Annotated in this window: 97 protein-coding genes, 1 tRNA gene, 1 other RNA gene and 3 pseudogenes (1 of these 102 only partly in view); 56 read left to right on the top strand and 46 right to left on the bottom strand. The window is 43.5% G+C overall.

Going from position 1 to position 115,343, the window contains the following annotated elements; genetic code table 11:
• From HMPREF9447_RS06410 to HMPREF9447_RS06365, 10 genes are all read left to right on the top strand, one after another.
• Nucleotides 1-152, top strand: the end of a protein-coding gene (locus HMPREF9447_RS06410) for a SurA N-terminal domain-containing protein (protein ID WP_009128886.1). Its footprint begins 1,987 nt before the window's first position; the window shows 152 of its 2,139 coding nt (coding positions 1,988-2,139); the start codon falls outside the window, past its left edge; the stop codon is at nt 150-152.
• Nucleotides 153-308: 156 nt separating this feature from the next.
• Nucleotides 309-1,349 (top strand): 23S rRNA (adenine(2503)-C(2))-methyltransferase RlmN, encoded by a 1,041-nt coding sequence (rlmN, locus tag HMPREF9447_RS06405; RefSeq protein ID WP_009128885.1) that lies wholly within the window; start codon nt 309-311, stop codon nt 1,347-1,349.
• A 69-nt stretch (nt 1,350-1,418) separates the two neighbouring features.
• On the top strand, nt 1,419-2,474 hold the full coding sequence (locus HMPREF9447_RS06400; protein ID WP_009128884.1) for a DUF4837 family protein: 1,056 nt from the start codon (nt 1,419-1,421) through the stop codon (nt 2,472-2,474).
• Nucleotides 2,475-2,572: 98 nt separating this feature from the next.
• Nucleotides 2,573-3,670, top strand: coding sequence for a 4-hydroxythreonine-4-phosphate dehydrogenase PdxA (gene pdxA, locus HMPREF9447_RS06395; protein WP_009128883.1), 1,098 nt, complete (start codon nt 2,573-2,575; stop codon nt 3,668-3,670).
• 1 nt (nt 3,671) lies between these two features.
• A complete protein-coding gene (locus HMPREF9447_RS06390) occupies nt 3,672-4,916 on the top strand; it encodes a sigma-54 interaction domain-containing protein (protein ID WP_009128882.1) in 1,245 nt (414 codons plus the stop codon).
• Nucleotides 4,903-5,430: an LptE family protein gene (locus tag HMPREF9447_RS06385; RefSeq protein ID WP_009128881.1), complete on the top strand. Its 528-nt coding sequence runs from the start codon at nt 4,903-4,905 to the stop codon at nt 5,428-5,430. The genes HMPREF9447_RS06390 and HMPREF9447_RS06385 overlap by 14 nt, the downstream gene beginning before the upstream one ends.
• Nucleotides 5,431-5,438: 8 nt before the next feature.
• Nucleotides 5,439-6,332 carry a hypothetical protein gene (locus tag HMPREF9447_RS06380; RefSeq protein ID WP_009128880.1) on the top strand — a complete coding sequence of 298 codons (894 nt, stop codon included), beginning with the start codon at nt 5,439-5,441 and terminating at the stop codon, nt 6,330-6,332.
• Between the two features lie 4 nt (nt 6,333-6,336).
• Nucleotides 6,337-6,714 (top strand): preprotein translocase subunit SecG, encoded by a 378-nt coding sequence (gene secG / locus HMPREF9447_RS06375; protein ID WP_009128879.1) that lies wholly within the window; start codon nt 6,337-6,339, stop codon nt 6,712-6,714.
• Nucleotides 6,715-6,864: 150 nt separating this feature from the next.
• Complete coding sequence (locus HMPREF9447_RS06370; protein WP_009128878.1) at nt 6,865-8,256, top strand: MFS transporter; 1,392 nt, start codon at nt 6,865-6,867, stop codon at nt 8,254-8,256.
• Nucleotides 8,257-8,270: 14 nt separating this feature from the next.
• Nucleotides 8,271-8,621, top strand: coding sequence for a PqqD family protein (locus HMPREF9447_RS06365; protein ID WP_009128877.1), 351 nt, complete (start codon nt 8,271-8,273; stop codon nt 8,619-8,621).
• Between the two features lie 8 nt (nt 8,622-8,629).
• On the opposite strand, the gene HMPREF9447_RS06360 is transcribed toward HMPREF9447_RS06365, so the two are convergent.
• The 6 genes from HMPREF9447_RS06360 to HMPREF9447_RS06335 all read right to left on the bottom strand — a co-directional run bounded on the left by HMPREF9447_RS06360 (nt 8,630) and on the right by HMPREF9447_RS06335 (nt 17,338).
• Nucleotides 8,630-9,688, bottom strand: coding sequence for a DUF4831 family protein (locus HMPREF9447_RS06360; RefSeq protein WP_009128876.1), 1,059 nt, complete (start codon nt 9,686-9,688; stop codon nt 8,630-8,632).
• A gap of 390 nt (nt 9,689-10,078) precedes the next feature.
• The gene (locus tag HMPREF9447_RS06355; protein ID WP_009128875.1) at nt 10,079-11,194 is read right to left on the bottom strand and encodes a lactonase family protein; all 1,116 of its coding nucleotides are present in this window, start codon (nt 11,192-11,194) and stop codon (nt 10,079-10,081) included.
• 55 nt (nt 11,195-11,249) lie between these two features.
• Nucleotides 11,250-14,069, bottom strand: a complete 2,820-nt coding sequence (locus HMPREF9447_RS06350; protein WP_009128874.1) for a beta-glucosidase — start codon at nt 14,067-14,069, stop codon at nt 11,250-11,252.
• A 217-nt stretch (nt 14,070-14,286) separates the two neighbouring features.
• Complete coding sequence (locus HMPREF9447_RS06345) at nt 14,287-15,672, bottom strand: cytochrome c peroxidase (RefSeq protein ID WP_009128873.1); 1,386 nt, start codon at nt 15,670-15,672, stop codon at nt 14,287-14,289.
• Nucleotides 15,673-15,689: 17 nt separating this feature from the next.
• The gene (locus HMPREF9447_RS06340) at nt 15,690-16,475 is read right to left on the bottom strand and encodes a cytochrome c biogenesis protein (RefSeq protein WP_009128872.1); all 786 of its coding nucleotides are present in this window, start codon (nt 16,473-16,475) and stop codon (nt 15,690-15,692) included.
• The gene (locus HMPREF9447_RS06335; protein WP_009128871.1) at nt 16,472-17,338 is read right to left on the bottom strand and encodes a cytochrome c biogenesis protein ResB; all 867 of its coding nucleotides are present in this window, start codon (nt 17,336-17,338) and stop codon (nt 16,472-16,474) included. Before HMPREF9447_RS06335 ends, HMPREF9447_RS06340 begins: the two co-directional genes overlap by 4 nt.
• A gap of 176 nt (nt 17,339-17,514) precedes the next feature.
• Between HMPREF9447_RS06335 and ssrA the strand changes: the two genes are divergently transcribed.
• Nucleotides 17,515-17,911, top strand: a transfer-messenger RNA (tmRNA) gene (gene ssrA, locus HMPREF9447_RS27700).
• 79 nt (nt 17,912-17,990) lie between these two features.
• Here ssrA and HMPREF9447_RS06330 read toward each other — a convergent pair.
• The 4 genes from HMPREF9447_RS06330 to HMPREF9447_RS06315 all read right to left on the bottom strand — a co-directional run bounded on the left by HMPREF9447_RS06330 (nt 17,991) and on the right by HMPREF9447_RS06315 (nt 25,259).
• Entirely contained in the window at nt 17,991-18,170 is a 180-nt protein-coding gene (locus tag HMPREF9447_RS06330; protein ID WP_044137495.1) for a hypothetical protein, read from the bottom strand.
• A gap of 90 nt (nt 18,171-18,260) precedes the next feature.
• Nucleotides 18,261-18,662, bottom strand: coding sequence for a hypothetical protein (locus HMPREF9447_RS06325; RefSeq protein ID WP_009128870.1), 402 nt, complete (start codon nt 18,660-18,662; stop codon nt 18,261-18,263).
• A gap of 1 nt (nt 18,663) precedes the next feature.
• Nucleotides 18,664-21,102, bottom strand: a complete 2,439-nt coding sequence (gene galA, locus HMPREF9447_RS06320; protein ID WP_244267581.1) for a beta-galactosidase GalA — start codon at nt 21,100-21,102, stop codon at nt 18,664-18,666.
• A 101-nt stretch (nt 21,103-21,203) separates the two neighbouring features.
• The gene (locus HMPREF9447_RS06315; protein WP_044137493.1) at nt 21,204-25,259 is read right to left on the bottom strand and encodes a hybrid sensor histidine kinase/response regulator transcription factor; all 4,056 of its coding nucleotides are present in this window, start codon (nt 25,257-25,259) and stop codon (nt 21,204-21,206) included.
• A gap of 227 nt (nt 25,260-25,486) precedes the next feature.
• On the opposite strand from HMPREF9447_RS06315, the gene HMPREF9447_RS06310 reads away from it, so the two are divergent.
• The 8 genes from HMPREF9447_RS06310 (at nt 25,487) to HMPREF9447_RS06270 (ending at nt 44,695) form a co-directional block, all read left to right on the top strand.
• Nucleotides 25,487-26,689, top strand: a complete 1,203-nt coding sequence (locus tag HMPREF9447_RS06310) for a glycoside hydrolase family 88 protein (RefSeq protein WP_009128867.1) — start codon at nt 25,487-25,489, stop codon at nt 26,687-26,689.
• 64 nt (nt 26,690-26,753) lie between these two features.
• Complete coding sequence (locus tag HMPREF9447_RS06305) at nt 26,754-29,915, top strand: SusC/RagA family TonB-linked outer membrane protein (protein ID WP_009128866.1); 3,162 nt, start codon at nt 26,754-26,756, stop codon at nt 29,913-29,915.
• A gap of 13 nt (nt 29,916-29,928) precedes the next feature.
• Nucleotides 29,929-31,734, top strand: a complete 1,806-nt coding sequence (locus HMPREF9447_RS06300) for a RagB/SusD family nutrient uptake outer membrane protein (RefSeq protein ID WP_009128865.1) — start codon at nt 29,929-29,931, stop codon at nt 31,732-31,734.
• A 31-nt stretch (nt 31,735-31,765) separates the two neighbouring features.
• Nucleotides 31,766-34,525: a SusC/RagA family TonB-linked outer membrane protein gene (locus HMPREF9447_RS06295; RefSeq protein WP_009128864.1), complete on the top strand. Its 2,760-nt coding sequence runs from the start codon at nt 31,766-31,768 to the stop codon at nt 34,523-34,525.
• A 7-nt stretch (nt 34,526-34,532) separates the two neighbouring features.
• Nucleotides 34,533-36,251 carry a RagB/SusD family nutrient uptake outer membrane protein gene (locus tag HMPREF9447_RS06290; protein ID WP_044137491.1) on the top strand — a complete coding sequence of 573 codons (1,719 nt, stop codon included), beginning with the start codon at nt 34,533-34,535 and terminating at the stop codon, nt 36,249-36,251.
• 283 nt (nt 36,252-36,534) lie between these two features.
• On the top strand, nt 36,535-39,531 hold the full coding sequence (locus tag HMPREF9447_RS06285; protein ID WP_148374781.1) for a glycoside hydrolase family 2 protein: 2,997 nt from the start codon (nt 36,535-36,537) through the stop codon (nt 39,529-39,531).
• Between the two features lie 12 nt (nt 39,532-39,543).
• Complete coding sequence (locus HMPREF9447_RS29025) at nt 39,544-43,671, top strand: alpha-L-fucosidase (protein WP_009128861.1); 4,128 nt, start codon at nt 39,544-39,546, stop codon at nt 43,669-43,671.
• 43 nt (nt 43,672-43,714) lie between these two features.
• Entirely contained in the window at nt 43,715-44,695 is a 981-nt protein-coding gene (locus HMPREF9447_RS06270; protein ID WP_009128860.1) for a metallophosphoesterase family protein, read from the top strand.
• A gap of 34 nt (nt 44,696-44,729) precedes the next feature.
• On the opposite strand, the gene HMPREF9447_RS06265 is transcribed toward HMPREF9447_RS06270, so the two are convergent.
• Nucleotides 44,730-45,515, bottom strand: a complete 786-nt coding sequence (locus tag HMPREF9447_RS06265; RefSeq protein ID WP_009128859.1) for a sialate O-acetylesterase — start codon at nt 45,513-45,515, stop codon at nt 44,730-44,732.
• A gap of 373 nt (nt 45,516-45,888) precedes the next feature.
• Here HMPREF9447_RS06265 and HMPREF9447_RS06260 point away from each other — a divergent pair, with 373 nt between their 5' ends.
• The 6 genes from HMPREF9447_RS06260 to HMPREF9447_RS06235 all read left to right on the top strand — a co-directional run bounded on the left by HMPREF9447_RS06260 (nt 45,889) and on the right by HMPREF9447_RS06235 (nt 52,759).
• Nucleotides 45,889-46,920, top strand: a complete 1,032-nt coding sequence (locus tag HMPREF9447_RS06260) for a L,D-transpeptidase (protein WP_009128858.1) — start codon at nt 45,889-45,891, stop codon at nt 46,918-46,920.
• A gap of 86 nt (nt 46,921-47,006) precedes the next feature.
• Entirely contained in the window at nt 47,007-47,699 is a 693-nt protein-coding gene (locus tag HMPREF9447_RS06255; RefSeq protein WP_009128857.1) for a murein L,D-transpeptidase catalytic domain family protein, read from the top strand.
• Nucleotides 47,700-47,744: 45 nt separating this feature from the next.
• On the top strand, nt 47,745-49,094 hold the full coding sequence (locus HMPREF9447_RS06250; protein WP_044137488.1) for an MATE family efflux transporter: 1,350 nt from the start codon (nt 47,745-47,747) through the stop codon (nt 49,092-49,094).
• A gap of 90 nt (nt 49,095-49,184) precedes the next feature.
• On the top strand, nt 49,185-50,273 hold the full coding sequence (dinB, locus tag HMPREF9447_RS06245; protein ID WP_044137788.1) for a DNA polymerase IV: 1,089 nt from the start codon (nt 49,185-49,187) through the stop codon (nt 50,271-50,273).
• A 141-nt stretch (nt 50,274-50,414) separates the two neighbouring features.
• Nucleotides 50,415-52,343 carry a heparinase II/III family protein gene (locus HMPREF9447_RS06240; protein WP_009128854.1) on the top strand — a complete coding sequence of 643 codons (1,929 nt, stop codon included), beginning with the start codon at nt 50,415-50,417 and terminating at the stop codon, nt 52,341-52,343.
• Between the two features lie 41 nt (nt 52,344-52,384).
• Nucleotides 52,385-52,759, top strand: a complete 375-nt coding sequence (locus HMPREF9447_RS06235) for a YccF domain-containing protein (protein WP_009128853.1) — start codon at nt 52,385-52,387, stop codon at nt 52,757-52,759.
• Between the two features lie 67 nt (nt 52,760-52,826).
• Here the strand turns inward: HMPREF9447_RS06235 and HMPREF9447_RS28770 are convergent, their stop codons facing one another.
• A complete protein-coding gene (locus HMPREF9447_RS28770) occupies nt 52,827-52,967 on the bottom strand; it encodes a hypothetical protein (RefSeq protein WP_167549111.1) in 141 nt (46 codons plus the stop codon).
• 239 nt (nt 52,968-53,206) lie between these two features.
• Here HMPREF9447_RS28770 and HMPREF9447_RS06230 point away from each other — a divergent pair, with 239 nt between their 5' ends.
• The 4 genes from HMPREF9447_RS06230 (at nt 53,207) to HMPREF9447_RS06215 (ending at nt 59,404) form a co-directional block, all read left to right on the top strand.
• Nucleotides 53,207-54,136: a LytTR family DNA-binding domain-containing protein gene (locus HMPREF9447_RS06230; protein ID WP_009128852.1), complete on the top strand. Its 930-nt coding sequence runs from the start codon at nt 53,207-53,209 to the stop codon at nt 54,134-54,136.
• Between the two features lie 148 nt (nt 54,137-54,284).
• On the top strand, nt 54,285-56,225 hold the full coding sequence (locus tag HMPREF9447_RS06225) for a TonB-dependent receptor plug domain-containing protein (RefSeq protein ID WP_009128851.1): 1,941 nt from the start codon (nt 54,285-54,287) through the stop codon (nt 56,223-56,225).
• 34 nt (nt 56,226-56,259) lie between these two features.
• On the top strand, nt 56,260-56,673 hold the full coding sequence (locus tag HMPREF9447_RS06220) for a DUF2141 domain-containing protein (protein ID WP_009128850.1): 414 nt from the start codon (nt 56,260-56,262) through the stop codon (nt 56,671-56,673).
• A 52-nt stretch (nt 56,674-56,725) separates the two neighbouring features.
• Nucleotides 56,726-59,404 (top strand): transglutaminase domain-containing protein, encoded by a 2,679-nt coding sequence (locus HMPREF9447_RS06215; RefSeq protein WP_009128849.1) that lies wholly within the window; start codon nt 56,726-56,728, stop codon nt 59,402-59,404.
• 401 nt (nt 59,405-59,805) lie between these two features.
• Here HMPREF9447_RS06215 and HMPREF9447_RS06210 read toward each other — a convergent pair whose 3' ends face one another.
• The 4 genes from HMPREF9447_RS06210 to HMPREF9447_RS06195 form a co-directional block, all read right to left on the bottom strand.
• On the bottom strand, nt 59,806-60,564 hold the full coding sequence (locus HMPREF9447_RS06210; protein ID WP_009128848.1) for a copper homeostasis protein CutC: 759 nt from the start codon (nt 60,562-60,564) through the stop codon (nt 59,806-59,808).
• 174 nt (nt 60,565-60,738) lie between these two features.
• A complete protein-coding gene (gene rny, locus HMPREF9447_RS06205) occupies nt 60,739-62,274 on the bottom strand; it encodes a ribonuclease Y (protein WP_009128847.1) in 1,536 nt (511 codons plus the stop codon).
• A gap of 140 nt (nt 62,275-62,414) precedes the next feature.
• A complete protein-coding gene (locus tag HMPREF9447_RS06200) occupies nt 62,415-62,705 on the bottom strand; it encodes a cell division protein ZapA (RefSeq protein ID WP_007213043.1) in 291 nt (96 codons plus the stop codon).
• 8 nt (nt 62,706-62,713) lie between these two features.
• A complete protein-coding gene (locus HMPREF9447_RS06195) occupies nt 62,714-63,007 on the bottom strand; it encodes a hypothetical protein (RefSeq protein WP_009128846.1) in 294 nt (97 codons plus the stop codon).
• 868 nt (nt 63,008-63,875) lie between these two features.
• On the opposite strand from HMPREF9447_RS06195, the gene HMPREF9447_RS06190 reads away from it, so the two are divergent.
• The 6 genes from HMPREF9447_RS06190 to HMPREF9447_RS06165 are packed head-to-tail and all read left to right on the top strand — an operon-like array spanning nt 63,876 to nt 67,169.
• Entirely contained in the window at nt 63,876-64,259 is a 384-nt protein-coding gene (locus HMPREF9447_RS06190) for a DUF2141 domain-containing protein (RefSeq protein WP_009128845.1), read from the top strand.
• A 23-nt stretch (nt 64,260-64,282) separates the two neighbouring features.
• Nucleotides 64,283-64,885: a UbiA prenyltransferase family protein gene (locus tag HMPREF9447_RS06185; RefSeq protein WP_009128844.1), complete on the top strand. Its 603-nt coding sequence runs from the start codon at nt 64,283-64,285 to the stop codon at nt 64,883-64,885.
• 20 nt (nt 64,886-64,905) lie between these two features.
• On the top strand, nt 64,906-65,514 hold the full coding sequence (locus tag HMPREF9447_RS06180) for a hypothetical protein (RefSeq protein ID WP_009128843.1): 609 nt from the start codon (nt 64,906-64,908) through the stop codon (nt 65,512-65,514).
• Nucleotides 65,511-66,284 carry a hypothetical protein gene (locus HMPREF9447_RS06175; protein ID WP_009128842.1) on the top strand — a complete coding sequence of 258 codons (774 nt, stop codon included), beginning with the start codon at nt 65,511-65,513 and terminating at the stop codon, nt 66,282-66,284. Before HMPREF9447_RS06180 ends, HMPREF9447_RS06175 begins: the two co-directional genes overlap by 4 nt.
• 1 nt (nt 66,285) lies before the next feature.
• Nucleotides 66,286-66,573: a winged helix-turn-helix domain-containing protein gene (locus HMPREF9447_RS06170; RefSeq protein WP_009128841.1), complete on the top strand. Its 288-nt coding sequence runs from the start codon at nt 66,286-66,288 to the stop codon at nt 66,571-66,573.
• Nucleotides 66,574-66,584: 11 nt separating this feature from the next.
• Entirely contained in the window at nt 66,585-67,169 is a 585-nt protein-coding gene (locus HMPREF9447_RS06165; RefSeq protein WP_009128840.1) for a 5'-methylthioadenosine/S-adenosylhomocysteine nucleosidase family protein, read from the top strand.
• A gap of 11 nt (nt 67,170-67,180) precedes the next feature.
• Here the strand turns inward: HMPREF9447_RS06165 and HMPREF9447_RS06160 are convergent, their stop codons facing one another.
• Nucleotides 67,181-67,540, bottom strand: coding sequence for a YbaN family protein (locus HMPREF9447_RS06160; protein WP_009128839.1), 360 nt, complete (start codon nt 67,538-67,540; stop codon nt 67,181-67,183).
• A gap of 169 nt (nt 67,541-67,709) precedes the next feature.
• Between HMPREF9447_RS06160 and HMPREF9447_RS06155 the strand changes: the two genes are divergently transcribed.
• The 4 genes from HMPREF9447_RS06155 (at nt 67,710) to HMPREF9447_RS06140 (ending at nt 71,090) form a co-directional block, all read left to right on the top strand.
• On the top strand, nt 67,710-68,567 hold the full coding sequence (locus HMPREF9447_RS06155; protein WP_009128838.1) for a phosphodiester glycosidase family protein: 858 nt from the start codon (nt 67,710-67,712) through the stop codon (nt 68,565-68,567).
• A gap of 115 nt (nt 68,568-68,682) precedes the next feature.
• Nucleotides 68,683-69,015 (top strand): 6-pyruvoyl trahydropterin synthase family protein, encoded by a 333-nt coding sequence (locus HMPREF9447_RS06150; protein WP_009128837.1) that lies wholly within the window; start codon nt 68,683-68,685, stop codon nt 69,013-69,015.
• On the top strand, nt 69,002-69,547 hold the full coding sequence (locus HMPREF9447_RS06145) for a 7-carboxy-7-deazaguanine synthase QueE (protein ID WP_009128836.1): 546 nt from the start codon (nt 69,002-69,004) through the stop codon (nt 69,545-69,547). Before HMPREF9447_RS06150 ends, HMPREF9447_RS06145 begins: the two co-directional genes overlap by 14 nt.
• 94 nt (nt 69,548-69,641) lie before the next feature.
• The gene (locus HMPREF9447_RS06140) at nt 69,642-71,090 is read left to right on the top strand and encodes a calcineurin-like phosphoesterase C-terminal domain-containing protein (RefSeq protein ID WP_009128835.1); all 1,449 of its coding nucleotides are present in this window, start codon (nt 69,642-69,644) and stop codon (nt 71,088-71,090) included.
• Between the two features lie 73 nt (nt 71,091-71,163).
• On the opposite strand, the gene HMPREF9447_RS06135 is transcribed toward HMPREF9447_RS06140, so the two are convergent.
• From HMPREF9447_RS06135 to HMPREF9447_RS06115, 5 genes are all read right to left on the bottom strand, one after another.
• Nucleotides 71,164-71,236: transfer RNA gene (locus HMPREF9447_RS06135), tRNA-Trp, on the bottom strand.
• A 75-nt stretch (nt 71,237-71,311) separates the two neighbouring features.
• Nucleotides 71,312-71,887, bottom strand: coding sequence for a uracil-DNA glycosylase family protein (locus HMPREF9447_RS06130; protein ID WP_044137483.1), 576 nt, complete (start codon nt 71,885-71,887; stop codon nt 71,312-71,314).
• 116 nt (nt 71,888-72,003) lie between these two features.
• Entirely contained in the window at nt 72,004-74,100 is a 2,097-nt protein-coding gene (locus HMPREF9447_RS06125; RefSeq protein ID WP_009128832.1) for a KamA family radical SAM protein, read from the bottom strand.
• Between the two features lie 300 nt (nt 74,101-74,400).
• The gene (locus tag HMPREF9447_RS06120) at nt 74,401-75,027 is read right to left on the bottom strand and encodes a hypothetical protein (protein WP_009128831.1); all 627 of its coding nucleotides are present in this window, start codon (nt 75,025-75,027) and stop codon (nt 74,401-74,403) included.
• A gap of 121 nt (nt 75,028-75,148) precedes the next feature.
• A complete protein-coding gene (locus tag HMPREF9447_RS06115) occupies nt 75,149-76,540 on the bottom strand; it encodes an alanine/glycine:cation symporter family protein (RefSeq protein ID WP_009128830.1) in 1,392 nt (463 codons plus the stop codon).
• A 121-nt stretch (nt 76,541-76,661) separates the two neighbouring features.
• Here HMPREF9447_RS06115 and HMPREF9447_RS06110 point away from each other — a divergent pair, with 121 nt between their 5' ends.
• Nucleotides 76,662-77,642, top strand: coding sequence for an IS30 family transposase (locus HMPREF9447_RS06110; RefSeq protein ID WP_009128829.1), 981 nt, complete (start codon nt 76,662-76,664; stop codon nt 77,640-77,642).
• Between the two features lie 59 nt (nt 77,643-77,701).
• On the opposite strand, the gene HMPREF9447_RS06105 is transcribed toward HMPREF9447_RS06110, so the two are convergent.
• Complete coding sequence (locus HMPREF9447_RS06105; protein WP_009128828.1) at nt 77,702-78,343, bottom strand: AlbA family DNA-binding domain-containing protein; 642 nt, start codon at nt 78,341-78,343, stop codon at nt 77,702-77,704.
• 155 nt (nt 78,344-78,498) lie between these two features.
• Here HMPREF9447_RS06105 and HMPREF9447_RS06100 point away from each other — a divergent pair, with 155 nt between their 5' ends.
• The 3 genes from HMPREF9447_RS06100 to HMPREF9447_RS06090 all read left to right on the top strand — a co-directional run bounded on the left by HMPREF9447_RS06100 (nt 78,499) and on the right by HMPREF9447_RS06090 (nt 80,908).
• A complete protein-coding gene (locus tag HMPREF9447_RS06100; protein ID WP_009128827.1) occupies nt 78,499-78,672 on the top strand; it encodes a hypothetical protein in 174 nt (57 codons plus the stop codon).
• 172 nt (nt 78,673-78,844) lie between these two features.
• Nucleotides 78,845-80,110 (top strand): putative DNA modification/repair radical SAM protein, encoded by a 1,266-nt coding sequence (locus tag HMPREF9447_RS06095; protein ID WP_009128826.1) that lies wholly within the window; start codon nt 78,845-78,847, stop codon nt 80,108-80,110.
• A gap of 27 nt (nt 80,111-80,137) precedes the next feature.
• Entirely contained in the window at nt 80,138-80,908 is a 771-nt protein-coding gene (locus HMPREF9447_RS06090; RefSeq protein WP_009128825.1) for a TIGR03915 family putative DNA repair protein, read from the top strand.
• A gap of 6 nt (nt 80,909-80,914) precedes the next feature.
• Here the strand turns inward: HMPREF9447_RS06090 and HMPREF9447_RS06085 are convergent, their stop codons facing one another.
• The 5 genes from HMPREF9447_RS06085 to HMPREF9447_RS06065 all read right to left on the bottom strand — a co-directional run bounded on the left by HMPREF9447_RS06085 (nt 80,915) and on the right by HMPREF9447_RS06065 (nt 84,959).
• Entirely contained in the window at nt 80,915-81,583 is a 669-nt protein-coding gene (locus HMPREF9447_RS06085) for an MgtC/SapB family protein (protein WP_009128824.1), read from the bottom strand.
• Between the two features lie 268 nt (nt 81,584-81,851).
• Nucleotides 81,852-82,832, bottom strand: coding sequence for a lytic transglycosylase domain-containing protein (locus HMPREF9447_RS06080; protein WP_009128823.1), 981 nt, complete (start codon nt 82,830-82,832; stop codon nt 81,852-81,854).
• Nucleotides 82,833-82,896: 64 nt separating this feature from the next.
• Nucleotides 82,897-83,622 carry an SDR family NAD(P)-dependent oxidoreductase gene (locus tag HMPREF9447_RS06075; RefSeq protein WP_009128822.1) on the bottom strand — a complete coding sequence of 242 codons (726 nt, stop codon included), beginning with the start codon at nt 83,620-83,622 and terminating at the stop codon, nt 82,897-82,899.
• 16 nt (nt 83,623-83,638) lie between these two features.
• Nucleotides 83,639-84,064, bottom strand: coding sequence for a secondary thiamine-phosphate synthase enzyme YjbQ (locus HMPREF9447_RS06070; RefSeq protein WP_009128821.1), 426 nt, complete (start codon nt 84,062-84,064; stop codon nt 83,639-83,641).
• A 25-nt stretch (nt 84,065-84,089) separates the two neighbouring features.
• Entirely contained in the window at nt 84,090-84,959 is an 870-nt protein-coding gene (locus HMPREF9447_RS06065; RefSeq protein ID WP_044137481.1) for an ion transporter, read from the bottom strand.
• Between the two features lie 215 nt (nt 84,960-85,174).
• On the opposite strand from HMPREF9447_RS06065, the gene HMPREF9447_RS06060 reads away from it, so the two are divergent.
• Entirely contained in the window at nt 85,175-85,945 is a 771-nt protein-coding gene (locus HMPREF9447_RS06060; protein WP_009128819.1) for an SDR family oxidoreductase, read from the top strand.
• Nucleotides 85,946-85,966: 21 nt separating this feature from the next.
• A complete protein-coding gene (locus HMPREF9447_RS06055; RefSeq protein ID WP_009128818.1) occupies nt 85,967-86,431 on the top strand; it encodes a MaoC family dehydratase in 465 nt (154 codons plus the stop codon).
• A gap of 109 nt (nt 86,432-86,540) precedes the next feature.
• On the opposite strand, the gene HMPREF9447_RS28765 is transcribed toward HMPREF9447_RS06055, so the two are convergent.
• The 6 genes and pseudogenes from HMPREF9447_RS28765 to HMPREF9447_RS06025 form a co-directional block, all read right to left on the bottom strand.
• Entirely contained in the window at nt 86,541-86,864 is a 324-nt protein-coding gene (locus tag HMPREF9447_RS28765) for a nitrous oxide-stimulated promoter family protein (protein ID WP_044137786.1), read from the bottom strand.
• 24 nt (nt 86,865-86,888) lie between these two features.
• Nucleotides 86,889-87,392: pseudogene (locus HMPREF9447_RS28175) on the bottom strand (GrpB family protein); the annotation flags it as partial.
• 173 nt (nt 87,393-87,565) lie between these two features.
• Nucleotides 87,566-87,838, bottom strand: a complete 273-nt coding sequence (locus HMPREF9447_RS06040) for a zinc ribbon domain-containing protein (protein WP_009128816.1) — start codon at nt 87,836-87,838, stop codon at nt 87,566-87,568.
• A gap of 36 nt (nt 87,839-87,874) precedes the next feature.
• Nucleotides 87,875-88,621 carry a GNAT family N-acetyltransferase gene (locus tag HMPREF9447_RS06035; protein ID WP_009128815.1) on the bottom strand — a complete coding sequence of 249 codons (747 nt, stop codon included), beginning with the start codon at nt 88,619-88,621 and terminating at the stop codon, nt 87,875-87,877.
• 1 nt (nt 88,622) lies between these two features.
• Nucleotides 88,623-89,474: an AraC family transcriptional regulator gene (locus HMPREF9447_RS06030; protein ID WP_009128814.1), complete on the bottom strand. Its 852-nt coding sequence runs from the start codon at nt 89,472-89,474 to the stop codon at nt 88,623-88,625.
• 46 nt (nt 89,475-89,520) lie between these two features.
• Nucleotides 89,521-89,973, bottom strand: coding sequence for a GNAT family N-acetyltransferase (locus tag HMPREF9447_RS06025; RefSeq protein WP_044137479.1), 453 nt, complete (start codon nt 89,971-89,973; stop codon nt 89,521-89,523).
• 666 nt (nt 89,974-90,639) lie between these two features.
• On the opposite strand from HMPREF9447_RS06025, the pseudogene HMPREF9447_RS06020 reads away from it, so the two are divergent.
• Nucleotides 90,640-90,891, top strand: a pseudogene (locus HMPREF9447_RS06020) (DUF3874 domain-containing protein); the annotation flags it as partial.
• Between the two features lie 468 nt (nt 90,892-91,359).
• Nucleotides 91,360-91,479 (top strand): annotated as a pseudogene (locus HMPREF9447_RS28760) (HU family DNA-binding protein); the annotation flags it as partial.
• Nucleotides 91,480-91,527: 48 nt separating this feature from the next.
• Here the strand turns inward: HMPREF9447_RS28760 and HMPREF9447_RS06015 are convergent.
• Nucleotides 91,528-92,220 carry a hypothetical protein gene (locus HMPREF9447_RS06015; protein ID WP_244267579.1) on the bottom strand — a complete coding sequence of 231 codons (693 nt, stop codon included), beginning with the start codon at nt 92,218-92,220 and terminating at the stop codon, nt 91,528-91,530.
• 203 nt (nt 92,221-92,423) lie between these two features.
• Here HMPREF9447_RS06015 and HMPREF9447_RS06010 point away from each other — a divergent pair, with 203 nt between their 5' ends.
• On the top strand, nt 92,424-94,184 hold the full coding sequence (locus tag HMPREF9447_RS06010) for an AAA family ATPase (protein WP_044137477.1): 1,761 nt from the start codon (nt 92,424-92,426) through the stop codon (nt 94,182-94,184).
• Between the two features lie 9 nt (nt 94,185-94,193).
• Nucleotides 94,194-94,511 (top strand): MGMT family protein, encoded by a 318-nt coding sequence (locus HMPREF9447_RS06005; protein ID WP_009128808.1) that lies wholly within the window; start codon nt 94,194-94,196, stop codon nt 94,509-94,511.
• Here the strand turns inward: HMPREF9447_RS06005 and HMPREF9447_RS06000 are convergent.
• Both HMPREF9447_RS06000 and HMPREF9447_RS05995 read right to left on the bottom strand, forming a co-directional pair.
• Nucleotides 94,501-95,676 carry an MFS transporter gene (locus tag HMPREF9447_RS06000; protein WP_009128807.1) on the bottom strand — a complete coding sequence of 392 codons (1,176 nt, stop codon included), beginning with the start codon at nt 95,674-95,676 and terminating at the stop codon, nt 94,501-94,503. The two genes, HMPREF9447_RS06005 and HMPREF9447_RS06000, sit on opposite strands and share 11 nt — an antisense overlap.
• Before the next feature lie 43 nt (nt 95,677-95,719).
• Nucleotides 95,720-96,163: an HD domain-containing protein gene (locus HMPREF9447_RS05995; protein ID WP_009128806.1), complete on the bottom strand. Its 444-nt coding sequence runs from the start codon at nt 96,161-96,163 to the stop codon at nt 95,720-95,722.
• A gap of 100 nt (nt 96,164-96,263) precedes the next feature.
• Here HMPREF9447_RS05995 and HMPREF9447_RS05990 point away from each other — a divergent pair, with 100 nt between their 5' ends.
• Together HMPREF9447_RS05990 and nfo are read left to right on the top strand one after the other, a co-directional pair.
• Complete coding sequence (locus HMPREF9447_RS05990; RefSeq protein WP_009128805.1) at nt 96,264-96,566, top strand: GNAT family N-acetyltransferase; 303 nt, start codon at nt 96,264-96,266, stop codon at nt 96,564-96,566.
• A 69-nt stretch (nt 96,567-96,635) separates the two neighbouring features.
• On the top strand, nt 96,636-97,472 hold the full coding sequence (nfo, locus tag HMPREF9447_RS05985) for a deoxyribonuclease IV (protein WP_009128804.1): 837 nt from the start codon (nt 96,636-96,638) through the stop codon (nt 97,470-97,472).
• A 93-nt stretch (nt 97,473-97,565) separates the two neighbouring features.
• On the opposite strand, the gene HMPREF9447_RS05980 is transcribed toward nfo, so the two are convergent.
• The 5 genes from HMPREF9447_RS05980 to HMPREF9447_RS05960 all read right to left on the bottom strand — a co-directional run bounded on the left by HMPREF9447_RS05980 (nt 97,566) and on the right by HMPREF9447_RS05960 (nt 103,759).
• Nucleotides 97,566-98,864 carry a rhamnogalacturonidase gene (locus HMPREF9447_RS05980; protein WP_009128803.1) on the bottom strand — a complete coding sequence of 433 codons (1,299 nt, stop codon included), beginning with the start codon at nt 98,862-98,864 and terminating at the stop codon, nt 97,566-97,568.
• A gap of 180 nt (nt 98,865-99,044) precedes the next feature.
• On the bottom strand, nt 99,045-100,670 hold the full coding sequence (locus HMPREF9447_RS05975; RefSeq protein ID WP_081589752.1) for an RluA family pseudouridine synthase: 1,626 nt from the start codon (nt 100,668-100,670) through the stop codon (nt 99,045-99,047).
• A 62-nt stretch (nt 100,671-100,732) separates the two neighbouring features.
• The gene (locus HMPREF9447_RS05970) at nt 100,733-101,149 is read right to left on the bottom strand and encodes a DUF3788 family protein (protein WP_009128801.1); all 417 of its coding nucleotides are present in this window, start codon (nt 101,147-101,149) and stop codon (nt 100,733-100,735) included.
• A 29-nt stretch (nt 101,150-101,178) separates the two neighbouring features.
• Nucleotides 101,179-102,588 carry a sensor histidine kinase gene (locus HMPREF9447_RS05965; protein WP_009128800.1) on the bottom strand — a complete coding sequence of 470 codons (1,410 nt, stop codon included), beginning with the start codon at nt 102,586-102,588 and terminating at the stop codon, nt 101,179-101,181.
• A 229-nt stretch (nt 102,589-102,817) separates the two neighbouring features.
• Entirely contained in the window at nt 102,818-103,759 is a 942-nt protein-coding gene (locus tag HMPREF9447_RS05960; protein ID WP_009128799.1) for a GNAT family N-acetyltransferase, read from the bottom strand.
• A gap of 73 nt (nt 103,760-103,832) precedes the next feature.
• Between HMPREF9447_RS05960 and HMPREF9447_RS05955 the strand changes: the two genes are divergently transcribed.
• The 3 genes from HMPREF9447_RS05955 (at nt 103,833) to HMPREF9447_RS05945 (ending at nt 107,993) form a co-directional block, all read left to right on the top strand.
• Nucleotides 103,833-105,287, top strand: coding sequence for a DEAD/DEAH box helicase (locus HMPREF9447_RS05955; RefSeq protein ID WP_009128798.1), 1,455 nt, complete (start codon nt 103,833-103,835; stop codon nt 105,285-105,287).
• Nucleotides 105,288-105,492: 205 nt separating this feature from the next.
• Nucleotides 105,493-107,097 (top strand): sensor histidine kinase, encoded by a 1,605-nt coding sequence (locus tag HMPREF9447_RS05950; protein WP_009128797.1) that lies wholly within the window; start codon nt 105,493-105,495, stop codon nt 107,095-107,097.
• 38 nt (nt 107,098-107,135) lie between these two features.
• On the top strand, nt 107,136-107,993 hold the full coding sequence (locus HMPREF9447_RS05945) for an MBL fold metallo-hydrolase (protein WP_009128796.1): 858 nt from the start codon (nt 107,136-107,138) through the stop codon (nt 107,991-107,993).
• On the opposite strand, the gene HMPREF9447_RS05940 is transcribed toward HMPREF9447_RS05945, so the two are convergent.
• The 4 genes from HMPREF9447_RS05940 to HMPREF9447_RS05925 form a co-directional block, all read right to left on the bottom strand.
• Complete coding sequence (locus HMPREF9447_RS05940; protein WP_009128795.1) at nt 107,986-108,165, bottom strand: hypothetical protein; 180 nt, start codon at nt 108,163-108,165, stop codon at nt 107,986-107,988. The two genes, HMPREF9447_RS05945 and HMPREF9447_RS05940, sit on opposite strands and share 8 nt — an antisense overlap.
• A 27-nt stretch (nt 108,166-108,192) precedes the next feature.
• Nucleotides 108,193-108,885, bottom strand: coding sequence for a COG1361 family protein (locus HMPREF9447_RS05935; RefSeq protein WP_009128794.1), 693 nt, complete (start codon nt 108,883-108,885; stop codon nt 108,193-108,195).
• Between the two features lie 127 nt (nt 108,886-109,012).
• Nucleotides 109,013-111,373, bottom strand: a complete 2,361-nt coding sequence (locus tag HMPREF9447_RS05930) for a DNA/RNA helicase domain-containing protein (RefSeq protein ID WP_009128793.1) — start codon at nt 111,371-111,373, stop codon at nt 109,013-109,015.
• Nucleotides 111,370-111,711 carry a nucleotide pyrophosphohydrolase gene (locus tag HMPREF9447_RS05925; protein ID WP_009128792.1) on the bottom strand — a complete coding sequence of 114 codons (342 nt, stop codon included), beginning with the start codon at nt 111,709-111,711 and terminating at the stop codon, nt 111,370-111,372. Before HMPREF9447_RS05925 ends, HMPREF9447_RS05930 begins: the two co-directional genes overlap by 4 nt.
• Nucleotides 111,712-111,862: 151 nt before the next feature.
• Between HMPREF9447_RS05925 and HMPREF9447_RS05920 the strand changes: the two genes are divergently transcribed.
• Both HMPREF9447_RS05920 and HMPREF9447_RS05915 read left to right on the top strand, forming a co-directional pair.
• A complete protein-coding gene (locus tag HMPREF9447_RS05920; protein ID WP_009128791.1) occupies nt 111,863-113,095 on the top strand; it encodes a Cof-type HAD-IIB family hydrolase in 1,233 nt (410 codons plus the stop codon).
• Nucleotides 113,096-113,097: 2 nt separating this feature from the next.
• Nucleotides 113,098-115,128, top strand: coding sequence for a toxin-antitoxin system YwqK family antitoxin (locus HMPREF9447_RS05915; protein ID WP_009128790.1), 2,031 nt, complete (start codon nt 113,098-113,100; stop codon nt 115,126-115,128).
• Nucleotides 115,129-115,343 lie beyond the last annotated feature (215 nt).

Here is a 115,343-nt window from a genome sequence, read left to right as displayed (position 1 = left end):
AGCCGTATGCAAAAGAGAAGATGAATGAGACCTTCAATCAGGAAACTGAAGAAACGACGTTGCAGAATATGCATGCCCGTATGGCAAGCCAGTTCCTTAACGATTTGTATCTGAAAGCTGATGTGAAAGATTCACGTTATCTGTTCTTCTAAGGAATTATAGAATAATTCGAGATATGAAAGCCGCTTGATGTTATGTCAGGCGGCTTTTTCTTTCTGCCTTTCTGTCATTTTCTGTGCCTGCCATTGCCTTTGTGCAACTTTATTCCTACCTTTGCAAAGATAAACTGGAAAGATTGATAGATAATTATGCCGAAACAAACTCTTTTAGGATTAACACTCGCTGAATTGCAGGAGGTGGTGAAGAGACTGGGAATGCCCGGGTTTGCCGCCAAGCAGATTGCTTCATGGCTGTATGACAAGAAAGTGAACTCTATAGACGACATGACGAACTTGTCGTTAAAACACCGGGATCTCTTGAAAGATGTCTGTGAAGTAGGAGCGGATGCGCCTGTGGATGCGATGCGTTCGGTGGACGGTACAGTGAAATACCTGTATCGGGCAGGTGAGAAGCATTTTGTAGAGGCGGTTTATATTCCTGATGAAGAACGTGCCACACTTTGTGTATCTTCGCAGGTGGGCTGCAAGATGAATTGTAAGTTCTGTATGACCGGTAAGCAGGGCTTTATTGCTAACCTGACTGCCAACCAGATTATCAATCAGATTAATTCCTTTCCGGAACGTGACAAGCTGACTAACATTGTGATGATGGGTATGGGAGAGCCTTTGGACAATTTGGACGAGGTGCTGAAAGCTCTGGAGATAATGACATCCTCTTATGGCTATGGGTGGAGCCCCAAGCGAATCACTCTTTCTACTGTTGGTTTACGTAAAGGTTTCCAGCGCTTTATAGAGGAGTCTGAATGCCATCTGGCGGTCAGTCTGCATTCTCCTGTCGCTATGCAACGCCGCGAACTGATGCCGGCAGAGAAAGCTTTCTCTATCACAGAAATGGTAGACTTGTTAAAAAACTATGATTTTAGTAAACAGCGCAGACTATCTTTTGAATATATTGTTTTCAAAGGTGTGAATGATTCGTTGCTCTATGCTAAAGAATTGTTGAAACTCTTGCGCGGACTGGATTGTCGTGTCAACCTCATCCGGTTTCATGCCATACCAGGCGTAGATTTGGAAGGTGCGGATATGGAAACAATGAATAAACTCCGTGATTATCTGACTTCTCACGGTTTGTTTACCACAATACGTGCTTCCCGGGGGGAAGATATATTTGCCGCTTGCGGCATGCTTTCCACTGCCAAACAGGAAGAGAATAAACAAGAATTAATATAAATTATTAACTTTGGCTCGGATGATATACGTATTCTTCGTAGTTTTGTAAAAACATTAACTAGTAAGTATATGAGAAAGCACCTGTTTTTTTTGAGTTTAGCTCTTGTAGCGATTGCTTTTTCCGCTTGTAGTGGCGGTAAGAAAGGCGTATTTGGTGCGACCTCCAGCGGTCGTGCATATGAGATTTTGGTAGTGGTTGACCCCGCTATGTGGGAGCGTCCTGCCGGCAGGGCCCTTTTTGACGTACTTGATACGGATGTACCGGGGCTTCCCCAATCCGAACGTTCTTTCCGTATGATGTACACTTCTCCGTCAAATTATGATGCTACGTTAAAGCTGATTCGTAACATTATCATTGCTGATGTACAGGACATTTATACCCAGCCTAAATTTAAGTATGCAAGGGATGTATATGCAGCCCCGCAGACCATTCTGACTATTCAGGCTCCCGATGAAGCTTCTTTCGAGAAATTTGTGTCGGAAAACAAGCAGACTATTATCGACTTCTTCACCCGTGCGGAAATGAATCGCCAGATTTCGCAGTTGGAAAAGAAGCATAATGACTATGTGTCTACGAAAGTGAAGAGTATGTTTGATTGTGATGTATGGGTACCTGCAGAGCTTGCTTCTACCAAACAAGGTGAAAATTTCTTCTGGGCAGGTACGAATGCAGCTACCGGCGATCAGAACTTTGTTATTTACTCTTTCCCTTATACGGATAAGAATACGTTTACCAAAGAATATTTTGTGCAAATGCGCGACTCTGTCATGAAAGCTAATATTCCGGGATCTAAGGAAGGCGTGTATATGATGACCGACTCATTGATGACTGATGTGCGTCCTCTCACTGTACAAGGCGAATATGCTTTGGAGGCACGTGGGTTGTGGCGTATGAAGGGTGACTTCATGGGTGGCCCGTATGTTTCGCATATGCGCCTGGATCCGGTAAACCAACGCATTATCGTTGTAGAAGCGTTTATCTATTCACCCGATAAGCTGAAACGTAATCTAATGCGCCAGATGGAAGCTTCTCTTTATACATTGAGAGTTCCGGGTGATAAACAGACGGGAGCAGAAATACCGTTGGGGGTTACAAAAGAGCAGGCTGCTGATCAGGAAAAATAATACTGCTTTGAATACGGAATCACGGCTTTCTATGTCTTTGATATTGAAACTCCGTGATTCTGTGTTCAAAGAATCTAATGTGATATATATATTAAAAAATGGAAGATAATAAAATAAAAGTCGGCATTACCCAGGGAGATATAAACGGCGTGGGTTACGAGGTTATTCTGAAAACATTTTCAGACCCCGTTATGCTGGAACTGTGTACGCCTATTATTTATGGCTCACCCAAGGTAGCAGCTTATCATCGTAAGTCACTTGATTTGCCGACAAACTTCAGTATCGTGAACTCTGCTGCGGAAGCAGCTCACAATCGTCTGAGTGTAGTGAACTGCACGGATGATGAAGTGAAAGTGGAATTCTCGAAAGCTGACCCGGAAGCCGGAAAGGCTGCACTTGGTGCATTGGAAAGGGCAATTGAGGAGTACAGGGAAGGGCTGATTGATGTGATTGTGACAGCGCCTATCAATAAGCATACTATTCAGTCGGAGACTTTTTCTTTCCCCGGTCATACGGAATATATAGAAGAAAGATTGGGAAATGGTGCCAAGTCGTTGATGATATTAATGAAAGATGATTTCCGGGTGGCACTGGTGACGGGACATATTCCTGTCAGCCAGATTGCATCCACTATAACGAAGGAACTGATACAGGAAAAATTGGCTATCTTCAATCAGTCATTGAAGCAGGACTTTGCTATTGGTGCACCGCGTATTGCCGTACTCTCTCTGAATCCACATGCAGGAGATGAAGGGTTGCTGGGCAAAGAAGAGGAAGAAATCATCATTCCGGCATTGAAAGAAATGGCTGCAAGAGGAATTTTGTGCTATGGTCCATATCCGGCTGATGGCTTCATGGGTTCAGGCAATTTCACTCATTTCGATGGTGTACTTGCCATGTATCATGATCAGGGACTGGCCCCGTTCAAGGCGCTGGCAATGGATGAAGGTGTGAACTATACGGCCGGATTGCCTGTGATACGCACCTCACCGGCTCATGGTACTGCCTATGACATAGCAGGAAAAGGATTGGCGAGCGAAGACTCGTTCCGCCAGGCTATCTATGTGTCTATTGACGTATTCCGTAATCGCCTGCGTGATAAAGAAGCACATGCCAACCCTTTGCGAAAACAATATTACGAAAAGCGTGATGACAGCGACAAGTTGAAACTCGATAGTGTGGAAGAAGATTTGTAGTATGACGAAAACGGAAATACAACAGGTAAAATTACGTTTTGGCATCATTGGTAACAATGAAGCATTGATGCGTGCGATAGACGTTGCCATTCAGGTGGCGCCTACCGATTTGTCGGTACTGATTACCGGAGAGAGTGGTGTGGGTAAGGAGAGCTTCCCCCAGATCATCCACCAGTACAGTAGGCGGAAACACGGTCAGTACATCGCAGTGAATTGTGGTGCCATTCCTGAAGGAACCATTGATTCGGAGTTGTTCGGTCATGAGAAAGGAGCGTTCACTGGTGCCATTGGCGAACGGAAAGGATATTTTGGTGAAGCGGATGGAGGAACTATTTTCCTGGATGAAGTGGGAGAGTTGCCTTTGCCTACGCAAGCACGTCTGCTTCGTGTGCTCGAAAGTGGAGAGTTCATTAAAGTCGGTTCGTCTAAGGTGCAGAAGACTAATGTACGCATTGTAGCTGCTACCAATGTGAACCTGACGCAGGCTATTTCCGAAGGACGTTTCCGTGAAGACTTGTATTACCGTCTCAATACTGTACCTATTCAGGTGCCCCCTCTGCGTGAGCGCGGAGAGGACGCATTTTTATTATTCCGTAAGTTTGCTTCAGACTTTGCTGAGAAATATCGTATGCCTGCCATCCAATTGACAGATGATGCCCGGCAGTTGCTGCTTTCTTATTCATGGCCCGGCAATGTGCGGCAATTGAAGAACATTACAGAGCAGATTTCTATCATTGAAACAAATCGTGAAATCAATGGCACTATTCTGAAAGGTTATTTGCCGGATCAGAATAATATGCAACGGCTTCCGGCTTTGTTCGGTGTCAAAGAGTCCAAGAGTTTCGGGAGTGAAAGGGAAATTCTGTATCAGGTTCTCTTCGATATGCGTCAGGATGTGACGGAATTGAAGAAACTGGTGCATGAGATTATGACCGAGCGTGGAAAGACTGCTGCTCCGGCTGTATCGGCCACCTATTATGCCCAGCCACCTGCTGTGGTAACTCCTGTTTCTCCGAGTGTGCCTACTATTATTCATCCTTCCATAAAGCCATCTCATGAAATGGATGAAGATATACAGGATACGGAAGAATATGTAGAAGAATCTCTCTCGCTGGATGAGGTGGAGAAAGAAATGATACGGAAGGCTTTGGAAAAACATCATGGTAAACGCAAGAGTGCGGCAAAGGATTTGAATATTTCCGAGCGTACCTTATACAGAAAGATTAAAGAATATGGATTGGATTAAAAAGATTGCCTCGACAGCTATGCTGCTGGGCATATTACTGATAGTAAATTCGTGTAGTATTAAAGTAGGACTTGCCCCGATTAGTTCGATTGACTATGCTAAGGTGAAGACTATTTCGATAGCTGATTTCCAAAATCGTGCGGAGTATGTCTATGCCCCGTTGGCTACACAGTTTAATCAGGACTTGAAAGATTTGTTTATGCGCCAGACGCGCTTGTCGCTGGTCAATGGGAATGCCGACCTTGAAATTGATGGTGAGATTACCGGTTATAATCAATATAACGAGGCGGTAGATGCGAGTGGATTTTCTTCAAAGGTGAAGGTGACTTTGACGGTAAAGGTTACTTTTGTGAACAATACCGATCATAAAGATGATTTCACCGATCAACAGTTCACAGCTTTCCAGACCTATGACTCTTCCTTGCTGCTGACTGATGTGCAGGATGACTTGATAACCAAGATGGTGAAAGACATTACAGAACAAATATTTAACGCAACTGTAGCTAACTGGTAATATAAGGAATGACGCCTGTACATTTGCAACAATGGATACAGCATCCCGAGGCGTTGAACCGGGATACCTTGTATGAACTTCGTACGCTGGTAGCCCGTTATCCTTATTTTCAGTCCCTGCGCTTGCTCTATCTCAAGAATCTCTATGTGCTGCACGATATTAATTTCGGTGCAGAACTACGTAAAGCGGTATTGTATGTATCAGACCGCCGTGTACTGTTTTACCTGATTGAAGGTGATCGATACGCTCTCCATCCCCGTACTTCGGTGCATGTTGCCGAAAAGGATTTGGAAAAAGAGCCGAGCATTGACCGTACCCTCTCACTGATAGATGCTTTCCTTGCCACTGTTCCCGAAGAACATTCCCAAATGACGGAACTGGACTATGCCATGGATTATACCTCTTATCTGGTGCGGGATGATGAAGAGACAGGCGAGGCGGATACATCATCATCTGTTCCGGCAGAAGTACCAAAGTTGCGCGGACAGGATTTGATTGATGGTTTTATCCGCCAGAGTGAGACAGAAGAAGGAATCAGCCTGAAGTTACCTAAAGAAGAAAAAGTACTTCTGCTGCCTTTGATTGAAGACGATGCGGAAGAAGAGGAAACGATGGTTGCTCCCGAAGAAATCATTCAGCCGGCAGATATAAAAGCAGAACGAGAGGATGAAACGGAGGATGAAGAAACCGATGAGGAAACAATTCCGAAATCAGTTTCCGATGACTTGGATGATAGCTGTTTTACCGAAACTTTAGCTAAAATTTATATCAAACAGCGCCGTTATGACAAGGCACTTGAAATTATTAAAAAATTAAGTTTGAATTATCCAAAAAAAAATGCTTACTTTGCAGACCAAATCAGATTTTTGGAGAAATTGATTATTAACGCTAAATCAAAATAACAAAATGTACTTATTATTAGTTATCTTAATGGTGATTGCATCCTTGCTGATGTGCTTCATTGTATTGATTCAAAATTCCAAAGGAGGCGGTCTGGCATCCGGCTTTTCTTCTTCTAATCAGATTATGGGTGTGCGTAAGACTACTGACTTCTTGGAAAAAGCGACATGGGGTTTGGCTGCATTCATGGTTGTAATGAGTATTGCTACAGCTTATGTTGTTCCTACTGCTTCTGGTAGAAGTGGCGATGTAATTATGGAACAGGCTCAGCAAGAAGAGAAAACCAATCCGTATAATATGCCGTCTGGTACAGCTGCTCCGCAGACAGAAGCTCCCGCAGCTCCTGAAACTACTGCTCCGGCTACTGAAGAACCAGCTAACTAAAGCTATGCGCGGATGAACCGCAAACAGAAATAAGAGAGAGGTTGACACTGAAAAGGTGTCAACCTCTTTTCTTTTTATGCCAGATTTAATTACCTTTGTCGGGATTATGCAATCTAAAGCAATAATTTGAAATCTTATATAAATAGTACAATGACAGAACAATTGAAACTTAAATTGAATGACTCCAAAGCTACCCGATGGGGCGCGTTGGTGATTGTTGCCTTCACGATGATGGCAGCTTATTATGTAAACGACGTGGTAGCACCGTTGAAAACGATGTTGGAGACAGACTTGGCGTGGTCGAGTACCGACTTTGGATTCTTTACCGGCGGTTACAGTTTCCTGAATGTATTCTTCCTGATGCTGATTTGGGGAGGACTGATTCTTGACCGTTTTGGTATTCGCTTCACAGGAAAACTGGCAACCATCCTGATGGTAGGAGGTACGGCGCTCGAATATTATGCAATGACAGGACTTGCAGGTGCGGATGCGACACTTTTTGGAGTTAATGAAATATTCGGTTATAAAACAGGTGTGTTTGTAGCTTTTGCCGGTTACTCCATCTTTGGTGTAGGTGCGGAAGTTGCTGGTATCACAGTTTCTAAGATTATCGCTAAGTGGTTTAGAGGAAAAGAACTGGCGACAGCTATGGGAGTACAGGTAGCACTGGCACGTATCGGTTCGCAAGCCGGTTATGCAGTAGCTATTCCTATGGCACGTGCTTTAGGACTTCCTTCTCCGGTATTATTAGGACTGATATTGCTGGTGGGTGGTTTGATAGCTTTCTTTATCTTCTCCGTGATGGATAAGAAGCTGGATAAGCAGATGGAAGAAGCTGCCATAGCAGCCGGTACGGAAGGAGAGGAAGAGAAGTTCTCTTTCAAAGATGTGAAGAATATCTTGGTTAATCCGGGATTCTGGCTGATAGCTTTGCTCTGTGTGTTATTCTATTCATGTGTGTTCCCTTTCCAGAAGTTTGCTTCCGAATTGATGATCATCAAATATGGCATTAATGAAAATGTGGCAGGAACTTTTGCCGGACTGCCAGCATTGGGTGCATTGATTCTTACTCCGGTGTTTGGAGGGTTTATTGATAAGCGCGGTAAATCGGCTTCCATTATGATATTAGGTGCTGCCATGCTGATAGGTGTACACTTCATATATGCCATCCCTGCCATTGACTACTGGCTGGTAGCTATTGCATTGATGATTATTCTGGGTATTGCTTTCTCTCTGGTACCGTCTGCCATGTGGCCCGCTGTAGCCAAGATATTCCCAGTGAGCCAGTTAGGTACAGCCTATGCATTGATATTCTTTATCCAGAATATTGGTCTGTGGGGTATTCCTACTCTGATAGGTAAAGTACTTGATGTTTATTGTATAGTCGGGCAAAAAGCTGATGGTACAAATATGTATGACTATACGATACCGATGTGTATCTTTACCGGTATTGCTTGCTTATCTCTTGTGGTAGCCTTTTTATTGAAGAGGGCAGATAAAAAGTATGGTTATCAATTGGAAGAACCTAATATTCAAGAATAGGTAAAAAACGGATTATGGGAACACTTGAAGGGAAAGTCAGTCTACTGGATGCTATTCCGGTGCGTTGTGACCATATCATGACCGAATGGGAAGGAGATTGTGCTGTAATCTCCTATCCCCGGTTTAAGTATGAATGGATGCGCCGTCTTTTGTTACCCAAGAGTATGTCTCCTGACATTCATATCCGTCTTGAAGAGCATGGCAGTGCTGTCTGGAATCTGATAGATGGGCAGCGTACCGTGCAAGAGATACTTTCCCTGCTTGCCGAACATTTCCATCCTGACGAAAATTATGCTTCGCGAGTTACGACCTATGTGATGCAACTACAGAAGGATGAACTTATTAAATTGAAAATTGAGAATTAAAAATTTCCTCACTCTTTGTCTACTTTCACCAAAGCTCCTGTATCAGGGTTGAATAATACTTTTATTGTAGAGTTTTTATTGAACAGCACGGGAGCAAGATATTCGACTACACCAAATTGTGTGATAGGGATTTCTGCATTATACAACTCCTCGTTGTGATAGCTCAATGTAACTTTTGCTCTGCCGGGTGCGTTGTAGGCAATGCCATCCACTTGTTTCTTGGGTAGCTCAGCAGGAATAGTAATGGTTTTGAGGTCGGTCACTGTGATGTAAATAGGTTCGCCTGCCAAGTCATTATTGGCTACAACTCCCAGTTTCTTTGAGAAACGAAAAGCAACTTCATTTTGCATCTCTTTAGGGACAATGCGGAAATTATATGTCTTTTCTTCGACTTCTACCTTACCGGCAAACATCTCTGTCAAGGCACGTTCCTGCAGAGTCAGGTTGTCCAGCATGAGTTTCAGTTGTGCACCGTCTTTGGGCATGTTGTCTGTTTCGCCACGCAACAGGGCATTTTTGCTTTCGCGGATGCTGTAAATTTCCTTAGCTACCAGTTCTGCCATCTTTGCCGTTGAGTTTGCCATCAGAATTTCTTCTGTCAGGAAATTGCGGGGATTGAGGTTAGAGGCGTTATTCGCAGTTTTGGGCTGTATCGGGGTTACCTTCTTTTGTCCACTGCCCAGTGGCATGTTGATAGAGTAGACGATGCCGTCCTTGCTCAACTCAATAAGAGGGGCTACGGTTTTGTCCTTCATCTTCACAAAATATACGTTTTCTTTATCGGGTACACCGATAACTTCCGTTTGTATCTTGTCCAGTGTCCAGTAGGTTTCCGGTTCGGGAGAGACGTTGTTCAATCGTAGATAGCGGTCGGCATACTTCGAGAATTCTCCGGGAGTATAGGTGTTTTTGGTAACTTGCACGGTGAGTTCAATTTCCGTTTTAGGCAATACATAAGTCACCCCATAGTCCTTGCCACGGGTGACACCGGCTGTCACTTCCGTTTGGGCTACAGCGGTCACGGAGAATAACAGGGCTGAAAGCAATACTATATTCTTTTTCTTCATAAGTCGCGTTGTTAAAACAATTTCGGTTAAGGGACAAAGTTAATGAAGTTATTTTTGTCAAGAGTAGAATTACAGAATATTAACAGAATAGGCTGTTGTTAAGGATTGCCGTCTCTTTTAGTCCCGATAGATGGTGTGTGTCGTCTCGATAGATGGTGTGTTTTATCCCAATAGATGGTCTGTTTCGCCCCATGAGACGATGTGTTTCTCTTTTTGAAACGATTCGTTTCATGCTTTGAAAGCGTTTTTCCGGTCAAGAAGTCCGGTGAATATAAAAAAACAGGGAGAAGCGAAAGTTTCTCCCTGTTACTATCTATGAATCCGAATCTAAATCAGGATTATGATGACAAATATACGATATTAAACACCGGAAGTCAAGCTTTTGCCCGGTTATTTTACGAATTGGACGCAAACGGGCTTATCCACCTTGATGTCCTGATGGGTATCAGATAACAGTCCTGTGATGGGATCGCGTTGGAATACCTGAATTACATGGCTGTCCCGACAAGCTGCCAACAGATACTTTCCATTCGGTGTGATGATGAAGTTGCGCGGATGAATGCCTGTCAATTGGTATCCTGCCTTTGCCAGCATACCGGTTTCAGGATTTACTTCAAAGATAGCAATGCCGTCACCTTTCAGGCGGTTGCTGGCATAGAGGTATTTCCCGTCGGGACTGAGGTGTATATCTGCGCTGCCACGTGCACGGAGTGTATCGGCGGCAATGGTCTGTATCTTTTCTAATTTCCCATCCAAATAGCTGAAAGCGGTTATATTACCGGATAACTCACTAATAAGGTAGGCGTACTTTCCGTTGGGACTGAATGTCAGATGGCGAGGGCCGGAATTGGAATCCACTTCGATGGCTTCGGCAGAGGGGTGGGGGATGATACTCTTCGGATGCATGACGAATCGCAGGATGCGGTCGGCGCTGAAATCGGTGGCGAAGATATATTTCCCGTCCGGAGAGAAAACGGCGCAATGCACGTGGGGCGTTGCTTGCCTGCCAGCATCCGGACCACCGGTGCTACCTTCAAAAAGGGTATCGGCAGGTTCCAGTGAACCGTCTTTTTTCAGCGGGAAGATGGACATACTTCCGCCACTATAGTTGGCTGTAAGTACTTCTTTTCCATTAGTGGAAACGTAGCATGGGTCAGCACCCATAGTTGGTTGGCGGTTCAACAGGCGGAGCTGTCCTGTCTCTTTGTCGAAAGAGAAAGCATTGAGTGCTGCCGTTGTATCGTTCATTTCACTGACGGCATAGATGAACTTTCCGTCTTCGGAAGGAATGAGATAAGAAGGATTGGGCACTTCAATGGAGCTGAGTGCCGTTGCCATACCTGTTGCCTGATTGAAACGGAAGGTATAGATGCCTTTACTGTTTCCGTCGGTATACGTGCCCACCAGCATGGTGAGTTCATCGCTTTCACTGTTTACGTTTCCCGCCTTACGAGGAGAGCAGGCCACCATGGCTAATCCAAGCATAAAGAAAAGAAGAGATTTCATGAGTGATTAGTATTTAATGATTAGTGATAAGTACTAATCACTCATCACTAGTCCGTTAATCGTTAATTTTCACTTCCGCCACTCCTACACGGTCATCGTTCAGCACGATACGCAAGTCGCTGGCGGTAGTTCCCTTGAACGTGTATGAAATCAACTTGCCGTACTCGCTGACTGTGCCCGAATAAACCGTCAGGAACTGTCCGCCACCGCCCGAAAGCTGTATCTCAAACTCTGCCGGCAGACCGTTGCTTCTGTTGAATGCAATGGAAACACCATCTACCTTAGAACCGTTCTCTAAGGCAAAGGTAATATAATCTCCTTTATTTCCCTCCCAAATAGTATTCATTTTTTTATCAAGTACGTTCATTACGCTTTCCAGATTGGTACTGGCAGTCACAGGACTATCTGTTTTAGCTTGCATTTGTACAGGAGCGTCAGGGTCTTCTACTGTCAACATTCCATTCAAGCGGATGTCTTCGGAAGAGGCGCCTACCATGATGCTGAAGTCTCCGGGTTCTACTACCCATTCCATGTGCTTATCCAGTAGTTCCAGATGTTTGCGGTCAAGGATGAAGGTGACTTCTTTCGTTTCTCCCGGTTGCAGATGGACACGCTCAAACCCTGCAAGGTTCTTTTCATAAGTAGTAACGCTACTCAGCATATCGCGAATATAGAGTTGCACAACTTCATCTCCTGCACGTTTTCCGGTATTGGTAACTTTGCAGCGTACGGTTGCTTTTTGGTTGGCAGTCATCATTTTCGGACTGATTTCAATGTTGGAATATTCGAAGGTGGTATAACTCAGACCATATCCGAAGGGATAAAGTGACCCATTGACACGTGACATATTTCCATCCGGACCCGGATTCTTCCCTCCATCAATCTGCGAAGAAGGCTTGCAGGGGAAGTTGAAGGGGATTTGTCCCACACTTTTAGGGAAAGTAACAGTCAATTTTCCGCCCGGATTATAGTCTCCGAAGAGCACATCAGCCACTGCTGTTCCACCTTTGGAGCCCGGATACCAGGTTTCCAGAATGGCGGGGACAAACTTATCCGCCCAGTTGATGGAAAGTGGGCGACCATTAATCAACACCAGTACAACGGGCTTTCCCGTTGCCTGCACGGCTTGAAGAAGTTTCAGTTGCCGTCCCGGAAGGTCGAGACTGCTGCGTGACTTGTTTTCACCACAGGTGCGTTGTCCGCCGCCTAATACAACGACAGCCACATCTGCCTTGCGTGCATTCTCTACGGCTTTGTTTATTTCTGCTTGCTCTTCATTCGTCATAGGATATTCGATGAGTTCGCTTTCCGGCCAGTTGGCATCTACAAGGTCGCAACCCTTTGCATACAGCACTTCTGCTTTGCCTTCGGCCTTTTGGCGGATACCTTCCAATACTGTGATTACTTCTACTGCCAACGGGCCGTAGTGCGTCAGTGCGTAGCCTTCTTCATTAGCATTCGGGCCGCATACGGCTATTGTTTTTATGTTGTTGATGTCCAGTGGCAATACGTTGTTTTCATTCTTTAATAAGATGAGGCTTTCGCGTGAGGCTTGTAGGGCTACTGCTTCATTCTCGGCTTTTTCCACTTCTTTATCGGCCCCTGCAAGGTCAGTCTGATAGGGAGCATCAAACAGTCCGATAAGGAACTTTACACGTAGGATGTCACGTACACGGTCGTTGATGATGTCTTCGCTCAATCCGCCTTCTTTTACCAGTTCGCGGAGCGGCAATACATACGAGTCCGGTGAGCGGAAGGTGCAGCGTACATTCAAACCCGCCTCCACACTTTGGCGTACGGCTTCTTTCATGTCTTTGGCAGTGCTGTGTTTCGTATAGAGATATTCTACGGCGTCACTGTCGGAAACGACGTATCCGCGGAAGCCCATTTCGCCACGCAGGCGTTTAGTTAGCCAGTAATAACTGCCTTGTATGGGGATGCCGTCGTAGTCGTTGTACGAACTCATCACACCCAGCATACCTGCTTCTTTTATGACCCGTTTGAAGGGATAGACGTGTATCATCTCCACTTCGCGCGGAGACATTTGTGGGTCTACGCGTGCCATACCTTCGCGAGCACCCTTGTTATTGCTGTAGGCCACAAAGTGCTTTCCGGTGGCAGCCACTTGGTGGTTGTGCTGCATGCCTCGCACCATTTCAATACCCAGTTCAGCAACGAGGTAAGGAGATTCTCCGTACACTTCTTCATATCGTCCCCAACGCTGGTCGCGGCCTACATCGAGAATAGGGGCATAGACGTTGGTATATCCCAGCATGCGGGCTTCCCGTCCGGTGATAAGTCCCACTTGATGTATCAGTTTGCGGTTCCAGGTATGACCTAATCCCAATTGGGTGGGGAAGTTGGTAGCACGGTAGCTCTCTACGCCACGGATGCCTTCATTGGTAAAATCCACGGGAATGCCAAGGCGGGTTTCTTCAATGAAGAAGCGTTGCACTTCGTTCAGTGCCCAGGCATGGCGGGAGGCTGGCCATACATTCGGATTATCCGATGGCGGGAGTCCCCATTGTTGGAAGCCGTTCAAGTGTTCGTCAATGGCACCTATGCCATCTTTCCAAAGCATTTGTTTCCATTCGGGAGTGGGCAGGTCATCTTTTAGTACGCGTTTATAGCCGTAGAGTGTGACCATCTGACAGGTCTTTTCGTCCAGTGTCATCTGGCTGAGCAGGTCTTCAATGCGTGCGTCCAGCGTGGCATTGGGGTCTTCGTACACATCTTTCACTCCGTTTTTGTTGAAGTCTATCCATCCTTTCCGGTACATCTCGCTTTTTGTAGGTTTGTACACGGATGGAATCTTCTGGGCTGATAATAGACAGGTGCCACTTAATAGCAGGCAAGTCGTAATTATTCTTTTCATGGTATATCGTTTTTCTTTTAAATCTATAGACAAAGATACGGCAATTCAAGGGGAGGGAGTGGACAAAATTGTCCATGTTTGTGTATGATATATTCCACTGATAAATAATTCAAAAGAATAAGCCTCCACAAACCCTAATCAGTGATTTGTGGAGGCTTCGGGAGAATCTGGGGACAGGTTCATCTGTTGAAGATGAATGCATCTGTTATCTTGTAGTTTAAATATTCATGTTTTTATTAGTCAGTAACTGCCCTTTATATTCACCTGTTAATGTACGGAAGAAAGCGACGATTTTATCGACCTCCTCTTGGGGCAGGTCAATGCCTAACTGATATTTAGCCATTGCACGGATGGCATCATCCATGGTGGCCATACTTCCATCGTGGAAATAGGGAGCGGTAAGTTCGATATTTCTTAAACCGGGAACTTTGAAACGATGGCGGTCGCGTTCCGCCTGGGTTTGTTTGAAACGGCCATTGTCTTCTTCGGTCATTTCTGCCTGGCGGTCGGCAAAGTAATCATGTTGTACACCAATCAGTTCGTAAGATTGTCCGCCCAGTATTTCTCCTACGTGGCAGGTGGCGCAATCGTACTTTTTGAAAAGCTCGTATCCTGCCATTTCATTTTTAGTGATGGCGTCTTTCTGACCTTTCAGATAGCGGTCGAAGCGTGAGTTAGGGGTTAATAGTGTCTTTTCGAACTCTTGAATGGCATTGGTGATATTCTTTTCACTCAATCCGTCGGAATATACTTCATTGAATGCTGATACGAAATTCTTGTCTTCTGCCAGCTTATTGATAATCTGGTCGAATGATTCGCAAGCCATCTCTACGGGATTCAAGGGAGGACCGGCAGCTTGTTCGGCAAGTGTTCCGGCACGTCCATCCCAGAACTGAACGAAGTTGTAAGCTGCATTGTACACTGTCGGAGCATTTACGCCACCAAACTGGCCGCCTACACCTTCGGAATATTGCTTATTGTCCACACCGCCTGTATCCAGCCCGTGGCAACTGGCGCATGATACGGTGTTGTCGGCTGACAAGCGGGTGTCATGATACAATAAATTACCAAGAACCACTTTACGCACATCTACTGCGATGGAGTCAGCAATGGGACGAATGGGTTCATTGGCGAATTCGGGAGCCACTGAGATGTCTTCATACATACCCATGCGGTGGTTCTTTACCCAGTCCAGTGCTACTTTTTTCTTCGCATCGTTAAAGGAAGCTCCCCAATGTACCAGATAATACTTGGCTTGCGGCATTTTTCCGTCAAGAATCACTTTCTCCACTTTGGCTAGGTCTACCGGATTGAGGGGGTGACCTGCTTTTAGATCTTTCTCCATTTGAGTCATGTCGAAGGCACGGTAAGCCTTGCTAACATCTTCCATGACAACTTTTCCTGCCACAGGCACATTTGCATAGAATGGCAAATCCGGAGTTGAGGTGTGACATCTCAAACATCCTGCATCCGTAATGAGCTGTTGCATTTGGGCGTTTGCTTCCAAATCAGCAGAGGGCACCCGGTGCATGAGCCGGTAAGTGACTGCTAATGCTGTCACTACTACCAACAGTGCCACGATTAGTTTTGTACTTTTCTTCATACCACTTTTGTTTTAAGTTAATTATTGCGATTGTATAAATGTATACTCTGTTGAGCTGCCGGTAAGTAATTTACTCCATACCAGCACATCTGCAAAGCCAGAAAAGACAAGATGAGTAGCACATAGAGTGTCTTTCGTCCGGCTCTCCTGAAAAGCCGTAGATGCACGTAAAGCAAATATCCCATCCAGGTAATCGAGGCCCAGGTTTCCTTGGGATCCCAACTCCAATAGTTGCCCCATGCTTCTTTTGCCCAAAGTGATCCCAGTAACATGCCAATAGAAAGGCATGCCACGCCTGCATAAACCAGATTATCCGCTGTCTGCAAATATTCTTTCTTATGACGGTACAATCCGGTTAGTGCAATGATGAAAGCACAGCCTAGAACTGAATAGGAAAACATATAGATGGTGACATGAGGAATAAACCAGATGCTTTGTAAAGCTGGCATCAGCGATTGGTCGTGTATCTCGGGCTTCATCAGGTTAATAATGACAAAGACAGTGGCAAGTAAGGTGGAGAAAGAGAGAATCCAGCGATACTTCCACCTTATATAAGTTAGCAATCCGGCTACTTCCATAAAGAAAGAGTACCACAGCCGGGTTTCTCCCATTGTGCGCAATGGGGGACGTTGGAGGAATATCCATAATCCGGTCAGGAATATACCTAAAACAAGGATACCGCTTGCTGTGAAGAGGATCGCAGTCTTGCTCCTCACGGATGAGCGAAGGGCAAATACAGCTCCTGCCAACCATAAGCAGACGGATATTGCTGCAAATACATAAAAATTATCCCAATTAATCATACGCTTTTCGGACCGTTAATGAATAAAAGAATAGCTCCCACCAGCATCATCAGGATGCCTGCCACCACAACATACTTCCAGGGTTGCCTTACTACTTGCAAGATGCAATAGCTGCTTTCATTACCTTTCATCACGTCATATCCGCTGAGGTATACATCTTCTCCCAACTGATAGGAATACGGATGGTTTACTTCCAGCAATGCTTCTTCATTTCCCAAACGCACATTTGCCGCAAAGCGGGAGGGATGTCCGTTAGGATAATATTCTACGGCAAAAGAATTAAGTTCTATTTCATAATCCAGATAGTGCGATGTACCGTTCATATCGAATGCTTCGCGTGCAGGTTCTCCTTTATATAAAGGTATGCGTAATGTTTGTGTATCACTACTGCCCAAGACTCCTGCAAACAGGGCGAGCCATAATCCTGCATGATTCAGAATAAAGCGCCATCGGGTTTGTTTGCGATGTCGGCAGGCATGAATAGTAATCATTGCCAGATTGCTCAATAATAAGAAAAGTATTGCTATGAATGTCCAAGAAGTCATGAAGTTGTAGCAACCTAATGTTGCAAGCAATCCTCCATGAGTTTGGGTTTCCGCATCCGATAATTGTGGGAAAAGCCCTATCACCAGACCGCCACCAATGAACAATCCTATGGATAAAATACTGGTTTGGGGAGAACAAAGGAACCGGGTGATTTTTGTATTTCTATATTCTTTATATAATATCCACAACAAGAAAAGCCAGATTGCAGCGAAAATAATATTGAGAGGGAAAGCAAAGAAAGAAACCGGAAAATTCCCTGTAAGCAGTTGAAGAACAATTGCTAATAAGATAAATCCTATTGTGTATACATAGCGCATAGTCGTGTCTTTTCTGATTCTTTTGCAAAGGAATGAAATAAAATTGAATAATCATATAAAATTGATATAAAATTGTAATTATTACAATAGAAAGATATATTAGCTGTCTTGATTATTAAGTTCCGAAAAAAATATCTATCTTTGTGCCCATGATTTCTAAGAACTGTATATACTCTGGGGTTGACTGGATTTGACAGCGGGTAGAAATAGTAAGTAAGCATGCAGTGCGTCGTTGATTTGCACTTTAATCTCAGTCCTCAAAATTTTATCTGGCGAAAGACAATACGCTCTTGCTGCTTAATCGAATCATAGTAGATTAGCTTAATCCCGGCACTAGGTGCTGGGACGAGACATCACTCGGAAGCTGTTGCTCCGAAGCATTCCGATCCAGTGGTGCAGTTACATCGGGGATAGTTCTTGTCGGCCTTGAGGCAAGAATGAAACTTTAAAGGATAAGGCAACGATTGATGGCTTTGGTTCTGCCGTTGCTCGAAAATCTAAGCAAAGATAAGCATGTAGAAAGCTTATGATTTCCTCGTTTGGACGAGGGTTCGATTCCCTCCAGCTCCACAGAAAGATTAAAAGAGGCTGAACTCAAAATATATTTTGAGACAGCCTTTTTTAATGGGCAGATGGTTAGAAATTGCGATTATTACTTATAGTTCAACAAGGTTGTTGCTATGGTTTCCTTGTCAGTGAAGAAACGTATCCAGCGGGCATGGAATGCTTTTGGGAAGGTGTAGTTTACTGTTTTGCAGGGAGCGACATTAAAAGGCTTATATTCCATGTAATCCCCATTTCCTGTAGTATCTACTTCTATTGTAAATTTCATCCTTCCCTGTATGTGATAGTGAGAGTTCTTTTTTGTCGTAATGACTGATGAGATAAGGATTTGATTTCTCAAAGGCTTTCACGTTACTATCTACCCACGGACCACCGGAACCGACAGGTTTTCCCATCTTTCATAGATCATCGATAGCACCTGCCCAAATGGTGGCTTTTTTGTCCTCTGAAACAATAATATTGCCTGTTTGATGTCTACTCCAGTCATCACTAACAATTTATCTGATGAGCCTACTGGCAAATGAGGACCATAAGTTATCATCCATAAATGTCCTGACCATGGAACAACAGCTCTTGTGCCACATTCACCTTCATTATTATAATAGGCAAGGTGTGGATAAATGCCGGACAAGGACACTGGAATTGGTTTCTCGTTATCATCAACTTCCCATAAGTGTTGTCTTGCAGACATAGAGGTTGAGAGACATAACTGAAACATGGCGGTGATAAGCAATGCTTTTGAAAAATGATTATACTTCATACTATTGAATATTTATTTGAATTTGGCTTTCTCTTAGTTCTTCAGAAGTAGCAACAATGTTTATGGACTTCCCCGAACGGTCGGATGCAACGATTAATTGTGCATATCCTGAGAAGGCACTTCTCTCTGCCGGTACTCCCTGCGGAAAGACATCGGGCTCGTGGCAAGACGGGTTGCCATTTCCTACTCCCAGCACAACACCGTTTTCTACTTTAAAGCAGATGCGATTATTGGCAGTAGGGACTATGCGCTTTTTGGAATCGATTATTTTTACTGTAATGATAGCTATGTCGTTGCCGTCTCCTTTTATAGAGCCTCCGGTTTCGCTGGTTAGTTGTAATGATGCCGGTTTTCCGGTTGTTTCTACAGTTGCTATATATTTTTTATTACCGTTTTTGCCTTTGGCTGTCAGTTTTCCAGGTGTGTACTTCACCCGCCATGTGGGTATATCAAATTTACCTATTGTTTTCTTTCCGAGACTTTTATTATTAAGAAATAGCTCGGCTTCATCCATATTGGTATATAGTTGCACGTCTACCGAATCGATTCCTATGCCGTTCCAATGAGGCAATATATGCAATACTGGTTCATTCGTCCACCAGGCTTTATAGTACCAATAAGCATCTTTGGGATAACTGCAATAATCCAGAATACCAAAATTGGAGACGACTCCTGGCCAATAATACATTAAAGCTTCGCCGCCATAATCAAAGCCTGTCCAGACAAATGCTCCTCCGATATATGGGCGGGTATCTACATAACGCATCCATTCTTGTGCAGTAGATCCCCAGCTAGGTCGGTCATGGTCGTAGGACTGATGATGGTCTTTTTCTTTTATAGTACTATAAATGCCTCGGGTAGTGAGTGTACTGGCTTCTTCGGTCAGGATGCAGGGAAGTAGTGGGAGTTCTTCGTGTACATTGTCTAGATTGCCTATTCTGAAATAGTTGGAACCTTGTACATCTACAGCTAAGGAGAAACCGCTGCCCCAGCCACCATTCATGGCTGCTGTACACATACGGGTCGGGTCGAGTTTATGTTGTATGCGTTTCATACGCTCGGCTATCATTCTTCCCTTTTCTGTTTTTTGGATAGTCGGCTCTTCATTCCCTAAACTCCAGAGGATAATTGAAGGATGATTTCGATCACGTCGGATAATGGTTTTCATCTGCTGAAGCCCTTCGTCACTGGAACTCATCATGCGCATTTCATCTATCACCATTATTCCTAAACTATCACATGCATCCAAAAGTGAAACTGTAGGTGGATTGTGAGAAGCGCGATAGGCATTGGTGCCGAATTCTTTTAGTTTCTGAATACGCCAAGCATTTAAGCGGTCGGGGACAGCTACACCTACTCCGGCATGATCTTGATGGCAGCATACTCCTTGTAATTGTACGCGTTTACCGTTCAGAAGGAAACCTTGCTCGGAGCTAAAAGTGATGGTGCGGATTCCGAAGCGGGTGACATAGCTGTCAATAACCGTATTGTTCATCTCTATTTCCGTGCGTAGTGTATAGAGATAAGGCGTTTCCGGTGACCACAGGTGTGCATTATTTACCTGCATGTGGGTTTTTATTTCATTTTTGTCGAGCGAATGAATGCTTAGATGCTTTTCTGTATAAGCAATTTGTTTTCCTTCTATATCTGTAATGCTGTTTTTTAAAACAACATCTACAGCTTTATCCGATTCATTGGCAACTTCAATTAATGCTTCTATAACGGCTTGCCGTTGTGTGAGGTCTACATCACTGGTGACGAAGGTACCCCATTGTGGGATATGTACTGAGGAAGTTTGTGTCAACCATACATTACGGTAAATTCCAGCTCCTTCATAAGACCATAGTTCCGACTGAGTGGCATTTACTCGCACGGTTATTACATTCTCTTTCTCCGGTTCATAGTTTAAGCACTCTGTTACATCGAACAACAGAGGTACGTAGCCGCTTTCGTTTTTTCCAAGGTAGATGCCATTCATCCACACTTGTGCATCTCTGAATATACCTTCAAATTCCAGGTGATAACGGCAGCCTTTAACGAATGTTTGCTTTAAATTTTTACGATACCATCCCACACTGTTTTCCGGAGAAAGTCCACCCAATCTACGATAGCCTTTTACTTTTAGCTGATCGGGCGCAAAGCTCAGTGTCATTCCCCAATCGTGAGGTAAGGATACTCTTTCCCATTGACTATCGTCATAAATCTCGGTATGAGGAATTGTAAAACGAGATTTCTGGTCGGCTTGAAGCAGGGTAGCTTCTTGCAGGAAATTTATTTTGGAGAAGGAAAGTGCTCGTCCATAATTGAAATCTTTTTCTGGATTAGCAGCATGTCCTTTGGCGAAACGCCAGTCCGAATTAAGCAAAATTCTTTTGCGCATGTTCTGAGCATTAGCAAGAGAAACGCATAACAATAAAGTCAATAGATAAAATGTTTTCATATTCATATTACCGGTTAAGTTTTTATCATCGGCAAAGGAATGAAAACATTCTTATGGGGAAGTGCATTCTCTATACATGAAACATGCTTGTTGAGTACACATTACTCTTCCTCATTGTCTTCTGCATCTTTTTCGTCGCCAGGCGTTTCATTCTTCCGGTATGCTTGTGGAATGGTGTGGTATTTAGCTTTAAAACATTTGGTGAATTGCCTGGGTGAAGAAAAACCTAAATGATCTGCAATTTCCGAGATGTTTAGTTCCGGATTATTTTTCAGCATGAGTGCTGCCCGTTTCAGACGGACGGTGATTATGAAATCGTAAGGGGTTTGACCAGTGATGTCTTTTAATTTATTGAATAGTTTGGTACGGGCGATTCCCATTTCGCGTGCAAAGACATCTACATTGAAATTGGTGTCATCAAGATGTATTTCTATGATGCTCATTGCTTTGTCTATGAGTTCCTTATCCAATGGGTTTGTCGCTAACATTTGCGGCATTGCCTGAAGCTGCTTACTGAATTTCTCTTGTAGCATAATCCGGTTATTGACAAGATTGTTGCAGCGGGATAGTAGAAGGTTTATGTTGAATGGTTTGGTGATATAATCATCTGCTCCAATGCGTAGTCCTTCCAGATTGTGCTCGACAGCAGTTTGGGCAGTGAGTAGGACAACCGGGATATGACAGGTATCTATATTCTCTTTGATAAGTTTACATAGTTCCGTCCCTGATAATATAGGCATTACCACATCGCTTAATACAAGATTGGGATGCTCTGCTTGAATAATTTCCCAACCCTCCGCTCCGTTAGAAGCTACCATTACATTATAGAATGTCTCAAATATTTTCTTAAGCATTTCACGCAAAGAAGCATTGTCTTCTATAATCAGTATTTTGGCTTCTTTATTCTTTTCAATAGCTGATTTTGTATTCAGTATATCGAATTCATGTTCATCTGGGAAAAAGACCGGATGAGGGTCATTGGGTAAAGCTAATTGTAAATCACTTTTCTGTTCATTGATTTGCTCTGGTGCCAGATGTTCTTTGCCACTGGGCAGATGTACATTGAAAGTCGTAGCCTCTCCTGGATCACTATAAACCTCTATCGTGCCATGATGCAGTTCTACAATGCCTTTGGTAAGTGATAAACCGATTCCAGTTCCTGTGTAAGTGGGCGATTCGATTTGATCGGTTTGGTAGAAACGATTAAAAATTTGATCGATATCTTGAGGTGGAATTCCGCTACCATTATCGGTTACTTCAATGATAGCTTCGTGGTTTACTTTTCTTACGGATACCAAAATACGACCACCTTCCTTCGTATGCTTGAAAGCATTCGAGAGGAGGTTATTCATTACTTTTTGCATCTGTTTCGGGTCATACCAGATGGGGATGCTGTCATGCGTCTTGTGAAAATGGAAGGATATCTTATGTTGCATAGCATACTCCTGAAAAAGTAGAAAGTTTTCGTATACGAAATCGACAAGGTTTGATTCACTGGCTTTTATTGTCATATAGCCTTGTTCTTGTTTACGGAAATCGAGCAGTTCGGTAATCAGTTCTCTTAATTGCAGACTGCTTTTATAGACGCCTAATATCCTGTTATAGACAGTTGGGACTAAAGACCGCATTTGCAATAACATTTCCATTTGTCCGATAATTAGCGTGAGTGGGGTGCGGAATTCATGTGAAATGTTAGTAAAGAAACGTAGTTTAACTTGGTTGAGTCTTTCTATATCTTCTGCATGTTTTTTTTCATATTTTAGAGATTCCTGTAGCTTGATGCGGTTGTTATACATACGGATCAGATAATAGAGGACACTGCATATGCATAGTGTATATAGCAGATAGGCCCATATCGTGCGATAAAAAGGAGGAAGAATCTCAATATCCAGCCTGCTCTCAGAAACAATCGGGTTGTTCTTGGCACGTACAATGAGGGTATATTTGCCAGGATTCAAGTTAGTGTATGTGATGGCTTGCTGATTACGCATATTGGTCCAGTTTTGCGAAAATCCTTTCAGAAAATACTCTATTTCATCTTGATTGAAAGGTATGTAGTTTGTAGTGGTATACTCAATACTGAACATGGACTGATGGGATTTCAATGTAATTTGTGGCGAGTAAGTTAAATCTTTATTGAGTATTTGACTCTTGTCATTCACCTGAATCACTTCACCATTTACGAGTAAACGGAATGGATAAATATTATAACTTTGCGGAGTATGGTTAATGGCTTCTGCTCTGAATGAGATCATACCATCTACGCCTCCAATGAATATATTTCCATTACTTGCCTTATAGACGGAGCGTTCATTGGGCGCTGATAACGGTATTCCGTTTTTCTTATTGTAGTTTTGAAATTTACGGGTAGGATAATCCAGAATGGAAAAACCGGAGTCAGTGATAAATAACAGTTTGTCTGGTGAGAGTTCACATACATCATATACATAATTACTTCCCAGTCCATAATGTTGCTCATCAAAGTTTTCAAAATCATCTGTTTCATATCGGTATAAATCAATGCCGCTTTCATTGGTACAGAACCATATGCGTTTTTGGCTGTCTTCATAGATTCGGTTGATGCTATTGCTACTGATACTTTGCTTTAGGGCATGATTATGCTTGTAAATTTGTAAAACCTTATCGGTGAATGAATATCTGTATACAGCTTTGCCATCACCGCCAATCCAGAGAGTGTTATGATGGTCCACACATACAGAAGTGGCGAAATGAATTTTATTGGATTTATCCTGAAACAACGATTTGTATTGGCCGGTTTGGGGACTAAATATGCTTATTCCACTGTGTGTTGCCAGAATGAGTTTGTCTTTATAGGGTGTAATGTCTCGAATCGTTTTTGAAAGGGAGGATTGGGATTGGTCGCCTTCTAAAGGATAATGCGTAAAGTGTTCGTTCTGAATATTTAGTTTGTTGAGTCCTCCCATGTGAGTACCTATCCATAAGGCTTCTCTGTTGTTGTCATAATATATAGCTTTTACATTGTCGTGTGAGATACTGTTTGAGCGTTCTTTATGCCTGTACCATTGGAATTTATTGTTTTGAGGATTGTATTTGTTTATGCCTCCTCCTTCGGTTGCAATCCATAGATTATGTTGACTGTCTTCGGTCATGCTACCTACAATGGGAGAACTGAGCCCTTCTCCTTCTTGAAATGATACTTGATAATGACGGTAGATCTGGTTGCCCGGATGAAAATAATTGATGCCTCCAAAATAGGTACCAATCCAAATGGTACCTTGTGTATCACACAGTAAAGCCCAAATGGAGGAGTGGGTAAGACTCTTTTCTTTATTCTGTTTTTGATAGCTGGTGAAAGTCCGATTGGAAGCATTATACTTATTGAGTCCGTTGAAGGTACCAATCCACACGTTACCTTGCTTGTCCTCGCAAAAACAACGGATGAAGTTGGAACTGATGCTGGAAGGATCATCCTGCTTATGTTGGAAGTTGATAAACGAATCTTCTTCCATTATATAAATGCCATGATTCATGGTTCCAATCCAGAATTTACCGGTAGAGTCCTTAAATATGTCTTCGACATAAATTTCAGGTAAGAGATTGCTGAGTTTATGATCTCGGCAATCCAGGCGGAAAAGTCCTTGATTTACGGTTCCTATCAGTATGAATTCATCGCAAATGTATAGTGAAGTGATATAGCTATCTAATTCTTTTATTTTGTAATACTCTTTGAATTGTTTGTCTTCATAGCGGTAGATTGTGTTATTCTGAGTAATGTAAAGCTGCTTGTGGTAGAACATGGAGCGTATAGTTCCCTGAATGAGGGTTGATAGTCGGTTTTTTGATAGTTGAAGAACAGATATACCCTTGGAGGTCATAAAATAAATCTCATCCTCATTATTACCGGTTATTTGAGATATGTTGTTGTAGATAAGAGTATTGGGGACATTCTTTTGATATTTGTATGTGGTGAACTCTTTGCCATTGTATAAGCAGACTCCGTTACGTGTACCTATCCATATAAATCCTTTAGGGTCTTGATAAACGGACATAACTGAATTATGCGCCAATCCTTCGTTTATAGTCAGATGATCGAAAGATATATCTTGCGCCTTACTATCGGATATAGCTAAAATACAGCTGCAAATTAGAAGAAAGAAGTTTTTCAATTTCATCATGTGTTTTTCTTAGAGCATTAGACAATAATGCAAAGATACTTCTTTTTAATTAAAATATGTAGGTGTTGTATCTGTCGTTTATGTACAAAATAAGTGTTTTCTGAGTACATTTTCTGTTTAGAGAGGGGATGTACTGACAAGGTGTATTTTCTGTATACTCGCTACAGTTCTGTTCTTATGGGTAGTCTACCTTTGCAATACCATTTAGTTTAATTAATAATTTGTATATGAAAAACTCTTTGTTGGCATTAGTCGGATTTTTGTTATTTATGTTAGGAGGGTGTAGACCAAAAACTGTTGTAGTAGAAGGTATTCTTCCTGATAATATCAGGAATGCTGTTGCGCAGTATTCATCACAAGTCAAATTAATAGAGGAGAACAGCAAGGAGGTTCTGAATCCTCGTACACTGGATAAGAAAGGAAACATTGTGTATGTCTCCTATAGTGACTGGACCAGTGGCTTTTTTCCGGGAAGTATATGGCATTTATATGATTTGACGGAAGATGAGGAATGGAAAACTCTGGCGGTGAAGTATACCGAAGCATTAGATTCTGTTCAATATCTGACTTGGCATCATGATGTAGGATTCATGGTTGGATGTAGCTTTTTGAATGGCATGAGGGTAGGAGGAATGGATTATCGTCCGATAATTGTGCAGGCAGCAAAATCCCTCTCCACTCGTTTTCGTGAGAAAGCAGGAATATTTCAATCATGGGATGCGGATAGAGGCTGGCAAGCCAAGCGAGGCTGGAAATGCCCGGTTATTATTGACAATATGATGAACTTGGAAATCCTGTTTGAGGCAGCACGCCTGACAGGAGATTCAGTCTATTATACTATGGCAGTCAGTCATGCAGACAAGACTCTACAGAATCATTTTCGTGCCGATTATAGTAGTTACCATGTAGTTGATTATGATCCTGAGACCGGGGAGGTGAGAAGTAAACAAACTGCGCAGGGATATGCAGATGAATCTGCTTGGGCCAGAGGTCAAGCTTGGGCTCTTTATGGCTACACGATGTGTTATCGCTATACATATAACACTAAATACTTGACGCAGGCACAGAATATCTACAATTTCATTTTTACTAATAAGAACCTGCCGACGGATTTAATACCCTATTGGGATTATGACGCATTGAATATCCCCAATGAACCCCGTGATGTTTCAGCGGCGGCAATTACAGCTTCTGCCCTCTACGAACTGGACACCTATCTTCCTGGTACAAAATACAAAGAAACTGCTGATCTGATAATAGAAACGTTGAGCACTTCTGCTTATCGGGCCGAAGAAGGGACGAATGGCTTCTTTCTACTGAAACATTCAGTAGGAAGCATCCCTCACGGACAAGAGATAGATGTTCCCTTGAATTATGCAGATTATTATTTTCTGGAAGCATTGATGAGAAAGCGTGATCTGGAAAAGTGAAAAATTGATCTTTATACTAACCGTGTCTATTGCATAAACGATAGATGCATAATCTAATTTTATGATGCAAAAAATGATTCTTAAATGGGGCTGGTTACTGATTCTACTCAGTACCGGACTTGTAGGACATGCTCAGGTTACTACAGTACAAGGTATTGTATACGATGAAAGTGGTTTGGAAGTAATAGGAGCAAATGTAAAGTTGAAAGATTCTTCTATGGGAGTCATTACTGACCTTGACGGGAAATTCAGACTGAGTGTTCCTAACCCGGAGAAAGCTGTTTTGGTGATTTCTTTTATTGGCTACCAAACGCAGGAAGTGGTTTTGAAAGGTAAAAAAGATGTAAAGGTGACTTTGCTTGAAGTTGCTAATGAATTGAATGAAGTAACTGTTGTTGCTTATGGCGTGCAGAAAAAGGAAACATTGACAGGAGCTATTTCATCTGTAAAGAATGAGGCTTTATTGCGTTCGCCCAATGCAAGTGTCGCCAATGCCTTGGCCGGTCAGATCACCGGTCTGTCTTCAGTATCTACAAGCGGCCAACCAGGTGCTGAAGATCCTTCCATCTATGTACGTGGAGTAGGTTCGTTAACGGAAGCCGGTTCGCAGCCATTGATATTGGTAGACGGCGTGGAACGTTCTTTTTTCCAGATGGATCCTAATGAGATAGAAAGTGTCAGTGTATTAAAAGATGCTTCGGCTACAGCTGTGTTTGGTGTACGTGGTGCTAACGGAGTGGTGCTTGTAACCACTAAACGGGGGGCAGAGGGAAAAGCGAAAATATCTCTTTCTTCTTCTTTCGGTTTGACACAACCTACGCGTTTGTTGGAGATGGCGGATAGTTATACGTATGCTCTATGTCATAATGAAATGAAAGCGCATGACGGGAAAGCAGCTTCATTTGATGACTATGTATTAGAACGGTTTCGCTTAAATGATGAACCTATCATGTATCCCAATGTGAATTGGAGGAATTATTTGTTGAATAAGACATCTATTCAGACACAGCATAATCTCAATATATCAGGAGGTACGGATAGGGTACGCTATTTTATTTCATTGGGATTCCTATATCAGAATGGCTTGTTTCGTCAATTTGAGGAACTGGACTATAAGAATAATTATACCTATAACCGTTATAATTATCTGGCTAATCTGGATTTGGACTTGACGAAATCTACCATCTTAAAGTTGGGGCTTGGTGGAATTGTAGGTGTGACTCATGAGCCTAAGGGAGCCGGTTTTGGTAATCTGTCACAGCCTTTCTGTAGTCCGGGAGTTATTGATGGGAAATTAATTGTGATGAATCCTCAGAAATACGAAGGGGTTTTGATGAATAATAATGTATTAAAAGGCTTTTATGATTTAGGTTATAAAGATAAGACGGCCAACACTATGAATATGGATTTGACACTGGTTCAGAAGCTGGATATGATAACTAAAGGGCTTTCTGTAGAGGTAAAAGGAGCTTATAATACATCCTATTCTTATTCGAAGAGCAGAACACGTTCGCAAACAATTCGATATGAACCTCATTACCAGTCAGAGTTGGAGGGGTATCAGCCGGGAGCAGACCATCCGCTGACCGATGATCCCAATTACAACAAGACCGTTGTCTATAGAGTGCTGAATGACTACGCCACTCCGTTTCTGGCCTTTGATGAAGAGACAACAAGAGGGCGTAATTGGTATCTGGAGGCAAGTTTGCGCTACAATCGTAAGTTTGGCAATCACAATGTAGGTGGATTGTTGCTGTATAATCAGAGTAAGAAATACTATCCGGCTCAGTACTCTGATGTTCCTGCCGCCTATGTAGGACTTGTCGGACGTTTGACGTATGATTATAAGTCGCGCTATATGGCAGAGTTCAATTTCGGTTACAATGGTTCGGAGAATTTTGCTCCGGATAAACGTTTTGGTGCTTTTCCCGCCGGCTCTATCGGTTATATCATTTCGGAGGAGCCGTTTATGAAGGAACAAAAGGTAGTTGATTATTTAAAATTGCGTGCTTCTGTGGGGCTGGTCGGAAATGATAATATGAATAATAACCGTTTTCTTTATTTATCAGATGCCTATTTAGTGGATCAGCAAGGTAATCAAACGGCGTGGAAAGGATATCCTCATGGCTATAACTTTGGTTATAATTCAACTTATTGGACACCCGCGGCGATAGAAAGGCGTCTTGGAAACCGGAATGTGACTTGGGAAACCGCTTTAAAGCAAAACTATGGTATTGACGTTCATTTTTTGAAGAGTCGTCTTAAAATAACAGCAGATATCTTCTTTGAAGATCGCAAGGACATCTTAATTAGTCGCTCCACTATTCCAATGATCTCCAGTTTAACATCAAGTCTTTTGCCGGTGGTGAACATGGGACGTGTGAAGAATCATGGCTATGAAGTGGAAGTGAAATGGGAAGACAAGATTAATGATTTCCGTTATTGGGCCAATGGCAATGTATCATATTCAAAAAATAAAATTGTGGAGCAAGATGAGATAGAACCCAATGAACCTTATTTATGGCGTACCGGAAAATCAGTAGGTGCTATCTTTGGCTATGTATCTGAAGGTTTTTATTCGACTGCTGATTTTAAAGAAGATGGAAAGACGTTGATCGATGGATTGCCGGACCCCAAAGTACCTGTATATCCGGGTGATGTGAAATATAAGGATTTGAATGGCGATGATGTGATCGATACGGACGACCAACGTGAAATAGGGTATCCGACCCGGCCCGCCTATACATTCGGCTTGAATTATGGAGTGAATTACAAAGGGTGGTTCCTCACAATGAACTGGTTGGGAGTTACAGATCGTTCGCTTGTATTGGCCAATGAATTCAGAACGCCTTTCGGTAATGGAGGTGGGCAATCATTAGGCTTATTCTCTTATCATGTAGAAAATCGTTGGACACCCGAAACAGCAGAGACGGCAACTATGCCCCGATTTTCTGAGAATAGTTTGTCGCATAATAGCAAGCAATCTACTTTATGGGTTAAGGATGGCTCTTATTTAAGATTGAAATCCGTGACAATCGGGTATGAGTTTACAGATATACAGGTGTTGAAGAAAATAGGTATCAGTAAATTGGGGCTTAAATTATCTGGGTATAATCTGTTGACTTTTGATAAATTTGGTATTATGGATCCGGAATGTAAACCCAATAATCAAGATACCTATCCTATTACCAAGACTTATAATTTAGGTGTTAATATTACTTTCTAAATAAATGAATGACATGAAACTGAAATTTAAATATATAGGACTCCTTTCCGCCTGTTTCTTATTCATATTGGCAGGGTGCGAAGATTTGAAATTTGGTAATGCTTTCTTGGAAAAGCCAATTAGTACGGATGTGACTATTGATACGGTTTTTTCTTCCAAGAAATATGCAGAACAGGCTTTGGCGGAAGTATATCACTCATTGCCAGATTATTTACCTACTGATGGCAGATTATCATGGGGTACTTTGGAGACTATCACGGATTTGGGTGAAAACACAAAGGCAGCCGGTGCACAAGGATATTATAATGGTACATTGACTGCGATAGACAATGGTCAGTTTCCTTATCGCTTGGACCCGGCTGGCACTACTGAAGAAGCTGCTGCCTGCTCGCCCATGTATGGCATTCGCAAAGCATGGATTTACTTAGAAAATGTGGATAAAGTACCGGATATGTCTGCTCAGGAAAAAGAAGTCCGTAAGGCTGAGGCAGCTCTTATTATAGCATTTCATTATTCTCAAATGCTGCGTCACTATGGTGGAATGCCATGGATTGATCATGCTTATAAAGCAGATGATGATATGACTTGTACCCGTATGACTGTCAAAGAAACTGTTGCCAAAATCGATTCAATAGCGGATGCTACAGCTAAGGTTCTTCCGTGGAGCGTAGAAGAAGCGGACGAAGGCCGTATGACTGCTGCTGCCGCTTTAGCTCTGAAATCACGGGTTCGACTATTTGTTGCAAGCCCGTTGTTTAACTTTGCAACTCCTTTCAGAGAAGGAGAAGCGTCTGATAAATTATATACTTGGTATGGTAATTATGATGCTTCACGCTGGAAGGATGCTTTAGACGCAGGATTGGCTTTTTTGGAAGCAAACCAAGCTAAAGGCGATTACTACCGTTTAGTTGATACAGGTAATCCGAGAGATGATTTTGCAGCGGCATACTTCAATCGTTGTAATAGAGAGTGCCTTATTGTTTCCCATCGTTTTGTCACGTATGACGCCAATAGCAAGTCTTTCCAGCAAATCAAGTTTGGAACGAGCGGAGTTACCGGAAATTATGCGGATATGTTTGAAATGGCAGATGGAACTCCATTTAGTTGGGATAATCCAGTCCATAGAGCCAATCCGTTTTTTGATGATAAAGGAAAATCGGTTCGTGACATCCGGATGTATGAAACTCTGATTGTAAACGGTGATAAATGGGGAGCACGTACAGCTGAAGTCTGGTTAGGTGGTCGTGAATCATGTGAAGGTTCCAGTGTTTCTTCTTTCCAGAAAAATGCGTATAACGGATATGGCATGCGTAAATTTCAGCGTGACTTGGGTACTGAAATGAGGAAGAAATTCTATTCCTGTCCATTGTTGCGCTTGCCTGAGATTTACCTGAATATAGCTGAAGCAATGAATGAATTGGGAATTGCTACAACTCCGGATAAATTCGGAAGAACAGCCTATGATTATGTGAAGCTGGTACGTAATCGTGTGGAGATGCCGGGACTGGATGAAAGCATCGTCACGCCAGGTGAGAAGTTGCGCGAAGCTATTCTGCATGAACGTGCTGTTGAGTTTGGATTTGAAGAAGTACGCTATTTTGATATAAACCGATGGAAGAGAGATGACTATCTGAAAGCGAAACTTCATAGATTAAGAATAACCAAAGAAAATGATAAGCTTTCGTATGAGGTGAGATATGATATGTTGCATAAACGTGTATATATAGAGCGCTGGGATAATCGTTATTTTCTGATTCCTATTCCTCAAGGTGAAATAAACAAGAAGTATGGACTTGTACAGAATCCGGGTTGGGAATAAGAATAAATCTAATTAGAAACATTGAAAACTTATGAATAGGAAAAATGTATATATAGTCGGAATAGCTTTATTATATTCTGTTTCGGCAATGGCTGATGGCAATATTAAGACAAAAACAAAGTTTGATGAACGTCAGACGTCGGCTGTCTCTACAGTGACATCAGAAGAATTGGAAAAGAATTCCACCCCTAATCCTTATAATACATTATATGGTTTATTACCGGGATTGAGTGTACTGCAACAGACAGGTTGGACTGATAATGCAAAATTGATTGTACGTGGCAGAGGTTCGCTGAATGGGGCGGAGCCACTGATTATAGTCGATGGATTTCCCCGTCCATTAGAGTACCTGAATGTGGCGGAAATAGAGTCTGTTTCCGTATTGAAGGATGGTGCAGCTACAGCTATATGGGGACCGAGAGGAGCGAATGGTGTGGTCGTCATTACCACAAAGCGTGGAAAAGAAGCTAAAATGAGTATTGATGTGAACTATCGGTTTGGTATGGGACTTCCTATAAATCAACCTAAGTTTGTCGATGCCTATACTTATGCTCAGGCTAAAAATGAAGCATTGTTGCTGGATGGATTGCAGCCACAGTATACCAATGCCCATTTGGAGGCTTTTAGGGATGGGAGCAACCGCGATCTCTATGCTGATACGGATTGGCTTGGTGAGGGGTTGAGAAACCAGTCTTTTAACAATCAGGCGGACTTTACATTTCAGGGCGGAGGTAAGCGTCTCCGGTATTTCACCATGTTGAGCTATAAAAACGATTATGGAATACTGAATTCAGCTTATACCGATTATTCTGATCGTTATAATACACAAATGAAGAAGTATAATCTGAATTTCCGGATGAATTTGGATGTGGAGGTCACCTCCACCACAATGGCTAAACTGACCATGCTGGGAATGTTATATGAGCGGAAACGCCCCAACACGGCAGAAGATAAGATTTTCTCAGGTTTATATAAAACTCCTTCTGCCGCTTTCCCCGTCAGGACAAGCAATGGTTACTGGGGTAGCAATACTGTGTATAATGATAACCCGATTGCGCGCATTGCCGATGTCGGATATTATAAGGAGAATCAGCGTATGTTGCAAGCTGATTTACGGATTATACAGAATTTGTCGGTAATAACAAAAGGGTTGAGTGCAGAGATGGCTGTTTCTTATGATAATAGTGCAACTTATCAGGAGACTGGAAGCAAGAACTTCCTGTACGAGATTAATTCCTCGGTATTGAATCCGGAAACTGGCGAATATCAGATTAACACTGAACGTTTCGGAGATGATAAGGCTTTGACAGTTGACAATAAAGGACTGGCTGACCAGTATATACGTGCTAACCTGGAAGCTAAAGTTGTTTATGACTGTACCTTTGGAAAACACTCCATTACAGCATCAGGTCTGTATCGCCAGGAGTCGTTGACCCCAACTGGTAAGGCACAATCACGCTATCGTCAGTATATTACAGCCTCTGCCGGTTATAGCTATGCCAATCGCTATTTATTGGATGTAGTGGTGAATCATAGCGGAACCAGTGTATTACCTAAAGGGGACCGTTTCCGTACTTATCCGGCAATTTCGACCGGTTGGATTCTTTCGAACGAATCATTCATGGAGTCTGCGTCTTTCATCGATTTGCTGAAACTCCGTGCATCATGGGGGCGCTCTGGTTATGATGGCTTTGACTATTATTTAGACCGTCAGTACTGGGTAGGTGGTGCCGGTTTTGTGACGAATGATGCAGGAGGTACGCAAAGTGGTTTGAAAGAAGGTCGGCTGGCCATTTCTGATATGTCATGCGAAATCTCCGACAAATACAATGTAGGTTTGGACATGCGTCTGTTCAAAAACTTGACTTTCACTGCCGATTATTTTATGGATCGTAGAAGAAATATTCTGGTTGACGGTGCCAATCTGGTCTCTTCGGCATTGGGTATAGAAATAGCCAAGACCTTTACGGGAGCTGTTGATACCAAAGGATTTGAACTGGCTCTGAACTGGAATGGTGCAAAGAAAGATTTCAGTTATCATGCAGGAGCCAATTTGTCTTATGCCAAAACGAAAATAGTGGAGAATGGAGAAGGATATAAACCCTATTCTTATTTATCTGCTAAGGGATATCCTGTCGGCCAGATATTTGGTTTGGAAGCAATTGGATACTTTCGCGATGTAGAGGATATAGCGAAAAGCCCTACACAAACATTCTCGGATGTACGCCCCGGTGACATCAAGTATAAAGATCAGAATAATGATCAGAAGATAGATGATAATGACCGGATTGCTATCGGACATTCTTCTATGATTCCCCAATTATATTATGGTATCAATCTGGGATTCGAATATAAAGGCTTTGGAGTGGATATGCTGTTTCAGGGTGTTGGCGGATACAGCAAAATATTGAATACGGCAAATGTATATTGGCCTTTACGCAATAATACCAATATTTCCACTTGGTATATGGACGACAATATACGTTGGACGGAAGAGACGAAAGATATAGCCAATCTTCCCCGCCTGACAACTCTGAATACAAGTAATAACTTTCAAAATAGTACCCAGTGGCTGGTTAATGGCTCATACTTGAAGCTACGTAATCTGAATGTATATTATAACTTGCCGCAACAGTGGATAAAGAAGATGAAGATGGAAGCCTGTCAGGTTTTTGCGCGTGCTAACAATGTGTTTTCATTGGATCATGTGAAGTATTCGAATTGTGAGGATCTGAGTGTTAACTATCCGGATATGCTTTCTATCTATTTCGGTTTTAATGTAAAATTCTAAAAAGTACATGATTATGTTTAAGAAATATATTGCTTTTATATGTATATCACTTTCGCTGTCTGGCTGTGATTTCTTAGATTTGGAAGAAGCTACGGACATAACGAAGGAAGGAGCTTATACATATGATTTTAATAATGTAAATAAATTGGTGGCTTATGTTTATTCTTTCTTGCCACAGGATTTTGGAGTAATGGGAGGTGGCGCTTTACGCGAAGCGGCAACGGACAATGCTGTGTTCACATGGAGCAATAGTAAGGTTTACGATGTATATGATAATGCATGGGGACCGCTTAACACCATAGATGATGTGTGGGGTGATTTGTATACTGCCATCCGCTCTGCCAATTCATTTCTGGAAAACTACTCTTTGGAGAAACTTGAGTACTTTAAATGGAATGAGGACTATGAAGAAAACCTGAGACGTGCCAAACGCTATGTATATGAGGTACGTGCGCTTCGTGCTTTTTATTTTTTTGAATTATGTAAAAGGTATGGGGATATTCCTCTCCTGACTCGTACTTATACGGTTGAGGAAATCAACTCTGTTGAGAAGACGAAATTCGCGGATGTGATTGACTTCATTATCAGGGAATGCGACGACATTGTTCCAGGTCTTCCCATTACACAAGATGCACCGGGAACCACTGTTCCCGAGTCCGAATGGAATGACTATGGATTGGGTGAAACAGGTCGTGTGACTCGTGGTATGGTAATGGCTTTGAAATCGCGTGCCCTTTTGTATGCGGCAAGTAAGTTGCATAATCCTGAAGCTGATAAAGAGAAATGGGAAAAAGCTGCTACGGCTGCTTATGCCATAATCAAAGAGAATTGGTATTCATTGCCGAATATAGAGGATGATCCTTTGTATGACGCCAGAGGCGGACATGATATACTTAAGTCTAAGCAACTTATATTTGTGAAACGCAATGGAAGTACCAGTTCTTTTGAAGGTTATAACCTGCCCATTGGCTTTGAGGGTGGAAATAGTGGAAACACTCCGACCCAAAATTTAGTGGATGCATTTGAGATGGCGGATGGGGTGGCTTTTGATTGGAACAATCCGGAACATATTCAGAATATGTACGTCGATGCGGAAGGACGAAATACCCGTGATCCACGTTTATATACAACCATATTATACAATGGTTCTGTATTCATGAAGAATGCGATAGAAACCTTTGTAGGTGGAAAGAATGCTTATCCTATTGAAGGTGCTTCTTTGACCGGATATTATTTGCGGAAGTATATGAATGAGACAGTGTCATTATCACCTGCCAAACCGATTTCGCAACCCCATCATTTTGTAATATTCCGCTATGCTGAAATATTACTTAATTATGCTGAAGCCATGAATGAATGGCAAGGTTCGGACTATACAGACGGCACACATCCAATATCGGCACGCGAAGCTCTCAATCAAATACGTTTTGCGGCTAATATGCCGTCCGTAACGGAGCAAGGGGAAGCTTTCACACTGCGCATTCGTAGTGAGCGCCGCATAGAACTGGCATTTGAGGATCATCGTTTCTGGGATATCCGCCGGTGGAAAATCGGAGAAGTGGTAAAAGAAATTTATGGAGTAACGATACAGAAAGTAACAGACGGGTTCTTGTACACGAAGAGTAAAGTACAAGAGCGCAAATGGGAGGATAAGATGTATCTATATCCCATATCTCAGGAGGAAGTCTTTAAGAATTCTAATTTGAAACAAAATACAGGATGGTAGGAAGAACGGATAACATGTAGTTTTTAATTGGATCCAGGTCATATTTATTATGTCTGGATCTAATTTTCGTAGAAAAGAATTTGTAGTTTTGTTTTCTTATACGTTCCGTGTGGGTAGGTTTTATGAGTGACGTTTAAACACAGTTTTAAGCCTTTTAAAATTATCTATAGGTAAATGCCTAACTACCTATAGGTAATGGGGCAACTACTTGTAGGTAGTTGAATAACTACTACTAAGTAGTTTGGCAAGTAATCCGCATGGCTCGTTATAGAATCATAATTTAATGGATAAAATGATGTGGAATTATTATAAATTATTTCTTGTATATGTATTGAGTTATCTGGTGCTACCTCAACTTTCAGCCGGAGAGCGGAGTTATGTGATACCTCAGTTAACATCGGAAATGAGACAAATAGAAATGTTGTTGAATGGAACTTGGGATTTCAAGCCTTCTTCTAAAAGCGGATGGACTACAATTCAGGTTCCCGGAGAAGTCGTGATGCAAGGTTATGCCATTGAGCACGACCAGCCTTTTTGGTACCGCAAATCGTTTGCACTGCCGGATAGTTATAGAAACAAAAGAGTCATACTTCGTTTTGATGGAGTCTACAGCCATGCTTGTCTGACGGTAAACGGGAAAAAGGTCAGGGAGCATTTTGGTGGGTTTACTCGTTGGGAGACGGATATAACTTCTTATGTAAAAATCGGAAAGAAGAACGAAATAGAACTGGAGATTACTGATCGCCTGGATGACATATCTTATGCTTCAGGTTATGCCCATCACCCCATTGGAGGCATTTTACGGGATGTTGTCATATTTGCTATGCCGGAAACTCATATCTTTGATTTTTATGTTGAGACTGTTTTGGATGCTTCTTACGAGGATGCCGTGTTGAAACTCGGATATTCAGCGTTCGCAAACGAGGAGTCGGAGATTAGATATACACTTCTATCTCCGCAGGGAAAACATGTAGAACTGCCTGTTTCGGTCTTTCCGTTAAGGAAAGGAGAAAATGTGAAAGTTGTAAACGAACTTCCTGTCAACAATGTGCTGAAATGGGATGCGGAACATCCGAATCTTTATTCATTGACCGTCACAGTTTGGCAGAGGGGGAAGGAGATAAGCCGCTTTAGTAAGAGAATAGGTTTCCGTGAGGTCCGGATAGTAAAAGAGCGTATGTTGGTGAACGGTATGCCGATAAAGTTGCGCGGTGCCTGCCGACATGATATACATCCCACTTTGGGACGGACGACGACTGAAAAACTGGACAGTCTGGATGCCGTTTTGTTTAAACGTGCGAATATGAATTTTGTACGTACTTCACATTATCCCCCTACTGAAAGATTTCTGGAATATTGTGACGAACTGGGGCTTTATGTGGAATGTGAAACCGCCGTCTGCTTTGTAGATACCTATCGGCAAAAGAACTATAAACCGGGAAAGTCTCAGGATGATGCTGATTTTACCCATCGTTATTTATCGCAATGTATGGAAATGGTGAAATCCTTGCGGTCGCATTCTTCTATTATATTTTGGTCAATAGGAAATGAAAGCAGATATGGCGAAAATTTCAGAGCAAGCTGGAATTGGATGAAGAAAGTTGATCCGGCGCGTCCTGTTATTTTCAGTTGGCCAGGCACTGTAAAGGAAGAAGATAAGATGTATGATATATTGAGCATGCACTATCCAAACGTAAATGGAAGTTTAAATCAGTTTGGGATGACTGTACAGAACTTTGAAGGATATGGTATGCCTGCCTTGTTTGACGAATGGGCGCATCCGGCATGCTATACGTATGAAACTTTAAGGGAAGACCCTAACATTCGGGAGTTCTGGGGAGCTTCATTAGATAAAATGTGGAGTAAGTTATTCAACACCTCTGGTGGACTCGGGGGAGCTATTTGGGGATATATTGATGAAACCTTTATGGTTCCTGAACTAAAAGTGGGAGAACCCTATTGGAAGACTTTTGCAAGAACAGCAAAGCCGGAAGAGTTCCAGGGGAATTGTGTCGGTTATGGCGAATGGGGAATTGTAGATGTGTGGCGACGTGAAAAACCGGGATTCTGGTCTACGAAGAAAGCGTATTCTCCGGTCAGGTTGTCAGTTGAACAGATTGCAGGTTTTACACCTGGAGAACGACTGATAGTACCCGTTCATAATCGTTTCGACCATACTAATCTGAGTGAAATAAATATCCGTTATACTCGTAATGATAATATTCCGAAAACGATCTCTCTGGATTTGGCTCCACACGCGAAGGGGAGTTTAATCTTACCAGAGGAAGATTGGCAGGATGGTGACCGGATTTTGGTAGAGTTCTATACTTCCGATGCCCAATTGATTGATGCCAATCTGATAACTTTAGGAGAGAAAAAAGTTCCGTTTCCTTACAATAGCGGTCACAAAAGAGCATTGCGGGTGACTGAAACGGATGAGTTGGTCATTGTTGAAGGTGATGATTTTACTATTCCGTTCAACAGGCATACAGGGCTTATCTGTAATGCCGTTTCTGCCGGCAAAGTGGTGCTGGAATCAGGACCTTTCTTGAATCTGAATACAAACTTAAATCATCTGACCGGCGCTGAGGTACGAAAAGATGCAAAGAAGTTTATTCTTTCAAAAGACAATTGGATTAAAAAGGATTTTGTGTGTCAATTGAAAAATGGTAAAGTGAAAATTGCATTGTCCGGAGAATATGGTGAAGTCAAAATTGACCTACAGATGCTAATTCTTCCGGAAGGACAAATAGAAATGAATTATATTGTATCAGGTGCCCCCAACGGCTATGTACGCGAGTCCGGACTCTCTTTTCTTCTCCCTGATGCTTACAATTATCTGAAATGGGAACGCAAGGGGTATTGGGATTACTATCAGGAAGGGGCTTTCGCAGGCAATAATGGCTGTGTGCCTTTATACAATAATCATCGCGTAGCATATCGGGAAAATCCACGGCAAGTGTGGCAATTGGACACTCATAATTACTATTATTGGGCCGATGCTGGTGCCAACTGTCGCACACCATTAACTCAGGTAGCTAAGGGGTTGAAAGAGAATATTTATTATTATACACTGTCTCAACAGAAAGATAAGTCCGGCCTTCATTTGTCTGTGATATCTCCGGATGCTTCATTGGCCTGCAGAACGAGCAAACGGGTAGACGAGCAGCTGGTTTTGTATATAATGAGTAAGTGGGACTATCCGGAAATAGCTTGGGGAAACTATTGCAAAACTCTGGAGGCATCTCCCTGCTTTGGAAGACTAACAATTGTATTATAAATAGAATTAGATATGATTTGGAGAAAAATAGTTTATGTTTTGTTACTCAGCTGGATTGCTATATCAGCTGAAGCACAGAGTAACGCTTCGCGTATGGATTGGTGGCGTGAGGCCCGTTTTGGAATGTTCATCCACCTGGGCTTATACTCTGCGGCTGCCGGAGAGTGGAATGGGAAAGAGGTGGAAGGAATTGGTGAGTGGATACAGAATTTTGCCAAAGTACCGAATCGTGAATATGAAAAGCTGCTGTCTGATTTTACTTTGAATAAATGCAAACCTGAAACCTGGGTGCAGATAGCAAAGCAAGCCGGTGCAAAATATATTGTTTTCACGGCTAAGCATCACGAAGGTTTCTGCCTTTATCCGAGTGATGTTACTGATTTTGATATTGAGAGCACACCTTACAAAGGTGATCCGCTGAAAGAACTGATAGAGGCTTGTCATAAGTATGGTCTAAAAGTAGGAATCTATTACTCACATCGTCAGGATTGGAGAGAAGAAGATGCTGCCGTAATGAAAAACGAATATGATGGGCATTATGGAAAAGATAAATCGGAAGTAAAACCAAATTTGAACCGGTATATCCAAAACAAAGCGTTGCCACAGATGCGTGAGCTGCTTACGAATTATGGAAAGATTGATTTGTTATGGTATGATACTCCTTTTGATTTGTCAAAAGAACAGAGCCAGCTTTTTGTCAATGTGGTTAGAGAATTGCAACCGGATTGTTTAATCAATGGTCGCGTGGGATATAATCTTGGTGATTACGGGGCATTGGGTGATAATGAAATGCCTTGTGCCTATGCTCCAACGGATTTGGAAATGGTGGCTACTCTGAATCACACCTGGGGATACAAAAAGAATGATCATGCTTGGAAAGGGAAAAAAGCAATTCTTTGCTCACTGATAGAGGCTGTAAACCGGAATATCAATTATATGATTAATATAGGGCCGCGTGCAGATGGAGTGGTTCCCCAGCCGAGTGTTGATGTGTTGAGTTTTGTAGGAAACTGGTTGAGGGTAAACTCGGAGGCTATTTATGGTGCAACCGGAAATCCGTTCAATGATAACTTTCCGTGGGGCTATGTCACTCGAAAGGGGAATAATCTATATTTGCATTTAGTTAGTCAACCACAAAATAATCAGATTGTACTGAAGGGACTACAGTCAGGTATTTTATCGGCAGAGATGTTATCATCCGGTCAAAAACTGACTGCGAATCATAATAAGATATCTGTTCCTGAAGGATTGGATTATGAGTGTGTGCCGGTTCTTAAACTTATCTGCCAAACTCCTTTGAATATAAGTACTGTGAATTTTCCGAACGAAGGGATTATAAGTATGCCGGCTGCATCCGGTAAGAAAGTACCAGGGAAGAAAGGATGTTTTAGAATAGCCGAAGGAGGGAATACGGAAAACTTCAATCCTCAGACAGGAAAACTACTGTTGGAATGTGTGGTTGACGCCCCTGGGGAGTATGACGTGAGGTTATATACCAGCAGACATTGGAGGCGATCATTTACGGAAGGAACTAAAGTTTCTTTGAAGATAGGGGATGAAAAACAATTTAAGGCCTGTTTGCTGAGAAAAGATGAGGAACTGGTAAACGTCAGGCAGAATTCTTATCCTGAAACATGGAGTCATATTGGGACGGTGCTCTTTGAAAAGACAGGAAACAGAACGTTGGAGCTTTCGATAGATACGATTGGTACATATAGTCGTCTTGGATTTTTTGGCGAGGATATTCAGAATGAAAGCGAGAACAATGTTCGTGTCATGCGGATTGAACTGATAAAAAGAACCGGGGAAGATATAGAACGTAAGTTGAGTGATTTGAGAAATTTACGTAAATCAAATCCATTACCATTACCTCAGGCTACTTCAGAAGAGTTGGCGGAGGCTCTGAAACTGATAAAGCGATATCAATTGAAACGTATGCAGAATGGGCAGGTAGCGGGACTACCATTGTCCAATGAAGAAAAGCTTACTTTAGCACAGGCTCAGGAATTAAGTACAGCGACCCGTGCTTTAGCTTATGCTGTATTAGAGAAACATTCTGGAGCAGAAAAAGACTTTACTCTATTTATTGATTATTTGATTGCGCAGAAAGCTATTGAACGTATTGCCTTTCGCTATAGCAATTATCAGGCTGTCCGCAAAATACCTGACGACTTCCTGAGTGCTTTATCGGTTTGTGACGATACCCGGAAATCACAATTGATTGAGGGAGTAAAAAGTCTGTTAGAATTTGAGCAAGTGTATCTATCCTCCTCCCGGTTAGCTCCCAGAATAAACTCGGATTATATTTATAATGTGCCTCCTCACTTGCTTATTTGCACATTGTATAATCCGGACGACCACCAGGCTTTAATTGATTTAGAGGCTTTCTCCCATTTCCTTTCTGCCTGTACTCAGTATGTTCCGGGAGGGAATGACTGGCTGAAACCTGATGGGACTGGCTTTCATCATCGGACACATTATAATGGGTATATGTATTCCTATAAGACTTGGGTTGAGTACGCAACTCGGCTGAAAGGTACTACTTTCCGGATAGATAGCGGTGCTTATCAACGTATCCGTAAAGCGATAATTTCTTTATATTTAATGGCTACCCGTTCAACATCAGACGATAATCACTATTATGCCAATAGTTTAGCAGGGCGTCATCCATTTACGGGTATTGGCCTCAGTTTTACGCGACAGCTTTTTGAACAACTGATAGAAGTAGGAGGAGACATAAAGGGGGAAACTGTCGACTTGGAATTAGCTTCCTATTATAATTACTTCTTTATGACAAAGAAGTATAAGAGTGCTCCCGAATTGAATTTAGAAGGCTTTTATCAGTTCAATTATAGTCCATTGGGAATTTATCGATTTGATAATTGGGTAGCTACTATGCGTTGTCCGACAACGAACTTCTGGGGTGCTGAAATATATGCAGAAACAAACCGTTTCGGTAGGTATCAAAGTCATGGAACGCTGGAGGTGCTGTATGACGGATCGTTGGAACGTTCCGGATATCCGGGCAAAGGGCATAAAGGATGGGACTGGAATGTAATACCGGGGAGTAGTACTGTGCATTATACATCCTGGAAAGAAATGATGCCGGGGGGTAATGCCACGGATCGTTTTGACCAGAAATCTTTGACTACAAACTTTTCCGGTGCCCTTTCATGGGGGAACTGTGGCCTGTTTGCTGCTGCATTCGATCAGGGAGACAATTGGGGAAAGCAGCGCTTTGAACCTACCAACCTGAGATTTTGCAAATCCGTTTTTGCTATTGATGGTATGCTGATAAGTCTGGGTAGTGATATTTCTGCCATAGGCAATTATGCCGATAATCGTTTAACGGCAACCAACCTTTTTCAGGTAGTGGGTGAAGAAGGGGGTAGTGCAGTAGTCAATAGAGAAGAGATTAAACGAAATAGAGTGAGTTCTTTGAACTTGAAGGAGGAAGATGCGTGGTTGGTTACTCCTAATACTACAGGCTACTATCTCCCTGCCGGTAATGATTCGTTGATAGTGCAATCTGTAGAGCAAAATGTTCCTGTGTCATCGGGACTTCAAAGTGAATTGAAGAGTACGAGAGTTACCAAAGCTTATATTAATCATGGGGTTAAACCTAAGGATAAAGGATACTGTTTTGTTGTTGTCCCTAATACTACTTCACGAAAGATGGAAATGTTAGTGAAGCAATTACGAAAGAAGAGAGGATTGTTTGAGGTGTTGTCAACGCGGGATTCCGTCCATGTGTTGAGGCACCATTCTTCCGGCACTATAGCTTATTCCTTATTTGCTCCGGTTTCACACTTATCTTATGGATGTTTGCGTTCTTCTGATACTGAACTATTGTTTATGGAAAGGATGGATAAGAAAAAAGGTACGCTCGATGTCGCATTATGTAATCCTAATCTTCGGCCTCAGCCATCCAAAGCGTACGGGTGGATAGCTACCCCCACCTATGCATCACTTGTATTGAACGGGGAATGGGCATTAGTCGACGTGGAATGTTCGGAGAAAGTTCTTTTGATTGAATCAAAGGCTACTGCTACCACAATCAAAGTGGCACTCTCCGAAGGAGAACCACTCTATTTAAAGTTGGAAAAGAGAACATCAAATGACTCTTTCTCTGTAAAATGAAAGAGTCACATAGAGATAATTTTAAATATAAATAAGTAAAAAAATGAAGTCGATTCTATATTCTTGCATAGTACTTCTATGTACATCATTAAGTTTTGTATCTTGCAATTCTTCTGATGAACCGCTGAAGTTTGCAATAGTATCAGATTTGCATGCTTCGGCTATGCCTGATGGCAAAGAGCGTATGCAGACTGTTGTGGATGTCGCAAATAAAGAAAATGTAGATTTTCTGATTCAATTAGGTGATTTTATACGTCTTGATAGTGCAAGCCGGTCATTAAATGCTATTTGGAATGAGTACGAAGGGGAAAAGTATCACGTATTGGGTAATCATGATTTAGATACCTATACAAAAGAAGAGTTCTTGAAAGGATTTGGAATTCCTAACCGTTATTACTCTTTTGATAAGGGTGATTTTCATTTTATCGTGTTAGATGGCAACAACCTCTACGATGGCAAAGAATATCGTCATTATGCCAAAGCTAACTATTTCGTTGAGTCCGGGATGCGTGCCTTTGTTGATCCGGAACAATTGGAATGGTTGATAAATGATTTGGCTGCAACTGATAAAAGATGCATTCTGTTTTCCCATCAAAGTATAGACAGTTTTATGAATAATGGTGATAAAGTGCGTCAGGTATTAGAGAATGAAAATAAACGTACCGGGTTTAAAAAGGTAGTATTGGCTTTCAGCGGTCATAACCATAGTAACTATACGAAAGAAATAAATGGAATTGCCTATATGCAGATTAATAGTGCATCTTATGTGTGGGTTGGCAAACCGACAATGACTGAGAAGCGTTACTCCAAGGCCATTAATGAAAAATATCCCTTATTACGCCATTCAATTACTTACAATAAACCTTTATATGCCATTGTTACGTTGACGAAAGACAAAATTGACGTTAAAGGTACGCAAGCTGATTTTCTGCCTCCTACTCCCCGGGAACTGGGACTCAGAGATTCAATTGATATTTATCCGCTTGTTTCCACCATAGCGGACGCACAGATTGATTTAGATTGAAGTATATGTCCGATACTTTGGGAGTGGAACGTCGTCAGTCGGTTTCATTGGCATAACAAGCTTTATACGCTACTTCCGCATATCTCTTGCCAAAAATAATCTGGCTATCTGCACTGAAATGAGGGTCTTTCTCATTAATCAGGGGAACCAGTTCTTTGGATGATACACAATAAGAATTAGGAATATGTTGCGGAACGGTGCGCAACATCTTGTTGAAAGCTTCCGAACTGTCGTCAGTGCTCCATTCAGCAATTTCACCCACGATAAAGGGAAGGTCTTCATTACCCAGATCTTTCCTCAAATCCGTGACTAACTTTTGCAGTTTTGCCATATACGTTTCGGGGTGTCGACTATCGCTTTCTCCCTGATGCCAGATGATAGCCTTTAATGTTCCATACTTCATTGCCTGGCGTATGCGGGATAAGGCTTCTCCATAGTAATTAGCCTCTGCACCTTTCAGCCATGAATGGATGGAAGTTCCTCCGCGTGCATTTACCACTAACCCTAATTTATGCCCGGTTTTCTTTGCAATGGTTTTTGAAAAGGAATAAGCCGGACCTACCCCTTGCATCTTCAGGTCTTTACGGATAGTGGAATATTTGTTCAACGGATTACTGGCGGGTTCCATGTCACCGGTTGGAGTGAGCAGATATACATTGTCGATACTATCTTTATAGTTATCGGTGATGTATCCTCGCCCTGCCATATTGGACTGGCCGATAAACAGGAAAATATCCAGTTTAGTATCTGTGGACTTGTCACCGGCGTAGGTGGCTACACTTATGATAAGTAAGCATAATGATAATAAGATGTGTTTCATGGTTCTATTCGATTTTATCTATTCGTTTATATTAGTGGCAAATATAAGCAGATAATAGAATTCCGGCAACGGAATGTTATACTTTTATATAGAGTTTTTATGGTATTAATACCCTGTCGACAAGAAGTTAAGAGTTTGTCAACAAGAAGTTAACTCTTTGTTGACAAACTCTTAACTTCTTGTAATGGGCTGATTTACAACGCCCTTCTTCTATCCTTTTTTCTTGCCCTAAAATTAGGATACGGATAACCTTTTCATCGCTATTTTCTTGGGAAATTTCTAATAAGTATTATCTTTGCGGAAATTCACATTCATACAGAGTCAACATTTACAGGTAGGTAGTCGTTAATAGATTATATTTTAATTTCATTTTATGAAACATTCTGTTCTTTTTGCCTGCATTGCCATATGTCTGATTCTTGCCGGATGTAGGCATCGGCAGGAACCATCCGTGCCGATAGCGGTAGCTGTGCAGGAAGTTGAACCTAAAGATACGGCTGTATTGGAATTTCCCCATCCTAAACAGACTTTACTGACTGCTGACGATATCACCCTTACCAAAGAATTGCTTTATGACCAACATACTTTGGAAGATACTTATCCCTATAAAGATACGGTACGCTCTTTCAAGTGGGACGTAATCCGCAATTGCTTGGCCTACATTGAGAATATGCAGACTGATACAGCAAAATGGGTTGTGTTACAGAACTATAAGAATCTGAACAAAGAGGCTCCGCTGGTTCGCAAGTTCGTGCGGAATGCCTATCGCCGTGTATCCGATACTTTGGGAGTGGAACGTTATCAGTCTGTTCCGTTGTATTTGCCTACTGATACCGTAGTTCCCGAACGCTACGGAAGAGATGGTACAATTGCCTATCTGAGGGGTGAAGAGGGAAGTTTCTGCCGGATACATCCTGTTACTTTTGAAGAAGAGTGGCTGGCTCCGCGCCGTTATCTGAAACAACTGGTTGACAGTACAGTTTTCAATCATGTTGTTTTTGTCGACCGTCTGGATCAGAATATCGCTACTTTGGAACATGTAGGCAAAGGTGAATGGAAGATACGCAGCATGAATCCTTCTACCACCGGAAGACATGCCCCACCTTATGCCCAGGAAACTCCCTTGGGGATGTATCTGATTCAACAGAAAAAAACGCGTATGGTATTTCTGAAAGACGGTTCGGCGGAGACAGGAGGGTATGCGCCTTATGCCAGTCGCTTTACGAATGGTGCATATATACACGGGGTTCCGGTAAACGTGCCGCGTACCAGTATGATTGAATACAGTTGGTCGTTGGGCACAACACCACGCTCTCATATGTGTGTGCGCAATGCCACTTCGCATGCCAAGTTCGTCTTTGACTGGGCGCCTACCGAACGTTCTTTAGTAGTAGTCATTGAATAGTGACTTTTCATTTTTAACTATCTGTGTGATAAGCATTAGAAGAAAAAATAGTAATTTAGCCGCCGTTATTTCTCTGATGAACCATTATGCTGCGATTTTTTGTATCTATTTTATTCTTATTTATTCCTTGTACTTTGTTTTGGGGTGGCAAGTCGTCTGATAATGCACCGGAGTCACCCAAGGCTATGGCTAAAACAGATGTTGAGGCTTGTGCCGATTTGTATCGTTCCATGCAATTGGAGGGAGTTGTTAGTTGGAAAGCATTTCGCCAGGCAGTGGCAGGCTATAATAAGATTGAAAACCGCAAGCGGGATATATTGACTTTGATAGACTTTTCCCGTCCTTCTACGGAGAAGCGTCTTTGGGTATTTGATATGAAACAATCTAAAATACTTTTTACCTCGGTTGTTTCCCACGGAAAGAATAGCGGTACTAATTATGCTACTTCTTTTTCCAATGAATACGGTTCTTACAAAAGTTCGTTGGGCTTCTATCTCACAGAGTCCACTTATCAGGGCAAGAATGGTTATTCACTTATCCTGAATGGCTTGGAGAAAGGTATTAATGACCGTGCCCGTGAGCGTGCCATTGTAATGCACGGAGCGGCTTATGCCGATCCTTCGGTGGTGAGTAAGGGCGGCAGATTGGGTAGGAGTTTTGGTTGCCCGGCTGTTCCGCAAAAACTTTCCCGTCCTATAATAGATGCTATCAAGGGAGGAAGCGTGATGTATATCTATGCTGAAACTTCCGATTATCTGGCGCACAGTTCTATTTTATAGTATCTTTTTCTACCTTTGCACGAATTTTTTCGGGGGATTAGTTTAATGGCAACATCAAAAGAAATGACGGCAGGACGGGCATTGCCGTTAATATTCAATTTCACCATGCCTTTGTTGATGGGAAACCTCTTGCAACAGACGTACTCTCTAGTCGATGCGGCAATCGTAGGTAGGTTTCTGGGTATTAATGCGCTGGCATCTGTCGGGGCAAGTACTTCGGTGGTGTTTCTGATTCTTGGTTTTTGCAATGGGTGTTGTGGTGGGTTCGGTATTCCGGTGGCACAGAAGTTTGGGGCACGGGACTACAGTACGATGCGGCGCTATGTGTCGGTCAGTTTGCAATTGGCGGCGGTGATGTCGGTGGTGATTGCATTGGTTACAAGTATCCTGTGCGATGATATTCTTCTGATGATGCGCACACCGGATAATATATTTCAAGGGGCTTATTATTATTTGCTGGTGACGTTTATTGGGGTACCCTTTACTTTCTTCTATAATTTGTTGTCCAGTATCATCCGGGCGTTGGGAGATAGTAAAACTCCGTTCTGGTTTCTGCTTCTTTCCACTGTACTTAATATTATTCTCGATTTGTTCTGCATCTTGGTTTTGGGTTGGGGAGTGGCTGGGGCGGCGATAGCTACGGTCATTTCGCAGGGCGTATCGGCAGGGCTGTGTTACTGGTATATGATGCGCCGTTTCACGATATTGCGGGGAACGCCCGATGAACGGAAATTCGATGGTGCATTGGCGCGGAGGCTGATGTATATAGGTGTGCCTATGGGATTGCAATTCTCTATTACGGCTATTGGTAGCATCATGTTGCAGAGTGCCAATAATGCATTAGGCACAGCTTGTGTGGCTGCATTTACGGCAGCCATGCGTATCAAGATGTTCTTTATGTGCCCGCTTGAGAGCTTGGGCATTGCCATGGCTACTTATACCGGACAGAATTATGGAGCAGGGAAACCTGAACGTATCTGGATGGGTGTCAAGGCAAGTGCGTTGATGATGATTATTTATTGGGTATTTACATTCTGCGTGCTGATGCTGGGGGCACGGGCGTTTGCTTTGCTCTTTGTGGAGGCTTCCGAGTTTGAGATATTGAAAGACACGGAATTATTCTTGCATATTTCCGTGTCTTTCTTCCCGGTCCTCGGGGTGCTTTGCATCTTGCGCTACACCATTCAGGGGGCGGGATATACTAATCTCGCTATGTTATCCGGAGTTTCCGAGATGATAGCGCGTGTATTGGTCAGCCTCTATGCGGTTCCTGCTTTCGGTTATCTGGCTGTGTGTTTCGGCGACCCGACGGCATGGATTGCGGCGGTCCTGTTTCTGATACCTGCCTTTATTTTTGTGTATCGCAGGTTGCTGCGAGTGAAAAGAGAGTTGTAGCAAAGAGCAGCAGGTTTAATAGGTTAAAGGAATAATGCAAAATTAGTTCTTTAATTTAAAAAACGTATCTTTGTATGAGGTTGAATGTTTATGACTGAACGTAAAATCATACATATAGACATGGATGCGTTCTACGCCTCCGTAGAGCAGCGTGACCATCCGGAGTTGCGCGGAAAACCTGTTGCCGTAGGCTATGCCGAAGAACGTGGGGTAGTGGCGGCTGCCAGTTATGAGGCGCGTCGCTTTGGAGTTCGTTCGGCTATGCCATCCACGAAAGCAAAGCGGCTTTGTCCGCAACTTATCTTTGTGCCCGGGCGGATGGAGGTATATAAAGACATCTCCCGCCAGATACATGAAATTTTCCATGAATATACGGATATCATTGAGCCGCTTTCTCTGGATGAGGCTTTTCTGGATGTGACAGAGAATAAATCCGGTATTCCGCTGGCTGTAGATATTGCCAGGGAAATCAAACGGAAGATTCGGGAAGAACTTAATCTCGTGGCATCTGCCGGAGTATCTTATAATAAGTTTCTGGCAAAGATTGCCTCGGATTATCGCAAGCCGGATGGACTGTGTACCATCCATCCTGACCAGGCTCTGGATTTTATTGCCCATCTTCCCATTGAGAGTTTCTGGGGGGTAGGCCCGGTGACGGCAAAGAAGATGCATTCATTGGGGATTCACAATGGAGAACAGTTGCGTGCCTGTTCGCAAGCCACATTGCTACGTGAGTTTGGGAAAGTCGGTTCGTTGTATTACGATTGTGCAAGGGGAATCGACCTTCGTCCGGTGGAATCTGTGCGTATTCGTAAGTCTATCGGATGCGAGCATACGTTGGAGAAAGATATTTCGCAACGCTCGTCGGTTATTATCGAGTTATATCATACTGCAGTGGAACTGGTGGGGCGGTTGGAGCATAAAGATTTTAGAGGAAACACATTGACGCTGAAAATCAAATTTCATGATTTCAACCAAATAACGCGTAGTATTACGCAGTCTAAAGAATTAATCACTCTCGATGTAATCCTACCCTTGGCGAAACAATTACTGAAAGAGGTGGATTATGAACACCATCCTATCCGCCTAATCGGTCTTTCCGTTTCTAATCCGCGGGAGGAAACAGAGGAGAAGGGCGTTTGGGAACAGTTGAGCTTTGAGTTTAGTGATTGGAAATGAACCCTCTTTCCCTGTGATTTATTAATCCGATGTACAAATGGATGATTTTGTACCCAACTCCGGATAATCAGATACATTGTTTTGGTGAAACTTGCGTACTTTTGCCTCATAGTATAACAGATAATCTAACTTTTAAATATTATGAAGAAGAACACGCTTTGCCGCATTATCTTTTCTTTCTGCCTGCTTGTTGTCGCAGGTGTTTCAGCACATGCCTATACCGAACGGAATCTTTTGCAAAAGACTGCCGGTAGCGAAGAAAAACTCAAAGAAGTATTGGTGATGAATCAGGCTTGGGTGCCTTATCCTGCCTATAACGACCGTTCCGCCTGGGATGCTTTGTTGGGTGCTGATAAAGAAACGCTTATCTGTGCCGGTGAAAAACAGTTGAATTACGAATGGAAAGTAATCCGCGCCACCGACTATCTGGAATATGAACGCAGTGGCGAACGCAATATCATGCAGAACCCTTATGAAGCAAACCGCAAAGCCATCAATGCCCTGATGCTTGCCGAACTTGCCGAAGGAAAAGGACGCTTCATCGACCAACTGGTGAACGGTGTGTTTTTCAGTTGCGAAATGACTTCCTGGGTACTTTCCGCCCATCTGGTACGCCAAAGCACGAAACGCTCTTTACCCGATTACCGGGAACAGGTGATTGACCTCGGTTCCGGCAACTATGGTTCTATGCTCTCGTGGGTATACTATTTCTTCCATCACTCATTCGATAAACTGGACCCTGCGATTTCTTTGCGTCTGCGCCAGACTTTGCAGGAACGTATTCTTGACCCCTATATGAATAATGATCGCGAATGGTGGATGGCCTTTCACTGGAAACCGGGAGAGATTATCAATAACTGGAATCCGTGGTGCAACTCGAATGTGTTGCAATGCTATCTTTTGCTGGAAAACGACCGTGACCGCCTGGCAAAGGCAGTATGGCGCAGTATGCAGTCAGTCGATAAGTTCATCAACTTTGTAAAAGCCGATGGTGCCTGCGAGGAAGGTCCTTCTTATTGGGGACATGCCGCAGGAAAGATGTACGACTATCTTCAGATACTCTTTGACGGTACAGGCGGAAAGGTCTCGCTTTTCGAAGAGCCAATGGTGCGCCGGATGGGAGAGTATATCAGTCGTACATATGTAGGCAACGGTTGGGTAGTGAACTTTGCCGATGCTTCCGCTAAGGGCGGAGGTGACGCTCCGTTGATTTACCGCTACGGTCATGCCGTGGGCAGTGATGAAATGATGCAGTTTGCAGCCTATCTTCTGAATGGCAAACACCCCTCCATATCTGTGGGAAATGATACCTTCCGTTCCTTGCAGTCCATCTTGTGGAATGGAGAGTTGGAAAAGACAGTGGCAGCCCATACCATACCTGCTTGTACTTGGTATCCCGAAACGGAATTCTGCTACCTGACGAATAAGTCCGGTTGGTTCCTGGCAACAAAAGGCGGCTTCAATAATGAAAGCCATAATCATAATGATGTGGGTACTTTCTCCTTGTACGTCAATACCATACCGGTGCTGATTGATGCAGGTGTGGGAACATATACGCGACAGACATTCAGCAAAGACCGTTACACCATCTGGACGATGCAAAGCAACTATCATAACCTACCGATGATTAACGGTGTGCCGCAAAGTTTCGGACAGCAATATAAAGCTACGGATGTTGTTTGTCAGCCTAAAAAGCGTTTCTTCTCAGCCGATATAGCTACAGCCTATCCCGAAGAAGCCGGAGTGAACAACTGGACACGTGCGCACTCCCTGGGCGAAAAGCAACTGACCATCACCGATACTTTCTCCCTGAAATCAGCGAAAGCACCTAATCAGGTTAACTTCCTTACCTGGGGAAAAGTGGACATTTCCGTTCCCGGAAAAGTGACTATTGAAGTGCTGGGACAAAAGGTTACGCTGGAATATCCCCGCGAGTTCACAGCAGACCTTGAAACAATCGAATTGCCGGATACGCGTCTTTCCAATGTCTGGGGTCCCGAAATATACCGCATTACATTGAAAGATAAAGAAGCACGATTAACGGGCAAGTATAAGTTCGTTATCAAATAAATAATCTATATTTGCGTTTTAGAATATAAAAACGCGAAACTATGGGTTGTTTTATGAACTTTTTGTGGCTGATATTCGGAGGCATCCTTACAGCTATTGAATATCTTGTTGCCAGTTTGCTGATGATGATTACCATTATCGGCATTCCGTTTGGTATGCAAACGTTGAAACTTGCCACGCTCGCGCTGTGGCCTTTCGGAAAGACGGTGCGGAGCGGAGAGCGTTCGGGCGGATGCCTCTACGTGTTGATGAATGTGCTGTGGATATTTCTGGGTGGCATCTGGATTTGCCTTTCACACTTGGTGTTTGGAGTGATCTTGTGCATCACCATCATCGGTATTCCCTTCGGTTTGCAGCACTTCAAACTGGCGGCATTGGCGTTGACTCCTTTTGGAAAAGATATTGTTGCAGATTAAACAGAAAAGAAAAGGGCGAAGAACTTTTCAGTTCTCCGCCCTCATTCATTTTATTTAAAGGTGTTGTTTACATGGTAATGTTAGCTTGCTTTGCAAGCAGTTTCTGAAGTTTGCCATTCAAAGTCTGGCACATTGCACCGTTTCCCATTGCTTGATAACGCTTAATACGGTACTGTAACATAAAAATTTCATTTGCATTCTTTTTCATAATCGTCTTGTTTTGTGCCTTCCGCGTTTCGGAAAGCGGGTTTTACATCTTTTTCTTTATCTTATTAACGCTGCAAAGATACGAAATGTTCATGAGAAATATGTTCTATAACATAAAAATGTGCACTTTTTCTTCAATTATCTCTTAAAAAGCATGGTTTTGCCATCTGTATATTACAAAGATATTGCATATCTTTGTAATATCTTATATGAAATGGAAGTTATAAACAGGAAACTACGATGATAAATAAGTTGTTGACACTTTTGCATACTCCTTATCCGGTATTGGTGAAACGATGGAAGGCGGTGGTAATCCCCTCTTTTATCGTATTCATTATTCTTTTTCTATTGCAGCCTTTCGGTATCTCTATGATGGAGAGCCATAAGTTTTGGGTACTATTGGGGTATGGCATAGTTTCCTCAATGGCGTTGAGCGTATTTGTGTATATGCTTCCGGCTACATTCCCCCGATACTATGATGAGCAGCATTGGACATTAGGGAAGGAGCTGCTGGGAACGTTGGGAGCCTGCATGCTGATTGCAATAGGTAACTGGTTTTATACGGCCTGGTGGTTCGGAGGGAATCTACTGAGTTGGAGAGGTTTTCTTATCAGTGTAATCTGGGTAGGTATTCTTGCTCCTTTCCCTATTGCGTTCTTCTTGATGTGGAACCGTAATCTGCAACTGGCTCGCAACCTGAAAGAAGCCACGGAGATGAACTTCATCCTTTCTAAAAAGATAAGTCTTCGGAAAGAAAAGAGAGAAGCGGAAGCTGAGGAGGAAGATGATGTCTGCTGTCCGGTGACGGAGAAACCTGCGCATCTGGTCTTTTCCGGTGGAACTAAAGAGATGCTGGAGATACCCGCCGATGCGCTGTTGTATGTGGAAGCGGAGGGAAACTATGTGCGTATTATCTATCGTGTTGAGAACAAAATACAGCAGAGGTTGCTGCGCGCTACAATGAAACAGGCGGAAGAAGCAGTGGCGGCTTGTCCGTTTATTGTCCGTTGCCACCGGGCGTTTCTGGTGAATGTAAGTACAGTAGTGAAAGTGGATGGAAATTCACAGGGATACCGTTTACGTTTGGATGGGTGTAAGGATGAAGTTCCTGTTTCCAGAGCTTACTCAAAAGAGGTAAAAACGTTGATAGAAGGCACTTTGGAAGGGTAGTCATTCGTCACAGAAAAGGGATAGAAACAGCCATTCGTCACAGATGGAGCGCTGTTTGTCACATATCCGGGCTGTTTGTCCCGGATATTTTTTTGCTCCGGAATCTTGGTCTATGTTTGCTGACGGAAATCGTAAAGAACATAGATAAATGAAAAGATTGATTTTACTTTTAGGTATGGGTGCATTGCTGATGACACAGCATTCAGAAGCACAAACGGCGGTGACGGATACTGTATTTCTGCAAATATACAATGATAGTGTAGATTTGAAGGAAGTAGTGGTCAAAGGGAAAAGAACACCGGTGGCTAACAGTCGTTGGAGCGACATGCACCCTGTGGAACTGGTAACGGTGGGAGGTGCGAACGGAGATTTATACCATGCATTGCAAACGTTACCCGGTACACAAATACAAGGTGAAAGCGGCAGATTGCTGGTGCGTGGCGGAAGTAGTGACGAAGCGCAAACCTATATTGACGGGATGCACGTCCTGAATCCTTATACTGCTACGGGAATAAATTCACCCGCACGTGGTCGTTATTCAACTTTTATGTTCAGTGGTGTCAATCTGGAATCGGGCGGTGCTCCTTTGGAATATGGAGAGGCGCTTTCGGCTGTGCTCCCTTTGGAGACGAAGGATAAAAGTCCGGTGAATAAGTTGGGCATCAATGCTTCTACGGTGGGGGTTGGGGGTGGAGGCACGCGGGCTTTCGATAAAGGTTCCCTTTCCGTGAATCTGGATTATCAGGATTTGTGTGTATATGACCACATTTATTCGGGGCGAATGGACTTTGAAGATCCTTACCGTCTGATGACAGGTTCAGCTCAGTTTCGTTATCATCCGGACGATGCGACACTCTTTAAAATCTACTTTGGTTATGACCGGACAGACTTCTCCAATTATGAGGGGCAGGAACGAAGATTATTTGATTTGGGTGAGAATAATTTCTATGTCAATACTACTTTTCGCAAGAGCACTCCTAAGGGCTGGAATTGGTTTGCCGGAGTGGCATACGGTTTCTTTGAACAGAAAATAGGGAATGTATCGCTTACCGGTGATGACTGGATGGAACGCCAGCAGGAACTTCACATAAAGACGAAAGTTTTCAAGCGCCTTACTCCGGCTTTTCGTCTGGATATGGGATTGGAGAGTTTTATTCGCCGATATGAAAACCATTATCAGTATCAGATGCAAGAAACGGGTACAGTGGATAGCCGCAATGAGATGAGTCCTACCGTCAGCGCAGCTTTCCTTTCTGCCACCTACTATCCCATAGAGCAACTGAAAGCGGAACTTTCTTTCCGGACGGAATATACTTCATTGAACCGGCGGATGAATTTCTCTCCCCGCTTGTCCGTCAATTACTATTTGGGTGATGTGGTGTTTTCTGCTACGGCAGGGAGATATACGCAATTACCGATAAATAGATTATTGGCTCAAAGTAAGAATCTGAAATCGGAGGCGTGTATCCAGTATAACTTAGGTGCTCAATTCGGGAGTGAGGGGCGTTTTTATAAAGCGGAAGTTTATTATAAGAAATACGGCCACCTGGCATTGATAGAGAAAGGAAATATGAATCAAGCAGAGAGCGTAACATCCGATGGATACGGTCATAGCAAGGGGTTCGATTTGTTTTTCAATGACCGTGTGTTGGTGAAGAACCTGGAATACCAGCTTTCTTATACCTATAATATCTCCAAAAGAAAGTTTCAGGAGTACACGGAATTGACTACTCCGCAATATGCCACCCGTCATAATGCATCTGTAGTTCTGAAATATTCCATTCCCCGCATAGGAACGATTGTCGGGCTGACGAACCGTTTCAGTAGCGGCCGTCCTTACCATAATCCCGGTTTGCCGGGGCTGATGAACGATGAAGTGAAGCCTTATAACAGCCTTGATCTAGGGCTGACTTTCTTGCCGAGTAAGAAAGTTATCATCCATGCTTCTGCCACGAATATCCTTTGCCGGAAAAATGAATTCGGCAAGGTGGATAATAAGGCGATATTGGCGTCCAATGACCATTTCTTCTACATCGGCGTATTTATCACGATAGGCAAGAAAGCGGCTTATGATGTATCTAATTTCTAAATTCAATAAATTAACTCTTTAAAAAACAATGAACATGAAAGCATTTATTATTAGTTTCGTTTGCGTTTTGGCATTTGTTGCTCAAAGTCTGTCAGCACAGAATCTTACTCTGGAAGTGCGTGGTATCGAAAAAGTAACCGGGAAACTTTATGTTGCTATTTACAATTCTCCGGAAACATTCATGAAGAAACCGCTTGCTGGGTTTGTGGTCGAGGTAAAGGATAAGGTGATGTCCGTTCCCTGCAAGGGCCTTCCCACAGGCACCTATGCTTTCTCCATGTATCAGGATGAGAACGGGAACAGTAAACTGGATACCGCCGCTTTCGGCATACCCACCGAGAAATTCGGTTTCAGTAACGATGCCGAAGGGGTCATGGGCCCGCCGCCTTTCGAGAAATGCAGTTTCACCTTTTCTGCAGATACCACTTTAGTGGTAAATTTAAAGTGAGTTTCCGGATAATTCTTTAACTTTGTAGCTCACACCTTAATATATAAGTATTATGAGACGAGCTACACATCTTTTCGGAATATGCTGGCTGCTTTGCCTGCTTACTTCCTGTGGAAAATCCCATTTCATAACTGATGAATCCTACCGTTCCCGTATGGAACAGGACTTGCAGCAAAAGCAGACGATGCTATCGCAAGGGGAATTGTTTACCATATTGGACGATGAGTCGCTGACCACCTATGAACGGGAAGCTTTGGAATTTCTCTATGCATATATGCCGTTGGCAGATATTACGGACTATCCCGGGCAGTTTCATCTGATGAATATCCGCGCTTCCCGGCGCACGACGGAGGAAATGCCTTGGGGAAAGACTATCCCCGAAGATTTGTTCCGTCACTTCGTGCTTCCGGCACGGGTGAACAATGAGCATCTGGACAGTGCCCGGGTTGTGTTCTACGATGAGCTGAAAGACCGTGTGAAGTCCCTTTCCCTATACGATGCTATACTGGAAGTGAACCATTGGTGTCATGAAAAAGCAGTCTATATGCCTTCCGACGCCCGTACCAGTTCGCCATTGGCAACTGTGCGTACTGCTTACGGTCGTTGTGGAGAAGAATCTACGCTTCTGGTAGCCGCCCTTCGTTCGGTAGGTATTCCGGCACGGCAGGTTTATACGCCGCGTTGGGCGCATACCGATGATAATCATGCTTGGGTGGAGGCCTGGGCGGATGGCAAATGGTATTTCTTGGGTGCCTGTGAGCCGGAACCGGTTTTGAATCTTGGTTGGTTCAATGCTCCTGCCAGTCGCGGCATGCTGATGCACACAAAGGTATTCGGCCGTTATGAAGGAAAAGAAGAAGTGATGTCCGTCACCCCCAACTATACGGAAATCAATGTGATTGAGAATTATGCGCCTATAGCACAGGCCAAAGTAAAAGTGACGGATGGACAAGGAAATCCCGTTTCCGGTGCGCAGGTAGAATTTAAACTCTACAACTATGCGGAATTTTACACGGTAGCAACCAAGCAGACCGATGCTGAAGGAACCTGTGCCCTGACTGCCGGAAAAGGAGACATGCTGGTGTGGGCATCCAAAGACGGAAAGTTTGGCTTCTCCAAACTTTCTTTCGGCAAGGACAATGAGTTGACTGTGATGTTGGATAAAACTCCCGGCGATAACTGTGTTATCGACTTTGACATCGTTCCGCCGGCAGAAAGTGCAAACCTGCCTGCCGTTACTGCCGAACAGCGTGCTGAAAACAATTGCCGTCTGGCATATGAAGACTCCATTCGTAATGCCTACGTTGCTACATTCATGTCAGAAGACTCGGCTCGTCGTCTGGCAAAGCAGTATAAGCTGGATGCAGATGTAGTGGCAAAGATTCTGGCTGCTTCCCGCGGCAATTATAAAGTGATTGCGGACTTCATTACCCGTCTGCGTTCCGAGGATTCCAGAAAAGGCGGTATCGACCTGTTGCAACAGATTTCGGCGAAAGACCTTCGTGACGTTAGTCTGGAAGTGTTGATAGAAAACATGCTGTCTCATGTGCGCACAAGTGCTGTGAACTTCCGTAAATATGTACGCAATCCGCGTATAAGTAATGAGATGCTGACCCCATACAAAACCTTCTTTGACAAAGTGATTTCTCAGGAAACAGAGCAGATTTATCTGGAAGAACCTGCCAAGCTGATTGCGTGGGTAGCTGAGAATATCCGTGTGGAGAAGGATTGTAATCTGGGCGGTCCGGCCATTTCTCCTGCGGGAGTGTGGAAAGCACGTGTGGCGGATGCTCACAGTAGGGATATTTTCTTTGTGGCTATGACTCGCAGTATGGGGATGCCTGCACGTATTGACGAAGTGACCGGTAAAGTACAATTGATAGAAGATACAGGTCTCATTGACGTGAACTTTGAAAAAGCATTGTCCGACGAGTCACGATTGCAAAGAGGTAAACTTGTTGCCGGATACAAACCTGTCAAGTCATTGGACAATCCAAAATATTATTCCCATTTCACCATATCTAAAGTTACTCCGCAGGGACGTTTGCAATTGCTCGCTTATGACGAAGGTGATGCGGATATGGGTAGCGGTACCACATGGAGCAATTTGTTGAAGGAAGGGACAGCGCTGGATGCCGGAAACTACGTATTGGTCACCGGTACGCGTCTGGCCAGCGGTGCAGTGCTCTCCAATGTCATTTTCTTTAGCGTCGAGCCGCAAAAGACAACAAAAATAGACCTGGTGATGCGCGAGAGTAAAGATGAGGTGCAAGTCATCGGAAACTTCAATTCCGAGTCTCTTTTCACTCCGATAGTGGATAAGGGAAATCCTTCCTCCAAGCAAAGTCTTTTGCAGGCTTGCGGACGTGGTTATTTCGTGGTCGGCATATTAGGCGTCAATCAGGAACCTACTAACCATGCATTGCGGGACATTGCTGCATACAAGGTGGATTTGGAGAAATGGGGACGAAAGATGGTGTTTCTTTTCCCCGATGAGGCTCAGGCCGGAAGATTTACTAAAGAATCATTCCCCGGTATGCCTTCTACTATAATGTATGGTATAGACACGGACGGTATCGCTAAACAAATAGCCGAAGCCATGAAATTAAGGAATAAGAATAGTTTGCCTATCTTTATCATCGCTGATACCTTCAACCGCGTGGTGTTTGTTTCGCAAGGATATACCATCGGGCTGGGTGAGCAGTTGATGAAAACTGTGAAAGGATTATAAGGAGTTGACGAGGGAACGAGTTGACAAGGGAACAAGGGGCTGCGCTGTACTTTGTTCCCTTCTTTTTTCGTCAATTGATTTAAATCAGTACAGAAATGAACAAAAGTGATTAGTGATTAGCGTTTAGTGATTAGTAATGAGGCAAATGATAAACAGCACTATCTCAATTCTCCTCCTCCCGGGAGGAGGAGTACCCCAACGGGGGGGAGGTGTTAGGTGAAACAATAAAATACCTATAAATCACAAGGCTAAGGAATTCTTTCTCACCTACCACCCCGCCCTAAAGGGCACCCCTCCTCCAACTGGAGGAGGGGAGTTAAGATAGTCCGCCTAATTAATTGAGATACTCAGTAAATCATCATTTCATTCAAAAACCTGCAGAAATGAACAAAATTCAACTACTAATTCACTTTGTTTATTAATGCTTCAATGGTTTTTCTAACTCGTTTTGCGGTGGTCACAGGGTGATAGTATTCTTCTATATGTACTGTTCCTCCCATGGATACTGTCTCGTTACGGTGTAACATGCCACTTTTAATATTCTCTCTTGCTGAAAAGTGATATTCACGGATTCCTGTTTCGGCGGCAATACGGGCAATATTGTTTTCGTTCACTCCGCATCCGGCCAGTAGAGTGATGCGTCCTGCTGCTCGTTGCTGCAATTTTTTCAGTAAAGGGATGCCTTGTTCTGCTGTAGACTGTTGTCCGGAAGTCAGGATACGGTTGCACCCCAATTCTATAATCTGCTCCAATGCTTCCTCCGGATTACGGCATACATCAAAAGCGCGATGAAAAGTGACGGATATACCTTCCGAAGCTTCCATCAGTTGCTTCATGAGCGACATATCTACGTCGCCTTTAGCGGTGAGACAACCAAATACTAATCCGTCCGCTCCCAGCCTGCGGGCATTACTGATATCTTTTAGCATGATGCGTTGCTCAATGGGAGAGTACAGAAAGTCTCCGCCACGTGGGCGGATAATGATGTGTAGCAGAGTATTGTTCAATACTTCGCGTGCAATGACGATATCTCCGTAGGATGGGGTAGTGCCACCTTCCGGTATTCCGGCGCATAACTCCACCCGGTTTGCTCCCCCCGCCTGGGCGGCAAGGCAACTCTCTGCGGAGTTGGCACAAACTTCAAATTGATATTGCTTCATATTTTTTATAATGCAAGTAATAAGAATGATGTCTGCCTGTTGCTACACTACATTCAGAACAACAGATAGCTTCTGCAAAAATATTAAAACTCTGTGAACTCTGTGTCTTTATGATGAAATAAAAAAGGCGGAGATTAATTCCCCGCCTTTTATCCTTTATTTCAAATTTACAATTTATTTTGCATAGCTTACAGCGCGTGTCTCACGGATTACCGTAATCTTTACCTGTCCTGGATACGTCATTTCATCCTGTATCTTCTTCGCTATTTCACCTGAAAGGTTCTCTGTCTGCTTGTCATCAATCTTGTCGGCACCAACGATTACGCGTAACTCACGACCTGCCTGGATAGCATACGTCTTCGTTACACCCGGATAAGCCATTGCTAACTGTTCCAGATCATTCAAACGCTTGATATAAGCTTCAACGATTTCGCGGCGTGCTCCCGGACGTGCACCTGAGATGGCATCACATACCTGTACGATAGGTGCCAGAAGGCTTGTCATTTCCACTTCGTCATGGTGAGCACCAATAGCGTTGCAGATGTCCGGCTTTTCTTTGAACTTCTCAGCCAGCTTCATACCATAAAGTGCGTGCGGCAATTCCGGTTCTTCATCGGGCACTTTGCCGATGTCATGCAACAATCCGGCACGTTTTGCTTTCTTCGGATTCAGTCCCAGTTCTGATGCCATCACAGCGCAGAGGTTGGCTGTTTCGCGGGCATGTTGCAAGAGGTTCTGACCATAAGAAGAGCGATATTTCATCTTACCGATAATACGAATCAGTTCAGGATGCAAACCATGAATACCGAGGTCAATCGTGGTACGTTTACCGGTTTCGATAATTTCTTCTTCCACTTGCTTGCGCACTTTAGATACCACTTCTTCAATGCGAGCTGGGTGGATACGTCCATCAGTCACCAACTGGTGCAAAGCCAGACGGGCTATTTCACGGCGAACCGGGTCGAAAGCTGACAATACGATTGCTTCCGGAGTATCATCTACAACTATTTCCACACCCGTAGCTGCTTCCAGCGCACGGATATTGCGGCCTTCGCGACCGATGATGCGTCCCTTGATTTCATCCGATTCAATGTGGAATACGGTAACAGAGTTTTCGATGGCGGTTTCCGTAGCCACACGCTGGATAGATTGTATCACGATACGTTTTGCTTCCTTGCTTGCAGTCAGCTTGGCATCGTCCATGATGTCATTGATGAAGGACTGCGCTTGCGTTTTAGCTTCTTCTTTCAAAGACTCTATCATACGTTCTTTGGCTTCTTCGGCAGAAAGCCCGGAAATGGTTTCCAGTTTTTCTATTTCCTGCTGTTGCAGTTTGTCCAATTCTTCCTTTTTCTTGTCGATGATAACCAATTGGGCTTCCAGGTTTTCTTTCACCGCTTCGGCTTCCGATTTTTTACGCTGTATCTCCTCTTGGCGTTGGTTCAGCACCAATTCGCGTTGTTTCAACTTGTTCTCCGCTTGCTGAATTTTCTGGTTGCGGATGGCTACTTCTTTTTCCAAGTCTGCTTTTTTGTTCAAGAACTTCTCCTTCACTTCGAGCAGCTTATTCTTCTTAATCACTTCCGCTTCGGTTTCGGCTTCCTTCAGGATGTTGTCATATTTGGACCTCAAGCCGTGCTTGAAGAACATGTACGACAGAAATCCACCGATAATGAAACAGGCAATGGATACTAGTATTGTTACTGTCATTTCAATTTGTTTTAAGTATATATAAATAAAAACGCACTGCAGAAAAGTCGCCTCCGTTCTCTGAAGGTCACTTTTACACAGTGCGCGGGTTTTCTTTATCTTTAACTGGCTCTGGTGCTTTTGAAAAGGCTTCCGGACATTTACAGTCCTTTAAAGTATGTTTCCAACACCTCTGTCAGTTCTTCTATTTTGTCGGCATACGGGCGAGTATCGTTTCGGTTTTTCATTTTCAGGTTCTCCAAGGCAAATTGATAGGCCACCATGGCTATAATCTTCTCAGGAGTCACATTCTGGTAATGTTCTCGATACGCATTGAGCCGTATATCCACCTGTTTGGCGGCTTCTCTCACCATTTCTTCCTCTTCACGCAATATGGTGAGGGGATAGGTGGAGCCTGCCATCTGTAGGTTTATCTTTATCTTATCGTTCATACATCTCGTTATTCATTCAACAAAGCGATGCATTTATCGACTTCACGCACTAATTTGGACAATCGCAGTTTCGTCTCTTTTACGTCGCTGCCGTTAAGGCTGATTGTCATTGCTGTTTTTAGGTTCGTATAGTCATCTTCCAAAGCTTCATATTCAGCATGTACCTGCTCGCATTCTTCTTGTTTTGTTTTTAGAAGTTGCTTTAGTTCAGCATTTTCGCGCCTCAATTCGTCATGTAAAAAGACTAAATGACGCAGTCTCGCTTCAAAGGTACTTAATCGCTTCTTTTCTTCGTCAGTCATTACTATACCAAAATTGTACACAAAAATACAATTAACTTGGAGATTACAAAAACTTTTCAGGGAAAAATGTTGCCTGTGTGTCGAAATAACATGAAAACGGTACTTATGCGGGCTGAAAAGGGGTTGTCGGGGGTGCCTAAAAACTAATCTCTGTCTTGCAAGAAACTAATCCCGGCACTGCGATAAACTAATATTTTCCTTGCATCTAATTATTCATACAATATCTATTTTTGTTTCTTACAATAGCTGTTGTAAGAAAGATATATAATTGTTGTAGGAAACTTTTATATCTGTTGTATGAATAATTAGATGCAAGGAAAATATTAGTTTATCGCAGTGCCGGGATTAGTCTCTTGCAGGATAGGGATTAGTTGGTTGCAATGGCGGAATTATTTGTCTCTGTGCGGTTATGAATTAGTTGACGAGGATACAAGTTGACAAGGGAACAAGGTTCTATCGGCATAGAAGCATTGCGCAGCTCAAGGCTGAAAGCCTTTTATCTTATAGCCTAGGGCAATGCTCTGGGGTGGTATGTATTTATCTTTGCGCCCTGTAAGGGCATAACGGCACACACCGGCTTTTGCCCTTACAGGGCGTAAGATTGTTGGGTCATTTATTACCCGGGGTGTTGCTCCGGGCTATAAGATGAAAGCCTTTCAGGCTTAGGCTGCGCTAAATTATCATTTCATTCATTTTTGCACAGTTATGAATTAATTCCTGAGTATTTGTACATTCTCAAAAGCTTTCTTTGGATTTTTATAAAATAATTTATAGGATAATTTGGTTTATAAAATAAACTATCTATATTTGCACCGGAGTTCGAACCCGGAATGTATGATTATTGTAGAATTTTAATTGGTGTACAGTTATGAAAACAATTGGTTTTAAATGGGTTGCATTGTGTATTGTAAGCGTGTGTGCAACTTTTGTATCAGTACAGAGCGACTTGACAGTGAAGGTGAAGAACATTCGTTCTGCAAAAGGAAAGGTGATGATTGCTGCTGATAAAGGGCAATATGCAATGGTGGATGCTACGGGTGATACGGCAACTCTTGTATTAAAAGAGATGCCCGAAGGAAAATGCAAATTGTATGTGTATCATGATGAAAACGGCAATTATCAACTGGACAGGGAAGACGGGGTGCCGGCGGAGAATTGCGCAATTGTAGATTTGGACATGACGGCTGAGGCAAAAACGATTGATGTGGAGTTGAAAGATGTGAGGGCCTTGCAGGACAAAGCAAAAAAATAATTTTATATAAGGGAGAGACTATTATGGAAGGCAAGAAAATGACTGAAAAGGAGAGTTTGGAACTTATCACGCAGATGATACAGAATAGTAAGAAAAACCTTCGATTGGGGAATGTGAATGTTCTTTTGCTATGGGGTTATCTTTGTGCGATAACTGCGCTTGTGGTTTATGTTTTGATTCTGATAACTGGTAACCCACTTTGGAATTGGCTATGGTTGGCTATACCGGTTATTGGTTTTCCAGTGATGCACTGGCTGAAGAAAAAGGAAGATAAACCGGTTTTGACTTACACGGATAAGGTTTTACTTGCAATCTGGAGCAATATCGGGCAATATGGAATTGGCATTTCTATAATAGCCGCTTTCTATTTTGACTCCATGTTATTATTGTTGCCGATTATTCTGCTGCTGTGCTCATTGGGAGTTAATATTACAGGGAGTATTATAAATGATTCATGGATGAGAAATGCTGCTGGTTGTGCATTGGCAATATCCGTGGTTATGATATCGCATATTTTGTTTAATCCGCCTGAACTTAACTTTATGTATCCTGCCTTTGCTGTTTGTTTTATTATTATGCTGATTATTCCCGGACATCGATTGAATAGAAGACACACAAAAGAATAATTGTATTAAATCAATAAGTTATGGAAGATAGAAAGATAACCGAGCAAGAGAGTTTAGAACTCATCTCTCAGATGATACAGAATACACGTCGTAATTTGGATGCGGGTAGTGGAAATATATTTCTGTTGTGGGGATATATTGGAACTATAGTGACTTTAGTTGTGTACGCGGGCCTATGTTTTACAAAAGACCCTCATTGGATGTGGGGCTTTTGGGGAATACCTGTTATTGGAATTCCTTTGGGAATATATTTAGAACATAAATCAGAGAAACGGGCTAAAGCCTATTCGGATAAGGTACTGACCGAAATATGGCGTATACTGGGTGGACTTTGTATGGCTGTGGCAATAGGGGCTACCTGTATGAAACAGTTTGAATTTATCCTGCCGTTAGGAACATTTATCATGTCGTTAGGGAGTATTATTACAGGTATTATTGTTCGCTACAAAGCTTTTTATCTTTTCTCGTTAATTGGATTGGCAATAGGCTTGTATATGGTGTTTGCGGCAATGGGAGAAGAGGTTCCTACCTATGCTTCTTTACTTTGTTTTGCTGTGGCTGCTGTCTTTGCAATGATTATTCCGGGGCACATGTTGAATTATGCAGCAAGGAAAGGGCATTCGTTATGAAAGAAAGTCGTTTCGAGAATTTCCTGACCTCTTGGAAGTTCTTTTTGTTACTCGTACTTTTGCAGTTCCTTTTGATGCCGGTGGCGACGAAAGGCTTTAAGTTTGAGGCTGCGGGAGATTTAATATTTTATACACTGAGGCATGCCTTTATTATGGATATGTACGCTTATACTGTTTATTTTCAGATAGTAATGATATTGGCTCTGGTGGCTGTTATTGTTTGGAGAGGTAAGTTCAGCAGATATTTTATGGCGATTGCAGGGTGTTTCTATCTGCTGTATGCCGTGATACAGAATATGGTTGTGACAGAACAGTACGGTTTCAGCATGGTGACGGTGAATGTGGTGATGATGGGATTTGTGGCATTTGTCTGGCTTTGGTCTGCGTGGAAGGGTAATACCGTATTCTCTTTTGATAATATTACCTGGAAGACGGGTTGGACAATTCCTGTTGCTCTATTCTGCCTGTGGTGGCCGATGGATTTACGTACGGCTTTACCCGACTTCCGGTTGCACTATCTGCTGGATAGCGGTGCTGTACTGGGTTTCTGCCCGATGACACCTGTATTCCTTACTTTGCTAATATTGAGTAAGCGGAGTGTAAGCAGGGTTGTGTTGCGGGTGACGGCGATGGTAGGGACTATTATAGGATGTTACAATATGGGCAATTTTGCCACTGATACCGGATTTTATCTGGGACTGTATCATCTGCCCCTGTTGGGGATATCCCTATTTGCTTTGTTGAGTAGTAAACGAAAGAAAAAAGAATGATATGTTTAAAGAACTGAACCCTTTGCTCCACTCTGAACTGCGTTTAGCGGTGATGTCGTTGCTTATTGGCGTTGAAGAGGCAGACTTTGTCTTTATCCGCCAACAAACAGGGGCAACGGCCGGTAACCTCAGCGTGCAGATTGACAAGCTCAATAAAGCAGGCTATGTGGAGGTGACAAAGACGTTCAAAGGAAAAATGCCTTGTACTCTCTGCAAAATTACGCCGCAGGGGGTGGACGCCTTTGAGGAATATGTGGAGGCACTGAAAACGTATATTATTAAAAAGTAAAAAGATACTGTATGAGAATTTTAGTCACTTACGCCGTACAGGGCGAATTTACGGAATTGAAGTTTCCCGGATTAATAGGGGAGGAAGAAGTGCACGTTGGGTATCTCCGTACGGGGGTAGGAAAGGTGAAATCGGCTTATTATCTTACTGAGGTGATAAACCAGGCACAACCGGATTTGGTGATAAATGTAGGTACGGCAGGGAGTATCGACCGCCAGGTGGGTGATATATTGGTGTGCCGTCATTTTGTAGACCGTGATATGCAGAAGCTTGCTAATCTGGGTGTGGAGAGTGAAATAGATTCTTCCGCTTTGCTTACCGAAAAAGGATATTGTATGCATTGGGTAGGAGAAGGAGTGTGTAATACGGGTGATACTTTCCTGACGGAACTGTCGGATGTGAAAGGCGATGTTGTTGATATGGAGGCTTTTGCGCAAGCATTTGTGTGTCGTGCTAAAAATGTGCCTTTCATTGCGGTGAAGTATGTGACGGATATCATCGGGCAGAATTCTGTGAAGCATTGGGAAGATAAACTGGCTGATGCACGCAGAGGATTAGGGGAATTCTTTGAAAAGATTGACGGGGTTATTAAATAATAAATTGTCATTTATTTCAGCGTTTTGAACGATAGAATATGATGCGTTACTCCTGCTGCAATAATCAGGAGCAATATCTTTACCCATAGATAAGGAACAATAAAGAAAACACAGTATAGCATCGTAATCCACATCAATGAAATGGAAATAATCTTTGCCCGTAAGGGGATGGCTTTATTTTCGCGGAAGTTACGAATATAAGGACCTAGATGTTTCTGGTTCAGTAACCATGCATATAAGCGGGGAGAACTTTTGAAGTATAGTGCAGCGGTGAGTAACAAAAACGGTGTAGTGGGCAACAACGGCAGAAAGATACCGAGGATACCGAGAGCTAGAGAGAGAGTGCCAAGTGTGATATAGAGGATCTTCATGCCGCAAAAGTACTCTTTTTTTGTTTACGGAAAAAGTTCTGATGATTTCGTAAGGAAGAATATCTGGAATCCTCTCGTTCTGATTGGCTTAAAAAAATATAATCCTTTTGTGATATGGCATTCGTTTAAAATGCTTATGTTTGCGAAAGAATTTTAATAAAGTCAAGACATGAATTTCCGTAAGTCCATCCTTATGCTGTTGCTGATACTCTGTAATGTATTTATTGCATTGGCACAGACTGCCACAGACTCTTTAGCAATTATTACTGCAGATTGGAATATTACCTCTATGGGAAAAGGTATTTTTCTTCGCGAAGCAGAGTTTACTTCATTGTATGGTGTTCCTCAGCATATAGCTATTCTGCAAATAAAACCTGAACAGCATCGGTTTGATATTCTGATTCACTCCCCTAAAGAAGAAACAAGCATTGCAGCCTATCGTTCGGGAGCAGTAGCAGCTATCAATGGATCTTATTTCAATGTCAAACGAGGAACGTCTATCTGCTATCTGAGAAAAGACGGTGTAGTGATAGATACCACTGCTACCGGTATACTCAGTACTGTATCTACAGGTGCCGTGCGCATTAATAAGGGAAAATTGGACATTATCCCCTGGCATAAACAGGATGAAAAAACTTGCGATTTGAAAGAGGGTAGTATTCTTTCTTCCGGTCCGTTGATGTTGTTGGATGGAAAGGATTGTGATCTCTCGACTTGTAATAAGTCATTTGTCAAGACCAAGCATCCGCGTAGTGCTGTGGCTTTGATGGAGGACGGAAGTATCCTCCTTATTGCAGTAGCCGGTCGTTTCACAGGTAAGGCAGAGGGTATCAATATCCCCGAACTGACACACCTGCTTCGAGTATTGGGTGCCAGGAAAGCGCTGAACCTTGATGGTGGCGGTTCTACAACGCTTTGGAGTGCTTCTGCACCGGGTAATGGCATCGTAAATAAACTCTGTGATAATAATCTCTATGACAATGAAGGAGAGCGTCAAGTGGCCAATTCTCTCTGTGTTTATGAATAAAAGCAGAAGATTCCGTCCGTAATCCTTAGATTTTTTGTACTTTTGCGCCGTACCGAGGTGACATCAGGTACGACAACAAACAGAGTATTTTCTTAATTAGCGTATTAATAAGAATATGTATACAGTTATCAAACGCATGGAAATATCAGCTTCCCATAGCTTGAAACTTTCCTATCGTAGCAAATGTGAGAATCTGCATGGTCACAATTGGATTATCACAGTCTACTGCCGTTCCCGGGAACTCAATGCCGATGGGATGGTGGTCGATTTTAGTCATATCAAAGAAGCGGTGAAAGAGAAACTTGACCACCGTAATCTGAATGAAGTTCTTCCTTTCAATTCTACTGCTGAGAATATTGCCTGCTGGATATGTGAGCAGATACCCACTTGTTTCAAAGTCGAGGTCCAGGAATCCGAATCCAATGTAGCCATTTATGAGAAAGATTAACGAGATTTTCTATAGTTTACAAGGTGAAGGCTACCACACTGGCACACCGGCTGTCTTTATTCGTTTTTCCGGATGTAACCTGAAATGCTCTTTCTGTGATACACAGCATGAGGAAGGTACATTGATGACGGATGAAGATATTATTGCTGAAGTGCAGAAATATCCGGCTGCTACGGTTATTCTGACAGGCGGAGAACCCTCCATCTGGATTGATGAAGAATTTATTGACCGATTGCATCAGGCTGGCAAGTATGTTTGTATAGAGACAAATGGTACACGTCCATTGCCGGAGAATATCGATTGGGTGACCTGTTCGCCCAAGCAAGGGGTGAAGCTGGGGATTACTCGCATGGATGAAGTGAAAGTTGTTTATGAAGGACAGGATATTGAAGTCTATGAGTTGCTGCCTGCCGAACATTTCTTCTTGCAGCCTTGTTCGTGTGCCAATATCGCTGAGGCAGTGGCATGTGTAATGCAACATCCTAAATGGCGGTTAAGTCTACAAACGCATAAACTGATTGATATTCGTTAGATTGACTGTTACGTAAATGTAATGAGAATGACATATTCCTTTGCTTTTTTACAGCTTACTTTGTCGCGAAATAAAATTGTAAATGAGAGAGAATATGAAATCAATTCGTTTTTTGTCCCTAATGTTCCTGTTGGGTTTGCTGGCAGTGAAGGGTTATGCAGCAGACCAACCGGTCAAAAAAGAGATTCCCGTAAAAGGTGTGGTTACCGATACACAAAAGCAACCCATTGCAGGGGTTGTGGTTACTGATGGTGTTAATTTCACCCAGACCGATGAAAAAGGGCGTTATCAGTTAGTGTCTGATCCTGCGCAGTCTAAGTTTGTTTATCTTTCTGTTCCAGCAGATTATAAGGCCGTTGTGGAAAAAGCGTTGCCTGTTGGCTATTACGCCCGGATTGATGCCAGTGAGAAAAGGAACCGTCACGATTTCTGGTTGGAAAAGAGGGAACAGCCTGTCCGGAACTTTACTTTTATAGCTATATCTGATCCGCAGGTACGGAATGAGAAGCAACTAAATCGCTTTATTTCAGAAACACTTCCCGACTTGAAAGAGACATTGAAGCAAGCTTCCGGGCAAGAAGCGTATGGAATGGTGTTAGGCGATATCGTACGGGATGTAATGCCCTTGTATGCTCCTTACAAGGAGGCTATTTCCGATTTGGATATGACCATGTATCACGTCATCGGTAACCATGATTTTGATTTGCAGTATGCTGCATTGAGTCAGGCGGAAAATAAGGATGAATACGGAGAGTCTGTATTTGGTGATAACTTCGGTCCAACTGATTATTCCTTCAATGTAGGTGAAATTCATATTGTTGCGATGAAAGATATTGATTATCAGGGTGTGAAGAAATATGAGGAGCAGTTCACTCCTGAGCAATTGGAATGGCTGAAGAAGGATTTGAGTTATGTGAAACCCGGCACTACGGTACTTCTGAATGTTCATGCACCTACCGCCAACAGTACCGCCAAAGGTGGCGGAAACGCCCGTAATGCAGAACAACTGTTTGAGATTCTGAAAGACTATAAAGCACATATTTTTGCAGGACATACTCATTTCTATGAGAATCGTATTGTAACCCCTGACATTTATGAGCATAATATCGGTGCAGCTTGTGGTGCTTGGTGGGCAGGACATGTGAATCGTTGTGGTGCTCCCAACGGATACTTGGTAGTAAAAGTGAATGGAGATAATGTATCCTGGCAATATAAGGCTACGGGGCGTCCATTCGATTATCAGTTCCGCATCTACAAGCCGGGCGAATTCAAGAGTCAACCGAAATACTTGGTAGTAAATGTATGGGATTACGACTCGGCATGGAAACTATCTTATTATGAAGATGGGGTGGAGAAGTCCGGTGTATTGGAGGCATTCGCTGATGAAGACCAGGATTATATCACAATGAAAGAGGGGAAAGTCACGGGATATCACACATTGCATTTGTTTCGTGTGCGTCCTGCTGAGAAAGCAAAATCTATAAAAATTGTAGCGACTAACCGTTTCGGGGAAAGCTTTACTCAAACAGTGGACTTGAAATGATATTTTTATTTGGAAAAAAGTAGGAAAAGAAAAAGGAGAGAAACGAAATTTGTTTCTCTCCTTTTTCTTACTGCACGGGAGGAGAGGCTCGAACTCCCGACACCTGGTTTTGGAGACCAGTGCTCTACCAACTGAGCTACTCCCGTGTTTGCGGCTGCAAAGGTAATGTAAAGTTTCATATTTGCAAGAACTATGCGCAATTATTTTAACGGTCTTCCCTGTTACAGCATCTGTAAGTCCTGATACATAATGCGGTAGGCTGCTGCTTTTTTTTCTAAAGCAAGTGGGTAAGCGCGTGATGAAGACGGCATTCGGTAGAGTCGCATAGGGTTACCGTCAAATACAAACTCTGCAAAATCTCCCACTTTAGGCTTTACAAGGGAGAATTGCTCACATAGAGTCTCCGTAGCTTTTTCACCTGTAGTGACAATTGCTTTGCATTCCGGTAATCGGCGAAGCATAGCTTCAATATCCGTAGGCTCTACAACTTCCAGAAATTTATCGGATGCATTGTCCTGCAACCGACGTATGGCAGTGGCTGTATCAAACAAGGCGATTCCTTTTTCCTGGAGAAAATGGACAATACATTCTTTGTTGAAAGCTTTTGCCGATTCGTTCAGAAAATAGGTTTTGTCATTAAAGAACAGAAGTCCTACAATTCGCCACATATCGTTATTCCAGTTCGGATAATAAAACTCCATCGACCACCGTTTTTTCTGGGGTGGAAAACTTCCCAACATCAACAAACGGGCGTTGGCGGGAAGAAAAGGTTCTAAAGGGTGTTGTTCTATTTCCATACTTAACATTTTAAATGATGATTTATTTAGCGTTGTTGCACACTTGTAGGGGCGAAAGAATTTTCGCCCGTATGTATAGTGCAGTCTTTTGCAAAATTACAGATTATTTCCGGAAATTATTCTGCTATTTCCAGATTACTCATTTTTTCTGTTATGCGGAAAGGGAAGTCCGGATACTCATACAGGCTGAATCGTGACTCGGTTTTACCTTCTGTGTAGTTCCAGATGCTTGTGTAGTCTTCCACATCTTCTCCCATGGCACGTAGTTGCCGCAGGTAGGCAGCTATGGATTTATTTTCCACAATATAGATTTGTCCCAGTTGATTGATTATCGGACTATGACGGCGTGTACCATCATGCTCGAAACGCAGGATACGTTTTCCGTCTTCGGTCATTCCCACCAGATTGAATGTCATGCTCTTGCCTATGGCTGGCAGATTCAGAACACTACGATCCGTGGCAAGGAACGGAAGATGATGAATCTTCAGGAACTGACGGATGCAAACAGCAGGGTCAAGTGCCGTTTCAAGCGATGTCGATAGATTGAATGCATCTTCCTTATTCAATTTCCCGAAACGCTTTTCTTCCCGTTGTTCTTGCATGGAACGGCTATTAGGGGTGAAGACCGCATTGTTCTCTTCAAAGCCTTTTACGGAGAATGTGTAGTAGCAAACCACTCCCAGCTCGTTGAGTACTTGGCGCAGGCGAGTGGTGTGTCCTCGGCGTGAAGCAGCTACATTATATACTAACTGATTAGTTATCAGCCAGCCAGCCGACAGTAATTTGCGGATACCTTCTTTTGCTTCGGGCGTAACTTCCAGTGGGGTCTGGAAATGTGTCTGAATAATAAACTGGCGGATACCAATGACAGATGCTTTTTCTTTGAAAGTCCGCAGGATTTCTACTAATTCCTCATTAATACGCATAGGCAGATATGCCGGTAGGCGTGAACCGAGTCGGATACGTTGCAGTTCGGCATACTTTTCTCCTTCCGGGCGCTCTTGATTAGCTTTCCGTTTGCGGACAGCCATGCGGTAAACGGCTTCCAGGATGGTAGCCAATGTCTTGTTCTGACTCATGAGAGCATCTCCACCTGTAATCAGAATATCGCGTAGTTGAGTGTCTTCCTCAAAGTAGGTCATCAGGCGGCGCAACTTTTTCTCCCACGTTTCTTTAGGGCGTAAAGAGTCAAATTCGAAATTGAGCCGTTTGCTTTGGAAGTCATACATACGTTGGCAGGAAGCACAAAGTCCTCCGCAAGCGCGTCCCATGGTGTCGGGGATGAGGATTGCCACTTCTGGATAACGGCGGTGAATGTTATGTCCGTCAGGTAGGAGCCAGCCGGCGGCATTCGGTTTTCCTACTTCTACTATATCTTCACGTTCCCAAGCGCGAATTTGTCCGTAAGTCTCCACCAGTTGAGGGGAATAGAGAATATAACTGCGCAGGGAATCGTCGTTGTATCCTTCGTTGCGGGGATTTAGCAGAGATAGATAGTAAGGTGTAACGAAGAAAGGCATTCCTTTCTTGCGGGCACGCGAAAGTAGGTACATAGTTTCGGCAGAAAGTGAATTGCCCAGAAAGCGATTCAGTTCCGTAGGGCTTTTGGCTGCCATGGCCAGGTGAAAACGGAAATCATTCCACCATTCTTCAACAAGATGATATTTCTCTTCGTAGCTGATACCTTCTTCGAAGCGATAACGGGAAACGGTATTTTTCCGATGTTCTATTTTTTGTATTAATGCGTGCAAAATGCGTTCTTTATTTTTGGCACGGATAAGTTGCACGTCTTTGTTGAGTCCGCTGGGCCAGCGCTCAGTCCATGCTTTGACCCGTTGGGGCGGTGGGAGTGGGGCAGCGAGGGACTGCAGGCGTTTGAATTGCTGGAAAATATCCAGGAACAGGTCTGTTTCTATATCTTCTTCCAAATCTCCGGTGAGAAATCCGTATAGCAGTGACAGAGTGGAAACAGTCATTTGTTCATCGGTAGAAAGTTCGTGGACTTCCTGGCCGTCATATTCAATCAGAAGTCGAATTTGCCTGGCAGCTTCATTCTCTGCATCAGTTTGACCGGTGATGAATTCCGAAAGATCTTGCTTGAAGCTTTCCGTACCGTCGCTCTGTTCGGCGATGCGTACAATTTCCGGAAGTTCATTTCGATAAAGTTGTTTTAACTGAGACAAAGTGAGTGCAAGCATTTTCTTTTGTTTCATAAGCGGTTGTTTTTAGAGATTAATACTGAATTTGCTCTATTGCTCCGGAGCATTTTATAAATGAAAAGCCACAAGCGACTCATAGTTTGTAGCTTGTAACTTGTTCTTGATTTAGCGAAAAGTGCTAAATATTATTCTACAACAATCTCTTTACATGGAGTGTTGTTGTTCCTCCGAACAAAAAAGTTGCATAAAAATAACAAAAAAAGGCGAGGAAAATGTTCCTCGCCTTATCTCTTGGTAGTTTCTTTAGAAAACTTTTTCTTTTGCTAACAGTTTTTCCCTATCTGTGTTTTAGGTTTATTTTTCTTCTGTAGCTTTACTTTTTGGTTCTTTTTTTGCCAGTAATACGACATTGTATACGTATTCCGTCATCCATTGCTCGGAGTATCCTAAACGCTCTTTGTACTGGCGTACTGCCATTGCAGTCTTGTGCACATCATCCTTTTTCCATACGGTCTTGGTGCAAATGTCATGTACGGTCTTTTCTGTCATACTGCGCAGTGCACCCTTAAAGAAAGAGGGTACGCGGAACTTCCATTGCATCAGGTTACCCATCAGCATCATAAGGTCTTGTGAGAAGCCTTGATACATAAACAGGTAAGCCTGTACGTCATTCTGTGTACGGCAATGCTTTTTTACAGACGCATCAATTTCCTTAAAGAAGCCTTCACTCAATCCGTAATCTTGCATCAACATTTTGCGTGAAGCGGTTTTCTCGGCTTGTCCCAGTCGTCCGCCCTGTGTCGGTATCTTGAACAGGCGCTTGAAGTTGGCTACATCTGGTACGAAACGAATATTCGTAATGCCCAGATTAGCGGCAATTACGGACTGGAAGTAAACGCGCGTTAATGACACGAAATCTTCCACGTTTTTAGAAGAAGCTCCTTCTGTATTCTTTTTAAATAGTTTGGCAAATATACCCATATGATTTATAATTTATGATTTATGATTATGATTGCCGAGGCAATTGTGGTTGCAAAAGTACGAAATAAGTTGATTTACACCAACAATTGTATAATTCATAATTTATAAATCACAAATCTTCTCACCAGCATTCTATGTCATTTTCTACCTCTTTCAGTCGATCTTTGGTGAAAACAGGGTCTTTGATGCCGGCACGTTTCTGAGTGCGGTAGTCTTCCAGCAGCTTGAAAGCGTATTTGCCAAGCAGGCTGATAGCGATTAAATTGCAGAGAGCCATCAATCCCATGGTGACGTCTGCCAGACTCCAGGCTACATCTAATGTGGCGAGGGCACCGAATAGTACCATGCCACCTACCAAGACACGATATATATTCAGTATCCACTTATGGTGGGTTAGATAGCGTACGTTGGCTTCTCCATAATAATAATTGCCCAGGATGCTGCTGAAAGCGAAGAAGAACAAGGCTACAGCGACAAAGATACTTCCGGCTGAGCCGATTTCATTTGTCAGAGCCTGTTGTGTAAGCTGTACTCCGTTGGTAGAACCATCCAGAGGAGCGCCGCTGAACAAGATGATAAATGCGGTACAAGTACATATAATTAATGTATCGGTGAAGACGCCTAATGTCTGTATCAATCCTTGTTTTACGGGATGTGTGACGTGTGCCGTTGCTGCTACGTTCGGTGCAGAACCCATACCGGCTTCATTGCTGAACAATCCTCGTTTGATGCCTTGCATCAGTGCGATGCCTACACCACCTCCAAGTGCTTGTTGCCATCCGAAGGCATGGCTGACGATGAGTTTTATAACAGCAGGCAGTGAGGTGATATTCATTGCCACGATAATCAGAGCTAAGGCAATATATCCCAGTGCCATGACAGGAACAATGATACTGCTTACTTTGGCAATGCGTTGCACACCACCGAAGATGATAATCAGTGTAGCTATCGTAATGACACTTCCCACAATGGCATGGTCAAAACCGAAAGCGTGCTCAAATGCTGCACACAGTGTGTTGCTTTGCACAGAGTTGAAGGCAAAGCCGAAGGTGATTGTAATTAGTATAGCGAAGACTGTACCCATCCATGGTTGTTTCAGACCTTTTCGCATATAGTAAGCGGGTCCGCCAATGAAAGAGTCTTTGCCTTTCACCTTATATAATTGCGCTAATGTGGACTCCACGAATGCACTGGCAGCCCCAAATAAAGCGATGATCCACATCCAGAACACTGCTCCTGGTCCGCCTACTGCAATGGCAGTGGCCACACCCGCCAGATTTCCCGTGCCCACACGGCTGGCAATGGAAATGGCAAATGCTTGGAAAGAAGAGATATGCTTCTCACCGGGCTTCCCGTTCGTGCCTGCCGAATCACCCAGCAGACGCACCATTTCTCCTATCATACGAAACTGCACGAAGCGGGTTTTCAGAGTGAACCAAAGAGCGCACCCTAACAATAAAGCAATGAGGATGTAAGTCCAAAGAATATCATTTATAGAGTTGATTATACCCATCTTATATTGTTTCTTAGATTCAACTAATAAATGCAACAGCATTTAAAATAACCAAGGGATGACATCCCTTGGTTGGCGTAAAAAATCACCTTAATTTTGTGGTTCCTACACTACAAAATTTATGGGACATTTAACGTTAGAACAAAGATACAAAATTGAGGCTTATAAAAGTCTAGGAAAAGGAATTACAGAAATAGCCAATTATGTTGGTCGGGACAAATCTGTGATTTCAAGAGAAATCAAGAGGAACGCCGATGCTAGAAGTGGTTTATATAAAGCCGATTTAGCGCAGCGAAAAACAATGAAAAGGCATCAGAACAAACGTAAACCATGTAAATTTAACGAACATATTGAAGCCAATGTAGTACACTATTTGAAACAGGATTTCAGTCCTGAACAGATAGTCGGAAGAGCTGCCTTGGAAGGTAAAGAAATGGTTTCTCATGAGCGGATATATCAATACATCTGGAAGGATAAACGAGGTGGTGGCAAGCTCTACAAACACCTAAGAACTAAGGGGAAGAAATATCGAAAAAGAGGTTTAGGCAAAGATGACAGAGGATTGATAACCAATCGGGTAGATATAGATAAGCGCCCCAGGATTGTCGAGGATAAGAAACGGGTTGGGGATTTAGAGATAGATCTAGTAATTGGCAAAGATCATAAAGGGGCATTGCTAACTATTAATGATCGCGCCACTGGGTTACTCTTTATGGGTAAGGTAGAGACCAAAGAATCAATCGAAATAGAAGCTAAAACAATTGAACTCTTACAAGATTGGAAACCGTTGTTACACACCATTACCTCAGATAATGGAAAAGAGTTTGCTAATCATCAGCAGATAGCAGAAAAGCTCGATATAGACTACTTTTTCGCTAAGCCCTACCACAGCTGGGAAAGAGGAGCAAATGAAAATTTGAATGGATTGATAAGACAATATTTCCCAAAAAAGTCTAATTTTACAAACATCACTCAGAAGCAAATTGACAGAGTAATAAGTATTTTAAATAACAGACCACGAAAAAGATTTGGATTTAAAACGCCCAATGAAGTTTTCGCTCAAAAATTAAACGAAAACATAGGTGTTGCATTTATAACTTGAATCCACCTTTTATATTTATTTGTTAAATAATAATTAGAGGGCGTCTCACTCCTGATTTCTCATTTTAGTCTGAAATGAAATTTATGTCCCTCGAATACCGGCTCCACAATTTCGAACCGAATGAATTTAGCCAGTAAATGTTCTGCTGCACGGCGGGAGAGATGCGCTAATCGACAGTACCGGTTCAGTGACAAACTATCATTTTCTTCCAATAAATCAAGTAATAGTTGTTCACGTTCGGTGTATGTTATCAGTTCACCGCGTGGACTACTGCTTTGTTGCCATACCCGCAGATGCACTGGCGTAGCAAGTATATTCTCGTCCTTGATGCGTAGATAAGCCAGCAGCTTCCCTGTTTCATCTTTGGCATAAACCGGTTTCTGCGGACTTTGTTCAATCTGTACTACTAGCACGCTGCGTCCTTCTGCATAGAAGGTTTGCATGGTATAGTTCACTTCCGGTTGGCAGTACATCTGTGCGGCTGCCTCTATCATATATTGTTCTTCGTCGGAGCGCACTCCGGCAATTTTTCCGTTATCTTTCACTCCGATAAGCAATCGTCCGCCGTCTGTATTGGCAAAGGCGGAGAGCGTTTTGGCTATCTTACGGGCATCGGAAATTTCAAACTTAAAGTCCTGCCTTTGGTGCTCGCCTTCGGATATGAGCGAGTGTATGTATTCCGTATCTGTAAGGGGTTTCATGTCTGCAAAAGTAGGTAAAAAACGCCAGAGGATGTTTTTTTGTGCAATTTTTGCGGATTATTTCAAAAAAAATATCGTTTTTCTGCATTTATTTCAAGAAAGAATGTATTTTTGCCAGACATTATTAACGAAGTAATATTAACTAGAAAAGGATTATGAAAGAATTAGTTGAAAAAGTTGCTGAAATGTATGCAGCATTTGAGAAAGATGCGAAAGCTCAGATTGAAAATGGTAACAAAGCTGCCGGTACTCGTGCACGTAAGGCTTCTTTGGAAATCGAAAAGTCAATGAAGGCTTTCCGTAAAGCATCTTTGGAAGCTGCTAAATAATAGGCACGCTTACTAAAAAGATTGAAAGACTACTCCTGCCGGGGGTGGTCTTTTTTGTGTCAATAGGTGAGAACAATGTCCTATGAAGTATATTCATTATTTAACTTCCCATTACTTGTTTCCTTCTTTTTGAATTGCTAATTTTGACCCAATTATAACTTGGGTAGCGGGTATGAATGAAAACGTCCTTAATAAACTGAAGATACTGGCGGAGTCGGCGAAATATGATGTTTCGTGTGCTTCCAGTGGTACTGTGCGTTCAAATAAACCCGGTATGTTGGGCAATACTGTTGGAGGCTGGGGCATCTGTCACAGTTTTGCCGAAGATGGACGTTGCATTTCATTATTGAAGGTGATGCTGACGAACTATTGCATCTATGATTGTGCCTATTGCATCAACCGCCGTTCCAATGACTTGCCTCGTGCCACGCTTACGGTTAGTGAGCTTGTTGATTTGACGATGGAGTTCTATCGCCGTAATTATATAGAAGGACTGTTCCTCAGTAGCGGTGTGGTGCGAAATCCCGATTATACTATGGAGCGCTTGGTGCGCGTGGCAAAAGACTTGCGTACGGTACATCGTTTCAATGGCTATATTCATCTGAAAAGTATTCCCGGTGCCAGTCGTGAACTGGTGAATGAGGCGGGGCTGTATGCCGACCGTCTCAGTGTCAATGTAGAAATTCCAAAGGAAGAGAACCTGAAGCTGCTGGCACCGGAAAAAGACCATAAAAGTGTGTATGCGCCGATGCGCTATATCCAGCAAGGGGTTTTGGAGAGTTCGGAAGAGCGGAAGAAACATCGTCATGCTCCCCGTTTTGCTCCTGCTGGGCAGAGTACGCAGATGATTGTGGGGGCTACGACAGAGTCGGATAAGGATATTCTGTATCTCTCATCCGCCCTTTATAAAGGTCCTACAATGAGACGTGTTTATTATTCCGGCTATATCTCTGTGAATACCTATGATACTCGTTTGCCTGCCTTGAAGCAGCCGCCGCTGGTGCGAGAAAACCGCCTTTATCAGGCAGACTGGTTGATGCGTTTCTATCAGTTCAAGGTAGAGGAGATAGTGGATGACTCGTATCCCGACCTGGATTTGGAGATAGATCCTAAGTTATCATGGGCTTTGCGCCATCCGGAACAGTTTCCTGTAGACGTCAATCGGGCGGATTATGAAATGTTGCTACGTATTCCGGGTGTAGGAGTGAAGTCGGCAAGACTGATTGTGGCATCCCGTCGCTTCTCTAAATTAGGCTTCTATGAGTTGAAGAAGATAGGTGTGGTGATGAAGAAAGCGCAATATTTCATTACTTGCCACGAACTGCCCATGAAGACGGTGAATGAGATGACCCCGCAGGCAGTACGCAGCCTGTTGATAACAAAATCCAATAAGAAGAAAGTGGATGAAAGGCAGTTACTGCTTGACTTTCAGGATTAGCTATTTATGGTTTCATAAAAAATAATCATGACGATATTCATCTTTGATAATACTTTCGAGGGCCTGTTGACTTCTGTTTTTGAAGCTTATTCCCGTCGGACTTTCCCTGATGCTCTGCTTCCGGAAGGAGAACCGTTACCTTTATTTCATGATGAGGCTTTCATGGTGATTACTGAAGAGAAGAAAGCAAAGCGTGTGTGGCGCGGTCTGCAGAAGAAACTTTCTTCCGGGGCTTTGTCCTGCCTTGCTCAGTGTTGGCTGGCGGAAGAAGCAGAAACACCGATATTGCTGTTCCGTTATATGCGCAAGGCGATTGATGCTCCCCGTTCCATTGAAACGAACTTTGCTGACCCTGATGTCTTGGAATTCTCACGCATGTGGAAAAGGGTAGACTGGGAACGTCTTCGCATGCTCCAGTTTATCCGTTTTCAGAAGGCTGCCGACGGCACATTCTTTGCTGCCGTAGAACCGGAAAAAAACGCTCTCCCCTTGGCTATCGACCATTTTAAAGACCGTTTTGCCGACCAGCCTTGGTTGATATACGACATCAAGCGGGCTTACGGATTCTATTATGATTTAAAAGAAGTGCGTCAGGTTACTTTCGAAGAAGGTTCGCGGGAGGGGCATCTCGTTACCGGTATGCTGGATGAGAGTTTGATGGACAAGGACGAAAAACTTTTTCAGCAATTATGGAAGACGTACTTTAAAGCTATCTGCATCAAAGAAAGGATAAACCCGCGGAAACACAAACAGGATATGCCTGTGCGCTATTGGAAACATCTGACGGAGAAGCAGTAACGACAGTTATTCTATTTGTTCTACAGTGACGTCCGGCCATTCCTGCATCAATGACAGCATATGTCCTTCGTCATTGCTTCGCTTGGATTTGATAACCATAGTCACCATATATCTTTCTGTTTCTCCATAGCCGAGCCTTTCCATTTTGTAGGAGACTAACATATAATTCCGGGATTTGAAACGATCGGAAACTTCTTTGAGGATGTCCTTGTTTGTGGTAGAGAAAGTAATCATGGAACTTTTCATTCCTACGCTTTTGAACAGAATGCTGAGAAGCTCTAATCCGGCTAAAGTCAATAGGGTAGCAGCAATACTTATCACATACATTCCGGCACCAACGGCCAGGCCGATGCCTGCGGTGGCCCATATTCCTGCCGCGGTGGTAAGCCCGCGTACAATCTGTTTTTGCAGGATGATGGTACCTGCACCGATAAAACCAATGCCGCTGACTACTTGCGCTGCCACACGGCTCGGGTCCAGCGTGACGCTGTTTTCCTTGATGATGTCCTGAAAGCCGTATTGGGAAACAATCATAATGAGGGCACTGCCCAATGATACCAGAAAATGGGTGCGGTATCCGGCTTCTTTGGCACGGTATTCTCTGTCCAGCCCGATGATGGCGCCTAAAATGCCGGCAACTAATAGTCTGAGTACGAAATCAAAATCTAATGTCATATTACCTCCTTTTTGTTCTAATTTATTGTCATTAAAAGACGTCTGTGTAACAGGTTGATTGTCAGGTGTGTAAATATGGACTATAATGAGGTACCGACTGAATGGCATTCACATTACGACTGAATCATATTCACCTACCGACTGAATGGGGATGAGGTTACGACTGTATCTCCAAACTTCTGATTTTGTAAATAATTATATGTATCTCTTCTAATACGAGTATCTAAATCCTCGTTGATAATTTGTTTAAATGAATGCGTATCTTACTTCAATTGATTACCCAATTTTTATTGTAAGGCACTGTCTTTTTCGGGTCGTAATGCATTCCTGCCTGTGTAGGTATTTTCAGAACGTATGTGCGTCCGCTTTTGTTTTGCAGGGAACTGTCGCGCAACCAGGGGTTGGCGTCCTTCAGTTGAGCGTAGGTGATACCCTTGTCTTTGGCAAACTGTGCCAGGTTGTCAATACCCGTATTAATGGTGACTTCCGTATAAGGAATAGGTGGATAAAGATGTTCCCGTTTAAGCAGGAAGCCGTAGCGTTGCGGATTACTGATGACAGCTTTAGCAGCAAGCAGACGGAACATATAGCGGGAAGTCTCTTCAACCAGCCAAAGGTCTACGGCCTGATCTACGAGTTGCTTTCTCAGTTCAGAAGAAATACGGCCTTGCCCGCCATTGTAAGCGGCGGCTACACAAAGCCAGTTACCATATCTCTGGTACGCATCCTTCAGATACTTACATGCCGCATGGGTTGCTTTTTCCACATGATAACGTTCATCGACACTGGGGTTGACTTCAAGGCCGAATTCACGTCCGGTGGTCTGCATGAACTGCCACATTCCAGCGGCTCCTGCCGGACTGCGGGCAAGGGTATTCAGATTACTTTCTATGACGGCAAGATATTTAAAGTCATCGGGCACACCGTTTTCTTTCAGTATCGGTTCAATGATGGGGAAGAAACGGTTGGCACGTTTGATGGTCAGCATAGTGGTGGAGTGCATGTAGGTGAACGACATCTGTTCGCGGTCCATACGTTCGCGGTGGTCGTAACGCTTCAGGTCAATTTCCTGTCCGGCAAAGGTGATTCTATCCGGTACGGCGGGAGAGGTGACACAGTATGGTACTTCGGACTTAACGGATTGCTGTTCAGGGTCTATCGCACTATGTCCCAGCAGGAAAGGGAGTGCGGTGCCTACACACAAGGCAACCGAGGAGACTATCAAGATATGTATAGAGTTCTTTTTCATTTTCAGAATATTGTTTGGTTTGGAGGTCGAATATACGATATTTGAGGGAACAGGGCAAGAATTCTTAGTTCTTTATAGGCAACCTTTCCCATAACCACCGAGGTATCATTCTCCAAAAGAAAACGAGTACCCGGTATCTACCATCTATAACAACCACCCGTTTCTTTCGGTTCAGTGCGCGGACAATGCTTTTTGCTACTTGTCCGGCTTGCATCAGCATTGGGAATTTACCACTCTTCAACAGGTCAGTGGCGACAAACCCCGGGCGTATATCCGTGAAATGAATGTTCAGGTGTTGCATCCGGGCAAGTTGTGCCAAGGCATCGATATAGGTGTTCTGGAAACGTTTCGTTGCAGAATAAGCTGGGGCAATGCCCAGTCCCTTGGTGCCTGCAATGGAACTGATGACGGCAATATGCCCTTCGCCCCGTGCTTTGAAGTAATTGAAAGCGGAGGTTACCATGCGGGTAAAACCTTCCACATTGGTACGGGTGGTGTTCAGTTCTATTTCGGGCAGCAGGTCAGGGTTCTGACTGCCGATGCCGGAGCTCAGGAAGAATAAATCCATGCCTCCCAGTTTTCGGATAAGAGTTTCCAGCAGGGTGGGGGCGTCTGCCTCCGTCACGTCCAGTCGCTGGATTTCTATTTGTCCGGGTGCGGTAGCTTGCAGATTCTTCAAAGCTTCTTCCCGTCTTCCGGCAATGCCGATGTGCCAGCCTTGCTGAACCAGCAGTTTGGCTACTTCTTCTCCTATGCCGGAAGTGGCTCCTATGATAATGGCTCGTTTCATACTTTCTGATAATTGGTTATTGTCCGATTACAGTTGCTACTATTTTTCTTCCACCGCCACGATTGCGGAATTCGCAAAGGTATATGCCTTGCCAGATACCCATATTTAGTCTGCCATCGGTGACGGGGATGGTGAGGCTGTTTCCTGTCAGAGTGGATTTGGCATGGGCAGGCATATCGTCATCACCTTCGCAGGTATGCATATAATAAGGTTCCCGTTCTTTCACCAGACGGTTGAAGATGGCTTCCATATCTGTCTGGACATCCGGATCAGCGTTTTCATTGATTGTCAGGCCTGCGCTGGTATGCTTGATGAACAGATGCAGAATACCTGCTTGTGGCAATCGGGGCAGATTGCGTATAATTTCATCCGTTATCAGATGAAAACCACGGGAGCGGGGATGTAGGGTAAATTCTTTTTGGGTAACGAGATTTTGTTCCATCTTATATATTGCTTTAATTTTTTATCTAAATACTTCCTTCCTCATTCTTCATTCCATTGAGCGCTGAACCACAATACTTGCAATATTGTGCACCCTCATCGTGTCCTCTTCTGTGGCAGTTGGGACATTCTCTTGCCACATTCTTTTCATGCCTTTTCATCAGTGATACGGAGACAATTCCGGTGGGTACTGCAATAATTGTGTAACCTGTCAGCATGACGCAGCCCGAAAGGAATTTTCCCAAAGCTGTAACAGGCGTAATGTCACCGTATCCTACAGTAGTAAGCGTGACACAAGCCCAATAGATACTGTTGGGGATATTACTGAACTGAGAACCGGGCTTTCCACCTTCAATCATGTACATTAGCGTCCCGATGGATATCACCAGAATGACAACGAACATGAAAAATACGGCAATCTTTTTGCTACTGTCGCGCAATGCGGTCAGTAACATCTGCCCTTCCATCCAGAAGTTGAATAGCTTAAATACACGGAATATACGTATCAGACGGAAAGCTCGTATGATAAGCAAATAACGTGCTCCGGGGAACAGAAAAGCAAGATAAAGTGGCAGTGTGGCCAGTAAATCGATAATGCCGAAAGCACTGAAAGCATACTTTGCAGGTTTGGGTGAGCAATACAGCCGGGTGATATATTCGAAAGTAAAGAAGCCCGTCAGCAGATACTCCATCACAATGAAAGGTGTCTTTAGCCATACCGGTAATCCTTGCAGACTTTCCAGGATAACAAGCCCGATGCTGAGCAGGATACACCAGATTAGTGTGACGTCAAACAGCTTTCCGGCACGTGTATCAGCTTCGAATATGATGATATATAATTTTCGTTTCAAAGCCTGATTATGCATCAGTGCAGTGAATTTTTCTTTTAATCTCATGTTTCGTAATGTTTGTCACAAAAGTAGGAAAACCTTTTTGAATAAGAAAAAGGGTACTCAACTTTTTGTAACTTGCTGGAATATGGAGTATATTTGTTACCTGTTTTCACGATTTTAAAGTAAACAACCATGAAAAGAATAATAACCTTCGTAATTGGGATTTTGTTCATAGCATCATCTGTTGTTGAAGTTATAACCCTTAATATAGAGAGCGTATGAATAAAGTATGTGTTGTGACGGGTGGAGCTGCGGGCATTGGACGTTGTATTGTCGAAATGTTTGCGGAAGCCGGATATACGGTGTACTTCATAGATAAGACGCCGGAGATGGTGCAGGTTGTGGAAGAGAAGATGTCGGAAAGAAGTCTTTCCGTGACGGGATTTGTGGGGGATATTGCCGAGGAGGAAACTTTGAGGGACTTTGTTGACTTTGTCTTGTCTCTTGAGAACCAGATAGATTGTCTGGTGAACAATGCCTGTCTGACGAACGGAGGGATATTGAGTAATTGTTCTTATGAGGATTTCGTGTACGTACAGCGTGTGGGAGTGGCTGCTCCTTACTTCTTGTCTTTGCTGTTCAAGGATTATTTCAGTGGGGCGGGCTCCATCGTGAATATATCTTCTACCCGTGCTTTCCAGTCGCAAACCAATACGGAGAGCTATACGGCTGCCAAAGGTGGAATAACTGCTTTGACACATGCGCTGGCTGTCAGTCTTTCCGGCATTGCTCGGGTGAACTCCATTGCTCCGGGATGGATTGATACAGGCAGTTATCACGAAGATGATTATGTTCCGTCTTACACGGAAGGCGACGTCATGCAACATCCTTCACAAAGGGTGGGAGAGCCGGCTGACATAGCCCGCGCTGTTCTTTTCCTTTGTGATGAACGAAATTCTTTCATTAATGGAGAGAACATCACGATTGATGGAGGCATGAGTAAATTGATGATTTATCATAATGATTATGGTTGGGATTATCAACCGTAGAACTAACTAAATAAACGAATAATGGAAAAAGTAATTATTAACTCGTACGAGGAGTTTGAAAAACTGGTAGGCCAGCAAATTGGTGTTTCTGATTATGTAGAACTTTCGCAAGAGCGCATCAATATGTTTGCGGATGCTACACTGGACCATCAATGGATACATGTAGACACGGAACGTGCAAAAACAGAAAGTCATTTCAAGACGACCATTGCGCATGGTTATCTCACTTTATCTATGCTTCCGCATTTGTGGAACCAGATTATTGAGGTGAACAACCTGAAAATGATGGTTAATTACGGTATGGAACAGATGAAATTCGGTCAGGCAGTATTGTCAGGACAAAGTGTACGTTTGGTGGCGAAATTACATTCGTTGGCAAATTTGCGTGGTGTGGCAAAAGCGGAGATTAAGTTTGCAATTGAAATAAAGGATCAGCCTAAGAAGGCACTTGAAGGGATTGCGGTGTTCTTGTATTATTTTAATTGAGAATAGCTGAATTTCTCATTTCGGCTGAATATGTTTTCGCCCCTACATGCTTTGTGGCGACTTTGTAGGGGCGAAAAATATTTCATCTGTGCTCACTCTTAAATACCTCCTATTTCTTCCTGATATATTCCTGCCACAAATGTCGGATAGCAGCCGCCGGATGATAGAACAGCATTCTCGGTCCTGCCCATCTCATCACTATCCTCATTCGTTCCCTCATTTCCGGTTTATAACAATGCACGGTACAAATCCGGCAAGTTGATTTCCTTTCTCCAAACGGACAACGGGAAAGCCGCGTCTGTGCATACTCCAATAGTTTCCTGCATTGCGGACATAAGGTCTCGTTTCCCTCTTTCTTCCGGCAGTAGAGGCGAATCATCTGCTCTACGGTTTGCTTTTCCTTTTCGATGCGGGAGTGTTCTTTGGGCAGCATCTTTGCCAATTGAACAATGTATTTGATGAATTCCGTTTTCCCTTCCGTATATGCCTCTCTGTCATGCTCGTACTTCTCTTTTAATTTCTTCTTGAGTTCTCCGTAATCATGAGCCACATCCGGGTGAGTTTGGAGGTAGTGGCAGAAAACAGGCTCATCCCAATGCCCGACATATCTTACGTGAATATGGTAAGTCTGTCCCTGAAACCCCTGTAGGGTATATCCTTTCATGAACATCATGTGCGGGGCAGGTTTTTGAGGCTGTGGAGAATAAATATATCCTATGCTTTCCAGCCTTTTGATTAATTCCTTGATATTGGTTTCACCATTGATTTCTAATAATATATCTATGGTTGGCTTTGCGATTAATTGTTCAACGGCGGTACTTCCTATATGGTCAATGCGGTAGATGTTTTTGCCAATAGTATCGTAAAGTATTTTTTCCTCCTGATCGTATGATTTGGCCCAGTCTTCTTTATGTTCAGTCAAGATGATGGGAAACAATATTCCTAATTCTTCATTGGACATTTCTGTCAATTGTTTCATAATAGGATAGTTTTTATTTGTGTTGTAAAAGTACGCTTTTTCTAGTAAATAGAGCAGATTATTAAAGGCTTTTTCAACTTCAAGCAGACTATTCTATTCTTTTCTTGCCATCGCATTGGCAAACTTTTGCCAATGCGGTGGCAAGATGTTGGCAATTAATTCTGCCAGCGTTTCAACTTCGGAAACTCTTGCTTCATCATAGCAATAGCCTCTTCTTTAGTCACTTTCTGTTCCGAGTCTTTGTTGAATTCCTCAACAAACTGAGCGCAATGTTCTATCATCTCGTCCATGGTGTAGTCTTGAGTGAACTTTCCATTCTGATAACAGTAAGTACAGTAGTCTGCGCTGAGACTACCGTCAGCATTTGTTCCGCAAACTTCATTGGATGTCAGCGGCATTCCGCAACTCTGGCAAAATTTCATTTCCATAATTGTTCTTGAATTAGAGTTCTATAAATATGATTTTTATTTTGATTGTAACAATTTCTTTAGCAATCCTTCATTCAGCAGATGTACAGTCTCGAACTTCCCGTTATAGAATACCGCCCAATTATTGAAGATACAAGGCAGTTGCTTGGCTTTCTCCAGCGTGTTGACTTCTATCAACCTCAAAGGCACCTGATTGTTTTCACAATAATTATAGATTTGCTCGATGCAGTTGGGGATGTAAGGACATTGCATGCCGTAATATATGGTCAGCTCTTTATTCTCAATAGTCTGTTTCCGTGCGTCCGCCGTGAATTGCGGTTGGGTGCCGTCAAGGGAAAGAGCTAATAATTCATATTCATCATTAATGGTATCTACTACTTTGAAGCCGTATTTCATCATGAATTTCTTGTCGGACAAGAAGGGTTTCTTCTTCTTGGAAGAGAGCACACAGATACCCGATTTTCCTTGTGCCTTAGCATCGTCAATGCACGATTGCAACAAGGCTTCTCCATATCCTTTTCCCTTGTAGCTACCTGCTATCCACAGGCAGTAGATATACAGATAGTTGTTTCCCGTTACGGGTACCCACGCCTTTTCCAGCGGGGCATACTCGATAAATACCTTGCCTTGTGCATCCAGTTTGCGGAAGATGTGCCCTTCTTTTACACGTTCGGACAACCAGTTGCGCTTATCATTTACACCTGTTTGATGCTTTTTATCAGAAATGGCGCAACATAAATGTTCGCTCATGACATTATCCGGGTTCAATGTGATAAATTCCATATTATTTCTTTTGTATTGGTATATAGATTTTTGTTATCTGTTTTGCCGGATTGTCCGACCACGTTACATATTCTTCAAAAGAGAGTGCATTGCGCAATCTTCCTTTTTCTCTGGAATAAATATAAGTATAGGCACGAAGCAAACCTGAATAGCTTCCCTTGTAAGTATAGACTGCATATTTTCCACTCTCTATCGTCAATGCTCCGATGGCACCCGATGGTTTTATTCTTTGCGCAACGGAGGCGCAGGCATAGAAACGGCATTGCTTTTTCTTTGTAATAGTCGGATTATCGAAGCTGATGCCAAACCAGCGGGTGGCTTTGGATTGTAGCTTGTTTTCCTTCAGAAATCCGCAAAGTTTTCCCCAACCGAGCTCGTAACTCTCTTTTTCTCCATACGGACCGATAATACGGATATAGGCTATGTACATTGGGGAAATGAGTAGGACTTCCGGTTCGCCCAATCCGATAAAAGCAATATCCTCTATCGGAGTTGTTTCAGGAGTGTTAAAGGTCAATGTATTGCCGAAAGCCACCGGAGAAACGCCAAAATATCGTTTGAATGCTTTTGAGAAAGATTGTGCCGTGTCATATCCCATCTTTTCGGAGAGTTCCTGCAAGGATAAATCTCGCGTTTGCAGATACATCACAGCCCTTTCCATTCTTTGGCGGGTGATGTATGCCGAAAGTGTTTCTTGCAGATGGGATTTGAAAAGCCGATGGAAGTGATATACAGACATGTGCATTTCCGCCGCCAGCATTTCTAAAGTCAATGCTTTGTGCAGATGGGTATGAATATAATCAATGACTTGATTTATTAATTCCTGATGTCCGTATGTGGTTTCTTCCTTCATTTGCTATGTTTTGATGCAAAGGTAGGGGAAACCTTTGGAAGAAGAATTATCCATTCTTGCTAATTTTTAAATAAACCATGTCTCGCAATTGTTTGCCGTCCTCATACATGGGATGGTCGTAGTTCTTGATGAAAAAATCGGGTATCCGGTGGGAGTAGGTGAAGCCGCACTGTTCATAAAACGGTATGGTATAGGTGCTGTCTCCCGTGCCTACTAGCATCGTCTGATAGCGGTCTTTGTAGTGTTCCAGCAGAAATTTTATCAAGTACGTTCCATATCCTTTGCGCTGATAGTGCGGATAGGTTGCAATGTTCTTTATTTCATAGGTTCCGTTTCCTTCATCGGTGATTACGCAGGCGGCTTTTAAGTCTCCGTCGTAGAGGGCAAACATTTCTCCGCGTTCCAGATAAAGGTCAATCATAGATTCCTGCTCGTCTGCGAGAAGCAGGAGTTCGAGGAATTCTTTCTTGTTCTTTAAGATAGGTACGATATTAATCATAATAGTATTGACTGAATTGTTTTCGAATTCTCCAAAGATAGGTAATTGAAACGGGACAGGCAAATACCTCCTCTCTTTTCTTGTCAAATAAATGATGCGAACCGGCTGTTGCGGACTGTGTCCTATAGTGAACCTGATTCAGTCGTATGCTGAACCCTATTCAGTCGTATACTGATTATCCCCCCTTTCATAAGATGTTCAGACCCACCTTTAAAGAAAAATGAGATAACAGTATAAAATATAGTCAACCACCGATTCACATAACTAACGTTTTTTTTCCTGTCAACCGTCATTTTTTATGGAAATTAGCTGTCGACCGATAAATTTCATTAGTTTTGCCTTGCTTTATTGTGCTAAAGATGCTGGTTGATAAATGAACCACTCTGGTCGGTCGAACAAATGACTGGAGTCATTTAATCAAATAACTCCGTTCGGAAGAGCGAACAACTAAAGTCGGTCATTTGTAAAACAGCATACAAAGGTACATAAAATAGGGGATTATGTACCTAAAAGTCCTGTCTTTTTCTGCAAGCGCCTTTTAGAAAGAATGCCTTATACCTCGAAGCACATGACGAAGGCATCCCTTGCTGGGACAAAGACCTGAGCCGCTACGTCTTTTCCTCCTACATTCCCTCTTAGCATCCTTTTCACCTCTACATGGAAGAGCTGCCCGCCCGATTTCGTACCCCGCTTCCCCATGAAAAGAGCCTCGACCTGACCGCCGCCGACATTTTCAGTGAACTACAAACGAGTAACCCTGCTGCTATGTGTGGCAGCAATCCCATGCGTTTTGGTCAAGTACTGCTTCGGGCAGGGCTGAAAAGAAGACATACGGAATACGGCAATGTGTATGAAGTGGTGAGAAGGCAGGAGGCTTCAGCCGGAAAGCCGATGAACAGGGAGATCTGGGAAGACTGAAAGAACTGCAAGGAGGAAAGTTGGTTATGGGAAGAGAATGTATGGGTAAAGTATTTATGCATGATGTCTATTAAAAAGCATAAATGTTATTATAGCTTTCATTAAGTACGAGATATATAGCGTTATTGGTACTAAAAAAATAAGCAAGCTTATTTTGTATTGCTTTCGGTTTGCATTATCTTTGCCTCGGATAAAAAAGATTCTTGTAACTATCTGACTGATAGTCTGTAGTCAAGAAGTAATAAATTATTGGTTCACTATTTCTATCCATAATATAAAGTTAATTGTTTTCAGGACAGAGTTCAGATTACAGCCTCGAGATATACAGAAATCACTATGCCTTTTTTAGGCACTCCTACGAACTTTTAAAATTAACTTGCGAAACTTCAATTAATAATAATCATACTTAAAACAATCAGAATTATGCCATTTTGGAAAAAGATGCTTAATCAGAAACAAGCGGTTTACTACACCCGCGCCCTGGTGGACAGCGAACAGTTGGAGTGGATTGAACTTTCAGCCGATACCGAAGACCAGGACCCGTCGCAAGGCGGAGAGGGCGGGCTGGGAGAAGATCCGCTGGGATGAAACTGAATAAGTCCGGGAGCGGTCACCGGACTCTTCTTCATGTTGCATTTATAACTTTGAGTTCAGATAAGAACTGTATTTGTTAAGCAAAAATTCATTGGGGTTCTCTAAGTTCATAATGTAATTCATTAGATTTTGCTCCTGAAGTTGATCGTATGCCTTCGCAAACTCTTGATCTTTTCTCAGTAAATCTTTAGAGATAAACGTCTTGAACATAAAAATACGTTCTTTCCGACTAATAATGTCTCCGATTGCATATCCGTCTTGAAAACTTAATGCACATTTTTCCTGCCCTGTTTCTGAGATAAAAATAATGCCTATATAACTATTTTTTATATATTGATTAATAAGCTCTTGTTTGCCAATCGCGGCACTCTTTAAAAACCTTGAATGATAGCGGGAGAAAAAATGAGGAGGAAAAATATAAATGTTATGCTCGCGTGCAACAATATATTCGTAAACGTAAGTTCCTTCTTCAGTTTGCACCTGGGATATAGCAATACACGCGGCATCCTCGGCCAACTTTTTGGTTATTGCATAATAAAATATAAACCAATCATTATTTGTTGTCTTACTGAAATAGTGAATCGGATTAAATATCATCGGCAGGTGAAGGCTTTTAATAATCGCCCTGCGTATTTTAGAATCATGATTTCTTTTGAGATAGGGAACTATATTTTCAAATATATCGTTTTGCATCTCCCTTCTAAGTGTGAAGGGGTTCATTGTTCTTGTTATCATTTTCTCTTAGTGATTGATATTGCGGTCGCAAAGGTAAGCAAAACATACTGTAACTTGGTAGTTTAATGTGAATTTCAACTCCTGATTGGCATGAATAACTATTTTAGATTGAGTTTGTTGTATATTGGGGATAAACCTGTATCTTTGTTACATTAAGTATCATAAAGCAACAGATTAAATAAAAAATAGCAGGAGGATAGAAAATGGACCCAATGAAATACATAGTACCCGGCAGGAAACGTCTCCCTTACGGCATGATGAACTTCGCAGATATTCGCCTCGACAATTATTATTATGTGGATAAAACCCGCTTCATCCCCATGATAGAGGAGGCGGACCGCTTCTTCTTCTTCATCCGCCCCCGCCGCTTCGGCAAGAGCTTGACGCTGAACCTACTGCAACACTACTACGACGTGCGCACCCGCGACCAGTTTGAGGCACTCTTTGGTGACCTCTACATCGGGCAGCATCCCACACCGGACCGCAACAGCTATCTGGTGCTCTACCTCAACTTCTCCGGCATCACCGGCGAGCTGAACAATTACCGCAAAGGACTGGATGCGCATTGCGGAATTACTTTCGAGAACTTCTGTAAAATATATGCCGACCTTCTGCCGCAAGGCACTCTGGAAGGCCTGTGTGCCATGAGCGGAGCCGTGGAACAGTTGGATTACCTTTACCAGGCCTGCGAACGTGCCGGACAGAAAATGTATCTCTTCATCGACGAGTACGACCACTTCACCAACGCCATCCTCGCCGACCCCGAAAGCCTGCATCGCTATACCAACGAAACGCATGGCGAAGGTTACCTGCGTGCTTTCTTCAACAAAGTGAAAGCGGGAACTTACTCCAGCATCAAGCGTTGCTTCATCACCGGCGTAAGCCCCGTGACGATGGATGACCTCACCAGTGGATTCAACATCGGAACCAACTATTCCCTCACGCCGGAGTTCAACCAGATGATGGGATTCACGGAAGAGGAAGTGCGGGAGATGTTGACTTACTATTCTACCACCAGCCCCTTCAATCACACCATTGACGAGTTGATAGAAATAATGAAGCCGTGGTATGACAACTATTGCTTCGCACAGAAAAGCTATGGTGAAACCACGATGTACAACTCTAACATGGTGCTTTATTTCGTAAAGAACTACATCATGGGCGGTTATGTCCCGGAAGATATGATAGAAGACAACATCCGCATCGACTATCAGAAGTTGCGTATGCTTATCCGCAAGGACAAAGAGTTTGCCCACGATGCTTCCGTCATCCAGACGCTGGTGAGCCAGGGCTTCATCACCGGCGAACTGAAGAAAGGATTTCCTGCCGCCAGCATCACCAATCCCGACAACTTCGTGAGCCTGCTCTATTATTTCGGCATGCTCACCATCAGCGGAATGCATAGAGGAAAAACCAAACTGACCATCCCCAACCTGGTGGTTCAGGAACAACTCTATACCTATCTGTTGAACACTTACAACGATGCAGACCTGAGTTTCAGCAGCTACGAAAAGAGTGAATTGGCAAGCCAACTCGCTTATGATGGTGATTGGCAAGCCTACTTTGGCTACATTGCCGACTGCCTGAAGACGTATGCCTCGCAACGTGACAAGCAGAAGGGCGAGTTCTTTGTTCACGGCTTCACCCTTGCCATGACCGCGCAGAACCGCTTCTACCGCCCTGTCTCCGAGCAGGACACACAAGCGGGCTATGTAGACATCTTCCTCTGCCCGATGCTGGACATCTACTCCGACATGACGCACAGCTACATCGTGGAACTGAAATATGCCAAGTACAAAGACCCCGAAACCTTTGTGGAAAAACTCCGCCAGGAAGCCATCGCTCAAGCCAACCGATACGCCGATACGGATACGGTGAAGCGTGCCATCGGTAACACTCGGTTGCACAAGATTGTGGTTGTATATAAAGGTATGGAAATGCGGGTGTGCGAAGAAGTTATTTAATCAGCCGTTATGGATCAGGTATCATTCCGAAATGAAGTATATAGCGTAGTTGCCTCCATCCCTTCGGGGCGCGTACTGACATACGGGCAAATCGCTTACCTTGTGGGCAGGCCCCAGTGTTCCCGCATGGTGGGACAGGCTATGCACAACGCTTCCGAAGAGCGGAATCTCCCTTGCCACCGGGTGGTAAATAGTCAGGGACGACTGGCACCTTTCTGGCCGGAACAGCGCGAACTATTGGAAAAGGAAGGTGTCGCTTTCAGGAAGAACGGTTGTGTCGACCTCAAAGCATGTGGCTGGGAAATATTGAAAGAATCTATTTCTTAGCAAATATATTGATAATCAACGAGCAACTCGTCAGCAAAATACCTGTCCCTATCACTCCCGTCCAGCCGAAATATTGCCACGAAGTTCCGGCAAGGAAAGTCCCCGTGGACCCTCCGATGAAGTAAGTAGTCATAAAAATCGTATTGATGCGATTGGAAGCTTGTGGACAAAGGGCAAATGCACTTGTCTGATTGCTAAGCTGGATACATTGCATTCCTATATCTATCAATAATATACCGGCTATGATGCCTACATAGCTGTATTGCCCCACATACAGGGTGATCCATGCACTGATAATCAGCGTACAACCTATGTAAGTAAGTCGTTTCACTCCGAGAATATGTATATATTTGCCGATGGACGATGCCGTCAGTGCTCCGGCTATGCCGCAAAGGCCTAACATACCTATGATATTGTTTCCCGCAAAAAAAGGTGCCTGCTCCATTTTGAAGGCCAGGCAACTCCACATGGCGAGGAAGGAACCGAATGAAAAACCTGCACGTAGCGAAACAATGCGTAACTGGGGATACTTTTTAACTAAGGAGAACAGAGACTTCATTAAGCCGAAGTATGTCCCCTGGAAGTTGGAAGGGAGATCCGGAAGTATCCTGATGATGACGATGAGGCAAATAATCATCAGTCCGGCGGCAATGAAGTAGATGAAACGCCAGCCCATGTATTCGCCTACGATGCCGCTCACTACGCGCGAAGCCAGAATACCGGTCAACAATCCCGAAAGGATAATGCCTACATTCTTTCCTTTGGTTTCGGGGGTGGAGTATTGCGCCGCAAGAGGCATGAATACTTGCGGAATGACGGAACAGGCACCTGTCAGCAGGGAGGCAAAAAGTATCAGGTGGATGTTGGGAGCCAGGGCAATGGTGAGCAGGGAGACCACCAGCACGGAGATATTCACAAGGATGATGTTCCTTCGGCGGTATAAGTCGCCCAATGGAATGATGAAAAGCAATCCGAGCGCATAGCCTATCTGCGAGAACATGGCTATCAGATTGGCGGTGAATTCGCTGATGTTCAGATCGCGGCTGATACGGTTCAGTAAGGGTTGATTATAATATATGTTGGCCACCGTTATTCCTGATATGATGGCGAGTGTCCAAAGTAAGGACGACGGTATTCCTTGATTTTCCTTTAGTTCCTGTTTCATGCCGCAAAGGTAACTATTTCATGAAAAACGAACGCATATATTATCAATGATTCATATAGAAAGGCATCAAGCGGTGATAGGCTTTCAGATATTTTTTTAATCTGCTGATTTCTTTTTCCCCTATGCAGGGCATACGGCGGACGTCCATATTATCCGTCAGGTCGTGAATCTTAACGGCAATTGCGAGGGGATTGGTAGCGCATCTTCCTATGTATTCCTCGTAGTCTTCTTCATCGGATAGCTTCGTGACGCACCGCACGGCTTCGATGATTTCATCCGGGAAACCTTCTTTCTTCAGGTCTTCGCACGTCCATTCCGTGTCTTCCACCACATCGTGGAGGATGCCGACAATCTTTTCTTTCAGGTCACGTCCCATATTCATGACGCGGATGGGGTGGTGCAGGTACTCCTGTCCGTATTTATCTTTTTGTCCTTTATGAGCCTCGGTAGCGAGGGCGATGGCGTGAGAGAGAAGATGATTGTCCATAAGATTTTTTTTAGAAGTGTTCGATACAAAGTTACTGAAATCTGTTATTTAATAAGAGAGTCTTGTTATTTATTTATTCACCCAATAAAGGAAACAGATTATGAATATAGAACATTATCCCGAGAAAAAAGTTTTTCAGACAACGGTGGATGGGGAAACTGCCCGTCTGATGTATCATGTCACTGATGGTGCGCTGGATGTGCGCCATACGATTGTTCCCGATGAAATCAGCGGAAGGGGCATTGCTTCTGCTTTGGTAAAGGCGGCCTATGATTATGCTTTGGTTAATGGATTAGTGCCGGTGGCAACATGCTCTTATGCCGTGGTTTGGCTGGAAAGACATCCTGAATATAATGGAAAAACAGGAAAGGATTATGCCGGAGAAGGGACGTGTGCACTTTAAATTGATTTTGCCATCTTCGGATTTTTCTCTATCTTGCTTCCGTTTTTAATCATAATATAAAGAACAGATATGAAAAAATATATTGGAGCGCATGTGAGTGCAAGTGGTGGAGTGGAAATAGCTCCTGTTAATGCCCATGAGATAGGTGCGAATGCATTCGCCTTGTTCACAAAGAATCAACGGCAATGGGTAGCCAAACCGTTGACGGAGGAAAGCATCCGCGAGTTCAAGGGTAATTGTGAGAAATTCTCTTTTGATGCCCGCTATATCCTGCCTCATGATAGCTATCTGATTAATCTGGGACATCCGGAAGAGGAAGGATTGGAGAAAAGCCGTGCCGCATTTCTGGATGAGATGCAACGTTGTGAGCAATTAGGTTTGCAACTCCTGAACTTCCATCCGGGAAGCCATCTCAATAAGATTTCGGTAGAGGAATGTCTGGATAAGGTTGCCGAGTCCATCAACATTACATTGGACAAAACGAAAGGAGTAACGGCCGTTATTGAAAATACGGCCGGACAGGGCAGCAATGTAGGTAATGAGTTTTGGCAATTGAAGCATATCATTGATCGGGTAGAAGATAAGTCACGTGTAGGGGTGTGCCTGGATACTTGCCACACCTACTCGGCAGGTTATGATATAGTAGGGGAATATGATAAAGTATTCCGTGAGTTCGACGAGGTGGTCGGTTTCAATTATTTGCGGGGCATTCATCTGAATGACACAAAGAAAGCGTTGGGTAGCCATGTAGACCGCCATGATAGCATCGGGAAAGGCTTGTTAGGGATTGATTTCTTCAAGCGTTTTATGAAAGACGAACGTTTCGATAATATACCTATCATTCTGGAAACACCGGATGAAACGCTCTGGGCGGAAGAAATAAAGTTGTTGCGTAGCTTTGAATAGTTATTTGCGTGCTATATGAAAACAATAATTCCTGCAATGTTTCCGGGATAATCGGATTTTGCAGGAATTATTGTTTATAGCTATTTCTTAATTTTATTGATTCACCTTCACATTATCCCATTCAAACGATGAGATAACCGACTTATCGCAATCTCCATTTTTAGCCTTGATATTCAGATTCTCGAACTTGAAATTCGACAATTTGTATTGTTCGGATGCACTTACGTTGAAGAATACATCACAATCGAAGTCAATATTACGCATCGTCACGTGGTCTGAGTAGGACATCGGTGTGTCCTTCCGGTCTTTAAGGTCAAAGAATTGTGTCCACGGCTTGATGTAGAGGAAGCTCTTGGCATTTCCTTTGATGTCTTCAACAAGGATGTATTCGTAATTCTGAGGGGTGTCGGCACGCATTTTCAACCATAGCAAGCGGCTTGCCTGATTGATTGTGCAACGGCGGAGGATGATATTACGGTTATGAATAGATTCGCTACCACAAGTCAATGCACTATGACAGAAACCAAATGTGCAATCTTCAATGATAAGGTTGGTGTTGCTTCCGTTGTTGGAGTCTTTGTCAGCCCACGGGCCTTTTCCACCTTTCAGAGCAATGGCATCATCGTTAACCGAGAGATAGCAGTTCTTAACCAATACATTGCTACATACATCAATATCAATAGCGTCCGTGCTGGGAGCCTTGACCGGAGCTGCCGGAGAGAAAATATATAAATTCAGCAACTTCACATTATTACATTTATAGATATGTGTTGTCCAGAACGGAGAATTGATGAGACGTACTCCTGAAATCTGTACATCATTACTATTGGAAACGTGCACCAGTCGTGGACGCAACTCATCCATATTGGTACATTTAGGAATGACGGAACGGCGCAACCAGAAAGATTTCCAGTAGCGCAGACCGTTACCGTTGATTGTGCCTTTGCCGGAGATGGTGAAACCATTGACTCCATCAGCATTTACCAGTGCGGCGAAATACTTCAGTGATTGTCCCTCTATGCGGGTGTTGATGATGGGGAAATTGCTGATATCATCGCTACCTTTCAGTACGGCTCCTTCTTCCAGATAAAGATGAGTTTTCGGTTTGAAGAAAAGCGCACCGCTCAGGTAAGTACCTTTCGGAATGATGACTACGCCACCGCCTTTGGATGAAGCTTGGTCGATGACGGCCTGAATCTTTTCTGTTTGGAGCAGGGTACTATCATTCACAACGCTATAATCTGTAATCTTGTATTTATCACCCAGTGTTTCAATGTTTACGATTTCGTTTTGTCTGAACCAGTCGGGAATGGGAGTTCCGTCAGGAAAATTCTCTTGTGCGAAAGAGGACAGACAAAAAAGTAAACTACATGCTAAAGTTACGAATTTCATGGTTTTAATCATTAGTTGGTTAATAGTGCTTTGACCGGATAGAATTATCCGTTTGCAAAAATAGGGAATAAAATCTACATGTGGTTTATGGTGATAAGTCCATTTCCTAAGCTATTTGTCAGTTTATGTAGGCTTTTTGACCCTTTCTTATAGAAGGAAGAAAAAGAGAAGAAGCAATAATCAGAAGTCAGCCTTTTCCGTGATACGGATGATCCGTCCGTCGGCGGGATGGGTAAATTCGATGGACTCGGCATGCAGGTAGAGGCGTTTATCCTTTCTCCCGTAAAGCTCGTCGCCTATGATGGGACAATGCAGACCTGACGGATGTGCGGCATGCACACGGAGCTGATGGGTGCGCCCTGTATGCGGGTAGAAAGCTATGCGTGTGCATTTGTCCCTCTGCTCAAGAACCTGATAATGAGTGATGGCGGGTTTGCCGTACTCCATGTCCACCACCTGCCGGGGGCGGTCCAGCGGATCCGGGCAAATGGGAAGCTCGATGGTTCCTTCGTCTTGGGGAATGATGCCGTCGAGCAGGGCTATATATTTCTTTCGGATGCTATGATTCTTGAACTGGGCTTGCAGATGTTGATGCACCTTTTTATTCTTGGCAACGATTAAAAGTCCCGATGTTGCCATGTCCAGCCGATGCACAATCATCGGCCCGTCAGCTTCCGGATAGAGTTGCCTTGCCAGACTATATACGGACTCCTTTTCCCCTTTACCGGGCACGGAGAGCATTCCGGAAGGCTTGTTGATAACCAATAGCCATTCGTCCTCATAGACTATTTTAAATTTCCCGTAGCCCTGTTCCGGAAGTTGTTGCATGGGATTTTCTTCTACTTCCAGCCCTTGAAGCATATGTTGCAAGATAGGCTCGCACTTACCTTTACAAGCAGGATAATAGTAACCATGATGGCGGATTTCGTTTTTGGGAGAGTTACCCCACCAGAACTCTGCCATAGCAATGGGTTTCCAACCGTGCAGATAGGCTTGTTGCAACAATTTAGGGGCGGCACATTCTCCGGCACCGGCGGGAGGAGTTTTGTGTACGGTTTGGCTAAATATATCACACAAGGTTTTCACCTCCTTCCGGTAGTTCAACATTCTGAATTGCTCGAATAATTGTTGTTGCAGGGCGGCGGAACGGCTTTTGCGTTCCACCTTCAACTCTTGAATTAGTTCTTCCCGATTATTGATTTCCACTTGCAAAGCGGCCATCTTTTCTTTCCAGGAACGTTCCAGCCGTTTGTATTCCGCTTTTTGAAATTGGCTTTCGCGTATCAGGCCAGCTTCTTCTTTGGTAGTGAGTCCGGTTTCCTTTCTACGCAATTCTCTTTTCTCTTTCGCTTCTTTTAGTTGTTGTTTGGCTATGTCCAGTGCTTCCCGGGCCTGTTGGTGGGTCCGGGTGAGTTCGGACAACAAAGAAGTGTATTCCTTGTCCTCTTCCAATTGCTTGATGCGCCGGTTGATGGCGGATATATTTTCCTCTTCGACTTTGAAGAAACCTTGCGGTTGCAACAAGTCATATACGGGCGGAACGAAGTAGGAGTGTTGGTTCTTTCCCGCCAATATACCCGAAAAAGCGGCCAGGTAACCAATTTCCCCATTTTCGGTCTGCACCACCAGCACTCCGAACATCTTCCCCCGACTTAGTTCTTCTTTCCATTCATGTTGCCGGTTGAGATAGTGTTGCACCTCTTCCGCCGCCATTACGCATAATGGATGGGGGGTGTAGCAGAAAGGATAAGTAAACCTTTCCGGAAGTGGAATATTTGCTATGGAAGTCTTGAAACGGTGCAACATGATGGCGCAAAGATACTCATTTCTTATAATAAGCGTATCATGGCGCCGTTCGTTTTGGCCACCTATTTCAGCTTCTTCTTGAAATCCAGCATCTTCAATGTGTCGTCAATGTCTTCCGCCGTATGGATATTTACCGTCATTGGCGTCAACTTGCCACTGGGCTTTTGCTGATAAAAGTTTGTTTTGATACTTTCGGTAATATCCAATCCACCTATCGCTTCGAGATGCCTTTCCATGAAGAAGCAGGAAGTGGTGCAATAACCGTCGTATATTTGTAGCCATCCCAGGTTCTTCTTTTTGAATAACATCTTGCCCATCCAGGCTTTCCCGTCATTGTAGTAATTCCATTCGATGCGGACATCGGTGGCGGTCAATTCATCGCGCAATTTGTTAAATGCCGGGTAGCTGCTCTTTAATGCGTTTTCAAGTACTTCATCGGTGGGAAACACTTCTTTGTCTTTTAAGATTAATGCGTTCATAGCTTTATGATTATAGTTTGGTATATTTATTATCCGACGGAGAAAAGTTCTTCACTCTCATTATGATAGGGTAGGGTGAAGGTGAACCGGCTTCCCTTTCCGGCCTCGGAGTTAACGGAGATTTTTCCGCCCAGCTTTTCTGCTATGACCATGCTTATGGAAAGCCCCAGACCGGTACCCTGAACAAATTCGTCCTGCTTGTAGAAACGTTCGAATATCATCCGTTGTTCTTCTTTCGGAATACCTTTTCCGGTATCTTCCACATAGATGGAGACTTCATAGTTCGAGAAGTCTATCTCATACCCCAGTTTTATGAATCCCGACTTGGTGAATTTGGCAGCATTGTTCAGAAAATTGGTAATGATCTGACTAAGCCGGTTCACGTCCGTATGGATGAAGAATGTGGCATCGGGCATTTCCTTTATGAACTCAATCTCCTTGGGTATCAATAAGGAGTGAGTCATGTACATATTGTCAATCCAGCTATTCAGGTTGCAAGTTGAAAAAGAGAAAGCCATTTTGCCGGATTCGATACGGGATAATTCCAATATGTCGTTTATGAGTTTTAGAAGAAGTTCGCAATTGCTATTGATGGTATTTATAAAGTCCGCCTTCTCGTCATCGGACAAGTCATCTTCACTAACCAGCAGGTTGGAGAAGCCTACGATTGCATTGAGCGGCGTGCGTATTTCATGGCTCATATTGGCGAGGAATGATTGTTTAAGTTCTGCTTCTATCGCCAGGTCTTTGGCCTTCATCAACTCTTCTTCTTTATCTTTGAAGTGTTGCACATTGGTCACCAATCCTATGATGGAGGCGGTTTCCGCCATGGCTTTCGTGGGGTTGACATAGCGAAGTTCGTACCAGATGTACCCTTTGCCATTGAAATTGCACCGGCATTGGGTGTGTGCTTTTGAATCCGTTTGGGTTTTTACCCGGTAGAAGGTGGTCAGCACATCCGTTCGGTCTTCCGGGTGTATGGCCTCGGCCATCTCTTGTAGGGTGAACGTACGGAAAGGTATGTCCAGATGCTCAAAGAATTCTTTATCGCATGAGAAGGTGTTGGTGGATTCCACATATTTCCAGGCATAGATATCGCTCTTTTCAAGTGATAATGATAGCAATTCCTTTTCCCTGATTAATTCCCTCTGGGTGGCACGTTTCCGTTTTGACTCCCTGAAATAAAGGAACAACGGATATAGGATGAAAAAACAAATGGCGGAAGCGATCAGGATAAAAATACCGATAAACAGGGTTTTGTGCTCGATGCGGAAAGGTATCTTGATGATGGTATAGTCCTCTTGCGAAGCCTTTTCCACATTGATTTCCACTTTCGGGATATTGTTCGTCGGCACTTTTTGCGGATGAATCTTTGTGAATAGAGCAAAGAGAATTAAAATGACGGATACCCTTTTGAGTATCCGATATCGTTTTTTCATAGAGTCATTTTTTTGAGCTATATTATTTGTCATAAAAGCACGCACCTATATCCGTTACCAGTGGAGATTCTGAAGAAAATCTCATTCGCAAAGTTACACGATTATTTTGAATTCCCACACAAATGGATAAAAATGTGAGAATTAACTTCGTTTGTATCGGAACGCTGAATTTATGATGTCTTAAAAAAAGACTATATGAATGTAAATCTTATTTTTCCCTTTTATAGACTCATTTTTGATATTCAGGATTTGTCAGGTAATAGCATTGATGGTCATATACATGTCCGTCATAAGTCACTTCGGCCTGATGAAGCGTACCCTCATGCACAAAGCCCTGGCGTTTCAATACTTGTTGAGAGCGCTCGTTATGGGGGTAACAATTAGCGGTGATAAGACTTAGTTTTAGCGTGCCGAAGCCGTAGTTTAGTACCGCTTTTACCGCCTCCGTCATATAGCCTTTTCCCCATTGAGCCTCGTCGAGCCAATATACCAGCATACGTACTTGCGGGTTTTCGCGTCTGGGGTCGGCGATGATGCCGATGGAGCCAATCAATTGCCCGTTGTCTTTCAGGATAATGGCCCATACCCCTTTCTGGGATAAGAATACGGAACGAAGTACTTCGCGCGATTCCTCCAGACTTGCGTGAGGTTGCCAACCCGCATTGTTCCCTATGTTGGGGTTTCGGCAACAGGCAAAGAGAGCCTCTGCATCGCTCTCTACGAAGGGGCGTAGTAGCAACCGTTCCGTTTCAATTGGGGCGTCGGGTTCTTCTGAAGTTTCTTCTTTCCGATAGACACATTCTACGCGGTTTCCGTCAGGATCGAGCACCACGCTTTCAAAATAGCCGTCGCCCGAAGTCCGGGGTTCGCCTACTATCATGTAACCGTCTGCCCGGAGTTGTTCAGTAGTCTTGAGCACATCTTCTTTGCTTTGAAAGGCAAGGGCAAAGTGGGTGAGCCCTAACCTGTTTTCTTCTACCGGGGTGTTCTGTACGTCCGTTCGGCTCATTAATTCTAATGATGCACCATCGTCAAAGTATATGAAGTATGATTCGAAACCTTTCTTGGGGTTGATATATTTTTCGTTGCTCTTTCCGTTAAAATACCGGATATAGAAGTTCCTTAATTCTTCCAGGCGGAAGGTCCAGATGGCGATGTGATGTATTCTCATGATTCCTTTTTCATGCAAATATAGTGATAATTCCCTGTAAAGTCCTACCTTTGTGCCGTAATAAAAAGAAATGATGACATTTAAACAGATGAATATTTCGGAGCCGGTGTGCCGTGCGCTCCTTGAAAAAGACTATTCTACCCCCACACTTATCCAAGAACAAGCTATACCCGAAGCCCTGACTGGGCGTGATTTGTTGGGACTGGCGCAAACCGGAACCGGCAAAACCGCCGCTTTCGCCGTACCCATCATCGAGCAATTGCTTGCCGCTCCTATGCCCCAACGCAAAGGTACCCCGCGTAGCATCCGTGCGCTTATCCTGACCCCAACCCGGGAGTTGGCGATTCAGATTGATGAATCGTTGGCGGACTATACACGCTATACGACCTTGCGCCACACGGTTATCTTCGGCGGAGTGAAACAAAAGTCGCAAACTGATGAACTTCGTGCCGGGACGGACATTTTGACCGCTACTCCCGGACGCCTGCTCGACTTGATGTCGCAAGGCTTTATCCGCCTCGACGATGTTCGCCACTTCGTTCTTGATGAGGCCGACCGTATGCTCGACATGGGATTTATCCATGACGTCAAACGCCTCTTGCCCAAGCTTCCGCCCAAGAAGCAAACTCTTTTCTTCTCGGCCACCATGCCCGATAGCATCGACCGTCTTGCCAAGAGTTTGTTGCACAATCCGGCGCGTGTGGAAGTAACTCCGGCATCCAGTGTTGTGGAGATTATCAGCCAGTCCGTCTACCGGGTAGAAAAACCTCAGAAGAAAGAATTGTTGGCTCAATTGTTGCTCGGAGAGGCAGGCCATCAGGTGCTGGTTTTCTCCCGTACCAAGCATGGGGCGGATAACATTGCCCGCTACCTGTCTCGTCGTGGCATTGCTTGCGAAAGCATACATGGAGACAAGTCACAGAATGCCCGCCAACGTGCGTTGAGCAATTTTAAGGAAGGGCGCTCCAATGTGATTATTGCTACGGATATTGCTGCCCGGGGTATCGATATAAAAGGTCTGGATTTGGTTCTCAATTTTGATTTGCCCGATGTTCCGGAGACCTACGTGCACCGTATCGGACGTACGGGACGTGCGGGTTGCGAAGGACGTGCCATTGCTTTTTGCTCGAGCGAAGAAGCCCCCATGCTACGTGAGATAGAGAAACTTACGGGTATAAAGCTGGTGCAACAAAAGCGCAATTTGTCGCTTTTGGAAGAGCCTGCGGCTTCTTCTGCTACCACCAATTCTTCTTCTACCCCCAATGTTGCACCCAAATCGCAAAGCCGCACTCAAGGAGGAAGACCTCAGAACAATAGAAGGCGGGAAGAAAGGAAGAGACCAGCCGAATCAACCGGAAGCACTCAAAAGGTGGTGGTATCTGCCGAAAAGCCCAAACGGAATAATAACCGCCCCGAAAGACCTCGACCTGTCCAGCAATCCGGGCAAAAGAAGTCGGGGGCCGATAAATCGGAGCCGTCACCCAAAAGTCCGGCAAAGTTGCGTTCGCGCTACGAAAACTATGATTGAAAGTTGTATATGCTTTTGGGATACTTGTAAAATAAATTAAGTTTTTCTTTGTCTTGCTTTGTGTAAAAAGGAAAATATTTAATATTTAAAAACTTGGTAAAAATGCTCTATTGTCTTTAAAAGTTTGTATATTAGCGGCTTGAATGCTTGGAGGAAAAACGAAAATTCGTTCCGAGTAGTCTAAACTTAAGGAACTAAAGACTATATGACCAAAAGCAAGGAAAGTTTAAGTGTATTTCTACTTCAGTTTTTAGAACGGTTGAATGGCCATGAATCTATTGAAAAGAAAATCACGAAGTCGTTGATAGACATTTGTAATTACTATGGATTCAAGAAAGGGTTTGTTTATCAAACAGATGGCTTCCGCTATTTCTTTTTGAAGGAAACCATCGGAAATGAAGACAACACCCTGAGGTTTCGTTTTGAAATGGGAGAGATGACCACACAACATTCTGGTCGTATAGAGGCTAAAAAGAAACCTTTCTATGCCAGTAAGGGTGAGAAAATTTCTTTGTCTGATATGGATATTCTGGATTTTTATGGAGTGGATTCATTGCTAATCAGACAATTTGAAGATTCCGAAGGGAAGATTATCGGATTTATCGGGTTCGCGGATAGGGAAGAAGCCTCTATACCTTTCGCCGAAGACGAGCTCCAGATGATTCATCTGATACTGGGCTCGCTCTCCAAGGAAATAGCGGTCAGGGAATATAAGGAAAGAGAAGTGCGGGCAAGCAATACGCTGGGTAGCATTATGAACAATATGGGAGTGGACATTTATGTGAACTCTTTCGATTCTCATGACATGCTATATGCCAACGCGTCTATGGCCGCCCCGTATGGCGGCATCAAGCATTTCGAAGAGAAGAAGTGCTGGCAAGCCCTCTACACCGATAAAACGGGCGAGTGTGAGTTCTGCCCTAAAAGACATTTGATTGATGAGAATGGCCAGCCCACCAAGGTTTATTCCTGGGACTATCAACGCCCGTTCGACAAATGCTGGTTTCGTGTGTTCAGTGCCGCATTCCCCTGGATAGATGGACAGATGGCGCACGTCATCACCAGTGTCGACATCGACCATCAGAAAAAGATAGAAGAAGAATTAAGGATAGCCAAGGAGAAAGCGGAGAATCTGGACCGCCTGAAGTCGGCTTTCCTGGCCAATATGAGCCATGAAATTCGTACTCCGTTGAATGCGATTGTCGGTTTTGCAAGTATGCTTGTTGAGGAAGATGACAAGAAAGAGCGTCAGGAATATATTGAAATCATGCAGGAGAACACGGAGTTGCTTTTGCAATTGATATCCGATATTCTGGATTTGTCGAAGATAGAGGCGGGGACGCTCGACTTCAATATGGGGTATCTGAACATCAAAGACTTTTGTGAGGACATACTTCGCGGTTATGACATCAAGGAAGATAAACTTGTGCCGGTGTTGCTGGCTTCTAATTTGCCCGATTATCGTATTTATACGGACAAGAAGCGTTTGATGCAGGTTATCACCAACTTTATCAATAACGCCCTCAAGTTTACGAGCGAAGGGCAAATCACTCTTGAGTATCACTTTAAGGAGGATACCAATGAGATAGAATTCTCCGTAACGGATACGGGTATCGGTATCGCTCCGGATGCGGTGGGGCAGGTGTTCGACCGCTTTGTGAAACTTAATACTTTTTCCAAAGGCACCGGCTTGGGATTGTCCATCTGCCGGAGCATAATCGAACATCTTGGCGGCACTATCGGGCTAGAGTCTGAGGTGGGCGTCGGTAGCCGTTTCTGGTTTACACATCCTTGTGCCGAGTCGGCATAATCAAAACTATTATTCATGAACTAAAAATTAGTAGGCCAATGAAGAACAAAACATGGAGATATTGGGTTGTTTCGTCAGTTGTATTGTTGCTGGTCGGTTGTGGCGGCGGTGCAAAGAAACAAACTAATGAGGAAGCAAGTATGGATAGTACAACTATGACATGTGACGGTTTGAAAACCCTACAACTGGATGGAGTGAAGGTCACTTGGATACAGGATAATGCAAAAGAACGTCTTATGGAGAGGACGCTTTTCGCCGATGCCAGTGATGCACTGATAGATAGCTTGAAGTTGCAAAACGGGATACCCTCTTCAATGAGTACTTTTCTGGTAGAAACGGATGGCATTCACATTTTGTTTGATACGGGAATGGGAGCGCCGGATAGCCGCCTGTTACCGGGACTTGCCTCTTTGGGCGTGAATCCGGCTGACATCAAGTATATGTATCTCACCCACTTCCACGGTGACCACATCGGAGGGATGATGAAGGGAGATAGCATTGTCTTCCCTAATGCCGAGGTGTATGCATCGAAAGTAGAGTATGATGCCTGGCTCAAGATGCCTTCCGATAGGAATGCGCAAGTGGTGAAGACCATGAACGCTTATAAGGACCGTTTGCACCTGTTTGAATTTGGTGAAACCTTGCCGGGGAATGTGGTTGCCATGAATGCGAAAGGGCACACTCCCGGCCATACGGTATACCAGGCAGGCAAGCTATTGGTGATAGCCGATTTGATTCACGGAGCTGCCCTTCAATTGGAACATCCCGAAATCTGTGCCTCCTACGATATGGATAAGGATGCGGCGGTGAAGTCACGTAAACACTTCCTCCGGTATGCCAAAGAAAATGGATTGACAATGGCGGGAATGCATTTGCCGCCTCCGGGATTTAAATAGTACTTTCCGGATGGGACGTGATAGGGGGTGTGTTTTCACTCCCTTTTGACTTTTCCTCCGTTTTCGGGCGCTTGGCAAGGGAGTGCTTCTTCCCGTATTTGCGTTCTTTTTCCCAAGCGGCTTTTCTTGCTTCGTATGCTTCGTATTGCTTTTCTAAATAGTTGTCGGCCATGATTTTATTGTTTTAATTAGAGATTGTTCATCGTTGGGTGGGCAATGAAAACTCTTGCCAGTCATATTCCTCACCGTTCTCGTCGGCTACGGCAATGCGGAAGATGACTTCTCCCGTCTTTATCCGTTCTCCGGCGCTGATGCTGGCGGTGTATTTCACGCCTTCGCGGGGAGCGATTTGTTCTATCATGACGGATGGCGAGATATAGATGTGCTTCATGCCCGTGACTTCCGCCACTACCGGCACCACGTTGAAGGCGGTCCTGCTTCCTTCGTTCATAATTTCGAAGACGACTTTGCAATTCTCGCCCGCGTTGATTACGTGGTCGCGGCTATCGTCAATGAAACGTATATTGCGTATCTTCAGGTTATTGATGGCGGAGGGGCGCGCTTCCGGTCGGGAATTATAAGTGGGCTGGGTTCTCTCTACCCGGTAGCTGTATTCTTCCGTTTGTTTGGGGGCGGTGGCGGCATTGGCAATGGCGGCTCCGGCAATGGTTCCCACAATGGTGCCGATGGCAGAACCACGGTAACCTCCTCTCCATCCTCGGTTGTTCTCGCCTATCAGCCCGCCGATGGCGCCTCCTACATTGCCTCCGATGGCGGCTCCGGCCAATACGGCACCCGGGTCACCCGCCGCCATGCGGTTGGTGCTACATCCGCTACACAATATGGTTAATGCCAATATTCCTATAAAATGCATGCTAATCAGTTTCTTCATATCAAAATCCTATTTAGTATGTATATGTGCATTAGAACTCTGTAAAGGTATGGATAAAATTTTGTTTGCTGAAATGCGGCTTCTTAATATTTTGATTGATTTAGCTTAAACTTGATTTTAGTAATACTCAGGGTTTTATTGTTCCAACGAATTCCCCGACAATTCTAAATTCTTCAGAGTTTTCTTCATTGATGATTATAGGGTTATAATTAGCATTTTTGGGTTCAAGTACAATTTCTTCGTGTGTCCAATTTTCTGACCCATCTTGTTTTTTCTTACTATGGTATATTTTGATCGAATAGCCTCCTGCATAGTCAGCGTCATAAAAGTTGTAATGTTGTGCCAGTACTATTTTGCCTTGCCGGCTACCTGCGGGGTTAGCTCTGAAGACACAGTAGTCCCCATCATTTATGATTGGTTCCATGGAATGCCCTGTGGCCTGCACTATATACATATTTCGGTTCAGCTTCCCTATGCCTTCCACTCTTATCCAGCCAAGTTCATCTACAATTTCCCCTTCTCCAAAATAGCCGCAGGCTGCTTTTATGGAATAAAGAGGAAGGAAATCTATATACTTGACGTCATCATTAATTTCCGGTTCTATGCGTATTTCTTTCCTCTCTTCATGCAGAGGTTGTAGTTGGTTCATGAAATGTTGGGATAACGCAGAATCGCAAAAATACACGTAGCAACCTTTCATACCTCTTGTCATTAAGGTTCTATAAGTGTTTTTTATAATCTCATCAGCATCTTGTAAAGCCTGTTTCTTGTTTTCTTTTAGCAGAGACTTGAAACCTTTTACAGATTGGTCATGTTTGGAACGCTGGGTTACATCTGTGCTTACCTTGTTATTTTCATATCTCATATCTTTGCCAACAATGACCCCGATATAATCCAGTTCTAATCCTTGGCAGGTATGGATACATCCGATTTCATTGACCGAATTGTTCCCGATAATCCAGAGATTTTTATCAGAACTGAGATTCCATCTTTTCTTGAAATTGAACTCTGGTATTACTATGTCAAAAGCATCAGGGTCTTTTTTACTATTCCAGTCCCAGCAATAACCCGCTACGACTCTTGCACGATTGTTTATTTTATTTTTTACTTTTATTGTGTCGAGTAATTCATTGGGGTCAGAAAAAATTCTGAAATCATAATCTTCTGATGAAAGGTGAATGTTAGCGGTCTCTTTTATTTGCAACGTGTTGTCCAGCCAACTGAGGTATCCGTCCGACCCGTTACAACGGAATTGAGAACTTAATTTGGCATAATGTGCAATGGCGCCACAACTTTCCGCAACTTTCTCAATAGCCTTTTTGGAACCGATGTCTTTAATATGTACTCTTTGCCTGTCATCAACAAAAAATACAGAGAATTTAGCGGCACGTATGATTTCAAGAATCTGGTTCTCGCCAAGGTTGCCGTATAGACCACTTTTAAGGTTTAATCGATGGGCTTCATCAATAATTAGAGCATCAAAAACATTTGCCGGCGCATCTATAAAGCTCCCGCTTCCAACAAATAAATTATTGATAAAACTCTTTTGATAACTACCGCTGAGTTTTACGGTGTACACATCTCTCGGTGCTGCATTTTTGGATACATACTGGGCTACTAACCCTTCTTTGGTCAGTTGTATCAGAAGATTTACGGCCACAACACTTTTACCTGTGCCGGGTCCTCCTTCCACGATTAAGACATGTTTCTTCCCGCTTGCGGTATTCCGCGCCAGTTCTAATGCCGTTTCGTAAACAATCTTTTGATCGTCCAATAAAACAAACTCCTGATTGCCATGTAGCATGGAGAGTAAAGTGTCTGCTAATTGCTTGGAAGGTCTCAACTTCCCTTTATCAATAAGCCAGATGATATCGTCTTTAGCTCCGAATTTGATGCGTTTCTTAATGAAATCTTGTAACTTCTGGGCATCAGATTTAAAGAACACAGGTGCCTTTTCAATGTATTCCTGATAGCATGCATTGGCTATGATATTATCTGATTGATAATTGTGCAAGAAGGCACATGGAGAAAGTTCTATTTGTTGTTCTCTGATTGTCTCATTATAGTTTGTCAGCATATAAGCATAAGACCATGCCTGATATGATGGGTGGGTAACTTCGCTTTCTCCGTGTTGGAACCGGGTTTGAACCACTCCGGACTTACTTGATAATTTGGCCTGTTCCCATTGCTTAAGTTCAATGATGACTATGTTTCCTTTTTGATTCTCATCTAATCCGGAAATAATAAAATCGACTCGTTTAGAAGTTAATGGTATCTGGTATTCAATTGCAATGCTGGAAGTGTCCGGTATGTCTGGCGTATCAATGACCTTATACATATACATCATTGAATTTCTCCATGACCTCACCTCGTTTGGAGAAGTATGTCTTCCGAGATGTGCCATAAATGCATGATCTATTTCATCTGCAATGTTTCCGTTGAAGACATCTCTTATGAATCCTTTTTTAGAAGCATGGTAAACAATCATAGTTCAGTATATTTTTTAGCGTTTCCTTTTGACTTGTCTACTGGATATTTCTCCGCATTCTTTGCAAGTTTTGCCAATATGATTTCTTTAAGGTCTAAATCATATTTATGTGCTATAAGAAATGCATAATTCATTATATCGGCCAGTTCCTCTTTTACTTTATCAATATTGACTTCTTGGGCATTTTTCCAAAGAAAAGCCTCATTTAGTTCCGAAGCTTCTATCGAAAGTGCTAAGGCTAAGTCTTTTCCATTATGGAATTGATCCCAATCTCTTTCTTGTGTGAATGAGACGATTCTTTCCATAATTTCTTGCATTTCGGATTTGTTAGTCTTCATGGGCTTTCTATTTTTGTGAAGAATATGTTATAACTCGATTGTGTGACAAAGGTAGAAAAGAATTCTCTAAAAAGAAGAAAAACCCCGTCACTTATTGTGTTTTCTCTCGAATAACTTTACCTTTGTTTCATTAACTTAAAACCGGTAAGTCATGAAATACAAATTATTAGTTCTTGATGTAGACGGAACTCTGCTCGATAGTGAAAAGAAAATCAGTAAGCGCACGCTGGCCGCCTTGTTGAAGGTGCAACAGATGGGCGTGCGTATCGTGCTGGCTTCCGGCAGACCGACGTATGGCCTTATGCCTATTGCCAAAACTCTGGAATTGGGCAATTACGGAGGCTTCATCCTCTCCTATAACGGCGGGCAGATTATCAATGCCCAAAACGGCGAACTCCTGTTTGAGCGCCGGATAAACCCCGAAATGTTGCCTTATCTTGAAAAGAAATCCCGCAAAAACGGATTTGCCATCTTTACTTATCACGAAGATACCCTTATCACCGATACACCCGAAAATGAGCACATACGCCGCGAAGCAGAACTGAATGGACTGAAGATTGTGACGGAAACGGAGTTCTCGATAGCGGTGGACTTTGCCCCATGCAAGTGCATGCTGGTCAGCGATGACGAAGAAGCGCTGGTGGGCTTGGAAAACCACTGGCGCCGGAGATTGAACGGAGCGCTGGACGTGTTTCGTTCGGAACCCTATTTTCTCGAAGTGGTGCCTTGTTCCATTGATAAATCCAATACGCTGGGCGCTTTGCTTGAGAAACTGGGTGTTAGTTCGGAAGAAGTCATCGCCATTGGCGACGGAGTTTGCGATGTCTCCATGATACAATCCGCCGGGCTGGGCATTGCCATGGGAAACGCACAAGACTCTGTAAAAGTTTGTGCCGACCGGATTACCGCATCCAATGACGAAGACGGAGTGGCTGAGGCGGTAGAGAAGGCCATCCTTGCCGAAATCCGCCCTGCCGACGTACCCTTGGAACAACTCAACCAGCGTGCACGCCATGCTCTGATGGGAAATCTGGGCATACAATATACTTACGCTTCCGAAGATAGGGTAGAGGCCACCATGCCGGTGGACGAACGCACCCGCCAACCTTTCGGCATTCTGCACGGAGGTGCCAGTCTGGCACTGGCGGAGACGGTTGCCGGACTGGGCTCGATGATACTTTGCAAGCCGGATGAAATAGTGGTCGGCATGCAAGTCAGCGGAAACCATATTTCTTCGGCTCACGAAGGAGACACGGTAAGAGCGGTGGCGACTATCGTGCATAAAGGCCGTTCCTCGCATGTCTGGAATGTAGATGTGTTCACTTCGACGGCTAAACTGGTATCTTCGGTGCGCGTGGTGAATAGCATATTGAAAAAAGGATAGGGATGGATGAATTAGTCAATGGGAAGAAGAAAAGCACCGGGAAAATAGTAAAAAGAACTTTCGTAGGGGCTGGCTTGGCCCTGGCGGTCTACTTTGTGTACTCCATGTTTTGTGTGTTCATCTTGCCCGACCGCAACATTCAGCAAATCTATCTGGTGCCTGAGGATGCGGCATTCATCATTCAATCATCGGCTCCGATTGATGATTGGGGAAAGTTCAGCAGGAGCGCCACGTGGCAATGCTTGAAGAATGCGAAAGCCTTTGAAGAGGTTGCAAAGAACGTCGAGACGCTTGACGAGGTGGTCAGAAGTAATAAAATGTTATTGTCGCTGGTTGGCAAGCGGGATATGCTTATTTCAATCCATAAGGTCCGTGCCACCGACTGGGATTTCCTGATTGTGCTGGATATGCAGAAAGCCTCCAAGTTGGATTTATTGAAAAGCCAGCTTGAAACGGTGCTGGTGATGGCTGGTAATCCGGTGACTAACCGCATGCATAGTGGCATAAATATCCTTGAGATGCATAATCCGGATACGCAGGATATTTTTTATTGTGCCTTTGTGGACAATCACTTTATAGGTTCCTATACCTCTTGGCTTGTGGAGTCCGCCATCAATTCGCGCAATAAACCTAAAATAGGGCTCGACCACTCTTTTATGGAAGCCCGGAAGTTGGTTTCAGGCAAAGGACTTGTCCAGGTATTTGTCAACTACGAATATCTGCCCCAGTTTATGACTATTTATCTGGGAGCCAGGAACGAATATGTGGATCTGTTTAGTAAGTCCATGGGTTTTGGCGGACTTTATTTCGATACGGACAGACACCGGATGGAAGTGAAAGGCTATACATTGTGCAAGGATACGGCTGATCCTTATGTCACCGCCATGTTGAATTCCGGAAAACATAAAATGAAGGCGCATGAAATCCTCTCCGGACGAACCGCCCTTTACACGAATATTGGCTTTAGTAATCCGGTGACGTTCATGAAGGAACTGGAAAATGCACTTTCTCTCCATGATAAGCAATTGTATGATTCTTATGAAAGTTCACGGAAGAAGATTGAAGGGCTGTTCGGCATATCTCTGGAAGAGAATTTCCTGAGTTGGATGTCGGGGGAGTTTGCCATAACACAATCTGAGCCGGGGTTGCTGGGGCATGACCCCGAACTTATCCTGGCTATTGGGGCTAAGAACATGAAAGATGCCCGTGAAAACATGGAGTTTATTGAAAAGAAAATCAGGCGCCGCACCCCGCTCCGGATTAAAACGGTTGATTATAAAGGTTTCGATATCAATTATGTAGAGATGAAAGGCTTCTTCCGTTTGTTCTTCGGCGGGTTGTTTGATAAATTCGAGAAGCCATACTATACGTATGTGGACGATTATGTGGTGTTTAGCAATAAGGCATCATCCCTGCTCTCGTTTGTGGAAGATTATGAGCAGAAGAATTTGCTAAAAGATAATCCGGGATTTAAGAATGCGTTTTCGTATTTGAATTCAAGTTCCACGGTTTTCTTGTATATGGATGTGCAGAAGTTTTACTCTCAGTTGAAGCCGATGGTAAATGCGCTCACTTGGAAGCAAATGCAGGCTGATAAGGATATTTTGTATTCGTTTCCCTACTGGACCATGCAGATTACGGGAGAGGGCCGGTCGGCCTCCCTGCGATATGTGATGGATTATAGTCCGTACAGCCCTCAAGCGGTTATGGCGGTTGATGCCGATGAAGAAGATGAAGCAACGGGGGAGGACTCCATACTGAATGAAGAAGCTGATACCGAGAAGGAAATGATGAGTGAATTGGAACGTTTCTACGTCGAGAAGTTTGAAGGCAATGTCCTGAGGGAGTTCTATCCGGAGGGAGCGTTGAAGAGTGAAGCGGAAGTAAAAGAAGGAAAGCGTCATGGGCGCTACCGCGAATATTATGAGAATGGTAAATTAAAACTCCGCGGCAAGTATTCCAAAAACCAACCTAAGGGGACTTGGAAATATTATACGGAAGATGGGGAGTTTGAAAGGAAGGAAAAATATTGAAACGAATAATTCATAACGGAATAGAAAGGAACAAAAGTGATTAGTGATTAGCGTTTAGTGATTAGTAATGAGGCAAATGATAAACAGCACTATCTCAATTCTCCTCCTCCCGGGAGGTTGCTCTCCCCCGATAACGGGGGAGTCGGAGGGGGTGAGTACCCGTAGGGGGAGGTGGTAGGTGAAACAATAAAATACCTATAAATCACAAGGCTAAG

Origin of the sequence: Bacteroides oleiciplenus YIT 12058, assembly GCF_000315485.1 — a bacterium.
Lineage (GTDB): Bacteria > Bacteroidota > Bacteroidia > Bacteroidales > Bacteroidaceae > Bacteroides > Bacteroides oleiciplenus.
Note: the sequence above shows the minus strand (reverse complement) of the source record. Positions and strands in the feature narration are given on the sequence as shown.

What these genes read in the sequence shown, in the direction of transcription:
- rlmN (WP_009128885.1), top strand. Translation starts at nt 309, where the DNA reads ATGCCGAAACAAACTCTTTTAGGATTAACACTCGCTGAATTGCAGGAG.
- HMPREF9447_RS06400 (WP_009128884.1), top strand. Translation starts at nt 1,419, where the DNA reads ATGAGAAAGCACCTGTTTTTTTTGAGTTTAGCTCTTGTAGCGATTGCT.
- pdxA (WP_009128883.1), top strand. Translation starts at nt 2,573, where the DNA reads ATGGAAGATAATAAAATAAAAGTCGGCATTACCCAGGGAGATATAAAC.
- HMPREF9447_RS06390 (WP_009128882.1), top strand. Translation starts at nt 3,672, where the DNA reads ATGACGAAAACGGAAATACAACAGGTAAAATTACGTTTTGGCATCATT.
- HMPREF9447_RS06385 (WP_009128881.1), top strand. Translation starts at nt 4,903, where the DNA reads ATGGATTGGATTAAAAAGATTGCCTCGACAGCTATGCTGCTGGGCATA.
- HMPREF9447_RS06380 (WP_009128880.1), top strand. Translation starts at nt 5,439, where the DNA reads ATGACGCCTGTACATTTGCAACAATGGATACAGCATCCCGAGGCGTTG.
- secG (WP_009128879.1), top strand. Translation starts at nt 6,337, where the DNA reads ATGTACTTATTATTAGTTATCTTAATGGTGATTGCATCCTTGCTGATG.
- HMPREF9447_RS06370 (WP_009128878.1), top strand. Translation starts at nt 6,865, where the DNA reads ATGACAGAACAATTGAAACTTAAATTGAATGACTCCAAAGCTACCCGA.
- HMPREF9447_RS06365 (WP_009128877.1), top strand. Translation starts at nt 8,271, where the DNA reads ATGGGAACACTTGAAGGGAAAGTCAGTCTACTGGATGCTATTCCGGTG.
- HMPREF9447_RS06360 (WP_009128876.1), bottom strand. Translation starts at nt 9,688, where the DNA reads ATGAAGAAAAAGAATATAGTATTGCTTTCAGCCCTGTTATTCTCCGTG.
- HMPREF9447_RS06355 (WP_009128875.1), bottom strand. Translation starts at nt 11,194, where the DNA reads ATGAAATCTCTTCTTTTCTTTATGCTTGGATTAGCCATGGTGGCCTGC.
- HMPREF9447_RS06350 (WP_009128874.1), bottom strand. Translation starts at nt 14,069, where the DNA reads ATGAAAAGAATAATTACGACTTGCCTGCTATTAAGTGGCACCTGTCTA.
- HMPREF9447_RS06345 (WP_009128873.1), bottom strand. Translation starts at nt 15,672, where the DNA reads ATGAAGAAAAGTACAAAACTAATCGTGGCACTGTTGGTAGTAGTGACA.
- HMPREF9447_RS06340 (WP_009128872.1), bottom strand. Translation starts at nt 16,475, where the DNA reads ATGATTAATTGGGATAATTTTTATGTATTTGCAGCAATATCCGTCTGC.
- HMPREF9447_RS06335 (WP_009128871.1), bottom strand. Translation starts at nt 17,338, where the DNA reads ATGCGCTATGTATACACAATAGGATTTATCTTATTAGCAATTGTTCTT.
- HMPREF9447_RS06330 (WP_044137495.1), bottom strand. Translation starts at nt 18,170, where the DNA reads ATGAAATTTACAATAGAAGTAGATACTACAGGAAATGGGGATTACATG.
- HMPREF9447_RS06325 (WP_009128870.1), bottom strand. Translation starts at nt 18,662, where the DNA reads ATGAAGTATAATCATTTTTCAAAAGCATTGCTTATCACCGCCATGTTT.
- galA (WP_244267581.1), bottom strand. Translation starts at nt 21,102, where the DNA reads ATGAAAACATTTTATCTATTGACTTTATTGTTATGCGTTTCTCTTGCT.
- HMPREF9447_RS06315 (WP_044137493.1), bottom strand. Translation starts at nt 25,259, where the DNA reads ATGATGAAATTGAAAAACTTCTTTCTTCTAATTTGCAGCTGTATTTTA.
- HMPREF9447_RS06310 (WP_009128867.1), top strand. Translation starts at nt 25,487, where the DNA reads ATGAAAAACTCTTTGTTGGCATTAGTCGGATTTTTGTTATTTATGTTA.
- HMPREF9447_RS06305 (WP_009128866.1), top strand. Translation starts at nt 26,754, where the DNA reads ATGCAAAAAATGATTCTTAAATGGGGCTGGTTACTGATTCTACTCAGT.
- HMPREF9447_RS06300 (WP_009128865.1), top strand. Translation starts at nt 29,929, where the DNA reads ATGAAACTGAAATTTAAATATATAGGACTCCTTTCCGCCTGTTTCTTA.
- HMPREF9447_RS06295 (WP_009128864.1), top strand. Translation starts at nt 31,766, where the DNA reads ATGAATAGGAAAAATGTATATATAGTCGGAATAGCTTTATTATATTCT.
- HMPREF9447_RS06290 (WP_044137491.1), top strand. Translation starts at nt 34,533, where the DNA reads ATGATTATGTTTAAGAAATATATTGCTTTTATATGTATATCACTTTCG.
- HMPREF9447_RS06285 (WP_148374781.1), top strand. Translation starts at nt 36,535, where the DNA reads ATGGATAAAATGATGTGGAATTATTATAAATTATTTCTTGTATATGTA.
- HMPREF9447_RS29025 (WP_009128861.1), top strand. Translation starts at nt 39,544, where the DNA reads ATGATTTGGAGAAAAATAGTTTATGTTTTGTTACTCAGCTGGATTGCT.
- HMPREF9447_RS06270 (WP_009128860.1), top strand. Translation starts at nt 43,715, where the DNA reads ATGAAGTCGATTCTATATTCTTGCATAGTACTTCTATGTACATCATTA.
- HMPREF9447_RS06265 (WP_009128859.1), bottom strand. Translation starts at nt 45,515, where the DNA reads ATGAAACACATCTTATTATCATTATGCTTACTTATCATAAGTGTAGCC.
- HMPREF9447_RS06260 (WP_009128858.1), top strand. Translation starts at nt 45,889, where the DNA reads ATGAAACATTCTGTTCTTTTTGCCTGCATTGCCATATGTCTGATTCTT.
- HMPREF9447_RS06255 (WP_009128857.1), top strand. Translation starts at nt 47,007, where the DNA reads ATGCTGCGATTTTTTGTATCTATTTTATTCTTATTTATTCCTTGTACT.
- HMPREF9447_RS06250 (WP_044137488.1), top strand. Translation starts at nt 47,745, where the DNA reads ATGGCAACATCAAAAGAAATGACGGCAGGACGGGCATTGCCGTTAATA.
- dinB (WP_044137788.1), top strand. Translation starts at nt 49,185, where the DNA reads ATGACTGAACGTAAAATCATACATATAGACATGGATGCGTTCTACGCC.
- HMPREF9447_RS06240 (WP_009128854.1), top strand. Translation starts at nt 50,415, where the DNA reads ATGAAGAAGAACACGCTTTGCCGCATTATCTTTTCTTTCTGCCTGCTT.
- HMPREF9447_RS06235 (WP_009128853.1), top strand. Translation starts at nt 52,385, where the DNA reads ATGGGTTGTTTTATGAACTTTTTGTGGCTGATATTCGGAGGCATCCTT.
- HMPREF9447_RS28770 (WP_167549111.1), bottom strand. Translation starts at nt 52,967, where the DNA reads ATGAAAAAGAATGCAAATGAAATTTTTATGTTACAGTACCGTATTAAG.
- HMPREF9447_RS06230 (WP_009128852.1), top strand. Translation starts at nt 53,207, where the DNA reads ATGATAAATAAGTTGTTGACACTTTTGCATACTCCTTATCCGGTATTG.
- HMPREF9447_RS06225 (WP_009128851.1), top strand. Translation starts at nt 54,285, where the DNA reads ATGAAAAGATTGATTTTACTTTTAGGTATGGGTGCATTGCTGATGACA.
- HMPREF9447_RS06220 (WP_009128850.1), top strand. Translation starts at nt 56,260, where the DNA reads ATGAAAGCATTTATTATTAGTTTCGTTTGCGTTTTGGCATTTGTTGCT.
- HMPREF9447_RS06215 (WP_009128849.1), top strand. Translation starts at nt 56,726, where the DNA reads ATGAGACGAGCTACACATCTTTTCGGAATATGCTGGCTGCTTTGCCTG.
- HMPREF9447_RS06210 (WP_009128848.1), bottom strand. Translation starts at nt 60,564, where the DNA reads ATGAAGCAATATCAATTTGAAGTTTGTGCCAACTCCGCAGAGAGTTGC.
- rny (WP_009128847.1), bottom strand. Translation starts at nt 62,274, where the DNA reads ATGACAGTAACAATACTAGTATCCATTGCCTGTTTCATTATCGGTGGA.
- HMPREF9447_RS06200 (WP_007213043.1), bottom strand. Translation starts at nt 62,705, where the DNA reads ATGAACGATAAGATAAAGATAAACCTACAGATGGCAGGCTCCACCTAT.
- HMPREF9447_RS06195 (WP_009128846.1), bottom strand. Translation starts at nt 63,007, where the DNA reads ATGACTGACGAAGAAAAGAAGCGATTAAGTACCTTTGAAGCGAGACTG.
- HMPREF9447_RS06190 (WP_009128845.1), top strand. Translation starts at nt 63,876, where the DNA reads ATGAAAACAATTGGTTTTAAATGGGTTGCATTGTGTATTGTAAGCGTG.
- HMPREF9447_RS06185 (WP_009128844.1), top strand. Translation starts at nt 64,283, where the DNA reads ATGGAAGGCAAGAAAATGACTGAAAAGGAGAGTTTGGAACTTATCACG.
- HMPREF9447_RS06180 (WP_009128843.1), top strand. Translation starts at nt 64,906, where the DNA reads ATGGAAGATAGAAAGATAACCGAGCAAGAGAGTTTAGAACTCATCTCT.
- HMPREF9447_RS06175 (WP_009128842.1), top strand. Translation starts at nt 65,511, where the DNA reads ATGAAAGAAAGTCGTTTCGAGAATTTCCTGACCTCTTGGAAGTTCTTT.
- HMPREF9447_RS06170 (WP_009128841.1), top strand. Translation starts at nt 66,286, where the DNA reads ATGTTTAAAGAACTGAACCCTTTGCTCCACTCTGAACTGCGTTTAGCG.
- HMPREF9447_RS06165 (WP_009128840.1), top strand. Translation starts at nt 66,585, where the DNA reads ATGAGAATTTTAGTCACTTACGCCGTACAGGGCGAATTTACGGAATTG.
- HMPREF9447_RS06160 (WP_009128839.1), bottom strand. Translation starts at nt 67,540, where the DNA reads ATGAAGATCCTCTATATCACACTTGGCACTCTCTCTCTAGCTCTCGGT.
- HMPREF9447_RS06155 (WP_009128838.1), top strand. Translation starts at nt 67,710, where the DNA reads ATGAATTTCCGTAAGTCCATCCTTATGCTGTTGCTGATACTCTGTAAT.
- HMPREF9447_RS06150 (WP_009128837.1), top strand. Translation starts at nt 68,683, where the DNA reads ATGTATACAGTTATCAAACGCATGGAAATATCAGCTTCCCATAGCTTG.
- HMPREF9447_RS06145 (WP_009128836.1), top strand. Translation starts at nt 69,002, where the DNA reads ATGAGAAAGATTAACGAGATTTTCTATAGTTTACAAGGTGAAGGCTAC.
- HMPREF9447_RS06140 (WP_009128835.1), top strand. Translation starts at nt 69,642, where the DNA reads ATGAAATCAATTCGTTTTTTGTCCCTAATGTTCCTGTTGGGTTTGCTG.
- HMPREF9447_RS06130 (WP_044137483.1), bottom strand. Translation starts at nt 71,887, where the DNA reads ATGGAAATAGAACAACACCCTTTAGAACCTTTTCTTCCCGCCAACGCC.
- HMPREF9447_RS06125 (WP_009128832.1), bottom strand. Translation starts at nt 74,100, where the DNA reads ATGAAACAAAAGAAAATGCTTGCACTCACTTTGTCTCAGTTAAAACAA.
- HMPREF9447_RS06120 (WP_009128831.1), bottom strand. Translation starts at nt 75,027, where the DNA reads ATGGGTATATTTGCCAAACTATTTAAAAAGAATACAGAAGGAGCTTCT.
- HMPREF9447_RS06115 (WP_009128830.1), bottom strand. Translation starts at nt 76,540, where the DNA reads ATGGGTATAATCAACTCTATAAATGATATTCTTTGGACTTACATCCTC.
- HMPREF9447_RS06110 (WP_009128829.1), top strand. Translation starts at nt 76,662, where the DNA reads ATGGGACATTTAACGTTAGAACAAAGATACAAAATTGAGGCTTATAAA.
- HMPREF9447_RS06105 (WP_009128828.1), bottom strand. Translation starts at nt 78,343, where the DNA reads ATGAAACCCCTTACAGATACGGAATACATACACTCGCTCATATCCGAA.
- HMPREF9447_RS06100 (WP_009128827.1), top strand. Translation starts at nt 78,499, where the DNA reads ATGAAAGAATTAGTTGAAAAAGTTGCTGAAATGTATGCAGCATTTGAG.
- HMPREF9447_RS06095 (WP_009128826.1), top strand. Translation starts at nt 78,845, where the DNA reads ATGAATGAAAACGTCCTTAATAAACTGAAGATACTGGCGGAGTCGGCG.
- HMPREF9447_RS06090 (WP_009128825.1), top strand. Translation starts at nt 80,138, where the DNA reads ATGACGATATTCATCTTTGATAATACTTTCGAGGGCCTGTTGACTTCT.
- HMPREF9447_RS06085 (WP_009128824.1), bottom strand. Translation starts at nt 81,583, where the DNA reads ATGACATTAGATTTTGATTTCGTACTCAGACTATTAGTTGCCGGCATT.
- HMPREF9447_RS06080 (WP_009128823.1), bottom strand. Translation starts at nt 82,832, where the DNA reads ATGAAAAAGAACTCTATACATATCTTGATAGTCTCCTCGGTTGCCTTG.
- HMPREF9447_RS06075 (WP_009128822.1), bottom strand. Translation starts at nt 83,622, where the DNA reads ATGAAACGAGCCATTATCATAGGAGCCACTTCCGGCATAGGAGAAGAA.
- HMPREF9447_RS06070 (WP_009128821.1), bottom strand. Translation starts at nt 84,064, where the DNA reads ATGGAACAAAATCTCGTTACCCAAAAAGAATTTACCCTACATCCCCGC.
- HMPREF9447_RS06065 (WP_044137481.1), bottom strand. Translation starts at nt 84,959, where the DNA reads ATGAGATTAAAAGAAAAATTCACTGCACTGATGCATAATCAGGCTTTG.
- HMPREF9447_RS06060 (WP_009128819.1), top strand. Translation starts at nt 85,175, where the DNA reads ATGAATAAAGTATGTGTTGTGACGGGTGGAGCTGCGGGCATTGGACGT.
- HMPREF9447_RS06055 (WP_009128818.1), top strand. Translation starts at nt 85,967, where the DNA reads ATGGAAAAAGTAATTATTAACTCGTACGAGGAGTTTGAAAAACTGGTA.
- HMPREF9447_RS28765 (WP_044137786.1), bottom strand. Translation starts at nt 86,864, where the DNA reads ATGCTGCCCAAAGAACACTCCCGCATCGAAAAGGAAAAGCAAACCGTA.
- HMPREF9447_RS06040 (WP_009128816.1), bottom strand. Translation starts at nt 87,838, where the DNA reads ATGGAAATGAAATTTTGCCAGAGTTGCGGAATGCCGCTGACATCCAAT.
- HMPREF9447_RS06035 (WP_009128815.1), bottom strand. Translation starts at nt 88,621, where the DNA reads ATGGAATTTATCACATTGAACCCGGATAATGTCATGAGCGAACATTTA.
- HMPREF9447_RS06030 (WP_009128814.1), bottom strand. Translation starts at nt 89,474, where the DNA reads ATGAAGGAAGAAACCACATACGGACATCAGGAATTAATAAATCAAGTC.
- HMPREF9447_RS06025 (WP_044137479.1), bottom strand. Translation starts at nt 89,973, where the DNA reads ATGATTAATATCGTACCTATCTTAAAGAACAAGAAAGAATTCCTCGAA.
- HMPREF9447_RS06015 (WP_244267579.1), bottom strand. Translation starts at nt 92,220, where the DNA reads ATGATAACAAGAACAATGAACCCCTTCACACTTAGAAGGGAGATGCAA.
- HMPREF9447_RS06010 (WP_044137477.1), top strand. Translation starts at nt 92,424, where the DNA reads ATGGACCCAATGAAATACATAGTACCCGGCAGGAAACGTCTCCCTTAC.
- HMPREF9447_RS06005 (WP_009128808.1), top strand. Translation starts at nt 94,194, where the DNA reads ATGGATCAGGTATCATTCCGAAATGAAGTATATAGCGTAGTTGCCTCC.
- HMPREF9447_RS06000 (WP_009128807.1), bottom strand. Translation starts at nt 95,676, where the DNA reads ATGAAACAGGAACTAAAGGAAAATCAAGGAATACCGTCGTCCTTACTT.
- HMPREF9447_RS05995 (WP_009128806.1), bottom strand. Translation starts at nt 96,163, where the DNA reads ATGGACAATCATCTTCTCTCTCACGCCATCGCCCTCGCTACCGAGGCT.
- HMPREF9447_RS05990 (WP_009128805.1), top strand. Translation starts at nt 96,264, where the DNA reads ATGAATATAGAACATTATCCCGAGAAAAAAGTTTTTCAGACAACGGTG.
- nfo (WP_009128804.1), top strand. Translation starts at nt 96,636, where the DNA reads ATGAAAAAATATATTGGAGCGCATGTGAGTGCAAGTGGTGGAGTGGAA.
- HMPREF9447_RS05980 (WP_009128803.1), bottom strand. Translation starts at nt 98,864, where the DNA reads ATGAAATTCGTAACTTTAGCATGTAGTTTACTTTTTTGTCTGTCCTCT.
- HMPREF9447_RS05975 (WP_081589752.1), bottom strand. Translation starts at nt 100,670, where the DNA reads ATGTTGCACCGTTTCAAGACTTCCATAGCAAATATTCCACTTCCGGAA.
- HMPREF9447_RS05970 (WP_009128801.1), bottom strand. Translation starts at nt 101,149, where the DNA reads ATGAACGCATTAATCTTAAAAGACAAAGAAGTGTTTCCCACCGATGAA.
- HMPREF9447_RS05965 (WP_009128800.1), bottom strand. Translation starts at nt 102,588, where the DNA reads ATGAAAAAACGATATCGGATACTCAAAAGGGTATCCGTCATTTTAATT.
- HMPREF9447_RS05960 (WP_009128799.1), bottom strand. Translation starts at nt 103,759, where the DNA reads ATGAGAATACATCACATCGCCATCTGGACCTTCCGCCTGGAAGAATTA.
- HMPREF9447_RS05955 (WP_009128798.1), top strand. Translation starts at nt 103,833, where the DNA reads ATGACATTTAAACAGATGAATATTTCGGAGCCGGTGTGCCGTGCGCTC.
- HMPREF9447_RS05950 (WP_009128797.1), top strand. Translation starts at nt 105,493, where the DNA reads ATGACCAAAAGCAAGGAAAGTTTAAGTGTATTTCTACTTCAGTTTTTA.
- HMPREF9447_RS05945 (WP_009128796.1), top strand. Translation starts at nt 107,136, where the DNA reads ATGAAGAACAAAACATGGAGATATTGGGTTGTTTCGTCAGTTGTATTG.
- HMPREF9447_RS05940 (WP_009128795.1), bottom strand. Translation starts at nt 108,165, where the DNA reads ATGGCCGACAACTATTTAGAAAAGCAATACGAAGCATACGAAGCAAGA.
- HMPREF9447_RS05935 (WP_009128794.1), bottom strand. Translation starts at nt 108,885, where the DNA reads ATGAAGAAACTGATTAGCATGCATTTTATAGGAATATTGGCATTAACC.
- HMPREF9447_RS05930 (WP_009128793.1), bottom strand. Translation starts at nt 111,373, where the DNA reads ATGATTGTTTACCATGCTTCTAAAAAAGGATTCATAAGAGATGTCTTC.
- HMPREF9447_RS05925 (WP_009128792.1), bottom strand. Translation starts at nt 111,711, where the DNA reads ATGAAGACTAACAAATCCGAAATGCAAGAAATTATGGAAAGAATCGTC.
- HMPREF9447_RS05920 (WP_009128791.1), top strand. Translation starts at nt 111,863, where the DNA reads ATGAAATACAAATTATTAGTTCTTGATGTAGACGGAACTCTGCTCGAT.
- HMPREF9447_RS05915 (WP_009128790.1), top strand. Translation starts at nt 113,098, where the DNA reads ATGGATGAATTAGTCAATGGGAAGAAGAAAAGCACCGGGAAAATAGTA.